The sequence below is a fragment of the Lentzea sokolovensis genome (genome assembly GCF_033949975.1).
GTDB lineage: Bacteria > Actinomycetota > Actinomycetes > Mycobacteriales > Pseudonocardiaceae > Lentzea > Lentzea sokolovensis.
The window spans coordinates 171229-283513 of record NZ_JAXAVU010000012.1 but is presented as its reverse complement, the minus strand read 5'-3'; the positions used below and the strand labels follow the sequence as shown (position 1 = coordinate 283513).

At 69.0% G+C, this 112285-nt stretch carries 118 protein-coding genes and 1 pseudogene (2 of these 119 running past the window's edge); 61 read left to right on the top strand and 58 right to left on the bottom strand.

Annotated elements, in window-relative coordinates; genetic code table 11:
• Window positions 1-104 carry the beginning of a hypothetical protein gene (locus SK854_RS29950; protein ID WP_319978457.1) on the bottom strand. 370 nt of this gene lie to the left of the window's left edge, so 104 of the gene's 474 nt are visible here — the first part of the coding sequence; it begins with the start codon at window positions 102-104; the stop codon falls past the left edge of the window.
• A 142-nt stretch (window positions 105-246) separates the two neighbouring features.
• On the opposite strand from SK854_RS29950, the gene SK854_RS29945 reads away from it, so the two are divergent.
• Window positions 247-1725 carry an amino acid adenylation domain-containing protein gene (locus SK854_RS29945; RefSeq protein ID WP_319978456.1) on the top strand — a complete coding sequence of 493 codons (1479 nt, stop codon included), beginning with the start codon at window positions 247-249 and terminating at the stop codon, window positions 1723-1725.
• Window positions 1726-1776: 51 nt separating this feature from the next.
• Here the strand turns inward: SK854_RS29945 and SK854_RS29940 are convergent, their stop codons facing one another.
• On the bottom strand, window positions 1777-2817 hold the full coding sequence (locus SK854_RS29940) for a ketoacyl-ACP synthase III family protein (protein ID WP_319978455.1): 1041 nt from the start codon (window positions 2815-2817) through the stop codon (window positions 1777-1779).
• Between the two features lie 9 nt (window positions 2818-2826).
• Window positions 2827-3051 carry an acyl carrier protein gene (locus SK854_RS29935; protein ID WP_093600101.1) on the bottom strand — a complete coding sequence of 75 codons (225 nt, stop codon included), beginning with the start codon at window positions 3049-3051 and terminating at the stop codon, window positions 2827-2829.
• Between the two features lie 257 nt (window positions 3052-3308).
• Between SK854_RS29935 and SK854_RS29930 the strand changes: the two genes are divergently transcribed.
• Window positions 3309-3677 carry a hypothetical protein gene (locus SK854_RS29930; RefSeq protein ID WP_319978454.1) on the top strand — a complete coding sequence of 123 codons (369 nt, stop codon included), beginning with the start codon at window positions 3309-3311 and terminating at the stop codon, window positions 3675-3677.
• A 65-nt stretch (window positions 3678-3742) separates the two neighbouring features.
• Here the strand turns inward: SK854_RS29930 and SK854_RS29925 are convergent, their stop codons facing one another.
• Window positions 3743-4579: an NAD(P)H-binding protein gene (locus tag SK854_RS29925; RefSeq protein WP_319978453.1), complete on the bottom strand. Its 837-nt coding sequence runs from the start codon at window positions 4577-4579 to the stop codon at window positions 3743-3745.
• Between the two features lie 141 nt (window positions 4580-4720).
• On the opposite strand from SK854_RS29925, the gene SK854_RS29920 reads away from it, so the two are divergent.
• Window positions 4721-5929, top strand: coding sequence for a cytochrome P450 (locus tag SK854_RS29920; RefSeq protein ID WP_319978452.1), 1209 nt, complete (start codon window positions 4721-4723; stop codon window positions 5927-5929).
• 46 nt (window positions 5930-5975) lie between these two features.
• On the opposite strand, the gene SK854_RS29915 is transcribed toward SK854_RS29920, so the two are convergent.
• Together SK854_RS29915 and SK854_RS29910 are read right to left on the bottom strand one after the other, a co-directional pair.
• Window positions 5976-7382 (bottom strand): MFS transporter, encoded by a 1407-nt coding sequence (locus SK854_RS29915; protein ID WP_319978451.1) that lies wholly within the window; start codon window positions 7380-7382, stop codon window positions 5976-5978.
• Window positions 7379-8503 (bottom strand): epoxide hydrolase family protein, encoded by a 1125-nt coding sequence (locus tag SK854_RS29910; protein WP_319978450.1) that lies wholly within the window; start codon window positions 8501-8503, stop codon window positions 7379-7381. The genes SK854_RS29915 and SK854_RS29910 overlap by 4 nt, the downstream gene beginning before the upstream one ends.
• Before the next feature lie 121 nt (window positions 8504-8624).
• Between SK854_RS29910 and SK854_RS29905 the strand changes: the two genes are divergently transcribed.
• Both SK854_RS29905 and SK854_RS29900 read left to right on the top strand, forming a co-directional pair.
• A complete protein-coding gene (locus tag SK854_RS29905; protein WP_319978449.1) occupies window positions 8625-9839 on the top strand; it encodes a cytochrome P450 in 1215 nt (404 codons plus the stop codon).
• Between the two features lie 14 nt (window positions 9840-9853).
• Window positions 9854-10867 (top strand): NADP-dependent oxidoreductase, encoded by a 1014-nt coding sequence (locus tag SK854_RS29900; protein ID WP_319978448.1) that lies wholly within the window; start codon window positions 9854-9856, stop codon window positions 10865-10867.
• A 47-nt stretch (window positions 10868-10914) separates the two neighbouring features.
• Here SK854_RS29900 and SK854_RS29895 read toward each other — a convergent pair whose 3' ends face one another.
• The gene (locus SK854_RS29895) at window positions 10915-11244 is read right to left on the bottom strand and encodes a hypothetical protein (RefSeq protein WP_319978447.1); all 330 of its coding nucleotides are present in this window, start codon (window positions 11242-11244) and stop codon (window positions 10915-10917) included.
• Window positions 11245-11343: 99 nt separating this feature from the next.
• Here SK854_RS29895 and SK854_RS29890 point away from each other — a divergent pair, with 99 nt between their 5' ends.
• Both SK854_RS29890 and SK854_RS29885 read left to right on the top strand, forming a co-directional pair.
• Window positions 11344-12102 carry an SDR family NAD(P)-dependent oxidoreductase gene (locus tag SK854_RS29890; protein ID WP_319978446.1) on the top strand — a complete coding sequence of 253 codons (759 nt, stop codon included), beginning with the start codon at window positions 11344-11346 and terminating at the stop codon, window positions 12100-12102.
• 30 nt (window positions 12103-12132) lie between these two features.
• A complete protein-coding gene (locus tag SK854_RS29885; RefSeq protein ID WP_319978445.1) occupies window positions 12133-13362 on the top strand; it encodes a cytochrome P450 in 1230 nt (409 codons plus the stop codon).
• Window positions 13363-13415: 53 nt separating this feature from the next.
• On the opposite strand, the gene SK854_RS29880 is transcribed toward SK854_RS29885, so the two are convergent.
• On the bottom strand, window positions 13416-14834 hold the full coding sequence (locus SK854_RS29880) for an alpha/beta fold hydrolase (protein WP_319978444.1): 1419 nt from the start codon (window positions 14832-14834) through the stop codon (window positions 13416-13418).
• A gap of 78 nt (window positions 14835-14912) precedes the next feature.
• Window positions 14913-15353 carry a DinB family protein gene (locus SK854_RS29875; RefSeq protein ID WP_319978443.1) on the bottom strand — a complete coding sequence of 147 codons (441 nt, stop codon included), beginning with the start codon at window positions 15351-15353 and terminating at the stop codon, window positions 14913-14915.
• A gap of 152 nt (window positions 15354-15505) precedes the next feature.
• On the opposite strand from SK854_RS29875, the gene SK854_RS29870 reads away from it, so the two are divergent.
• Genes SK854_RS29870 through SK854_RS29860 form a run of 3 tightly spaced genes read left to right on the top strand, consistent with a single transcriptional unit; the run spans window position 15506 to window position 17839 of the window.
• Window positions 15506-15829, top strand: a complete 324-nt coding sequence (locus SK854_RS29870) for a 2Fe-2S iron-sulfur cluster-binding protein (protein ID WP_093600065.1) — start codon at window positions 15506-15508, stop codon at window positions 15827-15829.
• 11 nt (window positions 15830-15840) lie between these two features.
• Window positions 15841-16620, top strand: a complete 780-nt coding sequence (locus SK854_RS29865) for an SDR family NAD(P)-dependent oxidoreductase (protein ID WP_319978442.1) — start codon at window positions 15841-15843, stop codon at window positions 16618-16620.
• 1 nt (window position 16621) lies between these two features.
• Window positions 16622-17839, top strand: a complete 1218-nt coding sequence (locus SK854_RS29860) for an NAD(P)/FAD-dependent oxidoreductase (protein WP_319978441.1) — start codon at window positions 16622-16624, stop codon at window positions 17837-17839.
• Between the two features lie 31 nt (window positions 17840-17870).
• Here the strand turns inward: SK854_RS29860 and SK854_RS29855 are convergent, their stop codons facing one another.
• Window positions 17871-18476: a response regulator transcription factor gene (locus SK854_RS29855; protein WP_319978440.1), complete on the bottom strand. Its 606-nt coding sequence runs from the start codon at window positions 18474-18476 to the stop codon at window positions 17871-17873.
• Between the two features lie 108 nt (window positions 18477-18584).
• Here SK854_RS29855 and SK854_RS29850 point away from each other — a divergent pair, with 108 nt between their 5' ends.
• Complete coding sequence (locus SK854_RS29850; protein WP_319978439.1) at window positions 18585-19172, top strand: flavodoxin family protein; 588 nt, start codon at window positions 18585-18587, stop codon at window positions 19170-19172.
• 5 nt (window positions 19173-19177) lie between these two features.
• Window positions 19178-20185: a ketoacyl-ACP synthase III family protein gene (locus tag SK854_RS29845; RefSeq protein WP_319978438.1), complete on the top strand. Its 1008-nt coding sequence runs from the start codon at window positions 19178-19180 to the stop codon at window positions 20183-20185.
• Here the strand turns inward: SK854_RS29845 and SK854_RS29840 are convergent.
• The 5 genes from SK854_RS29840 to SK854_RS29820 form a co-directional block, all read right to left on the bottom strand.
• Window positions 20169-22406 (bottom strand): sensor histidine kinase, encoded by a 2238-nt coding sequence (locus tag SK854_RS29840; protein WP_319978437.1) that lies wholly within the window; start codon window positions 22404-22406, stop codon window positions 20169-20171. The two genes, SK854_RS29845 and SK854_RS29840, sit on opposite strands and share 17 nt — an antisense overlap.
• Window positions 22407-22495: 89 nt before the next feature.
• Complete coding sequence (locus SK854_RS29835; protein ID WP_319978436.1) at window positions 22496-24757, bottom strand: sensor histidine kinase; 2262 nt, start codon at window positions 24755-24757, stop codon at window positions 22496-22498.
• Window positions 24758-24856: 99 nt separating this feature from the next.
• Complete coding sequence (locus tag SK854_RS29830) at window positions 24857-25528, bottom strand: hypothetical protein (protein WP_319978435.1); 672 nt, start codon at window positions 25526-25528, stop codon at window positions 24857-24859.
• Between the two features lie 8 nt (window positions 25529-25536).
• Window positions 25537-27798 (bottom strand): TOMM precursor leader peptide-binding protein, encoded by a 2262-nt coding sequence (locus tag SK854_RS29825; protein WP_319978434.1) that lies wholly within the window; start codon window positions 27796-27798, stop codon window positions 25537-25539.
• Window positions 27795-27989, bottom strand: a complete 195-nt coding sequence (locus SK854_RS29820) for a hypothetical protein (protein WP_319978433.1) — start codon at window positions 27987-27989, stop codon at window positions 27795-27797. Before SK854_RS29820 ends, SK854_RS29825 begins: the two co-directional genes overlap by 4 nt.
• 210 nt (window positions 27990-28199) lie before the next feature.
• Between SK854_RS29820 and SK854_RS29815 the strand changes: the two genes are divergently transcribed.
• The 7 genes from SK854_RS29815 (at window position 28200) to SK854_RS29785 (ending at window position 34757) form a co-directional block, all read left to right on the top strand.
• Window positions 28200-29009: an AfsR/SARP family transcriptional regulator gene (locus tag SK854_RS29815; protein WP_319978432.1), complete on the top strand. Its 810-nt coding sequence runs from the start codon at window positions 28200-28202 to the stop codon at window positions 29007-29009.
• A 159-nt stretch (window positions 29010-29168) separates the two neighbouring features.
• Window positions 29169-29420, top strand: coding sequence for an acyl carrier protein (locus SK854_RS29810; protein ID WP_093600032.1), 252 nt, complete (start codon window positions 29169-29171; stop codon window positions 29418-29420).
• Window positions 29421-29449: 29 nt separating this feature from the next.
• On the top strand, window positions 29450-30385 hold the full coding sequence (locus tag SK854_RS29805; RefSeq protein ID WP_093600029.1) for an aromatase/cyclase: 936 nt from the start codon (window positions 29450-29452) through the stop codon (window positions 30383-30385).
• A 197-nt stretch (window positions 30386-30582) separates the two neighbouring features.
• On the top strand, window positions 30583-31296 hold the full coding sequence (locus SK854_RS29800; protein ID WP_319978431.1) for a beta/alpha barrel domain-containing protein: 714 nt from the start codon (window positions 30583-30585) through the stop codon (window positions 31294-31296).
• Window positions 31293-32561, top strand: a complete 1269-nt coding sequence (locus tag SK854_RS29795; protein WP_319978430.1) for a beta-ketoacyl-[acyl-carrier-protein] synthase family protein — start codon at window positions 31293-31295, stop codon at window positions 32559-32561. Before SK854_RS29800 ends, SK854_RS29795 begins: the two co-directional genes overlap by 4 nt.
• Window positions 32558-33772 carry a ketosynthase chain-length factor gene (locus SK854_RS29790; RefSeq protein ID WP_319978429.1) on the top strand — a complete coding sequence of 405 codons (1215 nt, stop codon included), beginning with the start codon at window positions 32558-32560 and terminating at the stop codon, window positions 33770-33772. The genes SK854_RS29795 and SK854_RS29790 overlap by 4 nt, the downstream gene beginning before the upstream one ends.
• Window positions 33773-33839: 67 nt before the next feature.
• The gene (locus tag SK854_RS29785; protein ID WP_319978428.1) at window positions 33840-34757 is read left to right on the top strand and encodes an acyltransferase domain-containing protein; all 918 of its coding nucleotides are present in this window, start codon (window positions 33840-33842) and stop codon (window positions 34755-34757) included.
• Window positions 34758-34923: 166 nt separating this feature from the next.
• On the opposite strand, the gene SK854_RS29780 is transcribed toward SK854_RS29785, so the two are convergent.
• Window positions 34924-35700 (bottom strand): cyclase family protein, encoded by a 777-nt coding sequence (locus tag SK854_RS29780; protein ID WP_319978427.1) that lies wholly within the window; start codon window positions 35698-35700, stop codon window positions 34924-34926.
• A 94-nt stretch (window positions 35701-35794) separates the two neighbouring features.
• On the opposite strand from SK854_RS29780, the gene SK854_RS29775 reads away from it, so the two are divergent.
• From SK854_RS29775 to SK854_RS29765, 3 genes are read left to right on the top strand one after another with little or no spacing between them, the layout of a single operon-like run.
• Window positions 35795-36097 carry an antibiotic biosynthesis monooxygenase family protein gene (locus tag SK854_RS29775; protein WP_319978426.1) on the top strand — a complete coding sequence of 101 codons (303 nt, stop codon included), beginning with the start codon at window positions 35795-35797 and terminating at the stop codon, window positions 36095-36097.
• The gene (locus SK854_RS29770) at window positions 36094-37104 is read left to right on the top strand and encodes a CaiB/BaiF CoA transferase family protein (protein ID WP_319978686.1); all 1011 of its coding nucleotides are present in this window, start codon (window positions 36094-36096) and stop codon (window positions 37102-37104) included. Before SK854_RS29775 ends, SK854_RS29770 begins: the two co-directional genes overlap by 4 nt.
• A 10-nt stretch (window positions 37105-37114) precedes the next feature.
• Complete coding sequence (locus SK854_RS29765; RefSeq protein WP_319978425.1) at window positions 37115-38044, top strand: LLM class F420-dependent oxidoreductase; 930 nt, start codon at window positions 37115-37117, stop codon at window positions 38042-38044.
• Window positions 38045-38069: 25 nt separating this feature from the next.
• Here the strand turns inward: SK854_RS29765 and SK854_RS29760 are convergent, their stop codons facing one another.
• From SK854_RS29760 to lpdA, 6 genes are all read right to left on the bottom strand, one after another.
• Complete coding sequence (locus SK854_RS29760; protein WP_319978424.1) at window positions 38070-38564, bottom strand: hypothetical protein; 495 nt, start codon at window positions 38562-38564, stop codon at window positions 38070-38072.
• A gap of 43 nt (window positions 38565-38607) precedes the next feature.
• On the bottom strand, window positions 38608-39336 hold the full coding sequence (gene lipB / locus SK854_RS29755; protein WP_319978423.1) for a lipoyl(octanoyl) transferase LipB: 729 nt from the start codon (window positions 39334-39336) through the stop codon (window positions 38608-38610).
• Entirely contained in the window at window positions 39293-39883 is a 591-nt protein-coding gene (locus SK854_RS29750; RefSeq protein WP_319978422.1) for a phosphatase PAP2 family protein, read from the bottom strand. The genes lipB and SK854_RS29750 overlap by 44 nt, the downstream gene beginning before the upstream one ends.
• Window positions 39880-40770, bottom strand: coding sequence for a TIGR01777 family oxidoreductase (locus tag SK854_RS29745; protein ID WP_319978421.1), 891 nt, complete (start codon window positions 40768-40770; stop codon window positions 39880-39882). Before SK854_RS29745 ends, SK854_RS29750 begins: the two co-directional genes overlap by 4 nt.
• Before the next feature lie 158 nt (window positions 40771-40928).
• On the bottom strand, window positions 40929-42680 hold the full coding sequence (sucB, locus tag SK854_RS29740) for a 2-oxoglutarate dehydrogenase, E2 component, dihydrolipoamide succinyltransferase (protein WP_319978420.1): 1752 nt from the start codon (window positions 42678-42680) through the stop codon (window positions 40929-40931).
• A 51-nt stretch (window positions 42681-42731) separates the two neighbouring features.
• Window positions 42732-44120, bottom strand: a complete 1389-nt coding sequence (gene lpdA, locus SK854_RS29735; protein ID WP_319978419.1) for a dihydrolipoyl dehydrogenase — start codon at window positions 44118-44120, stop codon at window positions 42732-42734.
• A 179-nt stretch (window positions 44121-44299) separates the two neighbouring features.
• Here lpdA and SK854_RS29730 point away from each other — a divergent pair, with 179 nt between their 5' ends.
• Entirely contained in the window at window positions 44300-44626 is a 327-nt protein-coding gene (locus tag SK854_RS29730; RefSeq protein WP_319978418.1) for an oxidoreductase, read from the top strand.
• Here SK854_RS29730 and SK854_RS29725 read toward each other — a convergent pair.
• Both SK854_RS29725 and SK854_RS29720 read right to left on the bottom strand, forming a co-directional pair.
• On the bottom strand, window positions 44623-45087 hold the full coding sequence (locus SK854_RS29725; RefSeq protein ID WP_319978417.1) for an OsmC family protein: 465 nt from the start codon (window positions 45085-45087) through the stop codon (window positions 44623-44625). The genes SK854_RS29730 and SK854_RS29725 overlap by 4 nt on opposite strands.
• Before the next feature lie 66 nt (window positions 45088-45153).
• Entirely contained in the window at window positions 45154-45612 is a 459-nt protein-coding gene (locus tag SK854_RS29720; protein WP_319978416.1) for a MarR family winged helix-turn-helix transcriptional regulator, read from the bottom strand.
• Window positions 45613-45674: 62 nt separating this feature from the next.
• Between SK854_RS29720 and SK854_RS29715 the strand changes: the two genes are divergently transcribed.
• Window positions 45675-46043 (top strand): VOC family protein, encoded by a 369-nt coding sequence (locus tag SK854_RS29715; protein WP_319978415.1) that lies wholly within the window; start codon window positions 45675-45677, stop codon window positions 46041-46043.
• 249 nt (window positions 46044-46292) lie between these two features.
• On the opposite strand, the gene SK854_RS29710 is transcribed toward SK854_RS29715, so the two are convergent.
• Window positions 46293-47765: a leucyl aminopeptidase gene (locus tag SK854_RS29710; RefSeq protein ID WP_319978414.1), complete on the bottom strand. Its 1473-nt coding sequence runs from the start codon at window positions 47763-47765 to the stop codon at window positions 46293-46295.
• A 199-nt stretch (window positions 47766-47964) separates the two neighbouring features.
• On the opposite strand from SK854_RS29710, the gene SK854_RS29705 reads away from it, so the two are divergent.
• On the top strand, window positions 47965-49200 hold the full coding sequence (locus SK854_RS29705; RefSeq protein WP_319978413.1) for an APC family permease: 1236 nt from the start codon (window positions 47965-47967) through the stop codon (window positions 49198-49200).
• Here the strand turns inward: SK854_RS29705 and SK854_RS29700 are convergent.
• On the bottom strand, window positions 49130-49408 hold the full coding sequence (locus SK854_RS29700; RefSeq protein WP_319978412.1) for a hypothetical protein: 279 nt from the start codon (window positions 49406-49408) through the stop codon (window positions 49130-49132). The genes SK854_RS29705 and SK854_RS29700 overlap by 71 nt on opposite strands.
• Before the next feature lie 92 nt (window positions 49409-49500).
• On the opposite strand from SK854_RS29700, the gene SK854_RS29695 reads away from it, so the two are divergent.
• The gene (locus tag SK854_RS29695; RefSeq protein WP_319978411.1) at window positions 49501-50592 is read left to right on the top strand and encodes a branched-chain amino acid aminotransferase; all 1092 of its coding nucleotides are present in this window, start codon (window positions 49501-49503) and stop codon (window positions 50590-50592) included.
• A 9-nt stretch (window positions 50593-50601) separates the two neighbouring features.
• Here SK854_RS29695 and cobS read toward each other — a convergent pair whose 3' ends face one another.
• Genes cobS through cobU form a run of 3 tightly spaced genes read right to left on the bottom strand, consistent with a single transcriptional unit; the run spans window position 50602 to window position 52920 of the window.
• Entirely contained in the window at window positions 50602-51303 is a 702-nt protein-coding gene (gene cobS / locus SK854_RS29690; RefSeq protein WP_319978410.1) for an adenosylcobinamide-GDP ribazoletransferase, read from the bottom strand.
• A gap of 10 nt (window positions 51304-51313) precedes the next feature.
• Window positions 51314-52372, bottom strand: coding sequence for a nicotinate-nucleotide--dimethylbenzimidazole phosphoribosyltransferase (cobT, locus tag SK854_RS29685; RefSeq protein ID WP_319978409.1), 1059 nt, complete (start codon window positions 52370-52372; stop codon window positions 51314-51316).
• On the bottom strand, window positions 52369-52920 hold the full coding sequence (gene cobU, locus SK854_RS29680; protein ID WP_319978408.1) for a bifunctional adenosylcobinamide kinase/adenosylcobinamide-phosphate guanylyltransferase: 552 nt from the start codon (window positions 52918-52920) through the stop codon (window positions 52369-52371). Before cobU ends, cobT begins: the two co-directional genes overlap by 4 nt.
• Before the next feature lie 16 nt (window positions 52921-52936).
• Here cobU and SK854_RS29675 point away from each other — a divergent pair, with 16 nt between their 5' ends.
• Window positions 52937-53137, top strand: coding sequence for a hypothetical protein (locus SK854_RS29675; protein WP_319978407.1), 201 nt, complete (start codon window positions 52937-52939; stop codon window positions 53135-53137).
• Here the strand turns inward: SK854_RS29675 and SK854_RS29670 are convergent.
• The 3 genes from SK854_RS29670 to SK854_RS29660 are packed head-to-tail and all read right to left on the bottom strand — an operon-like array spanning window position 53134 to window position 55412.
• Window positions 53134-54120 (bottom strand): aldo/keto reductase family protein, encoded by a 987-nt coding sequence (locus SK854_RS29670; protein WP_319978406.1) that lies wholly within the window; start codon window positions 54118-54120, stop codon window positions 53134-53136. The genes SK854_RS29675 and SK854_RS29670 overlap by 4 nt on opposite strands.
• Before the next feature lie 32 nt (window positions 54121-54152).
• On the bottom strand, window positions 54153-54785 hold the full coding sequence (locus SK854_RS29665; protein ID WP_319978405.1) for a class I SAM-dependent methyltransferase: 633 nt from the start codon (window positions 54783-54785) through the stop codon (window positions 54153-54155).
• Window positions 54786-55412, bottom strand: a complete 627-nt coding sequence (locus tag SK854_RS29660; protein WP_319978404.1) for a DUF3043 domain-containing protein — start codon at window positions 55410-55412, stop codon at window positions 54786-54788.
• A 42-nt stretch (window positions 55413-55454) separates the two neighbouring features.
• Between SK854_RS29660 and SK854_RS29655 the strand changes: the two genes are divergently transcribed.
• Together SK854_RS29655 and SK854_RS29650 are read left to right on the top strand one after the other, a co-directional pair.
• On the top strand, window positions 55455-56489 hold the full coding sequence (locus SK854_RS29655) for a glycerate kinase family protein (protein WP_319978403.1): 1035 nt from the start codon (window positions 55455-55457) through the stop codon (window positions 56487-56489).
• Between the two features lie 184 nt (window positions 56490-56673).
• Window positions 56674-57042 carry a HesB/IscA family protein gene (locus SK854_RS29650; protein ID WP_030474606.1) on the top strand — a complete coding sequence of 123 codons (369 nt, stop codon included), beginning with the start codon at window positions 56674-56676 and terminating at the stop codon, window positions 57040-57042.
• Between the two features lie 123 nt (window positions 57043-57165).
• Here SK854_RS29650 and SK854_RS29645 read toward each other — a convergent pair whose 3' ends face one another.
• On the bottom strand, window positions 57166-57339 hold the full coding sequence (locus SK854_RS29645) for a hypothetical protein (RefSeq protein ID WP_170176554.1): 174 nt from the start codon (window positions 57337-57339) through the stop codon (window positions 57166-57168).
• A gap of 157 nt (window positions 57340-57496) precedes the next feature.
• Between SK854_RS29645 and SK854_RS29640 the strand changes: the two genes are divergently transcribed.
• Both SK854_RS29640 and SK854_RS29635 read left to right on the top strand, forming a co-directional pair.
• Window positions 57497-58429, top strand: coding sequence for a carbohydrate kinase family protein (locus SK854_RS29640; protein ID WP_319978685.1), 933 nt, complete (start codon window positions 57497-57499; stop codon window positions 58427-58429).
• Window positions 58430-58436: 7 nt separating this feature from the next.
• The gene (locus SK854_RS29635) at window positions 58437-59213 is read left to right on the top strand and encodes a class I SAM-dependent methyltransferase (RefSeq protein ID WP_319978402.1); all 777 of its coding nucleotides are present in this window, start codon (window positions 58437-58439) and stop codon (window positions 59211-59213) included.
• A gap of 36 nt (window positions 59214-59249) precedes the next feature.
• Here SK854_RS29635 and asnB read toward each other — a convergent pair whose 3' ends face one another.
• Window positions 59250-61178, bottom strand: coding sequence for an asparagine synthase (glutamine-hydrolyzing) (asnB, locus tag SK854_RS29630; protein ID WP_319978401.1), 1929 nt, complete (start codon window positions 61176-61178; stop codon window positions 59250-59252).
• A gap of 181 nt (window positions 61179-61359) precedes the next feature.
• Here asnB and ctaC point away from each other — a divergent pair, with 181 nt between their 5' ends.
• Complete coding sequence (ctaC, locus tag SK854_RS29625; RefSeq protein WP_319978400.1) at window positions 61360-62292, top strand: aa3-type cytochrome oxidase subunit II; 933 nt, start codon at window positions 61360-61362, stop codon at window positions 62290-62292.
• Window positions 62293-62305: 13 nt separating this feature from the next.
• A complete protein-coding gene (locus SK854_RS29620) occupies window positions 62306-62722 on the top strand; it encodes a cytochrome c oxidase subunit 4 (protein WP_319978399.1) in 417 nt (138 codons plus the stop codon).
• A 180-nt stretch (window positions 62723-62902) separates the two neighbouring features.
• Here the strand turns inward: SK854_RS29620 and SK854_RS29615 are convergent, their stop codons facing one another.
• From SK854_RS29615 to SK854_RS29600, 4 genes are all read right to left on the bottom strand, one after another.
• Entirely contained in the window at window positions 62903-63589 is a 687-nt protein-coding gene (locus tag SK854_RS29615; protein WP_319978398.1) for a lysophospholipid acyltransferase family protein, read from the bottom strand.
• Window positions 63590-63745: 156 nt separating this feature from the next.
• Window positions 63746-64798, bottom strand: coding sequence for an anthranilate phosphoribosyltransferase (trpD, locus tag SK854_RS29610; RefSeq protein ID WP_319978397.1), 1053 nt, complete (start codon window positions 64796-64798; stop codon window positions 63746-63748).
• 7 nt (window positions 64799-64805) lie between these two features.
• Window positions 64806-65216 carry a hypothetical protein gene (locus SK854_RS29605; protein ID WP_319978396.1) on the bottom strand — a complete coding sequence of 137 codons (411 nt, stop codon included), beginning with the start codon at window positions 65214-65216 and terminating at the stop codon, window positions 64806-64808.
• A gap of 65 nt (window positions 65217-65281) precedes the next feature.
• On the bottom strand, window positions 65282-65695 hold the full coding sequence (locus tag SK854_RS29600; RefSeq protein ID WP_319978395.1) for a hypothetical protein: 414 nt from the start codon (window positions 65693-65695) through the stop codon (window positions 65282-65284).
• Window positions 65696-65788: 93 nt separating this feature from the next.
• Between SK854_RS29600 and ctaE the strand changes: the two genes are divergently transcribed.
• The 4 genes from ctaE to qcrB are packed head-to-tail and all read left to right on the top strand — an operon-like array spanning window position 65789 to window position 70047.
• Complete coding sequence (gene ctaE, locus SK854_RS29595; RefSeq protein WP_319978394.1) at window positions 65789-66400, top strand: aa3-type cytochrome oxidase subunit III; 612 nt, start codon at window positions 65789-65791, stop codon at window positions 66398-66400.
• A gap of 52 nt (window positions 66401-66452) precedes the next feature.
• Complete coding sequence (gene qcrC / locus SK854_RS29590; RefSeq protein ID WP_319978393.1) at window positions 66453-67265, top strand: cytochrome bc1 complex diheme cytochrome c subunit; 813 nt, start codon at window positions 66453-66455, stop codon at window positions 67263-67265.
• Complete coding sequence (qcrA, locus tag SK854_RS29585) at window positions 67262-68386, top strand: cytochrome bc1 complex Rieske iron-sulfur subunit (protein ID WP_319978392.1); 1125 nt, start codon at window positions 67262-67264, stop codon at window positions 68384-68386. Before qcrC ends, qcrA begins: the two co-directional genes overlap by 4 nt.
• Window positions 68383-70047: a cytochrome bc1 complex cytochrome b subunit gene (gene qcrB, locus SK854_RS29580; protein WP_319978390.1), complete on the top strand. Its 1665-nt coding sequence runs from the start codon at window positions 68383-68385 to the stop codon at window positions 70045-70047. Before qcrA ends, qcrB begins: the two co-directional genes overlap by 4 nt.
• 74 nt (window positions 70048-70121) lie before the next feature.
• Here the strand turns inward: qcrB and SK854_RS29575 are convergent, their stop codons facing one another.
• Window positions 70122-70409 (bottom strand): Lrp/AsnC family transcriptional regulator, encoded by a 288-nt coding sequence (locus SK854_RS29575; RefSeq protein ID WP_030465012.1) that lies wholly within the window; start codon window positions 70407-70409, stop codon window positions 70122-70124.
• A gap of 259 nt (window positions 70410-70668) precedes the next feature.
• On the bottom strand, window positions 70669-72369 hold the full coding sequence (locus SK854_RS29570) for a DEDD exonuclease domain-containing protein (protein WP_319978389.1): 1701 nt from the start codon (window positions 72367-72369) through the stop codon (window positions 70669-70671).
• A gap of 183 nt (window positions 72370-72552) precedes the next feature.
• Between SK854_RS29570 and SK854_RS29565 the strand changes: the two genes are divergently transcribed.
• The 5 genes and pseudogenes from SK854_RS29565 to SK854_RS29545 all read left to right on the top strand — a co-directional run.
• Window positions 72553-73923: an NYN domain-containing protein gene (locus SK854_RS29565; RefSeq protein WP_319978684.1), complete on the top strand. Its 1371-nt coding sequence runs from the start codon at window positions 72553-72555 to the stop codon at window positions 73921-73923.
• 65 nt (window positions 73924-73988) lie between these two features.
• Entirely contained in the window at window positions 73989-74993 is a 1005-nt protein-coding gene (locus SK854_RS29560) for a C40 family peptidase (RefSeq protein ID WP_319978388.1), read from the top strand.
• A gap of 238 nt (window positions 74994-75231) precedes the next feature.
• The gene (locus tag SK854_RS29555) at window positions 75232-75777 is read left to right on the top strand and encodes a hypothetical protein (protein WP_319978387.1); all 546 of its coding nucleotides are present in this window, start codon (window positions 75232-75234) and stop codon (window positions 75775-75777) included.
• A gap of 10 nt (window positions 75778-75787) precedes the next feature.
• Window positions 75788-76891 carry a glycosyltransferase family 4 protein gene (locus tag SK854_RS29550; RefSeq protein WP_319978386.1) on the top strand — a complete coding sequence of 368 codons (1104 nt, stop codon included), beginning with the start codon at window positions 75788-75790 and terminating at the stop codon, window positions 76889-76891.
• A 77-nt stretch (window positions 76892-76968) separates the two neighbouring features.
• Window positions 76969-77271 (top strand): annotated as a pseudogene (locus SK854_RS29545) (helix-turn-helix domain-containing protein); the annotation flags it as partial.
• Window positions 77272-77886: 615 nt separating this feature from the next.
• Here the strand turns inward: SK854_RS29545 and SK854_RS29540 are convergent.
• Window positions 77887-80754, bottom strand: a complete 2868-nt coding sequence (locus tag SK854_RS29540) for an AfsR/SARP family transcriptional regulator (RefSeq protein ID WP_319978385.1) — start codon at window positions 80752-80754, stop codon at window positions 77887-77889.
• 249 nt (window positions 80755-81003) lie between these two features.
• A complete protein-coding gene (locus SK854_RS29535) occupies window positions 81004-82800 on the bottom strand; it encodes an AMP-dependent synthetase/ligase (protein ID WP_319978384.1) in 1797 nt (598 codons plus the stop codon).
• Window positions 82801-82898: 98 nt separating this feature from the next.
• On the opposite strand from SK854_RS29535, the gene SK854_RS29530 reads away from it, so the two are divergent.
• From SK854_RS29530 to SK854_RS29505, 6 genes are read left to right on the top strand one after another with little or no spacing between them, the layout of a single operon-like run.
• Complete coding sequence (locus tag SK854_RS29530) at window positions 82899-83279, top strand: polyketide cyclase / dehydrase and lipid transport (RefSeq protein ID WP_319978383.1); 381 nt, start codon at window positions 82899-82901, stop codon at window positions 83277-83279.
• A gap of 58 nt (window positions 83280-83337) precedes the next feature.
• On the top strand, window positions 83338-84126 hold the full coding sequence (locus SK854_RS29525; RefSeq protein ID WP_319978382.1) for a metallophosphoesterase family protein: 789 nt from the start codon (window positions 83338-83340) through the stop codon (window positions 84124-84126).
• Window positions 84127-84149: 23 nt separating this feature from the next.
• Complete coding sequence (locus SK854_RS29520; RefSeq protein WP_093599897.1) at window positions 84150-84590, top strand: SRPBCC family protein; 441 nt, start codon at window positions 84150-84152, stop codon at window positions 84588-84590.
• Entirely contained in the window at window positions 84587-85795 is a 1209-nt protein-coding gene (locus SK854_RS29515) for an ArsA family ATPase (RefSeq protein ID WP_319978381.1), read from the top strand. Before SK854_RS29520 ends, SK854_RS29515 begins: the two co-directional genes overlap by 4 nt.
• 14 nt (window positions 85796-85809) lie before the next feature.
• Window positions 85810-86163 carry a hypothetical protein gene (locus SK854_RS29510; protein WP_319978380.1) on the top strand — a complete coding sequence of 118 codons (354 nt, stop codon included), beginning with the start codon at window positions 85810-85812 and terminating at the stop codon, window positions 86161-86163.
• Window positions 86163-87161 (top strand): ROK family glucokinase, encoded by a 999-nt coding sequence (locus tag SK854_RS29505; protein ID WP_319978379.1) that lies wholly within the window; start codon window positions 86163-86165, stop codon window positions 87159-87161. Before SK854_RS29510 ends, SK854_RS29505 begins: the two co-directional genes overlap by 1 nt.
• Before the next feature lies 1 nt (window position 87162).
• On the opposite strand, the gene SK854_RS29500 is transcribed toward SK854_RS29505, so the two are convergent.
• Window positions 87163-87468, bottom strand: a complete 306-nt coding sequence (locus SK854_RS29500) for a DUF3140 domain-containing protein (protein ID WP_406601842.1) — start codon at window positions 87466-87468, stop codon at window positions 87163-87165.
• Between SK854_RS29500 and SK854_RS29495 the strand changes: the two genes are divergently transcribed.
• Window positions 87457-87681 carry a hypervirulence associated TUDOR domain-containing protein gene (locus SK854_RS29495; RefSeq protein WP_319978378.1) on the top strand — a complete coding sequence of 75 codons (225 nt, stop codon included), beginning with the start codon at window positions 87457-87459 and terminating at the stop codon, window positions 87679-87681. The genes SK854_RS29500 and SK854_RS29495 overlap by 12 nt on opposite strands.
• Before the next feature lie 11 nt (window positions 87682-87692).
• Here SK854_RS29495 and SK854_RS29490 read toward each other — a convergent pair whose 3' ends face one another.
• The 3 genes from SK854_RS29490 to SK854_RS29480 all read right to left on the bottom strand — a co-directional run bounded on the left by SK854_RS29490 (window position 87693) and on the right by SK854_RS29480 (window position 89337).
• A complete protein-coding gene (locus tag SK854_RS29490; protein ID WP_319978377.1) occupies window positions 87693-88490 on the bottom strand; it encodes an aminoglycoside N(3)-acetyltransferase in 798 nt (265 codons plus the stop codon).
• Between the two features lie 196 nt (window positions 88491-88686).
• The gene (locus SK854_RS29485) at window positions 88687-88815 is read right to left on the bottom strand and encodes a hypothetical protein (RefSeq protein ID WP_319978376.1); all 129 of its coding nucleotides are present in this window, start codon (window positions 88813-88815) and stop codon (window positions 88687-88689) included.
• 66 nt (window positions 88816-88881) lie between these two features.
• Window positions 88882-89337 (bottom strand): hypothetical protein, encoded by a 456-nt coding sequence (locus tag SK854_RS29480; RefSeq protein ID WP_319978375.1) that lies wholly within the window; start codon window positions 89335-89337, stop codon window positions 88882-88884.
• A gap of 233 nt (window positions 89338-89570) precedes the next feature.
• Here SK854_RS29480 and SK854_RS29475 point away from each other — a divergent pair, with 233 nt between their 5' ends.
• From SK854_RS29475 to SK854_RS29455, 5 genes are all read left to right on the top strand, one after another.
• Window positions 89571-90305, top strand: a complete 735-nt coding sequence (locus SK854_RS29475; RefSeq protein ID WP_319978374.1) for a lysophospholipid acyltransferase family protein — start codon at window positions 89571-89573, stop codon at window positions 90303-90305.
• Between the two features lie 21 nt (window positions 90306-90326).
• The gene (locus tag SK854_RS29470) at window positions 90327-90839 is read left to right on the top strand and encodes a polyadenylate-specific 3'-exoribonuclease AS (protein WP_319978373.1); all 513 of its coding nucleotides are present in this window, start codon (window positions 90327-90329) and stop codon (window positions 90837-90839) included.
• Window positions 90840-90914: 75 nt separating this feature from the next.
• Window positions 90915-91943 carry a 6-phosphofructokinase gene (locus SK854_RS29465; protein WP_319978683.1) on the top strand — a complete coding sequence of 343 codons (1029 nt, stop codon included), beginning with the start codon at window positions 90915-90917 and terminating at the stop codon, window positions 91941-91943.
• 235 nt (window positions 91944-92178) lie between these two features.
• A complete protein-coding gene (locus tag SK854_RS29460) occupies window positions 92179-92535 on the top strand; it encodes a putative quinol monooxygenase (RefSeq protein ID WP_319978372.1) in 357 nt (118 codons plus the stop codon).
• A gap of 2 nt (window positions 92536-92537) precedes the next feature.
• The gene (locus SK854_RS29455) at window positions 92538-94337 is read left to right on the top strand and encodes an FAD-dependent monooxygenase (RefSeq protein ID WP_319978371.1); all 1800 of its coding nucleotides are present in this window, start codon (window positions 92538-92540) and stop codon (window positions 94335-94337) included.
• A 33-nt stretch (window positions 94338-94370) separates the two neighbouring features.
• Here SK854_RS29455 and SK854_RS29450 read toward each other — a convergent pair whose 3' ends face one another.
• The 4 genes from SK854_RS29450 to SK854_RS29435 form a co-directional block, all read right to left on the bottom strand.
• On the bottom strand, window positions 94371-94730 hold the full coding sequence (locus tag SK854_RS29450; RefSeq protein ID WP_319978370.1) for a nuclear transport factor 2 family protein: 360 nt from the start codon (window positions 94728-94730) through the stop codon (window positions 94371-94373).
• A complete protein-coding gene (locus SK854_RS29445) occupies window positions 94727-95185 on the bottom strand; it encodes a cupin domain-containing protein (protein ID WP_319978369.1) in 459 nt (152 codons plus the stop codon). The genes SK854_RS29450 and SK854_RS29445 overlap by 4 nt, the downstream gene beginning before the upstream one ends.
• Entirely contained in the window at window positions 95145-96650 is a 1506-nt protein-coding gene (locus tag SK854_RS29440; protein WP_319978368.1) for a flavin-containing monooxygenase, read from the bottom strand. The genes SK854_RS29445 and SK854_RS29440 overlap by 41 nt, the downstream gene beginning before the upstream one ends.
• Window positions 96651-96727: 77 nt before the next feature.
• The gene (locus SK854_RS29435; RefSeq protein ID WP_319978367.1) at window positions 96728-97510 is read right to left on the bottom strand and encodes an IclR family transcriptional regulator; all 783 of its coding nucleotides are present in this window, start codon (window positions 97508-97510) and stop codon (window positions 96728-96730) included.
• 39 nt (window positions 97511-97549) lie between these two features.
• Here SK854_RS29435 and SK854_RS29430 point away from each other — a divergent pair, with 39 nt between their 5' ends.
• The 4 genes from SK854_RS29430 to SK854_RS29415 are packed head-to-tail and all read left to right on the top strand — an operon-like array spanning window position 97550 to window position 100681.
• Complete coding sequence (locus SK854_RS29430; RefSeq protein WP_319978366.1) at window positions 97550-98320, top strand: SDR family oxidoreductase; 771 nt, start codon at window positions 97550-97552, stop codon at window positions 98318-98320.
• 41 nt (window positions 98321-98361) lie between these two features.
• Complete coding sequence (locus SK854_RS29425) at window positions 98362-98865, top strand: cupin domain-containing protein (protein ID WP_319978365.1); 504 nt, start codon at window positions 98362-98364, stop codon at window positions 98863-98865.
• Complete coding sequence (locus SK854_RS29420) at window positions 98862-99746, top strand: alpha/beta fold hydrolase (protein ID WP_319978364.1); 885 nt, start codon at window positions 98862-98864, stop codon at window positions 99744-99746. The genes SK854_RS29425 and SK854_RS29420 overlap by 4 nt, the downstream gene beginning before the upstream one ends.
• Window positions 99746-100681 (top strand): DODA-type extradiol aromatic ring-opening family dioxygenase, encoded by a 936-nt coding sequence (locus SK854_RS29415; protein WP_319978363.1) that lies wholly within the window; start codon window positions 99746-99748, stop codon window positions 100679-100681. The genes SK854_RS29420 and SK854_RS29415 overlap by 1 nt, the downstream gene beginning before the upstream one ends.
• 3 nt (window positions 100682-100684) lie before the next feature.
• On the opposite strand, the gene dmpG is transcribed toward SK854_RS29415, so the two are convergent.
• From dmpG to SK854_RS29400, 3 genes are read right to left on the bottom strand one after another with little or no spacing between them, the layout of a single operon-like run.
• Complete coding sequence (dmpG, locus tag SK854_RS29410; RefSeq protein WP_319978362.1) at window positions 100685-101683, bottom strand: 4-hydroxy-2-oxovalerate aldolase; 999 nt, start codon at window positions 101681-101683, stop codon at window positions 100685-100687.
• The gene (locus SK854_RS29405; protein ID WP_319978361.1) at window positions 101680-102603 is read right to left on the bottom strand and encodes an acetaldehyde dehydrogenase (acetylating); all 924 of its coding nucleotides are present in this window, start codon (window positions 102601-102603) and stop codon (window positions 101680-101682) included. Before SK854_RS29405 ends, dmpG begins: the two co-directional genes overlap by 4 nt.
• Entirely contained in the window at window positions 102603-103382 is a 780-nt protein-coding gene (locus tag SK854_RS29400; protein ID WP_319978360.1) for a 2-keto-4-pentenoate hydratase, read from the bottom strand. The genes SK854_RS29405 and SK854_RS29400 overlap by 1 nt, the downstream gene beginning before the upstream one ends.
• 80 nt (window positions 103383-103462) lie before the next feature.
• On the opposite strand from SK854_RS29400, the gene SK854_RS29395 reads away from it, so the two are divergent.
• On the top strand, window positions 103463-104227 hold the full coding sequence (locus tag SK854_RS29395) for an IclR family transcriptional regulator (RefSeq protein ID WP_319978359.1): 765 nt from the start codon (window positions 103463-103465) through the stop codon (window positions 104225-104227).
• 110 nt (window positions 104228-104337) lie between these two features.
• Here SK854_RS29395 and SK854_RS29390 read toward each other — a convergent pair whose 3' ends face one another.
• On the bottom strand, window positions 104338-105345 hold the full coding sequence (locus SK854_RS29390) for a DUF2891 domain-containing protein (RefSeq protein WP_319978358.1): 1008 nt from the start codon (window positions 105343-105345) through the stop codon (window positions 104338-104340).
• A gap of 176 nt (window positions 105346-105521) precedes the next feature.
• Between SK854_RS29390 and SK854_RS29385 the strand changes: the two genes are divergently transcribed.
• Complete coding sequence (locus SK854_RS29385) at window positions 105522-106910, top strand: class II 3-deoxy-7-phosphoheptulonate synthase (protein ID WP_319978357.1); 1389 nt, start codon at window positions 105522-105524, stop codon at window positions 106908-106910.
• Window positions 106911-106995: 85 nt separating this feature from the next.
• Here the strand turns inward: SK854_RS29385 and pknB are convergent, their stop codons facing one another.
• Window positions 106996-109032: a Stk1 family PASTA domain-containing Ser/Thr kinase gene (pknB, locus tag SK854_RS29380; protein WP_319978356.1), complete on the bottom strand. Its 2037-nt coding sequence runs from the start codon at window positions 109030-109032 to the stop codon at window positions 106996-106998.
• Between the two features lie 77 nt (window positions 109033-109109).
• On the opposite strand from pknB, the gene SK854_RS29375 reads away from it, so the two are divergent.
• On the top strand, window positions 109110-109475 hold the full coding sequence (locus tag SK854_RS29375; RefSeq protein ID WP_030474641.1) for an Rv2175c family DNA-binding protein: 366 nt from the start codon (window positions 109110-109112) through the stop codon (window positions 109473-109475).
• An 80-nt stretch (window positions 109476-109555) separates the two neighbouring features.
• On the opposite strand, the gene SK854_RS29370 is transcribed toward SK854_RS29375, so the two are convergent.
• The 3 genes from SK854_RS29370 to SK854_RS29360 all read right to left on the bottom strand — a co-directional run.
• Window positions 109556-110443 carry a phytoene/squalene synthase family protein gene (locus SK854_RS29370; RefSeq protein ID WP_319978355.1) on the bottom strand — a complete coding sequence of 296 codons (888 nt, stop codon included), beginning with the start codon at window positions 110441-110443 and terminating at the stop codon, window positions 109556-109558.
• Window positions 110440-111888, bottom strand: coding sequence for a polyprenol phosphomannose-dependent alpha 1,6 mannosyltransferase MptB (gene mptB / locus SK854_RS29365; RefSeq protein ID WP_319978354.1), 1449 nt, complete (start codon window positions 111886-111888; stop codon window positions 110440-110442). The genes SK854_RS29370 and mptB overlap by 4 nt, the downstream gene beginning before the upstream one ends.
• A 170-nt stretch (window positions 111889-112058) precedes the next feature.
• Window positions 112059-112285, bottom strand: partial view of a polyprenyl synthetase family protein gene (locus SK854_RS29360; protein ID WP_406601844.1) — the final stretch only. 877 nt of this gene lie beyond the right edge of the window; 227 of the gene's 1104 nt are visible here — the last part of the coding sequence; its start codon lies beyond the right edge, outside the window; its stop codon occupies window positions 112059-112061.

The following is a 112285-nucleotide window of genomic DNA, read 5'->3' as shown; positions in this document are numbered from 1 at the left end:
GCGTTCTCGTAGCTGGGCTTCGCGTTGGCACCAGCGGCGGCGACGACGGGGACTGCCAGCACACAGGCGGCCACGGCGGCCAGAGCCTTCTTGCGGACGTTCATGGGGATGCGCCTCCGATGAGGTGGGGCAGCGGATGCGCTGAGTGTTGTTCGGGCAGCTCAAGCACCCCTGTAGCGCCAGTTGTGACCCGAGGGGACTTCGAGGCGGGTTGCGGAGGATGGGCGAAATGAGAGGAGCTGGGGCATGTCTGCAACGGTGACCGACGCGTTCCGCTGCCGGGCGGCCAGAACGCCTGACGCGGTGGCGCTGTCGGCGGAACAGGGTTCGCTGAGCTATGCCGAGCTGGACCGGTGGTCCGACGCGCTGGCCGGTGAGCTCGCCGAGGCCGGGGTGCTGCCCGGCGACCGGGTGGCGGTGTGCCTGGAACGGTCGCCGCAGCTCGTCGTGGCGCTGCTGGGCGTGCTCAAGGCCGGCGCGGCGTACGTGCCGATCGATCCGGAGGACCCCGAGTCGCGGGTCTCGATGATGCTCGCGGACGCCGACGTGTCCCTGGTCATCGGTCAGTTCTTCGCCGGCTTCACCACGCTGAAGGTGTCGCCGCCCAACGCACTGTCCACAGTGGAGCTTCCTGTCGTCGCTCCTGAGGACCTCGCCTATCTGATGTACACCTCGGGATCGACGGGCAAGCCGAAGTCGGTGATGATCGAGCACCGCAACATCACGAACCTCGTCACCGGGCCGAACTACGTCGACGTCACCCCCGGCGACCGGATCCTGCAGCTCGCGCCGGTCGCGTTCGACGCCGCCACGTTCGAGATCTGGGGAGCGCTGCTCAACGGCGCCCGCCTGGTGCTCGCCCCGCCCGGCGTGGTGCAGGCCGAGGAGCTCGGCGACCTGTTGCGGTCCAACGAGATCAGCGTCCTGTGGCTGACCGCGGCGTTGTTCCACCGGCAGATCGACGTCGACGTGGCCGCGTTCAAGGGCCTGCACACCGTCATGACCGGCGGCGACGTCGTGTCGGTGCCGCACGTGCGGCAGCTGCGTGAAGCCGTGCCGGAGGTCCAGATCGTCAACGGCTACGGGCCGACGGAGACGACGACGTTCGCGACCTGCCACCGCATCGGCGCGCACGAGGACCTGGGCGGCGCGGTACCGATCGGCACGCAACTGCAGAACGTCGAGATCGTCGTCGTTGACGCGGAGGGAAAGCCGGTCGAGCCGGGTACGCCCGGTGAGCTGTGGATCGGCGGCGCACAGGTGGCGCGCGGGTACTGGAAGCGGCCGGACCTCACGGACGAGAAGTTCGTGCGGGGTGGCTGGAACGGCCGGCGCTACTACCGGACCGGCGACCAGGGCCGCAAGCGGGCGGACGGCGTGGTCGAGTTCCTCGGCCGCATCGACGACCAGTTCAAGCTGCGCGGGTTCCGGATCGAACCGGGTGAGGTCGAGAACGCGCTGACCGAGCACCCGCAGGTCCGCACCGCCGCGGTCAGCCTCCGCACGCACCCCAGCGGTGACCGCAGGCTCGTCGCGTGGGTGGTGAAGTCCGGTGAGGACCTGGACAAGCGGGCGCTGAAGGCCCACATGCGCGCGAACATGCCCGAGCACATGGTGCCGGCCGGGTTCGTCGTGGTGGACGAGCTGCCGATCACGAGCAACGGCAAGACCGACCGCAAGGCGCTGCCGGAACCGGACTGGAACTCGAAGTCGCTCTACATCTGAGGCAGGCGAAAGGGCGGGCTCGCAAGGAGAGCCCGCCCTTTTTCACGTTCTCTAGACCCAGGAAGGAACTTCCAGGATCTCCAGCACGGCCGCGGTCCACACGTACCCCGCGCCGGACGACTGCAGGACGATCAGGTCACCGGGCTGCGGGTCGCGCTCGGCCAGCACGTGGTCGAGTCCCAGAGCGATGTCCGCGGTGCCGACCATGCTGTACTGCTTGGCCCAGTCGTACGTGGTGGAGGTGCGGTCGACGCCCAGCAGTCCGCAGATGCCGTGCGTGACGATGGTCTCCGCGAGCTGCTGGTGCAGGAAGAACCGGGCGTCGGCGAGCTCGATCTCCGCTTCGTACAACGCCATCTTGAGGGAGTGCCGCACTCCGCCGCCGATGCGCGCGATCATGTCGTCGAGGTCGACGTCGGCGTTCTGGAGGAAGTCCTCCACGCCGCTGTTGAGCTGCAGGGTCTGGCCGTCCGCGAACGGACCGGTCGTCCACTCCGCGTAGCCGCGCGACATCTGCTCCAGCGTCGAGTCGGCGTGCGAGTGGATGGAGCGGATTCGGGCGAAGCCGGAACGGTTCGACAGGACGAGCGCCCCCGCGCCGTCGCCGTTGACGTTCTGCTCCTCCGAGGCCCACCGGTCGAAGTAGGGCAGGTGGAAGGCGTCGCCCGCGGTCACGAGCGCCGCCGGCAGGTCCTTGTGCGAGGAGAGGTACGAGGCAGCCAGGTCCACCGCGGCCATGAAGCCGTTGCAGCCCTGCTTGACCTCGAACGCCGGTCCGGTGCCGCCGACCGTGTTGGCCTGCACGTAGCTCGCGGGCGTCCACAGGTCGAGTCCCTGGTGGGAAAGGGAAGCGTGCACCGTCAGGCCGAAGTCCAGCGGACTGAGCCCCGAGCGTTCCACGGCCTCGACACCGGCTTTCGCGGCCATCACGGGACCGGTCTCACCAGGGGCCGCGACGCGCAGCTCCCGGTAGCCGTTCATGGCCTTCTTCTCTTCTGTGTACCGGCCGGCCGCGATGGCGTCGTCCACCGTCTCGACCTGCTCGGGCAGATATGTGCCCACACCGGCGATGTACAGGTCATTCCATCGCATCTCGAACTCCTAGGCTGCCTGGTCCAGCTGCTTGGCGACGGCGCGCGCCGTCGGGTCCTCGTAGAAGCTGCGCAACGGGACGCGGACGCCGTACCGCTCGTGGACCTGCTTGACCAGCTTCGACGCCAGCAGCGAATGTCCTCCCAGGTCGAAGAAGTGATCCTCCGGTTCGATCCCCGGTACCCCGAGCACCTCCCCGAACAGCTCGCAGAGCTCTGTCTCCCGTTCGGCCACGGTGTCCTCCCTGTCAGCCCTTGAGTAACGAAAACTTTGCGTTACCCGGGTCGAGATGGGCTTGGGCCGCAGCGGAAAACCGCGCGTTCGAGCCGTTCTGAAGTTTGCGTCGAGGGGTTTCACCGACGGTTGCGCGCGTCCGTCGCACGCAACCGGGATTGGGAGCCACACAGATGCAGACGTTCACTCCGAAACGTTCGACCGTCTTCGCGCGCATAGGAGCGGTCACAGCCGTGGTCCTGCTTGCCTTAACAGGCATGGCGACCGCGGCGAACGCGACCTGCACACCGGTGGGCACCTGGACCGGGTACGTGACCCGCACGGACGGCGACCACCCGACCAAGCTGCAGTTCAAGGCCAACGGCAAGGTGTTCGTCACGAACGAGCAGAACACGACCACCCAGGGCACCTGGTGGTCGACCGGCGTCAACAAGTTCCACTACAAGTTCCGCGGCGAGAAGGTCTACGACGAGAACGGCGCCTACTTCGCCTACGTCGACTTCGACCAGGACGCCGTCCAAAGTGGACCGGACAACTTCACCAGTTCCGGCCCGTCCACGTTCTTCCTCGCGGACGGCACGAACCTGGGCACCTCGGACATCACGTTCACGATGGCTCGCGTGTAGAGCCCGCGCACGGCCGGAGCCGGGACGGGTCCGCCGCCCTCATCCCGGCTCCGGCCTGTGGGCGGTCACACCAGGAACGAGGCGTGCTCTTCGACCCACTGGCGGAACGTGCGGGCCGGTTTGCCGGTGATCCGTTCAGCCGTGGCGCTGGTGTCCGCGACGACGCCGACCGCGGCCTCCCACTGGTTGAGCAGTGAGGTCAGGACGGGCGGCGGCACGAAGTTGCTCATCTGCGCCTCACCCTCCTCGCGGGTCAGGCCGTTGATCACGAGCTTGCGGCCGAGCACGTCACCGACGATCTCCAGCTCCTGGCGGAACGTCAGCGACTCCGGGCCGGTGAGGTCGACGATCTCGTCCTGGAGCTTCTTCTCGGTGAGCGCGATGACCGCCACGTCAGCGATGTCGTCTTCGTGCACCGGGGCCACCTGAGCCTCGGGGAAGACCTGGTCGATGGTGTCGCCGGCCTGCAGCGAGTAGCTCCAGCCGAACGCGTTGCTCATGAAAGCGCCGGGCCGCAGGACGGTGTAGTTCAGGCCGGACGTGACCACGGCCTCTTCGACGAGCAAGTGGTGGTGTGCCAGCGGGTCCTGGTCGGCGCCCGGCAGGCCCACGGTGTTCGACGACAGCAGCACGACCTGCTCGACGCCGGCCTTCTCGGCCTCGTCGAGGAACTTCACGATGCCGTCGGGCTCGGCGTAGAGCAGCACCTTGGAGACACCGGCGAGGGCCGCGACGAACGTCTCCGGGTCGTTGAGGTCGAGCGCGACTGTTTCCACGCCCTCGGGGACGTCGAGTTCCGCGGGATTTCGGCCGGACGCGCGGAGGCTGTGACCCGCCGCGTAAAGCCGCTGGAGCACGCGACGGCCGACGTTGCCGCGCGCCCCGGTGACGAGGATGGTCATGTGGATCTCCCGAATTGGGTGGTTCGCCTGGATGGCTGATCACGCACAGCGTTCACCCGGTCACTCGAACGGCGCTGGACCGTGCTTCAGGTCAGGGCTCCTAACCTGCGAAAACAATTCCCCGACGTCGAGGAGCGCACGGTGGTTTCCTTTCCCGTTCCCGGATCCAGTCACCGCGGTCCGGCGCCGGAGTTCGCCGGGTTCCGCGCGTCGAGTCCTGTCGTGCGCCTGCCCGCGAACGGTGGTGGTCATTGCTGGATCGCGACCACGCAGGACTCGGTCCGCGTGGTGCTCGACGACGTGCGGTTTTCCCGTGCGGCGTCCTACGAACCGACGGCGCCGACCTTTCCCGGACTGTTCCAGGCGCCGCCCGGGATGATCATCTCGCTGGACCCGCCCGCGCACACCCGGCTGCGCGACCTGGTGTCGCAGGCGTTCTCGGCCGACCGGATCGAGTCCATGCGACCGAGAATCCAGCAGCTGGTGACAGAGTTGCTGGACCAGGCGGACTCCGAAGCTCTCGAGGGGCCGGTCGACCTGCTCGGCAAGTTCACGTTCCCCCTGGCCATCATCGCGATCAGCGACCTGTTGGGTGTGCCCGCCGGCGACCGCGACACGTTCGCACGACTGATCCGGGAGTTCGCCGCCGTCGACGCGCCGGAGCTGGCGGCCGCGGCGGGCGAGCAGCTCGGCGAGTTCATGGCGGGGCTGGTGTTCGGGAAGATGGCCGCGCCCGGCGACGACGTGCTGTCGGCGCTGACCGAGGCGCGCATCGGCGACGACAAGCTGGAGGTCGGCGAACTCATCGGCCTCGGATACACGTTGCTCGGCGCCGGTGGTGACTCCACGGCCTGTCACCTGGCCAGCTCGGTCCTGACGTTGCTGGGACACCACCGCGACGTGTGGGTGCGGCTGGGGGAGCGGCCGGAGGAGGTGCCGGCGGCGGTCGAGGAGCTGCTGCGCTGGATCACGTTGTCCACCAACGACACGACCGGTCTGCCGCGGATCGCCACCGAGGACGTGACGTTGTTCGGCGTGACGATTCCGCAGGGCGACGCGGTGTTCGTGTCGACCAACTCGGCGAACCGCGACGAGACGCTGTTCACCGACCCCGACACGCTCGACTTCACGCGGACCGACAACGCGCACCTCGCGTTCGGGTACGGGATCCACCGCTGCCTCGGCGCCCCGCTCGCGCGCATCGAGCTGACCACCGCGTTCGAGGAACTGACCCGGCGCTTCCCGGCCGCCCGGCTCGCCGTCGCCGAGGAAGAGCTGGAGTGGCAGAAGGCCGACATGAACCACCGGCTCGTCGGGCTGCCGGTCGACCTGCACGGCAAGGGTTTCTGAAACACAAAAGGCCCCCGGAACGACCGGGGGCCTTTTGCCGCGTGGACTACTTCTTGCGGGGCACGGCGATCGCGGCCAGCGCGCCGCAGAAGGTGAAGACAGCCGCACCGAACAACGCGAGCCCGAAGCCGGAGCCGAGCGAGTGCCGCAGCGGTTCACCTTGTGCCAGCAGGGAGTCCGCCCGCGCCGACGACATCGTGGCGAGGACGACCAGGCCGATCGCGCTGCCCATCTGCCGGATCGTGTTGAGCAGACCGGACGCGAGACCCGCCTGCTCGCGCGGCACCCCGGACGTCGCGGCGTTCGTGGTGGCGTTGAGAACAGCGCCCATTCCCAGGCCCAGCAACGTGGTCGGGATGAGGATCGAGCCCAGGAACGTCGACGACTCGTCCGCCGTGGACACCCAGAGCAGGCCGACGGTCGCCGTGAGCAGACCGGCGATCAGCACCGGCCGCGGACCGATCTTCGGCACGATCCGTGCCACGCCGAAGCCGCCCAGCGCGATGCCGATCGACAACGGCAGGTAGCCGAGGCCGGTCTGCAGCGCGCTGAAACCCATCACCTGCTGCAGCACCAGGGTCAGGAAGTAGAAGGTGCTGAACAGAGCGGCGATCGCGAAGAACGCCACGATGTTCGTCGCGGTCACCGCGCGGTTGCGGAAGATGCCGAGCGGCATCAGCGGGTGAGCGGACACCGTCTGCTGCCGCAGGAAGAACGCGAACAAGACCACCGCCAGCGAGAGCGATCCGGCGACCTGCCAGGAACCCCAGCCGAGCTCGTGCGACTGCGCGATGCCGTAGACCAGTGCCATCAGGCCGATCGTCACGGTGAACGCGCCGGGGACGTCGAGTGCCTTGCGGCCGCCGTTGCTCGGCGTCTCGGGCACGGCACTGCGGATCATGGCCACCAGCGCGATGCCGAGCGGGACGTTGATCAGCAGCACCCAGCGCCAGCCGAGCGACTCGGTGACGATGCCGCCGAGCAGCACGCCGACCGCACCACCCGTGCCGGACACCGCGCTCCACCACCCGAAGGCCTTCGCACGGGCGGTGGGATCGCGGAAGGTGGTGCCGAGGACCGTGAGCGACGCCGGTGCCATCACGGCCGCGCCCAGGCCCTGGAACCCGCGGGCCGCGATCAGGGCGCCGGGCGAGGTCGCCATGCCACCGACCGCGCTCGCGACCGTGAACAGGGCCGCGCCGAAGAGGAACACCCTGCGCTGCCCGAACAGGTCGGCGAGCCGGCCGCCCAGCAGCAGGAAGCCGCACACCGCGATCGTGTACGCGCTGTTGACCCACTGCAGGTCGTGCCGCTCGAACCTGAGGTCCTCGAAGATCGACGGCAGGGCGACGTTCATGACCGACGCGTCCAGCACGTTCATGAACTGCGCCAGGCAGCACACGGCCAGCACCAGGCCGAGTTTCGCTCCCGGCTTGCTGAGCGTGGCCGTCATGAGCGCACCAGGCGGAAGAACGTCCGCAACTCCTCGACGAGCACGACCGGGTTCTCCAGCGCGGGGAAGTGGCCGCCGGACGGCATTTCCCGCCAGTAGCGCAGATCGGTGAACCGGTGCTCGGCCCACGCCTTGGGCATCCGCGCGTCGGCCGGGAACACCGAGAACCCGGTCGGCACACCGACCTGAGTGAGCGGGGACTTGTTGTAGCTCTCCCAGTACAACCGGCCCGACGACGCGGCCGTGGCGGTGAACCAGCACACCGAGACCATGTCGAGGATCCGGTCGCGCGAGATGATCTTCTCCGCGTCGCCGTCGTGGTCGCTCCACGACCAGTACTTCTCCCCGGCCCAGCCCAGCTGGCCGATGGGGGAGTCGGTCAACCCGTACGCCAGCGACTGCGGCTTCGTGTTCATCACCGCCGCGTACGCGGACTCCTTGGCGGCGAACTCCTTGAGCGCGCCGAGACCCTTGTAGTCCTCTTGTGTCAGCTGGACCTCCGCCTCAGGCGCCGGCGCGAACGGCATCACGAGGTGGATCGCCTCGACGTGGTCCGGCGCGATGTGGCCGAGGATGCCCGTGATGAACGAGCCCCAGTCGTTGCCGTGCGCGTAGAACTTGTCGTAGCCGACGCGGCCCATCAACGTCACGAACGACGCGGCGATGCGTTCCAGCGTCCAGCCGGTTCCGGTCGGCTTGTCGCTGAAACCGTAGCCGGGCAACGAGGGCGCGACGACGTGGAAGGCGTCGGCCGGGTCCGGCGGGTTGGTCAGCGGCTCGATGACGTCGAGGAACTCCGCGACCGAACCGGGCCAGCCGTGCGTGAGCAGCAACGGGCGCGCGTTGGCGTGCGGGGAGCGCGCGTGCAGGAAGTGGATCCCGACGCCGTCGATCTCCGTCTTGAACTGGGGGATGGCGTTCAGCTTCGCTTCCGTGGCGCGCCAGTCGTAGACGTTCGCCCAGTACTCGGCCAGGTCCTTGGCATAGGCCAGGGGCATGCCCTGCGACCAGTCGTCCACGGTCTCCGCGTCCGGCCACCTGGTCGCTGCCAGCCGCCGTGTGAGGTCCGCCAGTTCGGAGTCGGGAACCTCGACCCGGAACGGCACGAGTGCAGTGTCCATGGCGCGAAGGTAGGTACGGGGGCTCAAATCCCGGTCGACATTCAGGTTTCGAGCCGCTTTCGAGGTGCGCGTAGCACTGTTCGGCGCGAGGCCAGGCCGTAGTAAACCCCGGAGGTGTCCCGTGCTGCCCCTTGAACTGGACGAGGAGTTCCCGTTCAGCGGTTCCTCCTACCGCGGCCCGGACCCCAAGTACGACAAGCTGCGCGCCGAGTGCCCGGTGGCCAAGGTGCCGACCAACTCCGGCACGCCGACCTGGGTGATCACCAAGTACGAGGACGTCCGCGCCGGGCTCGCCGACTCCAGGCTGAGCCGCGCGTTGACGTGCGTCGAGGGTGCTCCCCAGGTCGGCGGTGCCATGACCACCACCCCCGAGATGATCATCTCGCTGGACGGCTCCGAGCACTCGCGGCTGCGCAAGCTGGTCATGGGCGCGTTCACGGTCCGCAAGGTCGAGGCGATGCGCGCGGGCGTGCAGAAGGTGGCCGACGAGCTGCTCGACGCCATCGAGCTCAAGGGCGCGCCGGTCAACCTCGTCGAGGCGCTGTGCGTTCCGCTGCCGCTCACGATCATCGGCGACCTGCTCGGCGTGCCGACCGAGGACCTGAAGATCTTCGAGACGGACGCGCGGGCGTTCGCGACGTTCGACGAGAACGACCCCGAGGCGCCGATGCGGGCGTTCGGCAGGCTCGCCGGGTACGTCATGGGCCTGATCGCGCAGAAGCGCGAGAAGCCCGGCCAGGACATGCTGTCCGACCTGATCTCCGCGCGGGACAACGACGACAAGCTGAGCGAGCAGGAGCTGGTGACGTTCGCGTTCACCCTCATCGGCGCCGGCTTCGACACCGCCGCGAACCAGATCTCCAACTCCGTGCTGGCGTTGCTGCACGATCACCCGGACACGTGGCAGCGGCTCGTCGCCGACCCGTCGCTGATCCCCGCGGCCGTCGAGGAACTGCTGCGGCACGTCAACCTCTTCGCCACCGACACCACGGGTTTCCACCGCATCGCGGCGGAGGACCTGGAGCTCGGCGGGCAGAAGATCGCCAAGGGCGACGCGGTGTTCTTCGTGCTGTCGTCGGCGAACCGCGACGAGGACGTCTTCGACAATCCTCAGCAGCTCGACATCGACCGCGCCTCGAACCCGCACATCGCGTTCGGGCACGGCGTGCACTACTGCCTCGGCAAGCAGCTGGGGCGCATGGAGATGGCGATCGCCATCGAAGGTCTGACCCGCCGTTTCCCGGACCTCCGTCTCGCGGTGCCGTACGAGGACCTGGCGTGGCACCAGGGCGAAATCAACCACTCACTCGTCAGCCTCCCCGTCACCTGGGGATAGAGAGAAGGAGAGCCATGAGCATCCCCGAGAAGCAGTGGGAGGTCAGGCTCGCCAAGCACGTCGAGGACGACCTGACCCTCGAGCACTTCGACGTCGTCGAGGTGGCCGTCCCCGAGCCCGGTGACGGTGAGGTGTTGGTGCGCGTCGACTACGTGTCGGTGGCCGCCGCCTTCAAGGAGTTCATGAGGTCCGACTGCCAGATTCCCGGCGTGCCGCCGTGGAAGGTCGGCGACCCCGCGGGTGGCGGTGGTGTCGGCACCGTCGTGAAGTCGAACAGCCCCGACCTGGAGGTCGGCGACCTGGTGCAGTCGTTCGGCCCGTGGCAGGAGTACTGGGTCGGGCCCGCGCAGCAGTTCATCAAGCAGAACCCGCACTACGTGCCTTCGCCGGTGTACTTCCTGTCGCAGGGACCGACGGCCTACTACGGCATGGCGACCATCGCGCAGGCAGGCGAGGGCGACGTCGTGTTCGTCACCGGTGCCGCCGGTGGTGTCGGGTCGCTGGCCGGGCAGATCGCGAAGGCCCGTGGCGCCAAGGTGATCGGTTCGGCCGGCAGCCAGGAGAAGGTCGACTGGCTGGTGAACGAGCTCGGCTTCGACGCCGCGTTCAACTACAAGGACGGCCCGGTGAGCGACCGGCTGCGCGAGCTGGCGCCGGACGGCATCAGCGTGTTCTTCGACAACGTCGGCGGCGAGCAGTTCGAGGCCGCGCTCCAGGCGGCACGTCCGCACGCCCGGTTCGCGCTGTGCGGCGCGCTGGCCAACCAGAACGACGGAAAGGCCGAGCACCCGCGCATCGACCTGATGACGGCGATCACCAAGCACCTGGAGATCCGCCCGTTCGCCTGCTACCACCTGCCGGAGCAGATCCAGGACTGGGTCGTCCACTTCGGACAGTGGCTGCAGGAGGGCAAGTTCGTCTTCCCGCACACCATCGTCGACGAGGGCGGGGTCAAGACCGCGCCGCAGGCGTTGCTGTCGCTGTTGGCGGGCAAGTACACCGGCAACGTGACGGTCAAGATCTCCTGACGCGCGTTGGTGAGAAGGGGGCGCCTGCTGGCGCCCCCTTCGAGGTGCTAGCCCAGCCTTTGCGCCGTGATCTGGATCGCGGCTTCCCTTGCCGTGGTGCCGTTCGCGAGGCGCACCACCGCGTTGCCGTTGCTGACGAACTCGTCGCCGCGCAGCACGGCGTCCTGGGCGATCTCGATCGTCCCTGGTGCCTCGGTCAACTCCTCGTTGATCCGGTAGCTGAACGTGTCAGGCCCCGTCTGGGTCCACGTCCCGGCTCCCTTTCCGCCCACGACCAGCATCGCTGTGCCGTCGCGCGCGAACTCGAACTCGCTCTCCGTGTGGCCACCGGGTCTGCCGACTCGGGCGCGCCACCTGCCCACCGCAAGAGTTCCCATGCTCCCCAGGGTTTCCGCCCCAGCTAGACCTGGACTCAAGGGTCACCGAGCAGGGTTGACGTCGACTGCCCTACCGAGTGGAAAGAAGCTGGAGGCGTCATGTCGGACGCACCATTTGCCGGACAGCAGGTCGTCGTGACGGGTGGGGGAACCGGCATCGGCCGCGCGGCGGCGCTGGCGTTCGCCGACCTCGGCGCCGCGAACGTGATCATCACCGGCCGCCGGGAGAACCGGCTCACCGAGGTCGTCGCCCTGCACCCCGCGATCACCGCCGTCGTCGCGGACGTGACGACGGACGAAGGCGCGCAGAAGGTCGCCGACGCCGTGAAAATGGGCGGCGGCAAGGTGGACGTGCTCGTCCACAACGCCGGCATCTTCCGCTTCACGCCGGTCGCGGGGTTCGACCTCGCCACCGCGCGGGACGTGCTGGACACCAACCTGGTCGGCCCGCTGGTGCTGACCGCCAAGCTGTTGCCGCAGCTGACTTCGCCTGGCGGCAGCATCGTGTTCGTTTCCAGCAACGCCGGGCACATCGCGGTGCCGGGCGGTGGCGTGTACGGCGCCAGCAAGGCCGCCGTGGACAGCCTGGTGCGCAGCTGGGCCCTCGAACTGGCCCCGCAGGGCATCCGCGTCAACGCGGTCGCGCCCGCCGCGGTGCGCACGGAGGTCTACTCGGCCAACGGTTTGAGCCCCGAGGAGGTCGAGGGCTACTTCGGCTTCCAGGCCTCGCAGACGCCTCTGGGGCGCACCGGCGAGGTCGACGACGTCGTTCCGTGGATCACCCGCTTCGCCGAGCCCGCGAGCTCGTGGGTCACCGGTCAAGTCATCACGCTCGATGGCGGCGCTGATCTGGCGTGAGCCAACCTTTCGACTAGGAGGAAGACCCAGATGACCAGCACCGCCGAGCCGGGTGTGGACACGTTCCCGTACAAGCGCACGTGCCCGTTCACGCCGCCCGCGCAGTACACGCAGATGGCCGAGGAGGACGTCGTCGAGGTGACGCTGACCGGGTCCGGTCTGCGGATCTGGACGATCAGCGGCTACCACACGATCAAGCAGCTCCTGACGGACCCGCGGATCAGCGCGTCGCGCAAGCACGACAACTTCCCGTTCTACTTCATCGCGCCGCCGGAGTTCCGCACCGAGACGTCGTTCATCGGCTACGACAACCCGGAGCACACCAAGACCCGGCGCAAGGCGGCCGTGACGTTCACCAACCGCCAGGTGAAGCGGCTGCGCCCGCGCATCCAGGAGATCGTCGACGAGTACATCGACAAGATCCTCACGATGACGCCGCCGATCGACTTCCACCGCGAGTTCTCGCTCGCCGTGCCGATGACGGTCATCTGCGAGCTGCTCGGCATCCCGCAGGACGAGCACGACTTCTTCATCGAGCACGGCACCTGTCTGCTCGGCGGCCACTCGACGCCCGAACAGCGCCAGGCCGCGATCGTCGAGGTGAACGCCTACGTCGACAAGCTGATCACGTTGAAGGAGAAGGAGCCCGGCGAGGACCTGCTGTCCCGGGCGATGGCGGAGTACGCCGCGTCCGGCGAGGAGTACACGCGCCGCGACCTGTTCAACATGATCCGCCTGCTGATGAACGGCGGCCACGAGACCACCGCCTCGATGCTGTCGCTGGGCACCGCCGCGCTGCTGGAGAACCCCGACCAGCTCAAGCTGCTGCTGGACGACCCCGAGGGCATGATCGAGCCGGCCGTCGAGGAGCTCGTGCGCCTCGCGACCATCGGTGACACCGCCATCCCGCGCGTCGCGCTGGAGGACATCGAGATCGGCGGCAAGACCATCAAGGCCGGCGACGGCATCCTGTGCCTGGGCCTCAACGGCAACCGCGACCCGGAGATCTTCCCGGAGCCGGAGAAGCTGATCCTGGAGCGCGGCACCCGCAAGCACCTCGGGTTCGGGCACGGCCTGCACCACTGCATCGGTGCCGACCTGGCGCGCCTGGAGATGCAGCTGGTGTGGTCGACGCTGTTCCAGCGGATCCCCTCGCTGCGGCTGGCCAAGCCGTTCCTGGAGATCCCGCGCAAGGAAGGCGCCGTGATCTACGGCCTCTGGGAGCTGCCGGTCACGTGGGACATCCCCGCGGAGGACTGACCTCCACGAGAAAGGGCCCCGCACTTCGGTGCGGGGCCCTTTGCGTTGTGCCGTCAGTCCTTCGGGATGTCCGGTCGCCGCACGTGCCCGGGAATCCTGGTGTGCTTGCTCGCGGGCAGCACGCCGTCGACGAGGTAGTCGTCGACCAGCGAGTCGAGAACCTCGTTGCCCGCCAACCCGTACACCTCGTGGTCGCCGGAGTCCTCGATGAGGACGAGCGGGTGGTCCAGCAGCGCGGCCAGCTCGATGCCGCCCTCGACGCGGTCCATCGGGTCGCCGTCGGCCTGCACCACGAGACCCTTGGGGTAGCCCGGCTGCGCCAGTTTCGTCGGCGGCTCCAGGCTCTCGAACGTCCGGAACGCGCCGACCCACGGCTGGGCGCGCAGCACGCCGTACCCGTACGGGTGCTCGGCGCGGTGCTTGCGGACGTCGTTGTAGTAGACCTCCAGGTCCTGCGGCCAGTAGGTCTCCAGCGTGATGGCCTCCAGCACGCCGACCCGCAGGTCGCCCTCGGAGTCCTGCGGCCGCCAGGTGGCCTGCCCGACGATCAACGCCCGCGCCTTCTCGAAGTTGCTGTCCTGCAACGTGGTGCGCAGGTCGCCGATGAGGTAGCCCAGCGAGTCCCACTGCCCGCGGTCCGTGGACCTCGTGCCCACCGCGCCGTCGAACAGCGTGCGGAGCTGGATCTGGTCGCCCTCCTCCAGTTTCTCGACGACGGCCTCGATCTCCGCGATGACGGCTTCCCGCGTGTCGCCGAGGTGGAAGTGCCCGTCGCGCTCTGCAGTCCAGTCCGCCCACAGCGCGACGTTGCGGTAGACCGCCTCCGCCTGTGTGACGAACTGCTCGCGCCAGGTCCACTGTGGATTGATGCACGAGTCGAGGACCGTGCGGTCGAGGTTCTCCGGGAACATTGTGCCGTAGACGGCGCCGACGTACGTGCCGTACGCGTACCCGACGAACGAGATCTTCTCCTCGCCCAGCACGACCCGGATCAGGTCCATGTCACGGGCTGTGTTGCGGGTCGTGATGTGCGGGCGCAGCTCGCCGCCGCCCTTCTCGCATCCCAGCTCGCGCAGCCGCATGTCCTCGGCCAGTTGCTCGAAGAGCGAGTCCGGCGGCCGGGAGTCGAAGGGCGCCTTGGGAATCGTGACCTCGGCGTAGAGCTTCGTGGACTCGCCGTACCCGCGCGGGTCGAACCCGATGAGGTCGTAGGCGGTCCGGACCCGCTTGCCGAGGCGCTTGATCAGCCCGAGGCCGTCGCCGCCGTCGCCACCGGGTCCGCCGTTGACGGCCAGCAGAACGCCGCGGCGCTGGGCCGGGTTCGTCGCCCTGAGACGGGCGAGGGCGATGGTGAGCTTCGGACCGTCCGGGTCGGAATAGTCGCGTGGCACGACGACCGTCGCGCGTTCAAGGCCGTCCTCGAACGGCGGTGACCAGTTCACCTGCTGGTCGTAGAACTCCTTGAGGGGCACGGTGGAACCTCCGCGGGTGGGTGTACGCCGACACCGCAGCGTCGCAAGACCTGCTCGAACGGCCCTGGAACACGGGCCTCAGCGCCCGGTGGTTCCGTCGGTCAGTTCGCGGAGGACGTCCGCGTGACCGGCGTGCCGGCCGGTCTCCTCGATCATGTGGACGAGCTTCCAGCGCATGCTCGCGACCACGCTGCCGTCGAGCACCTCGTTCACCTTCTCGACCGTGTCCCGGTAGCGGGCCACGACGTCCGCGACGCTGTCCTGCGGCGAGGCCTGGAACGTGGCCTTCCAGTCCCGGACGCGTTCACCGAGGAACGTCGCCCGCTCCACGAACGTGAGGTGGGTGAGCAGCCCCAGCAGGTTCGTGCCGGACGGCACCGCCGCAGTGCGGACGTGGGGCTCCGGTGCGCCTTCCACCTTCGCGGACACGCAGGAGCGCAGGTAGTCGAGGAACCCGCGCAGGACCTCGGTCTCGCTTCCGCCGGTCCTGGGCGGCGGCTGGTCACGTCTCCTGGGCATGGCTCGATCCTCGGTCGTCGCGCGATGGAACGCACGCGAACTTGCCGTTCTGGCAAGCCCATGAACGCTCAAGGTGGTCTCCACCACGTGCAAAGCGATGACGTTCAAGGTGAACCACGTCCGGCGAGCCGCAGATCCGTGGGAGAACTGCCATGCCAAAGATCACTTACGTTTCGCACGACGGCATCGAGACCGTTGTCGACGTTGCCCAGAACGACTCCGTGATGCGCGGCGCGGTTCTCAACGGCATCAAGGGAATCGTCGCCCAGTGCGGTGGTGGGGCGTCGTGCGGCACGTGCCACGTGTACGTCGACCCGGAGAACACCAAGCCGCTGTCGCAGATGCACCAGGTGGAGGACGAGCTTCTCTACTTCACCGCCTGCGAGCGCAAGGAGAACAGCCGGCTGAGCTGCCAGATCCCCGTGACCGAGGAGCAGGACGGGCTCGTCGTGCACATGCCTGAGAAGCAACTCTGAGGGAGAGAAGCATGAGCAAGCGACGGGTCGCCCTGGTCACGGGCGCCACCAGCGGAATCGGTCTCGAGGTCGCCCGCAGTCTCGGCAGGGAGGGGCACGCGGTCTTCGTCGTGGCCCGCAACGCCGAGAACGTCCAGACCACGGTGAAGCAGCTGCGTGAAGAAGGCATCGAGGCCGACGGCGCCGCCTCCGACGTGACGTCCACAGAGGACATCCGCACCGCGGTGCAGAAGGCCGTCGAGGTCTTCGGTCCCATCGAGATCCTCGTGAACAACGCGGGTCGCGGTGGCGGCGGCATCACCGCCGAGTTGGACGAGGACCTCTGGCTCGACGTCATCAACACCAACCTCAACGGTGTCTTCCGGTTCACCAAGGAAGTGCTGTCGACCGGCAAGATGGTCGAGCAGTCCTGGGGCCGGATCATCAACATCGCCTCCACCGGAGGCAAGCAGGGCGTCGTGTTCGCCGCGCCGTACTCGGCGTCCAAGCACGGCGTCGTCGGGTTCAGCAAGGCCGTCGGCATCGAGCTCGCGAAGTCCGGCATCACCGTCAACGCGGTGTGCCCCGGCTACGTCGAGACGCCGATGGCCAGCCGGGTTCGCCAGGGTTACGCGAACCACTGGGGTGTCTCCGAGGAAGAGGTCCTCGAGAAGTTCAACGCCAAGATCCCGCTGGGTCGGTACAGCACGCCGGAAGAGGTCGCCGGTCTCGTGACGTACCTGACCACGGACACCGCGTCCTCGATCACCGCGCAGGCGCTCAACGTCTGCGGCGGGCTGGGCAACTACTGACATGCGCGGCGAGTCGGTAGTCGTCGTCGGGGCCGGGCAGGCGGGCTGCCAGGTCGCGGTGTCCCTGCGCGAGCAGGGACACCGCGGCCCCATCACGCTCATCGGTGACGAGCAGGCCGCGCCGTACCAGCGGCCCCCGCTCACGAAGGCCTACCTGGCGGGGGAGACCGACCTCGCCGGGCTGGTCCTGAGACAGGGCTCGTACTACGACGACCACGGCATCAAGCTCGTGACGAACGAGCGGGTGATCGGGGTCGACCGCCAGGCGCGGGTCGCGGTGCTGGGTTGTGCTCGCACGATCAGCTACGACCACCTGGTGTTCGCGACGGGCGCGCGGCCACGGCCGTTGCCCATCCCGGGCGCCGAGCACGTGCTGAACCTGCGCACGGTCGCCGACGCGGACGCGATCAGGCAGCGGCTCGAAGGCCAGATCGGGCTCGACGTCGTCGTCATCGGCGGAGGGTTCATCGGCCTCGAATTCGCCGCCGTGGTCAGGAAACTGCGCCACGAGGTGACCGTCGTCGAGGCGCAGGGCCAGGTGATGCAACGGGCGGTGTCCGCGGAGACGGCCCAGCACCTCGTCAACCGCCACCGCAGCGAAGGCGTCCAGATCCTCACCGGAACGGGCGTCGCCGCGGTCAGGGAAGGCCTGGTCGAGCTCACGGACGGCACGGTGCTCGTCGCGGACCTCGTGGTCGCGGGCATCGGCGTCATCCCGAACACCGAGATCGCCCAGCGCGCGGGGCTCGCGGTCGACAACGGCATCCTCGTCGACTCCCACCTGCGCACCGTCGACCCGCGCATCCACGCGCTCGGCGACTGCGCCCGGTTCGCCAGCACGCACGCCGGCGGCCTGATCCGCCTGGAGTCGGTGCAGAACGCCACCGACCAGGGCACCACGGTCGCGGCGGCCATCATGGGCAGCGCGGAGCCCTACACCGCCCTGCCGTGGTTCTGGAGCGACCAGTACGACGTGAAGCTGCAGACCGCGGGCCTCACCAACGGCCACGACCGCACGGTCACCGTCGGCGACCCGGCCGAGGGCAGGTTCTCGGTGTTCTGCTTCAAAGATGACAGGTTGATTGGAATCGAGGCCTACAACCGGCCGATCGACTTCCTGATGGGGCGCCGGATCCTGGAGGGCGGCAACGCGCTCACCCCGGAGATCGTCGCCAGGCCCGGCTTCGACCTGCGCGCCAGCCAGCAGAAAGCAGCCTGAGGAGATGCCGTCCGCGGAGAGGGAAGCCGGGCTACAACCAGCCGGCTTCCTCGGCGATGCGGATGGCGTCCACCCGGTTGCGGCCGTTGAGCTTGGTCATGATCGTCGTCATGTAGTTGCGGACCGTGCCGACCGAAAGGGACAGCGCGACAGCGATGTCAGGCGCGTCGGCGCCGTTCGCCGCCAGCCGGAGGACCTCCAGCTCGCGGTCGGTCAGCGGGCACTCGCCGCGGTCCCACGCGGCCAGGGCCAGCTGGCTGTCCACGACCCGTTCCCCGGCGGCGACGCGGCGGATCGCATCGGCGAGCTCCGTCGGCGGCGCGTCTTTGAGCAGAAAACCGTCCACGCGGGCCGCCAACGCCCTGCGCAACGTCCCCGGACGGCCCAGCGACGTCAGCATCAACGTCCTGACCTGCGGCATCGTCTCGCGGATCGTCGACGCGGCACTCAGCCCGTCGAGGATCGGCAGGTCGATGTCGATCACACAGACGTCGGGAGCGTGCTGGCGCGCGGCCGGCACGATCTTGTCGCCGGAGCTCACCTCGGCCACGACCTCGATGTCCGGTTCGAGGTTGAGCAGCGCGATGAGAGCACCGCGCACCATGTGCATGTCCTCCGCGAGCAGAACCCTGATCATCGCGCCCCTCCGCGCGACACCATATCTCCCAACGTTCATGTCGCGCTCCACGCCACATCAAGGCGGCCCGGCAAGGGTGAACCGAGCTGCCTCGCGAAGGGATGCGTCATGGAACGCAGCGTCAACGTGACAGTCGTGTACTACTCCTCGACGGGAACGATTCACCGGATCGCCTCGGAGATCTCCGAGACGGCCGAGAAGCACGGCGCCGAGGTGCGGCTGGTACGGGCTGCGGAGCTGGCGCCCGAGGCCGCGTGGCGGTCCAGGCCCGCCTGGGCGGCGCACCTGGAGGAGACCGCGGACGTTCCCGTCGCGTCGGTCGACGACGTGTTGTGGGCCGACGCCGTCGTCTTCGGCACGCCGACCCGCTTCGGCAACGTGTCCGCGCAGCTCAAGCAGTTCATCGACACGCTGGGACCCGCCTGGTTCAGCGGTCTGCTGGCCGACAAGGTGTACAGCGCGTTCACCTCGGGCGGCAGCCTGCACGGGGGCATGGAGACCACGCTCGTGTCGATCTACAACATGGTCTGCCACTTCGGCGGGATCATCGTGCCGCCGGGAGGGAACCTGAACCCCTACGGCACCTCTCACGTCCTGGGCGCGGACAACCTGCCGGTCGACGAGATCGCGTTGCAGGCGGCCCAGATCCAGGCCGAACGCGTCGTGCGCGTCGCACGTGCTCTGAAGGAGGTCTGACCGCGGTGCGAGTGAAGGATGTTTTCGTCAATGGCAGCGGCGTGCGCCTGCCCTCGACGCTGAACGTCGCGGACGCGATCGCGTCGGGGGACTGCGAGCCGAAACTCGTCTCGCGCACGGACGTCGAGTCCGTGTCCGTGTCCCCGCACGAGTCCGCGGCCGAGATGGCGGTCGAGGCGGCACGGGTCGCGTTGGCACGGGCGGGATCGCAGCCCGACGACGTCGACCTGATCCTGCACGCCACCACCTACCACCAGGGCCAGGACCTGTGGCCGGTCGGTTCCTACATCCAGCGCGAGACGGTCAGGAACTCCTGCCTGGCGCTGGAGATCCGGCAGATGTCCAACGGCGGCCTGGCCGCGATGGACCTCGCGGTGTCCTACCTGATCGCCCGTCCCGGCAGGGACGCCCTCCTGACGTCCTCAGATCGCTTCTGCCTGCCGGGAATCGACCGCTGGAAGACCGACCCCGGAACGCCCTACGGTGACGGTGCGTCGGCTCTCGTGCTGTCCACTCGTGGCGGTTACGCGAAGCTGCTTTCATTGGCCATCAACGCTGATTCCGACCTCGAACCGCTGCACCGCGGCGACGTGCCGTTCGGCCTCGCGCCGTTCTCGCACCGCATCCCGGTGGACTTCGAGGAGGCCAAGCACACGTTCAGCCGTGAGTTCGGGCTGTCCTACGGCATCAACAAGGCCAACGCGGGCCAGGCGCTCGCCGTCGAGCAGGCGCTGTCCGACGCCGACATGAAGATCGGTGACGCGGACTGGATCATCCTGCCGCACTTCGGCCGCCGCCGGCTGGACGTGAACTACCTGCGCCCGTACGACATCGACCCGGAGCGCACCACGTGGTCGTGGAGCCGCACGGTCGGGCACCTCGGCGCCGGCGACCAGTTCGCGAGCTTCGACCACCTCGTGCAGACGGGCAAGGCGACGTCGGGCCAGCGGATCGTGATGTTCGGCGTGGGCGCCGGCTACAGCTGGGGTTGCGCGGTCATCGAGATGCTCTGAGCGGCAACGGGATCTCGGCGCGGAGCCGGTAGGCGTGCTCGGACGTGAGGCCGGCGTGCAGGTCGCCGCCGAGTGCGCGGACGCGGGTGGTGAGGTTGCCGATCCCGCTGCCGTGGCCTGTTCTCCTTTCGGTGGCGGGGATTCCGTCGTTGATGATGTCCATGGTGACGAGATGCGGTGAGCTGGCGAGCACGATCTCGCAGTGTTCGGCTTTGCTGTGCCGCAAGAGGTTCGTGACGCCCTCGCGCAGCACGGTCGCGAGGGTCACCCTCACTTCTCCTGGCAGGTGGTCACAAGCGTCGATCCGCACGGTGACCTCGATGTCGGCGGCGGACAGCAGAGCCTGCGCAGACCGGGATTCCTCGTCGAACGACAGTTCGCGATAGCTCAGCGCCACTGATCGGACGTCGGCGAGAGCTTGCCGGGAGATCTCCAGCACCTCGGTGAGCTCCTGGCGGGCCCGCTCCGGATCGACGACGGCCAGCCGGTGCGTGAGCTCGCTCTTCAAGGTGATCGCGGAGAGGCTGTAGCCGAGCAGGTCGTGCAGGTCGCGCGCGAACCGCAGGCGCTCCTCCGTCACCGCCGCCGTCGCGAGCTCCTCCCGCGCCTCCTGCAGCTCCGTCACCATCGACCGCAGCCGGGTCAGCGCGTACAACGCGAGCCCGTGGTTCGTCGTCGCCATCAGGCCCCACACCACGTCGGTGGGGGCGGAGCCGAGCACGGCGTGGACGACGCCCTGGCCGGCGACGACCACGGCGAACACGGCCCAGCCCTGCCGCCGCGGCAGGACCAGCGCCGCGGCGCCCGCGAGGAAACCGGGGACCCCGCCCACGAACGGGTCGTGGAACACGAACTGGGGGACGAGCACGAGCACGGCGATCCCACCGAGCGCCGCGCGACCGGCCAGCGGACGGAGCCGGACGCGCGGCCGGCTCACGACGCCCAGCACCAGCGCGACGATGCCAGCGCTGCTCGCCGCGCAGACCGCGAGCTTGGTCAGGCCGGTCGCCAGGTCGTAGGACGCCAGCAGCGGCGCCATGACGCCGTATCCGATCACCACCGCCGTGAGCAGCGCCCCCGCGAACCGCGTCGCGATCGGCGGACCGGAGAACCGCGGCCTCCTCACCGGCTCGGCCGGCGCGGGGGAGGCGGGCACCTCGGCGCGCACCCGGTAGGTGCCGTCCGGACCGGCCTGGGCGAGCAGCGATCCGCCGGCGGCGGCGATGCGGGTGGCGAGGGTGGTGAGACCGTCGCTCTGGCCGGCGCCCGCCGGCACACCGTCGTGGACGACGTCGATCGACACCGTTCGGCCGGCACTGCCGATCGTGATCGAGCAGCGGGTCGCCTCTCCGTGCCGCAGGAGGTTCGCGACGGCTTCGCGCAGCACCGTCGCGAGCGCGGTCCTCGCCGGCGGCGACAGCTCGGGGTGGCCGGTCTCGACCGTCGTGACGACGCCCGCCGCCGTCAGCACGGACCGCGCCGAGTCGATCTCGTCGTTCAACGACAGCTCGCGGTAGCTCGACGCGACCGCGCGCACGCCCGTCAGGGCCTCGCGGGAGATGCCGATGATCCGCGCGACCTCACGCGTCGCCCGGCTGGTGTGCTCTCCGATCAACCCGCGGGCGGCATCGGCTTTCAGCGTGATCGTCGCGAGGCTGAAACCGACCAGGTCCTGCAGGTCACGGGCGAACCCCAGCCTCGCCTGCGCCACCGCCAGGCCGGCGAGTTCGGAGCGCGCCGTCTCCAGCCGCGCCACCAGCGAGGGCAGCCGGGACAGGCCGTAGACGACCAGGCCCGCGGTCAGCGAGGACGCCACGTAGTAGGCCAGCACGCCGGTGGGGACGCCGTACCCGGCCTTGGTCGCGGGGTTGGCCAGCGCCACGGCGGCGAACGCGAACCACCGGACGCGGCCGGGCAGCACCAGCAGGGCGCTGCCCGCGAGGAACCCGGGCATGCCGCCCCACGCGTTGGGGAACAACGGCACCGGCACGAACACCAGCAGCGCCATCAGGCCCAGCGCCAGGTACGCGCCACGGGATCTCAAGTTCGTGCCCGGCCGGGAGAACACCCGCAGTTGCAGGTGTCCGATGGCGAGCAGGCAGGCGAGCGAGCCCGCGATCCGCGCCGGGGTCGCACCGGCGTCCAGCACGTGGAGGAACGCGTTGCCGAGGTAGTTGGCGAAGACCACGCTGATGACGACGTACGCCAACCGCCGGGACACCGACGAATGTTCCTGTCCTGGCGTCACAGCGGCTCCCACGCACGGGTCGGGACGCGGCCATGATCGCACTCACTCGGTCGCCGAGTGACTCAGTTGAGCGGCAACGGGATCTCGGCGCGGAGCCGGTAGGTGTGCTCGGACGTGAGGCCGGCGTGCAGGTCGCCGCCGAGCGCGCGGACGCGGGTGGTGAGGTTGCCGATCCCGCTGCCGTCACGGGACTTCCGCTCGACCGCGGGGATCCCGTCGTTGATGATGTCCATGGTGACGAGGTGCCGCGAGCTGGCGAGCACGATCTCGCAGTGTTCGGCCTTGCTGTGCCGCAGAAGGTTCGTGACTCCCTCTCGCAACACGGTCGCGAGTGTCACCGTCACTTCCTTGGGCAGCTTGTCGCAGGCGTCAATCCGCACGGTGACTTCGATGTCGGCCGCGGACAGCAACGCCTGCGCCGACTGGGTCTCCTCGTCGAACGACAGTTCGCGGTAGCTCAGGGCCACTGATCGGACGTCGGCGAGGGCTTGCCGGGAGATCTCCAGCACCTCGGTGAGTTCCTGGCGGGCCCGGTCCGGATCGACGACGGCCAGCCGGTGGGTGAGCTCGCTCTTCAACGTGATCGCCGAGAGGCTGTACCCGAGCAGGTCGTGCAGGTCGCGCGCGAACCGCAGCCGTTCCTGGGCAACCGCCGCCGTCGCGAGCTCCTCCCGTGCCTCGTGCAGTTCGGTCACCATCGACCGCAGCCGGGTCAGCGCGTACAGCACGAGTCCGTGGTTCGTCACGGCGATGAGGCCGTAGACGACCCAGGAGCCGGTGAATCCGGTTGCGGTCCAGACGAAGTACTGCCCGGTGCCGATCGCGAGGAACGCCAGCCAGCCGAACGGGCGGGGCAGCAGCAGCGCCGCGGTCCCTGCGAGGAATCCGGGCACGGCGATGAGCGGGTTCTCGTAGAACCACACCGGCAGGTACACACAGCCGGCCATCACGGCGAGCACCGCGAGGGTGTTCGCCGTGTTCAGGCGGACGTGCGGGCGGCCGACCAGGCCCAGAACCAGGCCCAGCTCGATCACGGTCGCGAGCACCGCGACCGCCATCCCCGGCAGCCCGATGCGGGGGTAGTCGAACGCCACCTGCGACAGCGACATCAGCCCGTAGCCGACCACCAGCACCGTGAACAGCATCTTGGCGAAGCGCGTCGCCATCGGCTGGCCGGCGGGCCGTGGACCGGCCGCGGGTTCCTCGATCGACGGCTCGACCGGTACCTCGGCGTGCAGGCGGTAGGTGCCCTCCGCCGAGGTCTGGGCGAGCAGCGAGCCGCCGATGGCCGTGGTGCGCGTGGCGAGGTTGGTGAGGCCGCTGCCGCGCTCGGCGTCGACCTCGGTGGGAGCGCCGTCGTTGACGATGTCGATCGACGCGCGATGGCCGGTGCCCGAGATGGTGATGGTGCAGCTGGTGGCCTCGCTGTGCCGCAGGAGGTTCGTGACGCCCTCGCGCAGCACGGTCGCGAGCACGGTCCTCGACCGCGGTGAGAGTTCCTGGTGGTCCGTCTCGATGGTCACCGCGACGCCGGCCGCGGTCAGCACGGACCGGGCCGAGTCGATCTCGTCGTTCAGCGACAGTTCGCGGTAGCTCGAGGCCACCGCACGAACGTCGGCCAGGGCCTCGCGCGCGATCCCGAGGATCTCGGCCAGCTCCCGCAACGCGCGTTCGGTGTGCGCGCCGATCAGCTTGCGCGCCAGCTCGACCTTCAGCGTGATGGCCGACAGGCTGAACCCGAGCAGGTCGTGCAGGTCACGGGCGAACCGCAGCCGCTCCTGCGACACCGCCAGCGAGGCGAGCTCGGAGCGGACGGTCTCCAGCTGCTTGACCTGCGACGGCAGCCGGGACAGGCCGTACACGACCAGTCCCGCCACCAGCGACGAGATGACGTAGTAGACCTGGGTGGAGAGGTCCTGGACGCTCCACGCCTGGATCAGCCCGTTGCTCAGCGCCACCGCGCCGTACACGAGCCAGCGGATCCGGCCCGGCAACACGAGCAGCACGCTGCCGGCGAGGAAGCCGTGCATCCCGGTCCACTCGACCGGGAAGAACAGCAACGGGCCGTACACCAGCGCCGCCATCGCGCCCAGCGCCAGGTAGGCCCTGCCGGAACGCAGGTCCGCGCCGGGCCTGCTGAACACCCGCAGCTGCAGGTACGCGATCGCGAGCAGACAGGCGAGCGAACCCACGATCCTGGCGGGCGTCGCGCTGACCTTCACCACGTCGAGGAAGCAGTCGAGCAGGTAGTTGGCGAACACCACGCTGATGACGACGTACGCCAAACGACGGGACACCGACGAGCGTTCCTGTCGTTGCGTCACAGCAGCTCCCACGCGAGGTTCGGGACGCGGCCATGATACGGGCGCTTCCTGGGAAATCTCGCTTTTTGCGATCCTCGATCGGAGCAACATGACGGTGGCTCAACACCTCTGCGCAACGACTAGATCGGCTCCCGCGAGGTAGGCCACCACGTCGGCGACCAGGGTCTTCTCCACCTGCAGCGCCTCGGCGAGCTGGTCGATCGTGCTCTCGTTGTGCAGCAACGACTTCGCGATCTCCGTCGCGGGCGCGCTGTGCAGGATCACCTGGTAGGAGCGGCCGGGACACGTCAGTGCCTGGTCGCCGTTCAGTCGCTCGATCCCGGTGCCCGGCCGCATGGTGACGACGTCGTCGTTCCCGATGCGAGGCAACGCGAACACCGCGTCGCGAGCCACCGCCACCAGCGAGAGGATGGGGCCCGCGCCGTCGTTCAGCCCGAGCGACGGCACGAGGCACCCGCCCAGCTCGTCGAGCGTGTTCTTGAGCTTGCGCCAGATGAGGCACGGCCCGGAACCGGACTTCCACCGCACGAAGTTCTCGTGCAGTGCCGAGATGTTCTCCAACGCCACGGGGCCGAGACTCATCCGGTGCAGCGCCTCGCGCACGAGCGGGCTGGTGTCGGCGATCTCGATCGCACCCCATCTGCCGTGCACGGTCAGATGCTCGGCGCCCTCGTCCACGAAGGCGTCCTCCAGCAACGACCACAGCGGCCTGCCTGCCGGAACGTGCGACTGCGTGGGCACCACGGCGCCTCCGCTCTGGGCGATGGTCATCCCGTTCATCACATGAACAACGGGATCGGGTTGAGCTCTTCGTACCGGCGGGGTTCTGCCAGCCGACCCAGTTGTACAGGCACGTCGTAGAGGCGCCCTTGAGCGAACCTCGACCAGAAGTGGCGCAGTCCCGGTACCACCACCCGGACGACCGGAAGCCCGACGTCGGGCCGAGTCTGGTCGAGCACCAGCAACTCCATTCCCTTGGCTTCCAGAGTGCCCTGGATCGCGCGGATGTCGTCGGCGAGATCACGCCGATGTGTGTAACCGTGGTGGAACGGACCGCGCGGCGGCTCGTCCGGGTCCGGAGCCAGCCAGGTGTGCTCGGCGAGCCGTGCGGTCTCGAACCACCGCCGCATGTCGACGTCGAACAGGGACATGTCCATCGGCTCGCAGACCATCGGCATGCACTGGTTCAGCTCGGTGAGCGCCCGGCGGGCGGCGATCCTGGGGTCCAGGTGCGCCCCGCAGCCGAACATGATGTCCTCGCGCGGCCCGCCGGTGCGGCGGGACACCGCGACCATCGCGGGCACGCCCAGGTCGGAGGTGACGTCGAGCAGCCACACCTCGCGGCCGAGACTGGCGTGCACCGCGCGGAGCTCGTCGATCCACGGGTCGTGGAAGGCGTCCAGGTTCATGCCCGGCGCCGGAGTGCGGTTGTACCACCAGATGGCGACCGCGTCGCGTTCGACGAGTTCCAGAAGCCCTTGCAACACCGCGTCCTCCACGCTGCTGCCAGCGGCGCAGCCGTTGGAGTTGGAGGTGACACTCGGCGGACAGGGGGCGCCGAAGTAGAGCATGCCGGTGGGCAGGAACCGGTGCCGCCGTTCGGTCAGCGACCAGAGCGGGGTCCAGTCCATCACCTCGTCGTCGTCGAACGGCGTGGTGATCTGCTGGAAGGCCGAGTGGTCCGCGTTCCACCCGTCGCGGTTCTCGAACTGGCGCGGGTGGTAGAGCTGCACGGAGTCCGGGTGGATCGCGACGTCGCCGAGCGAGGTGTAACTGCCGCTCACGCGCGCCTCCTCGCCGAAGAACTTGCCGCTGCGTCGTTCCACGGCCTCGCACAACGCGCCGACCTCGGCGTCGAGCGCGGTCACGCCCTTGCCTCCGCTGTCCGCCCGCAACGCGGAGCGCAAGCCTTCGAGCCCTTCGCCCGTGGCCGCGATGTTCGCCCCGGACTGGAAGGAGTTGAAGAACGCGGGTCCGCGTTCGTTGCGGTGGATCTCCCGGACGATCCCGGTGACCGGGCCGATCAGGTGCCGGTAGGTGTCGAGCACCTCCTGCGGCGACGACGACCGGTGGCCGCCGCCGTCGCAGGAGGTCTTCACGCGACTGGCGAGTTCGACCGGCTCGAACGTCCTGCGCGCGACAACTTCGGGGTCTCCGCAGCCGGAGCACTGCGGACGGTGCCGTACCTCGTGCTGCGTGACCTTCATGGTCAGGCTGTCGTAGTTCCAGATCGACCGCTGTGTCTCGTGGCGGATCCCCGCGAGCCACTTGGCCGCCTCTACCGACGCGATCTCCAGTGCCGACGCCCGCAGCGACGGCAGCCCGATGGCGGGGCGCGGCGCAGGGCCACGTTGCCCGCACCGCGCCCGGACGTGCGCCTCCGCCTTGCGGTTGGCGGACAGGCGGGTCGCGAGGCAGCGCCAGCAGGGGCCGTCGCCGGGGGTGAAGAAGGGGCCCACGCTCACCTGCGCGCCGACCGGCTTGACCAGCAGCCAGGGCGTGCCGGCCGCGCGGTGCGCGGCGTCGACGTCGCGGAGTTCGGAAGCCAGGTAGTCCGCACACATCACGACCGTGAGGTCACCACTCCCCGAGGTGACTGTCAGTCCGTTGTGGCGCAAAGCCTCCACAAGCCCTTCGCGATCGACGTCGCCGACCGCGACGACGGAGACGAGCGACGTCGTTGTCGCCGCCACCGCGTCCGCGGGGTCGAGGCCCGCCGCGTCCCAGTACGCGAGCGAGGCCTCTGTCGTGGCCGAACCGTCCTCCGCGCACCGCCTGCCGATCAGGCCCGCCGCGGCGAGCCTCGTGAGCATTCGTTCCACCATGTCGGCGGACAGACCGGCGGGAAGGTCCCGCAGCACCGCGGTGATGTCCCTGGTGCCGTCGAGCAACGGTGCCAGCGCCTCCACGTGGGTGCCCTGGATCGCGGTGACCCCGGACTCCCCGATGAGGTAGACGGCCTCACCGTGCACGATCTGTGGTCGGAGGTGGCGTTTGAACCCAATTCTCTGTTCGCCGGGTTCGGCCAGTTCGGGTCTCATGCCGCGAGGACCTCGTCGTACGAGACGTAGCGGCTGCCGATGACGCAGTTGGTCCCGCTGCAGCTCCCGTAGGTGAAGACGTAGTAGTCCATCGAGGCCTCACGGTCGAACTGGTAGATCTTCATGTCGTCGGAGTCGTCTGTGGCGGTGGGGACGGAAGACAAGTGCTCCACGGTGACGGTGGGGTACATGTTCATCTCCGATGTTTGCGTGTGATTTGTTGTGGGTAATGATGCGGACCAGCGCTAATGGATCGGTAGTTACCGGCTAATGCGCCTTCGTATGAAGTTTTCATACCCGGCACGGGCAGAACTCACCTGACATCGATGGCCTGTGCACTAACGCCCCGCCGTTGGGCCGAGCAGACTAATCCCGTGCTCGGAACCGAAGGAGGGGTCGCGATGCAGATCAAGGTCCTGGGGCCCGTTGAGGCCAAGGTGAACGGTCGCTCGGTGACGCCAACCGCGGCCAAGCCACGGCAGATCCTGGCGCTGCTCGCGTTGCACTCCGGGCAGGTCGTGTCCGTTCCCACGCTGATCGAGGAACTGTGGGGCGACCGTCCGCCGCGCAGCGCCCGCACCACCCTGCAGACCTACATCCTGCAGCTGCGCAAGCTGATCGGCGACGCGCTGACGACCTCCGGTGAGGGCGCGGCGAAGGAAGTGCTGGTCACGCGCTACGGCGGCTACCTGCTCGACGTGCCGCCGGAGGCCGTCGACGTGCACGAGTTCGAACGTCTCTCCCGCGCCGGCCAGCAGGCCTACGACGTCGAGGACTACGTCTCGGCCTCCCGGCTGCTGCGCCAGGCGCTCGAGATGTGGCGCGGCGCCGCCGTCGTGGACGTGCGGCCGGGCATGCCGCTCGGCATCGAGATCGTGCGCCTCGAAGAGGCCAGGCTTGGCGTGCTCGAAGCGCGCATCGACGCCGAGCTGCGGATGGGCAAGCACAAGGCGCTGCTGTCCGAGCTCTCGGTGCTGACCGTGCAGAACCCGATGAACGAGAACCTGTGCGCGCAGTACATGATCTCGCTGTTCCGCGCGGGCCGGCAGTGGCAGGCGCTCGACGCGTTCAAGGGCCTGCGCAACACCCTGATCGAGGAGCTCGGCGTCGAACCGTCGTCGCGCCTGCAGACGCTGCAGCACGCGATCCTGACGTCCGACCCGCGCCTCGACAGCGCCGAAACCCGTCAGCTGCAACGACTCCTGGCTTAGATCAAAGCTCCAGCGGCCCGCGCCACACTGTGGCGCGGGCCGTTTTTGCTTGTCGTGCAACGGTTTCTTCGAGAATCTCTCCACTGGCTTACAGGCGTGCGGTGACAACCTCAGTCGTGGGCGCGCGGAAACCGCCCGCTGGAGGAAAGGAAGCTAGCCGTGAGCGCACTGACCATCGAGGGACTCAAAGAGATCCTCAACGAGGCCGCGGGCGACGACGACTCGTTCAAGCCGGGCCAGGACATTCTCGACATCCCGTTCCTCGAGCTGGGCTTCGACTCCCTCGCCCTGCTGGAGACGGTCGCGCTGATCAAGCGCAAGCACGGTGCCGCCATCGCCGACGACGAGCTGGCGTACATCGAGACGCCGCGTCAGTTGCTGGACAAGGTCAACGGACAGATCGCGGCCTGACGCCGGCGACTCGGGATACGGAGACGGACATGACGCACACCACCACGCACACGGTCATGATCGGGGCTCCCGCCAAGGTGGTGTACGACCTGGTCGCGGACGTGACGACCTGGCCGTACATCTTCGGACCCACGGTCCAGGCCGAGGTGTTCGAACGGGATGGCTCGACGGAGCGGTTGCGGTTGCACGCGTTCGCCAACGGTGACGTGCGCACGTGGACGTCCCGGCGCGAGCTCGACCCGGCGAACCTGCACATCAAGTTCGAGCAGGAGCGTTCGGCGGCACCGGTGAAGACGATGGGTGGGGAGTGGCGGATCGTCCCGATCGCCGATTCGGCGACGCGGGTCGATCTGCTCCACCACTTCACCGCGGCGCAGCCAGAGGCGGTCGACCTCATCCTGAACGCCGTCAACAACAACAGCGACGCCGAGCTCGCCGCCCTCAAGCGGGCGGCCGAGTACGGCGACGACTACGACAAGCTGGTGTTGTCGTTCTCGGACAGCATCACGATCCACGCGAGCCGCAAGGACGTCTACGAGTTCCTGTACCGGTCGGACCTGTGGCCGGAGCGTCTGCCGCACGTGGCGAAGCTGGACCTCAAGGAAGCCGTCACCGGTGTGCAGTCCATGGAGATGGACACGCGCAGCCCGGACGGGTCGATCCACACCACGCACTCGGTGCGGGTCTGCACCCCGTACGACGGCATCGTCTACAAGCAGACGCACACACCGCCGATCATGGCGGCGCACGTCGGCCGGTGGACGTTCAGGGACATCGGCGACGGCATCGAGGCCGGCATCGAGGCGACGTCGCACCACACCGTCGTCATCCGGCCCGAGGTCATCCCCGAGGTGCTGGGAGCCGACGGGACGATCGAGCGCGCTCGCGAGCTCATCCGTCACGCGCTGGGCACCAACAGCCTCACGACGCTCCGGCACGCCAAGGAATTCGCCGAGAACGGGTGAGGTGACGCGATGGGGTTGGGTGGCGCGGAGTTACTGACTGCCGCAGCACGCGCTGCAAGCCGCAACGGACTTTACGTGGTCTCCATGTACCTGGAGAAGGCCGCGGTCGAGCACGAGCGCAAGGGTTGTCCCTCTTCGGACGTGGCGCCCTGTGCCTACGAGATCGAGGCTTCCCGAGTACTGCTGTCGGGGTTCTGATGAAGCTCTACGACATCTCGCTGCGCCGCACCGGCCTGTCCATTTCGGACAGACTGGTCGCGGCGCGGCGCCTCGACGCGCTCGGAGTCACGTTCGTCGACGGAGGCAGGCCCGCCCGGTCGTTCTACCACCGGGCGGCCGTCGAACTCCGGTTGCGGGCCGCCACCCTCATCGCGTCAGGCGGTGCGGAGGATTTCGCCGCACTCATCGCCGCGGAAACCCCCGCGGTGGCGATAGTTGTCCAAGGGCACGGCTTTTCGGTGGTTCGAGAGGCCGTGCGTCAACTCGTGCGCGCAGAACGACGAGTGATCGTCGAGGCGCGGGACTTCTTCGACGGCTGGCTGATCGACCCCGAACACGCTTTGGAGGTCGTGCTGACCGCCGCGGAGGCTGGGGCGGAAACCGTGTTGCTGCACGACACAGCGGGCAAACTGTGGCCGGACCAGATCGGCGAGATCGTCGCGGCGGTCGCGGAAACCGGTGTGCCCCTTGGTTTCGGATGTGACGACGACGGCGGCTCGGCAGCGAAACAGCTGTTCGCGGCCGACGCGGGGGCCGGACTCGTACAGGGGTCCTACGCCGTCGTTCGAGGTGGCCTCGATCGGGGCGTTCCACCATTGGTTCATTCGGCAGAAAAAGGTATCGCTCCCGTGCCCTGTCCGAGATTGGAGCAGACCGTGTCCGCACAGAAGGCGATTGGAGGTGTCCGATGAGTCGTCGCGCCGTCATCACCGGGGTGGGCGTGGTCGCACCTGGTGGCATCGGAACGAAGGCGTATTGGCAACTGCTGTCCGAAGGGCGTACGGCGACTCGCAACATCACGCACTTCGACGCGTCTCCGTACCGCTCCCGCATGGCGGGGGAAGCAGATTTCGATCCAGTGCGCGAAGGCTTGACGCCGCAGGAGATCCGCCGTCTCGACCGGGCCGCGCAGTTCGCGGTCGTCGCGGGTCGTGAGGCGATGTCCGACTCCGGCATCGAGTTCGACCAGCTCGACCCCGGCCGCATCGGTGTCTCGCTCGGCACCGCCGTCGGCTGCACGACCTCGCTGGAGCGCGAGTTCATCGTCGGCTCCGACCGGGGCAAGTACTGGGAGGTCGACCAGTCCTACGCCGTCCCGCACCTCTACGACTACTTCACGCCGTCCTCGATGGCGACGGAGCTGGCGTGGACAGTGGGCGCCGAGGGTCCGGTCTCCGTGGTCTCCACGGGCTGCACCTCGGGTCTCGACTCGGTGGGTTACGCCGCCGACCTGATCCTGGAGGGCTCCGCGGACGTCGTCGTCACCGGCGGCACCGAGGCTCCGCTCTCCCCGATCACCGTGGTCTGCTTCGACGTGATCCGTGCGTCGAGCACCCGCAACGACGACCCCACAACGGCGTGCCGGCCGTTCGACAAGACCCGTGACGGCCTGGTGCTGGGCGAGGGTTGCGCGATCATCGTGCTCGAGGAGCTGGAGCACGCCCGCGCTCGCGGTGCGCACATCTACGGTGAGGTCGCCGGCTTCGCCTCGCGGTGCAACGCCTACCACATGACGGGCCTGCACCCCGAGGGCATCGAGATGTCCGACGCCATCAACATCGCGCTGAAGCAGGCGCGTGCGGATGCCACGGACGTCGGCTACATCAACGCGCACGGGTCGGGCACCAAGCAGAACGACCTGCACGAGACGGCCGCTTTCAAGCGTTCGTTGGGTGCGCACGCGTACAAGACGCCTGTATCTGGGTTCAAGTCCATGATCGGGCACTCGCTGGGCGCGATCGGTTCCCTGGAGATCGTCGGCTCGCTGCTGGCGTTCGAGCAGGACCTCATCCCGCCGACGGCGAACCTCCACGAGCAGGACCCCGAGTGCGACCTCGACTACACGCCACTGGTGGCGCGCGAGAAGAAGGTCGACACCCTCCTGACCGTGGGCAGTGGTTTCGGTGGATTCCAGAGCGCCATGGTGCTCAAAAAGGTGGAAGGGGCAGGCCGGTGACTCGGGCAGTGGTGACGGGAATCGGCATCGCGTCTCCGAACGGTTTGGGGCCGACCGCGTACTGGCGGGCGACCCTGCACGGGGAGGCGGCGATCAGGCCGATCACCCGGTTCGACAGCGCGAACTACTGGGCGAAGATCGCCGGTGAGGTGCCTGGCTTCGAGGCAGGGCGGCACCTGCAGGGTCGCCTGCTGCCGCAGACGGACCACATGACGCGGCTGACACTGGTCGGCACGGACTGGGCGTTGCGTGGTGCGGGTGTGCAGCCGAACGACATCCCCGACACCGACATCGCGGTCATCACCGCGGCGACGGCCGGCGGGTACGAGTTCGGTCAGCGCGAACTGCAGAAGCTGTGGCACCAGGGTCCGGAGTACGTCTCGGCGTACCAGTCGTTCGCGTGGTTCTACGCGGTCAACACGGGCCAGATCTCCATCCGGCACGGCACGCGCGGTCCCGGCGCGGTGGTGGTGTCCGAGCAGGCCGGTGGCATCGACTCCATCGGTCACGCCCGGCGCCAGCTGCGCAAGGGTGTCCAGCTCGCCCTCACCGGCGGCATGGACTCCTCGCTGTGCCCGTGGGCGTGGGTTGCCCACCAGGCCTCGGGTTGCCTGTCCCGCAACAACAACCCGAAGCGCGCCTACCTGCCGTTCGACCGCGACGCCTCCGGGTACGTCGCGGGCGAGGGCGGCGCGATCATGGTGGTCGAGACGCCGGAGTCGGCGGCCGGCCGTCCAGGGACACGCATCTACGGCGAGATCGTCGGGTACGCCTCGACGTTCGACTCGAAGATGCCGTCGCGGGAGCCGGGTCTGAAGCGGGCGGCCGAGCTGGCGCTGCGCGACGCCGGCATGGACGCCTCGGAGATCGACGTGGTGTTCGCCGACGCGGCGGGCATTCCCGAGCTCGACAAGGCCGAGGCCGAGGCGATCAAGGGCATCTTCGGGCCGTTCGGTGTGCCGGTGACGGCGCCGAAGACCATGACCGGGCGTCTGTTCGCCGGTGGTGGCTCGCTCGACGTGGCGTCGGCGATCCTCTCCATCTACTGGAGCGCGATCCCGCCGACCATCAACGTCGAGAACCTGGTGCCGGAGTACGAGATCGACCTCGTCATGAACGAGGCGCGGCACGGCAAGATCAAGGCCGCTCTGGTGCTCGGGCGCGGCAAGGGCGGCTTCAACTCCGCCATGGTGGTTCGCGAGTACAGGTAGAGGTCAGGTGCCTCAAGGCCGTGAAGGTGTCCCCTTCACGGCCTTGAGCCGTTTCTGGAGGCGTGTTGTGGACGTAGCACTGATGTTTCCGGGCCAGGGATCGCAGTACCCGCGGATGGCGGCGTCCCTGTACGGCACGGATGCCGTGTTCACCTCGGTGATCGACGAGGTGTTCGAGCTGTTCGGCGAGGTCGGCTCTCTTGCTTGCGAGGACTGGCTTTCCGGGGCGGACGTCGATCACGTGTCGCGGGCGCAGCCGTTGCTGTTCGCCGTCGACTACGCGCTGGGGCGCACCGTTCTGTCGTGGGGCGTCAAGCCCGTGGCGTTGATCGGGCACTCCGCGGGCGAGGTCGTCGCGGCGACGCTGGCCGGGGTGTTCACCCTGGAAGAAGCCGTGTCCCTGGTGCGGGACCGGGTGTTGTCCGCCGTGCCGATCCCTTCCGGCGGCATGCTGGCCGTCGCCGCTTCGGAAGCGGATCTGCTGCCGCACCTGGAAGGCGACGTGGCGATCGCGGCCGTGAACTCGGCCCGGCAGACGATGCTGGCCGGGTCCGACGAGCCGCTGGCCCGTGTGCGGGCGCGGCTGGAAGCCGACGAGTACATCGTCGTGACCGTGCCGGCGTCGACGCCGTTCCACAGCCCGGCGATGCAGCCCGCCGTGGACGAGGCCCTGGCTTCGTGGAGCGCTTCGCCCCGTGCGCCGCAGATGCCGTTGTACTCCGGGTACACGGGCAAGTTGATGACTCCTGAAGACGCGCTGTCCGCGCGGTTCTGGACACGTCAGCTGACCGACGCCGTCTACTTCGGACCGGCGCTCAACGAGCTCGTGGCGATGTACGACGTTCTGCTGGTGGAAGCCGGTCCCGGACAGACCCTGACGTCGTTCGCGCGCCGGACGAAGGCCGTGCGTTCCGGCGCCTCGCAGGTGCTGCCGTTGCTGGACGCGGCGGACACCGTGGACACGGCTCGCGCTCGTTTGGTGTGACCGCGATATAAAAGGGCCGCCCTCCAGGAGAGGGCGGCCCTTTGGCGGTCGCTAGTCGATTCCGCGGACGATGTGGTCTTCGTTCTCTGGTGGCCATTCACTGTTGTCCATACCTGCCAAGGTAGGTACGGTGATTCAGCTCTCACTTGAGAGCCGGTCGTCAGGTTCAGTCGTCGAGCAGCGCGACGGCCCTCGTCCAACCCGCGCCGGCGCCCTTGATCTTGACGGGGAACGCGACGACGGTGAACCCGAAGTCCGGCAACGCCTCCAGGTTCGCGAGACGCTCGATCTGGCAGTACTCGCGGTCGCGGCCGGCGAAGTGCGCGGGCCACAGCACGCTCTGGTCCTTGGTCGCCAGGTAGCGCTTGACGATGTCCGGGAACGGCGCGTCGAGGCTGAACGCGTCGGTGGCGATCACCTTGACTCCCAGGTCCAGCAGGAAGTTCGTGGCGGGGCCGTCGAGTCCGGTGTAGTCGGTGAAGTAGGTCTGGGTGCCCGCGTGCTCGGCGGCGCCGGTGTCGAGGATGACGATGTCCATCGGCTTCGGCGTGTAGCCGATGCGGGCGAACTCCTTCTCCAGCACCTCGACCCCGATGACGCCGGTGCCGTGGCCGCGGACGTCGAGCTTCACGCCGGGGTTGTGGAACCACTCCAGCGGCATCTCGTCGATGTGGCGCGGGATTCCGTTGCCGTACGTGGTTTTCGAGCCGTAGTGGCTTGGCGCGTCCACGTGCGTGCCGGTGTGGGAGGTCAGGCTGATCCGGTCCAGCGTGAGGAACTCGGAGTCCCGCAGCACGGAGACGTCGAACTCGATGCCGAGTCGCGCCTTGAGCTGCTCGGCCATGTGTTCGGCACCCTGGGCGGCCGTGAGCACCTCGTGCGTCACCGGGTCCGCTTCGTACGCGGATGCGTCAATGTGGGAAGACAGATCGATGATGCGCATGAGGTCGAGCTTGGCGGGCGTTCCTTGAGCACGTCTCAAGACGCGGTGGGCATGGTTCTGCCTAGCCTGACACCGTTTCTGGAGGAGCCACCTCATGATCACCTTCCTCAACCGCTTCACGCTCACCGGTGACCCGGAGGAGTTCGAGAAGGCCTTCGACGAGACGGCCGCCTTCCTGCGCGCACAGCCGGGCCTCATCCGCTACACGCTGTCGCGTCAGCTCGACGACCCGGCGTCCTACATCAACATCGCGTTGTGGGAGAGCGCCGACGCCCTGCGCGCGGCCCTGGCCCACCCGGACTTCGGCAACCACGCCAAGGCGATGCGCGGCCTGGCGGAGTCCTCGGGCGCGATCTTCAACCCACGCCTGTCCTTCGAAGCCCCCGCAGAAGCCTGATGGGTCCGCTCGACGGGCTGAAGGTCGTCGAGTTCGGCGGCATCGGTCCCGGCCCGCACGGCGCGATGCTGCTGGCGGACCTCGGCGCGGAGGTGGTGCGCGTCGAGCGTCCGTCCGGCGGCCTGTCCGTGGTGCCGGACGCCTCCCGCGACTTCCTGTTGCGCGGCAGGCGTTCGGTGTCGGCGGACCTGAAGTCCGCGGACGGCCGCGCGTCGGTGCTGTCGCTCATCTCGGTGGCCGACGTGGTGATCGAGGGCTTCCGCCCCGGCGTGCTGGAACGGCTCGGTCTCGGGCCTTCCGACTGCCTGGCGGTCAATCCCGGGCTGATCTACGCGCGGATGACCGGGTGGGGTCAGGACGGTCCACTGGCCCAGCGCGCCGGCCACGACATCAACTACCTGTCGGTCACCGGCGTGCTGCACGCCATCGGCAAGCCACCGTTGAACCTGGTCGGTGACTTCGGCGGCGGCTCGCTGTACCTGGTGCTGGGCGTGCTGGCGGCGTTGTGGGAACGGCAGCGCACCGGCCTCGGCCAGGTCGTCGACGCGGCGATCGTGGACGGGGTGGCGTCGCTGGCGCAGATGATCTGGTCGATGAAGTCGCAGTCGGTGTGGGAGGACTCGCCGGACTCGAACCTGCTCGACGGCGGGTGCCCGTTCTACTCGATCTACGAGTGCGCGGACGGCCGTTCTGTCGCGGTGGGGTCGCTGGAACCGCAGTTCTACGCGTTGCTGCTGGCCGGTCTGGGACTGCACGCCGCCGACCTGCCCGAGCAGATGGACCGCGACTCCTGGCCGTTGCTGCGCAAGACGTTCGCCGAGGCGTTCCTGACCAGGACCCGCGACGAGTGGTCGGAGGTGTTCGCGTCCTCCGACGCCTGCGTGACGCCGGTGCTGACCCTGGAGGAGGCGGCCGCGCATCCGCACCTGGTGGCACGCGGAGTGTTCACCGCGGACGGGGCGGCTGTGCCCGCACCACGGTTCTCCGCGGAGTTTTTCGGGGACTAGATTCGCGTTCGTGGAACTGCGAATCTTCACCGAACCCCAGCAGGGCGCGAGCTACGACGACCTGCTCCGGGTGGCCAGGACGGCCGAGGACGCCGGGTACGGCGCCTTCTTCCGCTCCGACCACTACCTCAGGATGGGCTCGGCCGACGGCCTGCCCGGCCCGACCGACCCGTGGATCACCTTCGCGGGCCTCGCCCGCGACACGTCGACGATCCGCCTGGGCACGCTGATGACCGCCGCGACGTTCCGCCACCCCGGACCGCTCGCCATCAGCGTCGCCCAGGTCGACCAGATGTCCGGTGGCCGCGTGGAGTTCGGCATCGGCGCCGGCTGGTACGAGGCCGAGCACACCGCGTACGGGCTTCCGTTCCCGTCTCTGGGGGAGCGGTTCGAGCGCTACGAGGAGCAGGTCGCGATCATCACCGGGCTGTGGGAGACCCCGCTCGGCGGCACCTTCTCGTTCGAGGGCAAGCACTACACGCTGACCGACTCGCCCGCGCTGCCGAAGCCCGCGCAGGAGCGCGTCCCGCTGCTGATCGGCGGCATGGGCGCCAAGCGCACGCCCGCCCTGGCCGCGTCCTACGCCACCGAGTTCAACCTGCCGTTCGTCGGCATCGACGCCGCGGTCGAGCAGTTCGCCCGCGTCGACACCGCCTGCGAGGAGACCGGCCGCGACCCGAAGGAGATCATCCGCTCGGTCGCCCTCGTCGCGTGCGTCGGCCGGACCGACGCCGACGTCGCCCGCCGTGCCGCCGCGATCGGCCGCGAGGTCGACGAGCTCAAGCAGAACGGCCTGGCCGGCACCCCGGCCGAGGTGGTCGACCGCATCGGCGCGTGGCGGGACGCGACCGGTGTACAGCGCGTGTACCTGCAGACGCTGGACCTCGCCGACCTCGACCACATCACCGACATCGCGTCGGACGTCGCGCCCCAACTCTGATATATCGGATTCCGGACATCGGATATCAGGCGAGCGCTTTGCGCACCGCTGACGGCAAGGGCAGGACGTGGTCCGCGAACCGCCGCCGATATCCGATATATCGCAGCTGCAACGCGGGTTCGTCGAGGTAGCGGCGCTCCAGCCCGTCCTGCCCGAACACCAGCTTGAGCCCACGTCCGAGCATCGACGGCGAGTCCAGACCGAAGCGGTCGCGCAACACATCGGCGGCCGCGTGGTCACCGAACTCCAGCGCCGCCCGTCGCACGGACTCGACCGGCACCATCAGGTACTGCTCGTCGGCGCGCACGCCGTCGCGATATCCGATGTTCAACGCGCTGAGCGCCTTCTGGTGCGCTCCGCCGTCGAGCCCGAGGTAGTACTGCTCCCAGTCGCTGACCTGGATCTCACCGCTCCACGTCCGCACGGGTGCGGCCGCCGCCACCGACCCGTTCGAACTGATTCCACCTGCCAGCGCCGTCAATCCGGCAGCCGTGAAAAACTGGCGTCGGGACAAGCTCACGACGCATCCTCCTCCGCGATCCCGCGACTTCCCCGCCGCAGGGCTACGGAATGCTAGCGAAGGTGATACCCGGAGCGACGGGGCCAGTGCGGGTCAAAGTGCGGTCCGTCAGGGGGAGCGTGCCGTCGAGCGCCGCGAGCACAGCGTCACGGGCGAGCGGCAGCACCTCGGCGACGGTGACGTCGCGGCCCAGTTCGTGCGAGAGAGAAGCGACGCCCGCGTCCTTGATGCCGCACGGGATGATGTCGCCGAACGCGCCGAGGTCGGCGTTGCAGTTGATCTCGAAGCCGTGCATGGTCACGCCGCGCTGCACGCGGATGCCGATGGCGGCGACCTTGCGCTCCGGGCCCCGGTCGTCGGCGGGCAGCCACACGCCGCTGCGGCCCTCGATCCGGCCGGTGTGCACGCCGAGCTGATCGCACACGTCGATCAGGCCCTGTTCGATGCGCCGCACGTATTCCACGACGTCCATCGGCTCGACCAGCTTGAGGATCGGGTAGCCGACCAGCTGGCCGGGGCCGTGCCAGGTGATCTTGCCGCCGCGGTCGACGTCGATGACCGGGGTGCTGCCGCCGCGGGGGCGTTCCTCGTCGAGGGTGCGCCTGCCGCAGGTGTAGACGGGCGGGTGCTCGAGCAGCAGAAGGGTGTCCGGGCCGGTACTGGCCGCGCGTGCCTCCGCGATCTCCTTCTGGAGGTCCCACGCCGTCATGTAGTCGATGAGCCCCAGCTCACGGATCACGACGGGGTCTGACGAGGTGCGGCACGAGTTCACGACCCGACGTTACCAACCCCAGAGCGAGTGCTGCCACGAGTCCAACGCCCGTCACACCCAGCACGGCGCCGATGACGTCGGTGACCCAGTGCATCTCCAGCACGACCCTGGCGAAGCCACCCACCAGCACCGCGAGCACGGCCCACAGCGCCACGTTCCAGGTGGTCCGGCGCAGGAGCACGACCAGTGTGAACGCCGTGGACGCGATCGCCACCGTGTGTCCGCTCGGATAGCTGGGCAGGTGATATTCGATGGGCCGGACGCGGTCGAACAGGAACCTCGTCAGCAGGGTCGCGCAGCACAGCGCGTGCAGAGCCAACGCCTTCCACAGCCGCGGATCGCGCCGCTTCCAGGCGAGCACGAACAACACAGCCGCGAACGCCCACCCGATCGTCGGCCCGAGCACCAGGCCCACCCCGAACGCCGTGTCCCGCAGCCACTCCGGCCGGGGCAACTCGTCGTGCACCCACACGTCGAGCCCCGTCATCTCGGGGAGCCCCAGGAGGATCCACGAGATCAGCAGAAGTGCCGCGACGACTCGGGTCACGCGACCGCCGCGTTCAGCGCCGCCGGCAGTGCCGGGTGCAGGAAGTGGAAGCCGCGGCTCTCCAGCACCTTCGGTGTCAGGCCGGGACCGCTGAGCAGCAGTTCCTCGGCCATCTCACCGCCGAGCAACGTCTTCAGCGCGAACGCCGGCACGGTCCACGGCGTCGGCCGGTGCAGCGCGGTGCCGACCGCCTTGGTGAACTCGGCGTTCGTGACCGGCGTCGGACCGGCGACGTTGACCGGCCCGCGGACGTCGTCGTGCTCGACGACGAACCGGTAGGCCGACACGACGTCGTCCAGCGACACCCACGGGAAGTACTGCTCCCCGGACCCGAGCTTGCCGCCCAGGAAGAACTGGAAGACCGGCCTCAACCGGCCGAACACGCCACCGGACGGAGAGATGACGACAGCGGTGCGCATTAGTACGACACGCACGCCGCCTTCCTGCGCCGCGGACGTCGCCGCTTCCCAGTCCTGGGTCAGCCGCGACATGTAGGTGTGGCCGCCCGGCGCGTCCTCGTCCGCGAGGCGCGATCCGGTGTCGCCGTAGAAGTGGGCGCCCGACGAGCTCACCAGCGTCGGTACGCCGTGCTCGACGACCGCCGCCGACAGCACCTCGGCCGGCACGATCCGGCTGTCGTGCAGGACCTGCTTGCGCGCGTCGTCCCACCGCTTGTCGCCGATGCCCGCGCCGCACAGGTTGATGACGGCGTCGACGCCGTCGAACGTCCCGTCGTCGATGCGCCCGGCGTACGGGTCCCACCCGCGTTCGTCGGGCGCGGCGGCTTTGCGGCGCACCAGGCGCAGCACCTCGTGACCGGCGGCGCGCATGGACGCCACCAGGCTCGTGCCGATCAATCCCGACGATCCCGCGATGACTACGCGCATACCTAGATCGTTCCCCACTGACGCATCACGTGCACAGCCGTACTTCGCATACCGGACCCAGGATGTGCCGAAGGCCACCCCGGCAAACCGGGATGGCCTTCAGGTCACACTATTCAGTCGATATCCGATATATCGGATATCAGTGCTGGTAACGCGGGTCAGAGACCGAGGTCGGCCTCGAACGCGCCTTCCTCGAGACGGTTCTTGACCGTCGTGAGGAAGCGGCCCGCGTCGGCACCGTCGACCAGGCGGTGGTCGTAGGTGAGCGCGAGGTACATCATCGAGCGGATCGCGATGGTGTCGTTGCCGTCCTCGTCGGTCAGGACGACCGGGCGCTTCTTGACCACGCCGACGCCCAGGATGCCGACCTGCGGCTGCTGGATGATCGGGGTGTCGAAGAGCGCGCCGTTGCTGCCGAGGTTGGTCAGCGAGAACGTGCCGCCGGCGAGCTCGTCGGGCGTGAGCTTGTTCGAGCGGGCACGCGCCGCCAGGTCACCGATCTTGTGGGCGATGCCCGACAGGTTCAGGTCACCGGCGTTGTGGATCACGGCGTTGAGCAGGCCGCGCTCCGTGTCGATCGCCAGACCGAGGTGCTCGGCACCGTGGTAGGTGACCTCCTTGCGCTCCTCGTCGATCGACGCGTTGAGCACCGGGTGGGCCTTGAGGGCCTCGATGGCGGCCTTGGCGAAGAACGGCAGGAACGTGAGCTTCGCGCCCTCACGAGCCTCGAACGCCTTCTTGGCCTGGTTGCGCAGCCGGGCGATCTTGGTCACGTCGACCTCGAACACCTGGGTGAGCTGGGCCGACATCTGCAGCGACTCACGCGTGCGCTGCGCGACGATCTGACGCAGTCGCGGGAGCTTCTGCACGGTGCCGCGCTTGCCCGAGTTGTCGGCCGCGGCCGGAGCCGAGGTGCGCGAGGCGGGAGCGGCAGCCGGAGCAGCGGCGGCGGGAGCAGGAGCCGGGGCCTTCTTGGCCTCGACGGCGGCGAGCACGTCCTGCTTGCGGATGCGGCCACCGACGCCGGTGCCCTTGAGCGAGCCCAGGTCGATGCCGTTCTCCGACGCGAGCTTGCGCACGAGCGGAGTGACGTACGGCGTGCCGTTCGCGTCGTCGGAAGAAGACGCGGCCGGAGCCTCCTGCTTCGGCGCGGCCTGCTGGGCAGGCGCCGGAGCGGCCGGTGCCTGCTGCGGGGCCGGAGCCTCCTGCTTCGGAGCGGGGGCGGGCGCCTCCTGCTTCGGCTCGGGCTTGCTCTCCTGAGCGGGAGCCGGCTGGGACGAGGCCTGGGCCGGGCTGCCCGAACCGATGACGGCGAGCTTGCCGCCGACCTCGACGGTCTCGTCCTCACCGGCGCTGATCTCGAGCAGCGTGCCCGCGACCGGCGACGGGATCTCGGTGTCGACCTTGTCGGTCGAGACCTCGAGCAGCGGCTCGTCGACCTCGACGCTGTCGCCGACCTGCTTCAGCCAGCGGGTGACGGTGCCCTCGGTGACGGACTCGCCGAGCGCGGGCATCGTGACGTCGGTGCCCTCGGCCGGACCACCGGACGGCGCGGCCGGAGCCTCGGCGGCGGGGGCGGGCTCGGGAGCGGCTTCCTCGGCGGGCGGCGCCGACGGCGTCGACTGCTGGGGAGCTTCCTGCGCGGGGGCGGGCTCGGCGGCGGGGGCGGCGTCGCCGTCACCGATGACCGCGAGCTCACCGCCGACCTCGACGGTGTCGTCCTCCTGCGCGACGATCTTCTGCAGGACACCGGCCGCCGGGGACGGGATCTCGGTGTCGACCTTGTCGGTGGAGACCTCGAGCAACGGCTCGTCCACCTCCACCCGGTCGCCTTCCTGCTTCAACCACCGGGTGACCGTGCCCTCGGTGACGCTCTCACCGAGTGCGGGCATCTGGACGGAGAAGGCCATTGTTCGCTGACTCCTCGTGCTCTCGTGTGGCTGACTTTGTGTGGGGAACGGTCAGCCGTGCACGTGCAGCGGCTTGCCGGCCAGGGCGAGGAACGCCTCGCCGAGGGCTTCAGTCTGGGTCGGGTGGGCGTGGATCAGCGGAGCCACGTCCTCCGGGTAAGCCTCCCAGCTGTAGATCAGCTGTGCTTCACCGATGAGCTCGCCGACGCGTTCGCCGACCATCGTCACGCCGACGACGGGGCCGTCGGGGGCCTTGACGAGCTTCACGCCACCGGCCGTCTTGAGGATCTGGCTCTTGCCGTTGCCCGCGAGGTCGTAGATGAAGACCTCGGCCGAGCCGTACTTCTCCTTGGCCGCGGCCTCGCTGAGGCCGACGGAGGCGACCTCGGGCTTGCAGTAGGTGACGCGCGGGATGCCCGCCTCGTCGATCACCTTCGGGTTCTGACCGGCGATCTCCTCGGCCACGAAGATGCCCTGCTGGAACCCGCGGTGCGCGAGCTGCAGGCCGGGGACGATGTCGCCGACGGCGTAGACGTTCGGCAGGTTCGTGCGCAGGCGCTCGTCGGTGATGACGAAGCCGCGGTCGATCGTGATCCCGGCCTCCTCGTAGCCGTGACCCGCGCTGTTCGGGCCGCGGCCGACCGCGACGAGCAGCAGGTCGGCGTCGAGGACGTCGCCGTTCTCCAGCGTGATCGACACACCCGAGTCGGACTGGGTGGCGCCGGTGAACTTCACGCCGGTCTTGAACTTGATGCCGCGCTTGCGGAACGCGCGCTCCAGCTGCTTGGACGCGTACTCGTCCTCGGCCGGCACCAGGCGGGGCAGAGCCTCGACGATGGTGACGTCGGCGCCGAACGAACGCCACACGCTCGCGAACTCCACGCCGATGACGCCGCCGCCCAGAACGACGACCTTCTCCGGGATGAAGTCCAGGTTGAGCGCCTGGTCGCTGGTGACGACCCGGCCGCCGATCTCCAGACCGGGCAGGCTCCGGGCGTACGAACCGGTCGCGAGGACCACGTTCTTGCCGACGTAGCGCCGGCCGTTCACCTCGACGGTGTTCGGGCCGACGAACGTGCCCGCGCCCTCGACGAAGGTGACCTTGTTGGCCTTCGCGAGACCCTGCAGACCCTTGTAGAGCCGCGAGACCACGCCGTCCTTGTACGAGTTGACACCGGCGATGTCGATGCCCTCGAGCGAGCTCTTCACACCGAACTGGTCGCCTTCGCGGGCGTTGTCCGCCACCTCGGCCGCGTGCAGCAGCGCCTTGGTCGGGATGCAACCGCGATGCAGGCAGGTGCCACCCAGCTTGTCCTTCTCGACCAGGACGACGGACAGGCCGAGCTCGGCCGCGCGGAACGCGCAGGCGTAGCCACCTGAACCACCGCCGAGGATGACGAGATCGGCGTTGGTGGCCGACTCCAGTTCCGGCGAAGTCACTTCGGATCTCCTCGGGATTACTTACTACGCGCGGGTGCGCGCGAGGTACGCGGCCATCTTGTCACTAGTTGCCGGAGCGCGGTGATCCGGCATAGGACACCACGCCCGGCTCTGATCATTCACCTACTCATAACACCCTTACCTGGCACCATGGTGGAGGGAAGCGCTGGAGGTGCTCGATGGGGCTGTTCGATCGTTTTCGCAGGAAGCCGCGCGCAGGTGTGCTGCGGACCGCTTCGAACCAGGACACGAGCCATCTCGAACAGTGGACGAAGAGCCGTCACGGCGTCGAGGCCTATGTGGAGCCGAAGACGACGGTGACCGAGACCACTGTGGTCCTGGTCGCTCACGACGGCGAGTGGACGCGCCGCCGAGTCGCCTCGCCGGACGCCGCGCGGTCGTTCGCACGCAAACTCGGCATGCCGATCTACGACGCGGGCATCGTGGGTTACCCGAAGCGCATGCGCGACTACACCGCGCGCAAAAAGGCTTCCGGCGAACTCTAAATCCTCACGATCGGCTCGTGCCGAACGGGAAAATTGACGCTCGCCGCGATGAAGCACATCGAATGCGCTTTCTCGTGCAACGCCTGTGCCGTCTCCTTGGTCGCGGGATCGGCGACGGTCACGACGGGGTTGAGCACCACCTGGGTGAACCGCCCGGACCCGTCCGAATGTTCGGCCATGACGCCGGTGGCGTGGTCGCGGTATTCGGTCACGACGACACCGTTGGTCGACGCGAGGTGCAGGTACCAGAGCATGTGGCACTGCGAGAGCGACGCGACGAGCAACTCCTCGGGGTTGTACCGGCCGCGGTCACCCCGGAACGCCGGATCGGACGACCCGAGGATCGTCTCCTTGCCCTCGACCCGAACCTCGTGCGCGCGCTCGTAGGACTTGTACCCGGAAGTGCCGCTCCCGGTGTTCCCGGTCCAGACGACGTCGGCCTCGTAGTGATGCGTCCCCATGTGGAAATACTCCTCTCGCCGGGGCCTGGAGCACAGCCCTGAGCGACCGCCATCTCCGTGAACCGGCTACGCGCCGTCGCCACCGTCGCGCAGGGAACGGATCATGCCCCGCAGCACCCGGAACGCGCCCGCCTGCTCGGCCTCGGTCAGGTCTGCCAGCATCCTGACCTCGACGGACCGCACCGCCGCGGACGCCTTCTCGAGGCTCTGCTGTCCGCGGGGCGTGAGCCGCGTGGGAAGGACCTTCCCGACGGGTGCCGCCGCGGGCCTGGTCACGTAGCCGTCCCGCTCCAGGGCCTGGAGCAGCACGTTCATCGACTGCCGCGTCACGAACGCGCCCCGTGCGAGCTCCGAGTTCGACAACCCCGGCCGCTGCGCCAGCAGTTCGAGGCAGGAGTAGTGCGTCACGCTCATCCCGAGCGGCCGCAGCACCTCCTCCATGGCCGCGCGGAGCACGCTCGACGCCTCTTTCAGCAGGTAGCCCAGTGACGTCTCCAGGTCGACGCCGGCACCGTCTTGACTCATGTCAGTATTCTGACATAGATTGGCCCGTGTCAGAATACTGACACGAAGACAAGGAGCATCCCATGGCCGCCACCGGCCCCGACTTCATCTCACTCCAGGCACGCGACCTCGACGCCTCGCGGGCTTTCTACGAGCGGTACCTCGGCCTCGTCCGCTCGCCGGCCGGACCGCCGCACGCCGTCGTCTTCGAGACGAAGCCGATCGCGTTCGCACTCCGCGACGTCGTCCCCGGCACCGATCTCGCCTCCGTCACCCAGCCCGGCATCGGCGCCGCGATCTGGTTCCACGCGACCGACGTCCAGGCCGTCCACGACGCTCTCGCCGCCGACGGGCACACCATCGTCTCCGCGCCGATCGACGGCCCCTTCGGCCGGACGTTCACCTTCGCCGACCCCGACGGCTACCAGATCACTCTCCACGACCGCGCCTGAAATGTTCGCGCGCCTAGTTCGCGCCTCTCGCTGAAATAGCAGCCGTCATCGCGAATGCTCGCGCGGCCCTTTTCGGCCACCCCGCAGCGACCCTTCCCCGGAGCGCCCTTGCAACGGCACGTTTGCGGGCGAAGTCAAAAGACTCGTTGCAAAGATGCTGGTCAGCGACGGTGGAGTAGCCGATATATCAGTTGCAACGCAACGGGCGGAGCCCCCGAAGGAGCTCCGCCCGTGCGCAGGAAGAATTGCTCAGCCGTTGGCCGCGATGTCCGCCAGAACAGCCGCGATGGTCCGCACCGGAACACCGGTGCCGCCCTTCGAGGTGTAGCCGTACGGGCCGCCCGTGTGGAATGCCGGACCCGCGATGTCGATGTGCGCCCACTGCACGCCCTCGGCCACGAACTCGCGCAGGAACAGCCCGGCGGCGAGCATGCCGCCCCAGCGGTGCCCGGTGACGTTCGCGAGGTCCGCCAGGCGCGAGTCGAGGTCCGCGCGCAGCTCCTCGGGCAGCGGCATCGCCCACGCCGACTCGCCGACGGCGGTGCCGATGGCGGCGACGCGGTCGCGGAACTCGTCGGAGCCCATGACGCCCGAGGTGCGCTTGCCGAGGGCGACGACCTGCGCACCGGTCAGCGTCGCGGTCTCGATCAGGTAGTCGGGGTTGTCCTCGCACGCGCGCACGATGGCGTCGGACAGGATCAGACGGCCCTCGGCGTCGGTGTTGAGGACCTCGACGGTCTTGCCGCCGTACATGGTCAGCACGTCGCCGGGGCGGTAGGCGTCACCGGACGGCATGTTCTCCGCCATCGGGATCGACGCGATGATCTCCAGCGGGTACTTGAGCTTCGCGGCGAGCACCATCGTGGCGACGATCGCGGCGGCGCCCGACATGTCCGAGGTCATCTCGTCCATGCCCGCGGCCGGCTTGATGGAGATGCCGCCGGTGTCGAACGTGATGCCCTTGCCGACGAGCGCGACCTTCTTGACGGCCTTCGTGCCCTTGTACGAGATGCGCACGAGGCGCGGCTGGCGCGTCGAACCGACGCCGACGCCCAGGATGCCGCCGAAGCCCTGCTTCTTCAGCGCCTTCTCGTCGAGGATCTCGACGTCGAGACCGGCCGCGGTGGCGAGCTTCTCCGCGCGGGCGGCGAACGAGGCGGGGTAGAGGTCGTTCGGCGGCGTGTTGATGAAGTCACGCGCGATGGCGACGGACTCGGCGATCGCGACGGCGGCCTTCAGCGCGGCCTTGTTCTCCTTGGAACCGGCGGCGTGCAGGTCGACCTTCACGACCGGGCCCTCGCCCTTGTCGGACTTGTACTCGGTGAACGAGTAGGCGCCGAGCAGCGTGCCCTCGGCCGCCGCACCGACGTGCAGGGCGGCGAGCGTGTTGATCGCGCGCTTCTTGCCGCCCAGCGCGCGGGCGGCGACACCGGACGCACGACGCACCTGCTCCTCGCCCGCGGACTTGCCGAGGCCGACGGCCAGCACGAGCGGGGCGGCGATCTTGCCGAACGTCGGCACCTTCACCAGCTCGTCGGCCTTGCCGGACGCGCGCAGGGTGCCGAGCACGTCGAGCAGCGCGCCGTCGAACGCGGCGGCGACAGCTTCGGCACCGGGTGCGAGCTCCAGACCGTCCGCACCCTGCAGGGTGCCCACGACGACTGCGTCCGCGGCGGTGGTGCTCAGGTCACCCTCGGTGAGGGCCAGCTTCGGGGCTGTCACGTGCTGCTCCAGGGTTGTTGCGGGCGGGGCTCGGAATCGTGACTCATGCTAAAGGTCGGACTGTCCCACTAATGCCCAGCCCCGCCACGATCGCCGCAATCCGTGACGTTGACAGTTGCGCACAGTGGCGATTCGCCCGTTTCACGCATCAGTCGACCGGGTGGTTACGGCCGGATGCCGCATCTGAGAACGTGTACCCGTGACCCACACGCCTCGCGAGATCGTCACGACGGTCGCGCTCGGTCTTCCCGCGGTGCTCGGTGCGGGGGTCTTCGCCGGATTCGCCCCAGCCGCAGGTCTTGCGGGTTGGTGGCTGCTTCCGGCGCTGGCCATCTCCGCCTTCGCCGTCCTCTGCTCGGCCTTCTCGACCGCCGACCAGTCCCGCGCCTACCCGGATGTCGGCGGCGGTTACGGATACGTGCGCGCACAGCTCGGCGTGTGGCCCGCAAGGATGACAGCGAGCGCACACCTGCTGGGCCGGTTCGCCATGGCGGCCGCGGTGGCGTCGATGTTCGGCGCGTACGTGGTGCCGGACCAGCCGTTGATCGGCGCGCTCGCCCTCGTCGTCGCGACGGCGCTGCTCGGCGCGGTCGGCTTCCGCTTCACCGTCGGTGTCAGCGTGCTGGTGTCCGTGGTCGTCCTCGGCGTGCTGGCGCTGGTCGTCGCGGCGAGCTTCTCGATCGCGCCCGTGCCGTCGGCGGGGGAGGCGGGCACCGTCAACGAACTCGTCGGCGTCGCCGGCCTGATGTTCATGGCCTTCGCCGGTTTCGAACGCGTCACCGCCCCGCATCGCGGTGAGAAACACCACTCGCCGTCCGTGCTGAAGATCGCGATTCCGGTCCTCATCGGACTGTCGTTCGTGGTCAGTCTCGCCGTGGGCGCCGGTGTGCTCCGTCAGCTCGGTAGCGCGCGCCTCGCGTTGTCGCCGGCTCCGTTGCGTGACGCACTTGTCGCGGCGGACTCGGCCGCGCTGGTGCCGCTCGTGCAGATCGCCGCGGCGGTGGCAGGCGTGGCCGCGCTGCACTTCGTCCTCGCGTCCGCCCACCGCACGCTGACCGGACTGGCCGAGGACGGCGACCTGCCCACCCGCCTCAAGCCCGGTGCGCTGACGCTCGTCGTGGTCGTCGCTTCCACGCTCGTCCTGGTGCTCGTGCCGTTCGGGACGGCGCTGGGCGTGGCGGCGTGCGCGACGTTGTTCTACTACGCCTTCACGAACGCGTCGGCTCGAGTCCTGCTGCAGAACGACCGCACGTGGCCCATGCGCACGGCTTGTCTCGGACTCGGGCTCTCGGTGCTGCTAGCCATGAGCATGCCCATACCCGCGATGCTGATCTCCATCGCGGGACTGGGCGTCGGCACCGGGCTCATTGGCCTGACAGCGTCACTGAGAGGAAGACGAGCAGCGTCACGCCGACACACACCGCAAGCCCGATGACGCGGCCGTTGTTGGACGGGCCGTTCTTGGTGATGCCGTAGTAGCCGGCCAGGAAGAACACGGCGAGGAACACCGCGCCGACCACACCGCCGACACCACCGATCACCCATCCGTCGAGCAACGTCATGCCGGTGCCCAGAACGAGCAGCGCGGCCTGCAGCACCGTGCGGACGTCCGCACCCTTCGAAGATCTTTCCGGCTCGGTCATGGCCGGGGACTCTATCGAGGTTCACTTAGTAGGACGTCCGAGTTTTGGGAAGAGGATTTTCCGTATCCCCACCTGCGGGTTACCGTGCTCACATGACGAGCGAGTTGCCTTTCACCCGGACTCCCCACCCGCACCCGGCGACCCCGGAGCGCGTAGCGGAGGTACTTGCCAAGCCGGGCTTCGGGCAGCACTTCACCGACCACATGGTGACGATCCGCTGGAACCGCGAGAAGGGCTGGCACGACGCTGAAGTCGGCCCGTACTCCACCCTCGCACTGGACCCCGCGGCAATGGTGCTGCACTACGGCCAGGCGATCTTCGAAGGGCTCAAGGCCTACCGGCAGCCCGACGGTTCGATCGCGTCCTTCCGCCCTGAGGCCAACGCCGGGCGCTTCCGCTCCTCGGCCCGCCGCATGGCGATGCCCGAACTTCCCGACGAGCTCTTCCTGGAGTCCGTGCGGCAGATCCTCGCGGTCGACGACCGCTGGGTGCCCTCGGCCGAGGAGGAGTCCCTCTACCTGCGGCCGTTCATGATCTCCACGGAGAAGGGCCTCGGCGTGCGACCCGCGTCCGAGTACCTCTACGTGCTGATCGCCTCCCCGGCCGGCTCCTACTTCGCGAGCGGCGTCCGGCCGGTGAGCGTGTGGCTCTCGACCGAGTACGTCCGCGCGGCCCCCGGTGGCACCGGCGCGGCCAAGTTCGCCGGCAACTACGCCGCGTCCCTCGTGGCGCAGGCGCAGGCCGCCGAGAAGGGCTGCGACCAGGTCGTCTGGCTCGACGCGGTGGAACGCCGCTGGGTCGAGGAGATGGGCGGCATGAACCTGTTCTTCGTCTTCGGGGACAAGGTGATCACGCCGGAGCTGACCGGCACGCTGCTGCCCGGCATCACCCGGAGCTCGCTGCTGGCACTGGCCTCCGAACTCGGCCTGACCGTCGAGGAGCGCCGCATCTCGACCGACGAGTGGGAGAAGGCCAACGCCTCCGGTGAGCTCACCGAGGTCTTCGCCTGTGGCACGGCCGCGGTCATCACGCCGGTCGGCCACGTCAAGCACGCCGGCGGCGAGTTCGACATCGCCGACGGCGGCACCGGCTCGGTGACGAAGCAACTGCGCGAGCGCCTGACCGGCCTGCAGCACGGCCACGTCGCCGACACCCACGGCTGGATGACGGTGCTGCACTCGTAGGGCTCTGGGTCAGGCGATCACCAGCACGGCCAGAAGCGCGATTTCGGCGGCAGCACCGAGCACATCACCGGTGATGCCGCCGAAACGCTTTCCGGTGTGCTTCACCAGCAACCACACGAGCGCGAACGCGACGACGACGGCGACGACCGCGCGCCACCCGAGCGGAATCGCCGCGGCAGCGAGCACCACCCACGTGCCGATGACCATCAACGGATGCTGTGTGCCCGCAACGAGCGCACCGAGCCCTTCAGACCGTGCGGCGGGCACACCGCGCATGCAGCAGATCCCGAACGCCGCCCGGCTCGTCGCGAACGCGAGCAGCACGACACCCCACTGAGCGTGGGGGAGTGCGGCGGCCTGGGCGCCCAGCACCACGATCAGCGACACGACGCCGAACGGCCCCGCACCGCCGTCCTTCATGACCTTGAGCGCACGCTCCGGCGGTCCGTAGCAACCGAGCCCGTCGGCGACGTCGGCCAGCCCGTCGAGGTGCATACCGCGTGTCGACAGCGCGACGACGCCGACGACCAAGAAACCAGCTACGAGCGCCGATATATTGGATATCGCCAGCAGCTTGAGCACGCCGACGACGAACGCGCCGATGACGACGCCGACGACGGGCGTCCATGCGATGGCCCGTCCTGCCGCTCGCTCGTCGACGTCGTCGACGCGCAACGGCAGGACCGTCAGCCAGGAGAACGCCAGTTTCAAGGGCGGAGCTTCATTCCTTGTTGGTGACGCCGGCGCTCTCGAACGTCGCCATCTCCGCGAGCACCTTCACCGCCGAGATCAGCAACGGCAGCGCCGCGACGGCACCGGACCCCTCGCCGAGCCGCATCTCGAACTGCAGCAGCGGCTTGAGGTTGAGGTGCCCGAGCGCGATCGCGTGCGCGGGTTCGGCCGACTCGTGCCCGGCCACCCACCACTCGCGCGCCCCCGGCGCCAACTCCTCGGCGACGACAGCCGCCGCACCGACGACGACGCCGTCGAGCACGACCGGCGTCTTGCGCACGGCCGCCTGCGCCAGGAACCCGGCCATCGCGGCGATGTCGGCGCCACCGGCTGTGGCGAGCAACGCGATCGGGTCGCTGATCACCAGGCGGGCCCGGCGCAGCGCGTCCCGGATCGCCGCCGTCTTGCGCATCCACGCCTGGTCGTCGATGCCGGTGCCGCGCCCGACGACCGCGACGGGCTCCGACCCGGTCAGCGACGCGATCAGGACAGCGGCGGGCGTCGTGTTGCCGATGCCCATGTCGCCCGCGACGAGCACGTCGGCGCCCGCGTCGACCTCCTCGTCGGCCAGCGCACGGCCGGCCGCGATCGCGAGTTCGCACTGCTCACGGGTGAGCGCGTCCTCGCGGTCGATCGACCCGGACGAGCGGCGCACCTTGTGCTGGCTGACCGCCGCCGGGGTGTCCGCGTCGACGGCCATGTCGACCACGCGCACCGTGGCGCCCGCGACCTGCGCGAGGACGTTGACGGCGGCGCCGCCGGTCAGGAAGTTCGCGACCATCTGGCCGGTCACCTCGCTCGGGAACGCCGACACGCCCTGAGCGGTGATGCCGTGGTCGCCCGCGAACACGACGACACGCGGACGCACGAACGGCTTGGGCGGCACGACGCCCTGGCAGGCCGCGATCCAGTTGCCCAGCTCCTCGAGCCGTCCGAGCGAGCCGACCGGCTTGGTCAGCACCGCGTGCCGGGCCTCGGCCTCGCGCAGAACGGTCTCGTCCGGCGGTTCGACCGGCGGGAACTCGGTGCTCACCTGGTCACTCCTCATCGCAGTTTCAACGGGATTCCGGCGACGAGCAGGGTGACCTCGTCGCACACCTCGGCGACGCGCGCGTTGAGCGCACCGAGGTGATCTCGGAAGAGCCTGCCAGAACGCGTCGACGGAATGACGCCGAGGCCGACCTCCGCCGTCACCAGCACCAGTCGCGCCCGGCAGGTCGCGACCGAGCGCACGATCGCGTCGATGTTGCTCGCGATCGCGTCACCGCTGTGTCCGTCTTCGGCGCCTTCCCACGCGTCGGCGTCGTCCAGCACGCCGACCAGCCACGTCGACAGGTCGTCCACCAGGATCGGCGGGTCCTCGTACTGGGTGGCGGTGAGCAGGGCAGGCAGATCGGCCGGAGCCGACGCCTCGACCGTGTGCCAGGTGGACGGACGCCGTGCGACGTGCAATGCGATGCGTGCGTCCCAGTCTGGGTCGTCCGGGTATCTGCGCGCGGTGGCGACGTAGGTCACGGTCGCCTCGGTGAGCAGACCTTCCGCGTGCGCTGACTTGCCTGACCGCGCTCCGCCGAGCACGAGCGTCCGAGATGACAAGAGTTAGCCTTCGTCCGTGGAATACCGCTGGCGCTACCAGGATGCACAGGGACGCGACGTCGCGGGCCCGGATGTGACGTTCGCCGAGCAGACCGAGGCCGAGGACTGGTTCAGCGCGCAGTGGCGTGACCTGGTCGACGCCGGGGTCGACCAGGTCACGCTGTTGCGTTCGGAATCCGAGGTGTACGGCCCGATGAGCCTGCACCCGGCCGGTTAGCCCTGGGCGGTGAGCCGCGGGTCGTCGGTGATGACGCCTTCGAGGACCTTGTCGATCTGCGTGAGCACGTCGTCGCCGAGCTCGACGTCGATGGCCTTGACGTTCTCGAAGACCTGCTCCGGACGCGACGCGCCGATGATCGCGGACGCGACGTTCGGGTTCTTCAGCACCCACGCGACGGCGAGCTGAGCCAGCGTGATGCCCGCTTCCTCGGCGATCGGCTTGAGCTGCTGAACGGCGTTGAGCACGTCGTCCCGCATCCAGCGCGCGATCATCTGCGACCCGCGCGCGTCGGCCAGGCGTGATCCTTCGGGAACCTCGGCGCCCGGCAGGTACTTGCCCGTCAGGATGCCCTGCGCGACGGGGGAGAAGACGATCTGGCTCAGGCCCTCGCGCTCGCACGCCGGGATGACCTGCGGCTCGATCACGCGCCACAACATCGAGTACTGCGGCTGGTGCGACACGAACGGGACGTTCAGCTCACGGGCCAGCGCGGCACCGCGGGTGATCTGGTCGGCGGTCCACTCGGAGACACCGACGTAGAGGACCTTGCCCTGGCGGACGAGGTCGGCGAACGCCAGCATCGTCTCCTCGAGCGGGACGCTGTAGTCGAACCGGTGCGCCTGGTACAGGTCGACGTAGTCGGTCTGCAGGCGCTTCAGCGACGCGTTGGCCGACTCCATGATGTGCTTGCGGCCGAGCCCGCGGTCGTTGGGGCCGCCGGGACCGGTCGGCCAGTAGACCTTGGTGAGGATCTCGAGCGACTCGCGCCGCTGACCCTGCAGCGCCCGGCCGAGCACCGACTCCGCGGCGGTGTTGGCGTAGACGTCGGCGGTGTCGAAGGTCGTGATCCCCGACTCCAGCGCGGCCTTCACACAGGCGTGGGCCTGCTCCTCCTCGACCTGGGAACCGTGCGTGAGCCAGTTGCCGTACGAGATCTCACTGATGGACAGGCCGCTGCGGCCGAGTCGACGGAACTTCATACATCCGAGCTTAGCCGAAATCGTTCGTGCTGCTAATGAACTTCGGGCGCGTGCCACACCATGGAATACCGCCAGAACAGGCGCCTCCGGACGCGTGCGCCGGGCAGGATCTCCCGTGCTGCCGCGCGGATCTCGTTCAACGTCGGAGCGGTCATCACGACGGGCATGTCGACGTCGTGCGGCTTGCCGGCGGTTCCGCTGACGGCTTTGGCGACACCAACGATCGCGTTCGCGGGGAGCGTCACCATCTCCACGGCCCAGTCCGCCGGTGTGGCCGTCAGGTAGAGCCCGACGACGATCAGCGTGCCGCCCGGCCTGGTCAGCTCGGCGAGCCGCATCAGGCCTTCGCGCAACGGGAGGTGGTGCAGGCTCGCCTCGGCCGTGACGACGTCGTACTGCCCGAGGTCGTGGGTGAGCACGTCGCCGTGGATCCACCGCACCCGGCTGCGCGTGGCGCTCGCGAGTTCGATCATGCGCGCGCTGGCGTCGATGGCCGTGACCTCGTCGGCCGGGATCGACCGCGCCAGGACACCGTGGCCGCACCCGACGTCCAGCGCCGATCGGGCCCGAGACGGCAACTGCCGGAGCAACCACCGGCGGTACCACGCGTTGTGGTCCCACCAGAGCTTCTCCGGCAGCTGAAGCTTGAGCGGTATCGCGCGCACTTACTTGATCGCGTCGCCCGGCTTCACACGCGGCTTGGGCACGCGCAGCTTGCGGATCTGGCTCGCGCGGATGAACGAGTACCAGCCGATCGAAATGCCCTTGATCGGCTCGGTCGGGAACTTCGCCCGCACCTTGCGCGTGACGAGGCGGCCGAGCACGAGACCCTCGATGATCATCGCGATCAGCATGAACGTCGTCGCCAGCGTCGCGTACCGCTGCACGGCCAGCGACGGCGTCAGCAACGCCACGAACACCAGGACCGCGAGCGGCATGAACAGGCCCATGAGGTTGCGCCGCGAGTCGACGAGGTCGCGGATGTACGCCTTCACCGGACCGCGGTCACGCGGGAGCAGGTACTTGTCGTCGCCCGCCATCATGCGCTGGCGACGCTCGGCGGCCGCGGCACGGCGGTCTTCCTTGCTCACCTTGTTGCCGCGCATGCGCTTGAACGCCTCGCGCTGCGTGCGGGGAGGCGGCGGCACCGGCCCGGAACGCCTGCCCTGGGCCTCACGCCGCTTGGGCGTGGGCCTGCCCTTGCCCGCGGAGCGGGTGGAGTCGGTGGCCTCGTCGGCCGACTCGGTGGCCGGGGCATCGGTATCAGCGGCGTTGCGACGCAGGAACCTCACAACGACAGGGTAGGACAGTGGTTCTTCTGTACCTTTCGCGAGGTGCGCGTACTCATCGCTCCGGACTGCTTCGGCGGCACCCTGACCGCCCGCGAGGCCGCTGACGCCATCGCCACCGGCTGGCACGACGCCAAGCCCGACGACGTCGTCACCCAACGTCCGCTGGCCGACGGAGGCCCCGGCTTCGTCGACGTCCTGCACGCCGCCACGAACGGCGATATTCGACATATCAGCGTCACGGGCCCGCTAGGCGAACCGGTCGAAGCGCGCTGGCTCAGCGTGCACACCGACGGTCGACGCGTCGCCTACATCGAGTCCGCCGAAGCCTGCGGGCTCCACCTCATCCCCGCCGAACTCCGCCCGCAGTCCTGCGAGACGGCGACGACGCGAGGCGTCGGCGAGCTCATCGCGGCAGCCGCGCGTGACAACGATGTCATCACAGTCGGCCTCGGCGGCTCCGGCACGACCGACGGCGGCGCCGGCATGCTCGCCGCTGTGGAGGCCGCGGGCGTCGACCTCACTGATATATCGCTGGTGGCCGCGTCCGACGTGGAGAACCCGCTCCTCGGCCCGTACGGCGCCGCGCACACGTTCGGCCCGCAGAAAGGCGCGTCCCCGGAATCCGTCGAACGCCTCGAAGCGAAGCTCGCCGCCATGGACGTCCTCAAGCCGGTGTCCGACATGCCGGGCGCCGGAGCAGCGGGCGGCCTGGGCGCCGCGCTCCTCTCGCTGGGCGCGACGGTGACGTCCGGCGCGGGCCTCGTCCGCGAACTCACCGGCCTCGACGCCGCCCTCGACGACGCCGACGTCGTCCTCACCGGCGAAGGCAGCTTCGACTGGCAGTCGCTGCGCGGCAAGCTCATCACCGCCGTCGCCTCAGGCGCCGCCGAACGAGGCATCCCGTGCATCGCCATCGCGGGCCAGGTCAGCGTCGGCCGCCGCGAGATGGGCGCCGCCGGCGTCCAGGCCGCGTACTCGGTGTCCGAGCACGTCGGCTCTGTGCAAAAGTCGATTGCGGACGCCCGCAAAAGTCTCGTTGCAACGGCTCAGCACGTGGCAAAGCAGTGGTCGCGGTAAGAGCCGAGGTGAGGCCGTGCTCGCGGCCAGCTGATATATCGGTTGGCTTGAGCGTGGTCTACGTGACAGTCGACACTTGAGGCGACGGGGCCCGCCGTTGTGGGACCATGGGAAGTGGAACAAGGCGGGGAACGCCCGTGTTGTTGATGGGTGAACCGCCCGCAAAGGACCTCTTAGGAGAGCCATGACGACCGCTCAGGATGCCGCTTCGACCACTGAGGCGCCCAGCCACGGCGTGACGCTGACCGATGCGGCCGCCGTCAAGGCCAAGGCGCTGCTCGATCAGGAGGGCCGCGATGACATGCACCTGCGCATCGCCGTCCAGCCCGGTGGTTGCGCCGGCCTTCGTTACCAGCTGTTCTTCGACGAGCGTGCGCTCGACGGTGACGCGATGGTCGACTTCAACGGCATGAAGGTCGCCGTCGACCGCATGAGCGCCCCGTACGTCGAAGGTGCTGTCATCGACTTCGTGGACACGATCGAGAAGCAGGGCTTCACGATCGACAACCCGAACGCCGGCGGGTCCTGCGCCTGCGGCGACTCGTTCCACTAAGGCGAACACGCGGAGAGGCCGCGTTCCCGCATCGACGGGAACGCGGCCTCTCCGCGTGTGGACCAGGAAATCTGCCAGGTATGACCCGGACAGACTGGGAAGCGAGAAGGTAGAGCCCAGAAGCTAGACGCCGTATTCGGCGAGGCCTTCGACCTGGTGGGCGCACCGCTCGTCGACCTGCCAGGGCGCGGCGTCGCGCGGGGCGGGAAGGGGGTGCTCGGGGTGGGTCAGAGCGAAGGGGAGCTGCGCGCAGTCCTCGATCAGTTCACTCATCGTGGTCGCCTCTGGGATCGTCACCTTCTGACCGTATGACGGCTGTCTGACCTGCGGTAGCCCTACCAAACAGTAGTCTTCACAGCGGTACTCGTCCGGGTGAGTTGTCACGTAGCGCAACAAGAAAAGAGGAGCCGACGTGCCCCTAGCCGTGTGCGGCAGCATCGCGACCGACCATCTGATGCACTTTCCGGGTCGATTCGCGGACCAGCTGGTCGCGGAGCGTCTCGACCGTGTGTCGCTGAGCTTCCTGGTCGACGACCTCGTAGTCCGGCGTGGTGGCATCGGCGCGAACATCGCGTTCGGCCTCGGTGTGCTCGGGGTGCGGCCGGTGCTCGTGGGCGCCGTCGGCAAGGACTTCGACGACTACCGCTCGTGGCTCGAGCGGCACGGCGTCGACACGTCCGGCGTGTACGTGTCCGAGGTCGCGCACACCGCGCGGTTCGTCTGCACGACGGACGACGACATGTGCCAGATCGCCTCCTTCTACGCCGGTGCGATGGCCGAGTCGCGCAACATCGAGCTCGCACCGATCGCGAACCGCGTCGCGAACCTCGACCTCGTCATCATCAGCCCGGACGACCCCTCGGCCATGCTCCGGCACGCCGAGGAGTGCCGTCAGCGCGGCTACCGGTTCGCCGTCGACCCGTCGCAGCAGCTCGCCCGCATGGACGGCGAGCAGGCGCGCGCGTTCATCGAGGGCGCCGAGTACCTCTTCAGCAACGACTACGAGTGGGAACTGCTGCTGCAGAAGACCGGCTGGACCGAGGCCGACGTCCTCGCCCGCGTCGGCAAGCGCGTCACCACGCTCGGCGCCAAGGGCGTCGAGATCGTCGACCGCGACGGCTTCGCGCTGCACGTCCCCGCCGTTCCCGAGGTCGCGAAGACCGACCCGACCGGCGTCGGCGACGGCTTCCGCGCGGGCTTCCTGGCCGGCATCACCGCGGGCCTGAGCATCGAACGCGCTGCTCAGCTCGGCTCGTTCATCGCCGTCGAGGTGCTCGAGACCGTGGGCACGCAGGAGTGGGTGATCGAGCGCGAGTCGGCGCTCGCTCGCATTCGTGGCGCGTTTGGTGCGGAAGCCGCTGAGGAGATCGCTCCCGTCCTGCCATGATCGGACAATGGGGACGTACCTGTTCGGCGACACCGGTGAGTCGCTCGATCCGAAGTTCGACGCGCTGAGCTCTCTGCTCGACGCGGGCACGTTCGCCCGCGTCGAGCAGCTGGGTGTGGCAGACGGCTGGCGCTGCCTCGAAGTCGGAGGTGGTGGCGGGTCGGTGGCGAACTGGCTCGCCGACGTCGTCGCTCCGTCCGGGCACGTGACGGTCACCGACATCGACGTCACCCGGCTCGAGGAACGGGACAACGTCACCGTTCTGGAGCACGACGTGGTATCCAATATATTGCCTGGCAACGCGTTCGACCTGGTCCACGCCCGCCTGGTGCTCTTCTACCTCCCCGCCCGCGAGGTCGTGTTGCGCAAGCTGCGCGACTCGCTGCGTCCCGGCGGATGGCTCGTGCTCGAAGAGTTCGACTGCCTCCCGCTCGAAGTCCTGTCCACCGGGCCGTCGTCCGGTCCCGAGGACGCGAAGCTGATCATGCGGGTGAAGAACGCCCTGCTGACGTTGCTCGATCACGCGGGCGCCGAACTGGCGTGGGGCGCGCGCATCGAGAGGGCGCTGCTCGACGCCGGGCTGAACGACGTCAGCGGCTCCCGTGAAGTGCGGGAGTGGGAGGGCGGTTCCGCGGGGTGCCGCCTGCTCGCCGCGACAGCGCGGCTGATGCGCCCGAAGCTTCCGCTCACCGACGACGAGTTCGCCCGCTACCTGGAACTGATGGCGTCCCCGGACACCGTCGTCAGTTCGTACGCGATCTGCAGCGCTCAGGGACGTCGGTAAAACGAGAAGGGCCCCTCCGGAGAGGGGCCCGAACCGTCAGAGCTTGACCGGGTAGTGCGGCTCCGGCACCACCGGCTGGATGCGGCCCTCGACGAAGATGCCGTGCCAGATCATGAACACCAGCAGCGCCCAGATGCGGCGGCTGTGGTCGAGCACACCGGAGCGGTGCTCCTCGATCAGCCGCAGCACCGCGGACTTGTCGATGTACTGGTCGGTCTGCGACGAGCGCACGATGTCGACGGCCCAGTCGTGCATCTCGTCCTTGAGCCAGTGCCGGATCGGCACCGGGAAGCCGAGCTTGCGCCGGTTCAGCACGTGCGCCGGCACGATGTCGCGGATCGCCTTGCGCAGCGCGAACTTCGTCGTGTCCTTGGTGATCTTCAACTCACTCGGGATCTGCGACGCGATCTTGAAGACCTCGGGGTCGAGGAACGGGACGCGCAGCTCCAGCGAGTTCGCCATGGTCATCTTGTCGGCCTTGACCAGGATGTCGCCGCGCAGCCACGTGAACAGGTCGACGTGCTGCATGCGCGTGACCGGGTCCCAGTTGCGCGACTCGCGGTACGGCTGGGCCGTCGCGTCCATGTGGGACACAGCGGGGTCGTACGTGCGCAACACCTGCCGCAGGTGGTCGTCGAGGAAGATGCGCGCGTTGCCGTAGTAGCGCTCCTCCAGCGTCAAAGCCCCACGACGCAGCAGGTCCTTGCCGCGCACACCGTGCGGGATCTTCGTGGAGACCTTGCCCATGGCCTTGCGCAGCGCGCCCGGCACCTTCTCGAACCCCGCCAGCGACAACGGCTCGCGGTAGATCGTGTACCCGCCGAAGAGTTCGTCCGCGCCCTCACCGGACAGGACGACCTTCACGTGCTGACGCGCCTCACGGGCGATGAACCACAACGGCACCAACGCCGGGTCGGCCACCGGGTCGTCGAGGTACCAGGTGATCAGCGGCAGGGAGTCCATCATCTCCTGCGCGCTGACCGTGCGGACCACGTGCTTCACGCCGATCAGCGCCGCGGACTCCGCGGCCACGTCGACCTCGGAGAACCCCTGGCGCTCGAACCCCGTGGTGAACGTGATCAGGTCCGGGTTGTGCTCCTTGGCCAGCGCCGCGACCACCGTCGAGTCGATGCCGCCGGACAGGAACGACCCGACCGTCACGTCCGCGCGCATGTGCTTGGCGACCGAGTCGCGCAGCGCGGCGGTGATCTCGTCGTAGAGCGCGTCGGCCTCGCCCTCGCTGCGGACCGTGCGGACCTTGAAGTTCGCCGGGAAGTACCGCTCGAACTTCGGCGACTCGCCAGGGACCAGCGTGAACGAGTGGCCGGACTCGACGCGGTAGATCTGGTCGTGCAGCGAGGCGGGCTCCGGCACGTACTGCAGCGTGAGGTAGTGCTGCAGCCCCTTGACGTTCATCTTCGGGGCGATGCCGATCGTGGAGGCGATCTCCAGCAGGACCTTCTTCTCGCTGGAGAACGCGACCCCGCTCTGACCCTGCGCCCAGTACAGCGGCTTGATGCCGAACGGGTCGCGGCCGCCGAACACGATGTCGCGCTCGGAGTCCCAGATCATGAACGCGAACATGCCGCGCAGCCTCGTGATCGCCGCGGGACCGAAGTAGTGGTAGGCGGCGACGATGGTCTCGGTGTCGCCGTCGGTGTGGAAGACCGCGCCGTGCTTCTCGGTGAGCTCGGCGCGCAGCTCCAGGTAGTTGTAGATCTCGCCGTTGAAGTTGATCGTGTACCGGCTCGGCGACTCCGCCGGACCCCAGGTCAACGGCTGGTGGGAGTGCTCGATGTCGATGATGGCGAGCCGGTTGAAGCCGAAGACGACCTCGTCGACCCGCCTGGTGCCGCTCTCGTCCGGTCCGCGGTGCCGCATGCAGCGCAGCGCCGCCTCCATGGCCGGGCGCGCGTTCTCGGCCTCGTTCTCGCTAGGGCATACAAGTCCTGCCAGGCCGCACAAGGCTCTCGCACCTCTCAAGAAACACGAAGGGGAAGACCACGGGGAAGTCCTCAGTATGCCGAAGGGGCTCTGTGTGACCGAAACTGCACCGCAGCGGCGGTGCCCCCAAGGGGTGAGCGCCGTTGCGCTGGGCTACGCTCCCGCTTGATCCGTTGGCATGGAACGAGGAGGCGGGCGAGCAGTGGGCCTGAAGGAGGGCACCAGGGCATCCCGGCTGGTGAAGACCGCTGGGCTGGTAGGCCTGGTCGGCATCGGGGCCACCGGTTGCTCCACGGACGAGGTGCTGCGCTTCGGATGGCCGCAGGCCGTCACGCCGCAGGCCGAGAAGATGCGCGAGCTCTGGACCTGGTCCGTGATCGCCGCGCTCGTCGTCGGCGTCATCGTGTGGGGCCTGATCCTGTGGTCGGTGGTGTTCCACCGCAAGAAGTCGGAGGAGCTGCCGCGTCAGACGGCGTACAACCTCCCGCTGGAGATCGTGCTCATCGTCGTGCCGACGGTGATCGTGGCGGTGTTGTTCTACTTCACCGCCGTCACGCAGAACTACGTCACGGACAAGTCGGGCAAGCCCGACGTCAACATCGACGTGATCGCGTTCCAGTGGAACTGGGAGTTCCAGTACCCGGACCACAAGACCGAAGAGGGCAACGTCGTCAGCACGGTCGGCACCTCGGGCGAGGTCCCGATCATGGTGCTGCCGGCCGGCAAGCGCATCCAGTTCACGCTGCGCTCGACGGACGTCATCCACTCGTTCTTCGTGCCGGAGTTCCACTTCAAGCGGGACGTCTTCCCGATGCCGGAGAAGAACAACCAGGACAACGTCTTCCAGATCGACCAGATCGATCGTCCTGGCGCGTTCGTCGGCCGTTGCGCCGAGCTCTGCGGCTCGTACCACGCGGTGATGAACTTCGAGGTCCGCGCCCTGGAGGAAGCCGACTTCGAGAAGTACATCGAGCTGCGCAAGCAGGTCAACGAGAAGACGGGCAAGCCGTACACCACGGCCGAGGCCCTCTCTCAGGTGAACTGTGACAAGTGGTGTTCACCGCTGGCCACGACGACCACCCCGTTCAACACCGACCGGACGGCGCGCGAAGCCTCCGGTGCGGGCCAGAAGTAGGGAACGCCTCGCGATGAAGATCGAAGCTCGCGTATTCGACCTGGTGATGGCCTTCTCGTTCCTGATGGCCGTCGTCTACGGCTACTGGACGCACCTGGCGACCGGCCACGTCGAGCCCACCGGCACGGTGGCACTCGCGCTGACCGGTGGCCTGGCCCTCATCACCGGCACCTACTTCCGGTTCGTCGCCCGCCGCATCGAGGTGCGGCCGGAGGACAACCCCGACGCCGAGGTGTCCGACGGCGCCGGCGAGCTGGGCTTCTTCAGCCCCGGCTCGTACTGGCCGGTCGGTCTCGCCGCCGCGGCGGCGACCACCGGCGTCGCGCTGGCGTTCTGGCACGTGTGGCTGCTGGTGATCGCCGTCGTCATGGTGCTGATCATGGTCGGCGGTCTGGTGTTCGAGTACCACACCGGACCCAATCACGACTGATATCCGATATCCGACACGTCGGACATCGCTTCGACTGAGGCCCCCTCCACAGTGGAGGGGGCCTCAGTCGTGTGTGGACTGATGTCCCGTATGTGATACATCGCATATCGCACGCGAAAGGGCCCTCCCCGGCAACAGCGGGGAGGGCCCTTTCGCAGGCCTGGAACGAGGCCGCGGCGGCTACGCGGCGGCCGCCACCTTCTCGGGCGCCTTCTGGTACGCGTCGACGTACTCCTGGCCGCTCAGGTCCAGGATGCGGTAGATGATCTCGTCGGTGACGCTGCGCAGCACCGGCAGCGACTCCTGCATGCCGTCGTAGCGGCTGAAGTCGAGCGGCTCGCCGAAGCGGACCGTCACCGGGACGATCTTCGGGAACCTGCTGCCGACCGGTTGCACCTTGTCCGTGCCGATGATGCCGACCGGGATGACCGGGGCCCCGGACTCCAGCGCCATGCGGGCGACACCGGTGCGGCCGCGGTGGAGCATGCCGTCGAGCGAGCGCGTGCCCTCCGGGTAGATGGCGAAGGCGTCACCCCGCGCCAGGATGTCGGCGGCCGTGTCGAGAGCGGCGCGGGCGTCACGGCCCTTGCCGCGGTGCACCGGCACGTGGCCGAGCGAGGAGAAGAACCTGCGCGACAGCGAGCCCTTCAGACCGGTGCCCGTGAAGTACTCCGCCTTCGCGAGGAACGACACCCGGCGCGGCACGACCATCGGGATCACGACGCTGTCGATGAAGCTGAGGTGGTTGGCCGCCAGGATGACGGGGCCGTCGGTGGGGATGTTCTCCAGACCGTCCACCACCGGGCGGTAGACCAGACGGGCTGTGCGCGCGACGACGTGCTTCATCACCGGGTAGAGGAGGGCCATGACTCCAGCATTCCAGGTGGCGATTGCGACGGCGTTACCACGTGGTGCGCATCTCTGGCCCATCACTCGCTCGGACTACGCCGATGCGGCGGCCGTGCGAGCAGGGTCACGCGTCGACGACGACGCGTGACCGAAACCGCTCAGTCAGCCTTTCGGTTACTTCTTCGGAGACGCCTTCAAAGCCTGTGAGAGCTCCACCCAGCGGCTCAGCAGCGTCGCCGCCCTGCCTGAGTCGATGGCGTCGGCCGCACGGCTCAGCGAGGCCGTCAGGTCGGCGTGCAGGTCGTCGGAGAAGCCGCCGTGCGCCGCGATGGCGCCCGCCGCGTTCACGAGCACCGCGTCCCGCACCGAACCCGTCTTGCCGCCCACGAGGTCGCGGACCACCTGGGCGTTGACCGACGAGTCGCCGCCCTTCAGGTCCTCCTCGCGTGCGGGCTTCACGCCGAGCACGGTCGGGTCGATGGTCTCCGTGCGCACCACACCGTCCTGCGCGAGCCACGCGGACGTCGTCGTGGTCGTGGTGATCTCGTCGAGGCCGTCGTCGCCCCGCACCACCAGAGCGGTGTTGCGGCGCCGCGCGAACACGCCGGCGATCAGCGGTGCCGCGGACGCCCGCGCGCAGCCGATCAGGCCGACCGTGGGCTGCGCCGGGTTCGTCAGGGGTCCGAGCAGGTTGAACGACGTGGGAATGCCGATCTCCCGCCGCACCGGGCCCGCGTGCCGGAAGCCGGGGTGGAACACCGGCGCGAAGCAGAAACCGATGCCGAGCTCGCGCACGGTCTCCTGCACGCCGGCGGCCGGCAGGTCGATCGCGACGCCCAGTGCCTCCAGGACGTCCGCCGTGCCGCACTGCGACGACGCCGCGCGGTTGCCGTGCTTGACCACGGGCACGCCCGCGGCAGCCGTGATGATCGCGGCCATCGTCGAAATGTTCACCGAACCGGAATGATCGCCGCCGGTGCCCACGATGTCGGTCGCCCGCACGTCCACCGTGAACCGGTTCGCGTGGTTGAGCATCATCGTCGCGAGGCCGTCGACCTCCTCCGGCGTCTCGCCCTTGGCGCGCAACGCGACGACGAACGCCGCGATCTGCGCCGAGGTCGCCTCGCCGGACATCACCTGGTCCATTCCCCAGGCGGTGTCGTCGGCGGTCAGGTCGACGCCGTCGAGCAAGCGGTTGAGCAGCGAGGGCCAGGTGCGCTGGCTCATGGCGGGATCAGCCCTTGACGACGGGCAAAGCCAAGCCCCGCAGCACCTCGGCCACGGTCTCGGCGGCGGCCAGCGGGTCGAGCGGGTGCACCAGCACCGCGTCCGCCTGCGACCAGGTCGCGAGCCACCTGTCGTCCTTGCGGCGCACCGCCACGACGATCGGCGGGCAGTTCGTGATCTCGTCCTTGAGCTGGCGGGACAGGCCCATGCCCCCGGTCGGCTGCGCCTCGCCGTCGAGGATCAGCAGGTCGACGGTGCCGTTGTCGACCTCGTAGAGGACGTCCGCGATGGCGCCGACCTCGACGTACTCGACACGCGCGAGGTCCGGCGCGGGACGACGGCCGACCGCAGTGATGATCGTCTCACGCACCTCGGGCCGGTGGCTGAACACCAGGATCTTCGTGGTCTGCGTGCTCATCTCTGGATCCTCCGCTGCGACTGCCGACTGCGGTCCTGAAGAAAGTGACCAAGGTCGCCGTGATGCTATCGGGCCGGTTCGTGTGGTTTCTGCAGGGCGTCCCACCCCAGGGCGTCGCCACCGAGTCGTTGCGCCAGAGAGGCCATCCTCGACCGCTCCTGGGCGCAGTGCAGCGCGTCCAGCTTCTGCACTCGACTGATATGCGATATATCACCGGCAACGAGCACCCAGCCGTCGGGTGTGAGCAGTTCGCGCGCGCGTTCGACCTGGTCAGCGGGGATGCGCACGTGGTGCCGGAGCACCGCGAGATCGTCGGCGCGCCACCGCGGAGAACGGGCCAGAACGGCCGAATCGGCCTCCGCGATGTCGAACGCCTCGACCACGACGACGAGCTCCGGGTCGTCGATCGACAGCGCCGGCACCTCGTCTCGTCGCAGGAGTTGGCGCAGCGTGTCCCGCAATCGGCCCAGCGAACCCATTCGTTGATCTCCTCGTGATCACCCGCTGTGTGACCCAGCCGACCCATGATCCGCGCAGGACCCGATGGGCGGACGGAAATTCCGCAGGCAATAATGCTGCGCGTGACCACGGCAGCGCCTTCAATCGGCCAGCGCGTGCACTCGCTGAACCGCCCGAACATGGTCAGCGTCGGCACGATCGTCTGGCTGTCCAGCGAGCTCATGTTCTTCGCTGGCCTCTTCGCCATGTTCTTCACGGTGAAGGCCCAGAACGACACTGGGCATTGGCCCCCAGCGCCCACCCACCTGAACGTTCCCTACGCGGCGGTCTTCACGATCATCCTGGTCGCGTCGTCCTTCACGTGTCAGTGGGGCGTGTTCGCCGCTGAGCGGGGCGACGTGTTCGGTCTGCGTCGTTGGTACATCGTGACGTTGATCATGGGAGCGATCTTCGTCGGAGGCCAGGCGGGTGAGTACATCACCCTCGTCGAGGAGGGCACGACGATTCCGTCGTCGGCCTACGGCACGGTCTTCTACCTCACGACCGGCTTCCACGGCTTGCACGTCATCGGCGGTCTGATCGCGTTCGTCTACCTGTTGATCCGGACGAAGCTCAGCAAGTTCACGCCGGCGCAGGCCACCTCCGCCATCGTCGTGTCGTACTACTGGCACTTCGTCGACGTCGTGTGGATCGGGCTCTTCGCCATCATCTACATCGTGCCCTGACCTGCTCCCCAGCCACGAGCTCCCGAACTGACAGCAAGGGTTGCCGCACACCATGACCACCACTACGAAACGCCCGCGCGGCGCCCGCACGAAGCTGCGCCGCCGGGTCGCCGGTCTGCTCGCGCTGGGCTTCGCCCTGCTCAGCGCAGGCATGCTGTTCGCCGCGTTCGCGCCCCAGGCGCAGACCGCCCAGGCGCAGCAGGAGGACGCTCTGGTCCGCCAGGGCGAGCAGATCTACCTGAACACCTGCGCGGGCTGCCACGGCAAGTCCCTCGAAGGTGTCAAGGACCGCGGGCCGAGCCTGATCGGCGTCGGTGACGCCGCGGTGTACTTCCAGACTTCCTCCGGCCGCATGCCCATGGCGCGGCAGGAGGCGCAGGCCATCCGCAAGCCCGCGAAGCTCTCCCCTGAGGAGATCAACGCGCTGATGGCCTACATCACCGCCAACGGTGGCGAGGGCCCGAAGAAGCCCTCCGAGTCCGGCGAGGCCCTGCGCGGCGACAACCCCGCCCGCGGTGGCGAGCTCTTCCGCCTCAACTGCGCCAGCTGCCACAACTTCACGGGTCGCGGCGGCGCGCTGTCGTCCGGCAAGTTCGCGCCGGAACTCGACGGCGTGACCGAGGAGCAGATCTACACGGCGATGCTGACCGGCCCGCAGAACATGCCGAAGTTCGGCGAGCGCCAGCTGACGCCGGAAGAGAAGAAAGACATCATCGCGTACGTCAAGTCGGTCACCGACGGAAACAACAACTCCGGCGGTAACCCCCTGGGCGGGTTCGGACCCGTCTCCGAGGGATTGATCGCGTTCATCGTGGGCATCGCCGCGCTCATCGGCGTGACCCTCTGGATCGGAGCCAAGGCATGAGCGGCGACAAGCCGACCGAGCTGCCCAGCGAGGCAGAGCTCGCGGAGATGAGCCGGGACGACCTCGTCAGGCTCGGAACGAAGATGGACGGCGTCGAGCTCGTCCACTACGAGGAGAGGTTCCCGGTTCCCGGGACGCGTGCCGAGCGTCGCGCTGAGCGCGTCGTCGCGCTCTGGTTCGTGATCTCCGCGCTGTCCGGGCTGGCCTTCCTCGGCGTCTTCCTGTTCTGGCCGTGGCAGTACGAGGCCCCGCACACCGACGGCCACCTGCTGCACATGCTCTACAACCCGCTGATCGGCCTGTTCCTGGGCCTGTCGGTGGTGGCGCTGGGCGTCGCCGCGCTGCTCTACACCAAGAAGTTCATCCCCGAAGAGCTCGCGGTGCAGCAGCGCCACGACGGCCCGTCGGCCGAGGTCGACCGCGCCACCCTGGTCGCGGAGCTCGCCGACGCGGGGGAGCGCAGCGGCATCGGGCGCCGCAACCTGATCAAGCGCACCGCGGGCCTCGGTGCCGGCGTGCTGGGTCTGGGCGTCGCGGCCGTCCCGCTGGGCGCGCTCATCAAGAACCCGCACGCGGACAGCGAGACCAAGAACTCGCTGTGGCACACCGGCTGGAAGGCCGAAAAGGGCGAGAAGGTCTACCTGCGCCGCCACACCGGCAACTTCCACGAGGTCTCCCTGGTGCGTCCCGAGGACGTCGAGCCGGGCGGCTTCGAGACGGTGTTCCCGTTCCGGGAGTCCGAGCGCGAGGACGAGCACGCCCTGGTCGCGGCCCTCAAGCGGGCCGACGCGCCGGTCATGCTCATCCGCATGCGCCCGAACCAGGCGGTCACCAAACGTGCAGGTCAAGAAGACTTCAACTACGGTGATCTGTACGCGTACTCGAAGATCTGCACGCACCTCGGTTGCCCGACGTCGCTGTTCGAGCAGCAGACCGGTCTGCTGCTCTGCCCGTGCCACCAGTCGCAGTTCGACGTCTTCGAATACGCCAAGCCGCGGTTCGGTCCGGCGACCCGTCCCCTTCCGCAGCTTCCGATCACTGTGGACGAAGACGGATACTTGGTAGCCCGCAGCGACTTCATCGAGGCTGTGGGTCCGGCGTTCTGGGAGCGGAAGTCATGAGTGCCATCACCACGCCGACGAAGCCGGCCAACGCCGCCGCGCGCGTCGCAGGGGCGGCGGCCAACGCTGCCGACGAGCGGTTCCACGCAGCTTCTGGCCTGCGCAAACAGCTGAACAAGGTCTTCCCGACGCACTGGTCCTTCCTGCTCGGTGAGATCGCCCTGTACAGCTTCATCGTGCTGCTGTTGTCGGGCACGTACCTCGCCCTGTTCTTCGACCCGTCGATGACCGAGGTCACCTACAACGGCTCGTTCGAGAACCTGCGCGGCATCGAGATGTCGCGGGCGTTCGCGTCCACGCTCGACATCTCGTTCGAGACGCGCGGTGGCCTGTTCGTCCGCCAGGTGCACCACTGGGCGGCGCTGCTGTTCATGGCGGCGATCGTCGTGCACATGTTCCGGATCTTCTTCACCGGCGCGTTCCGCAGGCCGCGTGAGATCAACTGGGTCATCGGCATCGTGCTGTTCATGCTCGGCGCGATCGAGGGCTTCCTCGGCTACTCGCTGCCGGACGACCTGCTCTCGGGCACCGGCCTCCGGGTCATGGCGGCCCTGCTGATCTCGTTCCCCGTGGTCGGCACCTGGATCAACTGGCTGATGTTCGGCGGGGAGTTCCCCGGCACGGACATCATCCCGATGCTCTACACCGCGCACATCCTGATCATCCCGGCGATCATCCTGGGTCTGATCGCGGCGCACCTCGCGCTGGTCTGGTACCAGAAGCACACGCAGTTCCCCGGCGTGGGCCGCAAGGAGACCAACGTCGTCGGTGTCCGCATCATGCCGGTGTTCGCCGCCAAGGGCGGTGGCTTCTTCGCCATCGTCGTCGGTGTCATCGCGATCATGGGTGGCGTCTTCCAGATCAACCCGATCTGGAACTTCGGCCCGTACAACCCGGCGCAGATCTCCGCCGGCTCGCAGCCCGACTGGTACATGGGCTGGACCGACGGCCTGGTCCGCATCTGGCCCGCGTGGGAGTTCTACCTGGGCAACTACACGATCCCCGGTGCGTTCCTGCCGTTCATCCTCGGTCTGCCGCTGCTGACCGGTATCGCGGCGGTCTACCCGTGGATCGAAAAGAAGATGACCAAGGACTACGCGCACCACAACCTGCTGCAGCGCCCGCGTGACGTTCCGGTCCGCACCGCGCTCGGCTGGATGGCGATCACGTACTTCATGGTCCTGCTGCTCATGGGCGGCAACGACATCTTCGCGTACAAGTTCGACATCTCGTTGAACCTGACGACGTGGATGGGCCGCATCGGCATGCTGATCCTGCCTCCGATCGCGTACTTCGTCGCGTACCGGATCTGCATCGGCCTGCAGCGCGGCGACCGCGAGGTGCTCGAGCACGGTGTCGAGACCGGCATCATCAAGCGCCTGCCGCACGGCGAGTTCATCGAGATCCACCAGCCGCTCGGCCCGGTGGACGACCACGGCCACCCGATCCCGCTCGCCTACCAGGGCGCGTCGGTGCCGAAGAAGATGAACAAGCTCGGCTCGGCCGGTCACCCGGTCGCCGGCAGCACGTGGTCGCCGGACCCGGTCGAGGAGACCGTGGCCCTGGAGAACGCGCGCGCGAAGAACCACGTGTCCGAGGGCACCAGTGCCCAGGACAAGGCCGGCGAGCTCGCGGGCAAGCCGTCCGACCCGAAGGCCTGACCTTCTCGGTTGTGAAGCACTGAAAAGCCCCCGTGACTCTTCACGGGGGCTTTTCGCTGTCTTGGTGGTTCGGGCTACTGGGCGTCGTCCAGGCCGATGGAGAACGCGGCCTCGTCGTCGCGCTTCGAGTAGCTGCGGAACGCGATGTGTGTGTCGGTGTTCAGCACACCGGCGACCTTGCTGATCTTGCCGGGCACCAGGGCTGCGAGGTCCTCGTGCTTGCTGACCCGCACCAGCGCGATCAGGTCCACGTCACCGGCACAGGAGTACACCTCGGTGACTCCGTCGATGTCGGCGATCTCCTGCGCGGCCTCGGGAATGCGTTCGGCGGCGGCCTGGATCAGCACGATGGCGGTGACCACGGCGTCCTCCTCGGGTCTGGGCTCCGGTGTCTCAAGCACCCGTAGTCTGCCCTACCGCCTGATCACCGGCGTGAGGACGTCGCCGGTCGTCGCACGCAAGCCGACCTCGCCTCGCGCTAGTCGCTTTGTCGACATCCCAACTGATATATCGGTTGCCGCCACCCTCGTTGACCTGCGCATATCAGCCCTTATGCAAAAAACGTTTGCGGACGTCCGCAAACGTTTTTTGCATAAGGCGGTGCAACAGGGGCTTTCGGGGTCAGTTCCAGTGGTCGTGGATGGGGCGGGCGTTCGCGGCTTGTTCGGCCCACGGCACCCATGCCGCGGCGGCGCCGGCGGGGGAGGACCAGGGCTCGTCGGCGTAGACGAGGCGGGTGCCCGGTTGGTCGAGCCAGCGCAGGACGACCCCGGCTTCTTCGGGCGGCGCACCGCGCAGCGGACCGGGTGTCGGGATGACCGTTTCGGCCGAGGCGACGAGTGCGTCGACGACCGGCATCGGCCGGGTGCCGCGGCGGGCGACCCCGGCGGAGGCCAGGCGGCCGTAGCGCACGACGGAGAACTCCCAGCCGCCTTCGCGGTCCGGGCGGGCGGCCACCAGTTGGGGCAGGGCGGCGAGGGCTGCCAGTCGCTGGGCGCGGTCCAGGGACCGGACCAGACCCGCCAGGCGGTCGCGGCGGCGAGCGGCCTCCTCGAAGCGCTCGGCTGACGCCAGGCCGTCGAGTTGGCTGACGAGAGTGCGTAACGGGTCCGCGCTGCGGCCGACGACCAGATCCTGCACGGCCACGACGGCGGGGGAGTACTCGTCGACGGACTGCCTGCCCGCGCACGGCGCCTTGCAGCGGTCGAGTTCGGCCAGCGCGCACGGGGAGGCTCGTTGGTTCGCCGCGGGGATCTTGATGGTGCACGAGCGCAGCGGGACGGCGTCGAGCAGCGCGTCCGCGACCGACTCGGCGGCCTTCCGGGTGCGGAACGGGCCCAGCGCGCCATCTCGGGGGACCTTGACCAGCGAGATCCGCGGGAACGGCTCGTCGGTCAGGGTCAGCCACCAGGCGTGGTGGGGGTTCTTCGAGCGTCGGTTGTACGCGGGACGGTGTGCGCGCAGGAGCCGTAGTTCGCGCACCTCGGCCTCCAGCGGGTGGGCGCACTCCACGGCGTCGACGCGCACCGCGAGCGCGACCATCTCGCGCAGCCTGCGGCGGCCTTCGCTGGCCGTGAAGTACTGGCGGACCCGGCGGCGCAGGTCGGACGCCGTGCCGACGTAGAGCACCTCCTCCTTCGGGCCGCGGAAGAGGTACACGCCCGGCGTGGACGGCAGGTGGGCGGCGAGGGAGCGTTTGCGGCGTTGTTCCGGCGTCACCTCCGGCAGGTACGCCAGCAGCTCCTCCAGGGAGTGCACGCCGACGTTGCCGACGCGCTCCAACAGCGCGTGCAGCACCTCGACGGTCGTGCGGGCGTCGGCCAGCGCCCGGTGCGTCGGCTTGGTCTCCGTGTGGAACAGGTCCGAGAGCGCGGACAGGCGGCACGACGGTGCCTCGTCGCGACTCAGGACCCGCCGTGCGAGCTTCACCGTGCACACGACCGACGGCTTCGGCCAGCGGTAGCCGTGCCGTTCGCAGGCGGCCTTCATGAACCCGACGTCGAAGCCCGAGTTGTGCGCCACCAGCACCGCCCCGGCCGCGAATTCGAGGAACGCGGGCAGCACCGTCTTCATGGTCGGCGCGCCCATCACCATCAGCTGCGTGATCCCGGTCAGCTGCGCGACCATCGGCGGGATGCCGCGTTCGGGGTCTACGAGGGTCGCGAACTCGCCGAGGATCTGGCCGCCGCGGACCTTCACCGCGCCGATCTCGGTGACGGCGTCCTCCTCGGCGCTGCCACCCGTCGTCTCCAGGTCGAAGACGACGAACGTCGTGTCGCGCAGGGGCGTCCCGAGCTCGTCGAAGGACAGTTGTCCGGTCACGTGGCCGACGTTAGCGACGGGGTCTGACAATTTTCGACGGTGATCCCTGGCGATGCCTTGACCTGCGGTTGCTCCGTTGGAGTGATCTTCGGGTGATCTTTTCCAGATCGTTGTTCCGAAGGGCGGACACGTCCATGCGCTGCTCAAGCGCGAGGGCTCTAGCCTGATGGGGTGCCCGACCCGATGCCCGCGCCCGAGTTCGACCTGCCTGCCGATGAGGCAGGTGAGTCCGCAGAGGAATCCTCAGAGGAATCCTCAGAGGAATCCACTGTGGACTGGTCGGCCCTGCCGGAGCCGTTGCGGGTGAGGCTCGCGGAACTCGGTGCCGACGCGTTGGGCGAGATGGCGAAGGTCGACGTGCCCCAGCACCTGCGCCCGGTGGCGAAGTTCGCCCCGACCAAACGCGCTCGTCTGGGCGGCACGCAGGTCGTCGCCGGCCTGCGCGACTCGGCGAACTTCCGCACCGCCGTGATCGAGTGGCTGCGCAAGAACAGGCCGTCGACGCTGGAGGTGACCTCGCCGGATCCGGTGACGGCGGCCGCGGCGGCGGTGCTGACCGGAGACGACGTGGCGCCGCACTACGTGGAACTGGTCTCGCGACGGGTGGGGGACGCGACGCTGCGAGCCGAACGGGACGCGGCCGTCGCGCGCGTGGAACGGATGGAAAGCGAGCTGGAACGGCTGCGGGCCGAGCGCACCCAGCTCGACGGAGCCACCGAGCGCGTTCGCGCGGACGCCGAAGTCGAGCTGGAACGCCTGCGCAAGCGGTTGCGCGAGCAGGGCGTGAAGCTGCGGGAGGCCAAGGACGCCGCTGCGGCGGCGGCCGCCGAGGTCGACAAGATCCAGGTACGCACCGCGGACGAGGTCAAGCGTCTGACCGCCGAGCGCGACCGGGAGCGGGAACGCGCCGAGACCGAGCGAGGCAAGGCGCAGCGGGCGATCGCCGACGCCGAGGTGGCGCGGCAGTCCGCGCGGGAGGCCCGGCAGGCCGACGAGGTGCGGCTCGCGTTGCTCGTGGACACCCTCGACGGAGCCGTCACGGGCCTGCGTCGTGAGCTGGCTCTGGGCGAAGGCACCGGGCCACGTCCCGCCGACCTCGTGCGAGGCGCCAGCGCGTCGCAGGGGGCCGTGGGACGGGTGGAGGACCCGGCGGCTCTGGACCGGCTGCTGGCGTTGCCCGCCGTGCATCTGGTGGTGGACGGCTACAACGTCACGAAGACCGGTTATCCGGAGCTGTCGCTGTCCGATCAACGCGATCGGCTCGTGCACCAGTTGGCGGTGCTCGCCGCGCGCACGGGCGCCGAGGTGACGTTGGTGTTCGACGGCGCTGGGGTGGTCGCGGTGCCCGCCGCGGCTCCTCGTGGCGTGCGCGTGCTCTTCAGCGATCCCGGTGTTCTGGCGGATGACGTCATTCGTGCGCTGGTCACCGCAGAGCCGGAGGGGCGGCCCGTGGTGGTGGTGACGTCGGATCGCGCGGTCGCGGATTCGGTGCGTCGTCGCGGTGCGCACCCGGTGCCGTCCGCTGTGTTGCTGGCCCGTCTCGGGCGCGTTTGATCACCCGGTAGCCTGACGCCGTCGATCTTGACGGGCTTGTTCTGGCGAGGGGGATCGGCGACCTCATGTCGCGCAACTTCACCCGTGGTTTTGTGGTTCTCCTGCTGTTGCTGCCGGCGACTCCGGCCGTGTCTTCAGCCGCGCAGCCGGCTGATCCCGCGCGCGCGTACGCGGATCTGACGGCGCAGGCGACGAAGCTCAACGAGGAAGTCCTGCGCGCGCAGGAAGATCTCGTCCAGCGCAAGGCCGAACTCGACCGCGCGACCGCGACAGTGGCGGCGGCGCAGCAGGTCGAACGGCAGGCCAAGCGCGACAAGGACGACTTCCAGGGGCAGGTCGACCTCATCGCCCAGGCGTCCTTCGAGGGTGCGCGTTTCAACCAGCTGTCGGCGCTGCTCGTGGCGGACTCGCAGCAGGACTTCCTGAACCGCCTCGAGATGATGCGGGTGCTGGCCGCCGACAACGCGGAGTCGCTCGCGCGGCTGTCCGGAGCCGTGGAAAAGGCTCGGCAGGCGCACCAGGTGGCGGAGAACGCGCGCGCCCGTGCCGCGGAGACCACCGCGGCGGCCGAGAAGCTGAAGAGCGACCTGGACGGGCGCAACCAGGCCTTGCAGGCGCAGATCACCGAGGTGCGGTCGGCGCTGACGCGGCTGCCCGCCCCCGTCGTGACCCAGCTGCGTGATCCGGGGGACCGCTCTCAGGTCAGCGTGCCTTCCGGAGCGGCGGGCCTCGCGCTGAACTTCGCGCTGGGGCAGCGCGGGGACGAGTACGAGTACGGCAGGACCGGGCCGGACCGGTGGGACTGCGCCGGGCTGACGATGAAGGCCTACGCGGCGGCCGGGCTCACGATCCCGCGCACGTCCGGTGGCCAGGCCGGGGTCGGACGCGCCGTGTCGCGTAGCGAGGTCCGTGCGGGCGATCTGATCGTCTACTACTCGAGCCGCTCGCACGTCGCCATGGCCGTCGACAACGCGCGGGCGGTGCACGCCTCGACGGAGGGGCAGCCGGTGAAGATCGCACCGATCGACGCCATCGGGCCCATCGCGGTGATTCGGCGCATCGAGGGCTAGCGTTGCGCCGGTGAAGCACCTCAGGACGTTGCTGGCGGTCACCGTCGCCATGACGTTCCTGCTGGGCGTCAGCGTTGCACTACGGCCCGTTGAGTTGCAGCCGACCGCAACACCCCATTGCAATGAGTCGGTGTTGACGGCTGTTTCAGGCGCCGTGACCAGCAGTTCTTGCGATGGCGCCCTGGCGTCGCGGGTATCGGGGGCGTTGGACTCCTCGGTGCGCGAGGTTGCCGATGTATTGGATATCAGCTGGGGTCGGCGGGTCGACGTCGTCGTTCCGGCCACGGACAGCGAGCTGGTGTCGCTCGTCGGACCGGCGTTCGCGGACATGGCCGGAATCGCCATCCGGGACAGCGACGGTTCCGGGCAGCGCGTCGTCATCAACCGGGTGCGGGCGTCGGCGTTGTCGGACCTGGAGTTGCGCGTGCTGCTGCGGCACGAGATCACCCATGTCGCGACGCGGGACCTGACCTCGGACTCGGCCCCGCTGTGGCTGGTGGAAGGGTTCGCGGACTGGGTGGCGTTCCACGACACGGGGTTGTCGCTTCGTCAGGCGGCGCCGTTGCTCAGGTCGGACGTCTCGGTGTTGCCGGTCGACTTCGGCGGCTCCGGGCGTGATCTGGCCTATCAGCAGGCGTACTCGATCATGGTTTACCTGGAGTCGCGGCTGGGGGAGCGAGGTGTCGTGGACTTCTTCCTGCGGCACGCGTCGTTGTCTTCTGTGGACCCGAGCGTCGTCGACGTGGCGGGTTGGCGTGAGTTCCTGAAAACGAGCATCGGATAGCGTTGAGTTCGTGCGCCGAACCTTGCTGGTGACCAACGACTTCCCGCCCCGCCCCGGTGGCATCCAGTCCTACCTGCACGCTTTGGCGACACGGCTGCCCGCGGACTCGCTCGTCGTGTACGCGCCGAAGTGGAAGGGCGCGGAGGAGTTCGACGCCGAGCAGCCGTTCCCGGTGGTGCGGCACCCGACGTCGTTGATGCTGCCGACACCGGACGTCCTCGCCCGTGCCCGCGACATCGCCCGTGCCGAGTCGTGTGAGGCGGCGTGGTTCGGGGCGGCGGCACCGCTGGCGTTGCTGGCGCCGTCGCTCGGGCTCAGTCGCGCGGTTGCCTGCACGCACGGGCACGAGGTCGGCTGGTCGATGCTGCCGGTGGCGCGGCAGGCGTTGCGGGCCATCGGGTCCGGAGTGGACGTCGTGACCTACGTCAGCCGCTACACCCGCTCGCGGTTCGCGGCGGCGTTCGGCCCGATGGCGGCGCTCGAACACCTTCCCTCCGGTGTGGACACCGAGCTGTACCGCCCGGATCCGGCCGCGCGCGCCGAGATCCGCCGCCGTTACGGGCTGGGCGACCGGCCGGTGATCGTGTGCGTGTCGCGCCTCGTGCCGCGCAAGGGGCAGGACGTCCTGATCCGCGCGTTGCCGTTGATCCAGCGGACGGTGCCGGACGCCGCACTGCTGATCGTCGGCGGCGGGCCGTACCGGGGGACGCTGGAGAAGCTGGCCGCCGGTTCGCGGGACATCGTCCTGACCGGCTCGGTGCCGTGGGAGGAACTGCCCGCGCACTACAACGCCGGCGACGTCTTCGCGATGCCGTGCCGCACGCGCGGCCGCGGTCTCGACGTCGAAGGCCTCGGCATCGTCTACCTGGAAGCCTCGGCGACCGGGCTGCCCGTGGTGGCTGGACGGTCCGGCGGCGCTCCGGAGACCGTGCGCGACGGCATCACCGGCAACGTCGTCGACGGCCGCGACGTCGAGAACGTCGCCGAGCGGGTCGCCTCGCTGCTCGCCGATCCCGAGACCGCGGCCAAGATGGGGCGCACGGGCCGGGAATGGGTCAGTGACCACTGGCGCTGGGACCAGCTCGCACACCGTCTCGAAAATCTCATCGGCTGACCGATATCCGATATATCGCACCTGGATCCGCTCGGCCGGCTTGACCTTCCAGCGGCTGGAAGGTGCAGGTTGATGGCATGGACGACGAGACGGACCGCTACACGATCGGAGAGCTGGCTCGCCGCACCGGGCTGCCGGCGCGCACGATCCGGTTCTGGTCCGACAGCGGAGTGGTGCCACCCCTGGAACGGAACTCGGGTGGCTACCGCATCTACGGCGCCGACGCGGTCGGCCGCCTGCACCTGGTCCGGACGCTGCGTGAACTCGGCCTCGGGCTGGACGAGGTGCGGAAGGTGGTCGACCGGCGGTCCACGCTGGCCGAGATCGCCGCGGTCCACGTCGACGCGCTCGACACCCGGATCCGGATGTTGCGGCTGAACCGCGCTGTCCTCCACAACGCCATCCGCCGTGAGAACAAGTCCGAAGGACTGTCCCTGATGTACGAACTCGCCCGGTTGCCGGCACACGAACGGCAACACCTCATCGACGGCTTCGTCGACAAGGTCTTCGCCGGCGTCACCGATGAGGACGCTCTCGTCATCGCCGGTTTCATGCGGGAGATGCCGCCACAGCTGCCGGACGACCCGACCTCCGCGCAGGTGGACGCCTGGATGGAGCTCGCGGAACTCGTTTCCGACGACGACTTCCAACGCACCGTGCAACTGCTGGTGCTCCGCGGCGAGTCCGGCAACCGCATCGAGTTCGGCCTCAACATCCGGCCACTGGTTCTCGAGCACGCGAGTCCGGCTGCCGAGAAGAAGATCGCACCGGAGTCCGGCGCCGGCCGCGCGATCCTCGACCGCATCGTGCCCGCCGATCTCGACGAGAGCGAGTCACGGGCACTGCTCGACTGGCTGGACGCGGTGGCCGAACCCCGCGTCGAACGCTACTGGGAGCTGCTGAGCCTGATCAACGACCGCACACCGGCCCCGCCCAGCGTGCCTGCCTTCACCTGGCTCGCCGCCGCCCTGCGCGCACACCGGGAGCCGCCGGGGTCAGGCGAGTTCGCGGGCCCGGTTCTCCAGAGCGCGCAATCCGAGTTCGGCGCCGCGCCGCGCGGCCTGTTCGGCGGCCGACCGGGAGTCGGCGGCGCGGTCGAGGTCCCGCAGCACCACGGCGAGGTCGATCAGCGCGCGGACCTCGCCTGAGGCGTAGCCGATCCGCCGGGCCGTCGTGAGGGCCTGTTCGAACAGCCCGGCGGCGGTGTCGAGATCGGACAGAGCGCGGCGGATCTCGCCGAGCGTGATCCGGGTCGTGGTCGCCACCTGCTGGTCTCCGCCGTCCGCGACCAGGGACAGGGCGCGCGAGGCCAGGGACAGGGCCGCTTCGGCGTTGCCGGACGCGAGTTCCAGGGCAGCGAGGTTCTCCAGGGTCTCGGCCTCGCCGGCCGGGACGTTGCCGATCTCCAGGGCGCGGTCGAGGTGGGCGCGGGCCTCGTCCAGGCGGCCCTGCAGGCGCAGGGCCATGCCGAGGTAGGTGTGGCTGTCGGCGTTCGGCGCCAGGGCCAGCGCCTGCGAGAAGTGCTCGACGGCGCCGTCGATCTCGCCGAGTTCCACGGCGAGCTGGCCGAGGTTGTACAGGCCGGTGCTGACGCTGTCCGCCGGGGCCGAGCGCAGCATCTCCAGACAGCGGAGCAGGGCGTCCTTCGCGGCGGCCAGGTCTCCGGAGCGGCGGTGCACGAGGCTGAGGTTGTTCAGCACGCTCGCCTCGGCGTCCTTGTCGCCCAGCGCCCGGTACAGCTCGATGGCGTGGTCGTGGTGCTCGACGGAGCGTGCGAACTCGCCCAGCCGCAGGTAGAGGGTGCCCAGGTTCGCGTGCATCGCGGCCTCGGCCGGGCGGTGCGCGGACTTCTGGGCGGCCTGCAGGCCGTGGTGTGCCGTCGCGAGCCATTCGCCCACGTGCTGGCCGATCCAGAGGTAGCCGCGCAGCGCGTCGGCCAGCTGCCAGGCCACCTCCGAGGGGCCGTGCTCGGCCGCGTGCCGGATGGCGGCGATCAGGTTCGGACGTTCCGCGTCGAGCCACGCCAGCGCCTCGGCGGAGGTCGAGATCCGCGGTGCCGGTCCCGAGGCCGACGACGGCAGCCTCACGATGCCGGGATAGAGCAGTTCGGCACAGCGTTCGACGCCGCGCAGGTAGTGGTCGAGCAGCGCCGTCCACGAGGCCTGCTGCTCGGACGGGCTGTCCGACTCCTCGCGCAACGCGGCGGCGTAGCGGACCAGCTCGTCGTGGAACCGGTAGCGGCCGGGCACCGCCCGCACGACCAGACGCGCGATCGCCAGCACCGTCAGCAGACCCTCGGCGTCCACGTCGGCCAGCGCGGACGCCGCCTCCGCCGTGAAGTCCGGTCCCGGCACCAGTGACAGCAGCCGGAACAACCGCTGTGGCGCGGGAGGCAGCGCGGCGTAGGCGAGCTCGATCGGCGAACCGGAGATCGTCACGTCGTCCCGCCCCGCCAGGTACGCCGCCGCCACCCGCAACGCCAGCGGCAGGTGCCCGCACCGCGACGCCAGCTCCGCGTGATCACCGGGCCCGAGCAGCTTCTCCAGCAACGACGCCGACTCGGCCACCGAGAACACGTCCACCGGTACGGTCCGCGCGCCGTTCATCGCGATCAGCCCGCGCAGGTCGTCCCGCGACGTCACGATCACCCGGCACGACGCCGTCCCCGGCAGCAGCGGCCGCACCTGGTCGGGTGCGGAGGCGTTGTCCAGCAGCAGCAACATCCGGCGGCCCGACAGCAGCGACCGCAGCATCGTGCTCTGCTCGTCGGCATCGGGCGGGATCTCGTCCGGCGGCACGCCCAGCGCCCGCAGGAACCGCGACAGCACGTCCATCCCGTCCGCGGGCGCGCCCAGCGCATACCCGCGGAGGTCGACGTAGAGCTGCCCGTCCGGGAACCGGTCCCGCAGCAGATGCGCCACGCGCACGGCCAGCGTCGTCTTGCCCACCCCCGGCTGCCCCGCCAGCGTCACGATCGGCACCGACCCGCCCGCGATCAGCCCGGTGATCCGCTCCACGTGCCAGGACCGCCCGGTGAAGTCCGCGATGTCGTCCGGCAGCCGCATGGGCGACGCCGGCGCGCGTTCCGGCTCCCGCGCCACCACCGGCGCCGCCAGCTCCCGGGCCCCCATCAGGATCGCCTGGTGCAACGCCCGCAGCTCGGCGGACGGATCGATGCCCAGCTGGTCGTCCAGAGTCCGGTCGAGCTGCCGGAACGCCTCCAGCGCCTCCGCCTGCCTGCTGCAGCGGTACAGCGCGAGCATCAGCTGCCCCCAGAACCGCTCCCGCAACGGGTGGTCCCGCGTCAGCGCGAACAGCTCCGGCACCAGGTCCGCGTGGTTGCCCAGCGCGAGCTCCACGTCGATCCGCTGCTCGTGCACCGTCATCAGCAGCTCGTTCAGCCGCGGCGCGTGCTCCGAGTACAACGTCTCCGAAGGCACGTCCGACAGCACCGGCCCGCGCCACAGCTCCAACGCCTCGGCAAACGCTTTCCGCGCCGTGACCAGGTCCTCCGACGACGCCGCCGCACGTCCGCGAGCCGCCGCGTCCGCGAACCGATGCGCGTCCACGGCCAGCGGGTCCACCAGCATCCGGTAGCCGTCGGAGGCCGTCTGGATCAACGACGGATCGCCCAGCGCCGCCCTCAGCCGCATCACGTACGTCTGCAACGTCCCACGCGTGCGCGCAGGCGGTGTGTCGCCCCACACGTGCTCGACGAGTTCCGTCACGGGGACCACGCGGTTCGGCCGCAGCAGCAACGCCGCCAGCAACGCTCTGTGCTTGCCCGCGCGCAACACGACAGCGGAGCCGGCCAGGCGCACCTCCATCGGGCCGAGCAGCCGGAACTGCGGACCCGAAGCCATCGCCTACCCCTCGTGCGAGCCAGATGATCCCCGTCTGACTCACAGCCTATTAGCGCGCTGTCGCCAAGTGACATCGGCGCGTCAGCGATACGTCAGCGCCGTACGGCAATCTTCTTCATGTCCCGGTCGGGGGGCCGGGGCAACAAACTTCTCGGGTTCCGCGGAAAGTTCGCGGATCACGATCGCTGGGGGTCGAAAGGCCCAGGAGCACTCTCTGGCTCCTGGGCCTTTCGCGCATTTGACCTGCGGTTACTTCGCGTAGATGGCGTCGATGTCGGACGCGTAGGTCGTCGCCACGACAGAGCGCTTCAGCTTCAGCGACGGCGTCATCTCGCCGCCCGCCTCGGTGAAGTCCACCGGCAGCACCCGGAACTTGCGGATCGCCTCGGCCTTGGACACCGACTTGTTCGCGTCGTCCACCACGGCCTGGATCTCGGCCAGCAGGTCCGCGTCCTCGATCAGATCGGGAACCTCGGCCGACTCCGGCTTGCCGTGCGACTCCTTCCACGACGGGAAGAACTCCGGGTCGATGGTGATCAACGCGCCGATGAACGGCTGCTTGTCGCCGACGACCATGCACTGCGAGATCAGCGGGTGCGCCCGGATCCGGTCCTCGAGCTGCGCGGGGGAGACGTTCTTGCCACCGGCGGTGACGATGATCTCCTTCTTACGGCCCGTGATCTTCAGGAACCCGTCGGTGTCGAGCTCGCCGATGTCACCGGTGTGGAACCAGCCGTCCTCCAAGGCCTCCTTGGTGGCGGCCTCGTTGTTCCAGTAGCCGGTGAACACGATGTCGCCCTTGATGAGGATCTCGCCGTCCTCGGCGATCTTCACCGACGTGCCGGGCACCGGCAGGCCGACCGTGCCGACCTTCTCCTGGCCGCGGAACGTCACGCACGCCGCCGCCGACGTCTCGGTCAGGCCGTAGCCCTCGTAGACCGGGATGCCCGCGCCGCGGAAGAAGTGCGACAGCCGGTCACCCAGCGGCGCGCCACCGGAGACCGCGGCGATCGCGCGACCACCGAGGGCGGCACGCAGCTTCGTGAACACCAGCTTGTCGAACACCGCGTGCTTGATCCGCAGACCGAGGCCGGGACCGCCGTTGTCCAGGGCGCTCGAGTACGCGACCGACGTCGCCTCGGCGGCGTCGAAGATCTTGCCCTTGCCGCCGGCGTGCGCCTTCTGCTTGGCGCCGTTGTAGACCTTCTCGAACACGCGCGGCACCGCGACGACGAACGTCGGCCGGAACTGGCCGAGGTCCCCGACGAGGTTCTTGACGTCCGCCGTGTGGCCGACGGTCACCCGCGAGTACACGCAGGCCACCGCCAGAGCGCGCGCCAGGATGTGCGCGAGCGGCAGGAACAGCAGCAGCGAGTTGCCGGCCGCGAGGATCTCCGGGAACCGCGACAGCGTCGACCGCACCTCGGACAGCAGGTTGCGGTGCGTCAGCGTGCAGCCCTTGGGACGGCCGGTGGTGCCGGACGTGTAGACCAGCGTCGCCGTGTGGTCCGCCTGCACCTGCCCGCGACGCTCGTGCACCTGCTCGTCGGTGATCTCGGCACCGAGCGCGGTCAGCTCGTCGACCGCGGCCGCCGCACCGTCGATCTGCCACACGTGGCGCAGCTCGGGCAGCGTGCCGACGACGTCGTCGACCATCGCACGGTGCGAAGGCGCCTCGACGAACACCGCCTTCGCGCCGGAGTCGGACAGGATCCACTCGATCTGGTCCGCCGACGACGTCTCGTAGATGGGCACCACGACGCCGCCCGCCGCCCAGATGGCGAAGTCGAGCAACGACCACTCGTAGCGGGTCTTGGAGACCAAACCGACCCGGTCGCCCAGTTCGAGACCGGCCGCGACCATGCCCTTGGCGACTGCCATCACCTGCGCGGCGAAGTCACGCGCGGTGATGTCGATCCAGGTGCCGTCGACCTGCCTGCGGAAGCTGACGGCGTTGCCGAAGCGCTCCGCGTTGGCCCACACCATGTCGGTGAGGTTCTCCTCCGGAGCCACAGCGGCGGTGGCGGGGACGCTGAACTCGCGCACGTCAACCTCCGTACGGTGAAATGTTACTGGTGGGGAAACTTAGCGTGTGATTCCGGCGATACAAAGGCTGGTACGCCCTTCCGTTACCTTTTGTCCTCATGGCCAGCGTGGACGTCGTCGACGAGACTTTCCTCGCGGTACCACCCAGCGTGGTCGCCGCCGCCTTTGCCTCGCCCTCGTCGTGGCGAGCTTTCTGGCCTGACCTCGAACTGGACGTCTACGCCGACAGGGGCGAAGAGGGGCTGCGCTGGACCGTGGGCGGCGCACTCGTCGGCACGATGGAGGTCTGGCTCGAACCTATGCTCGACGGCACCGTGTTGCACTACTTCCTCCGCGCTGATTCTCCCGCCGGCTCGCTCACACCGCGCAACGCCCGCCGCGAGGTGCAACGCCGTCAGCTCGACGCGAAATCCGTCGCACTGGGGCTCAAGCTGACTCTGGAGGACGGTCGCCCTGCCGGCTGCCCGCCGGCAGGGTGATCTTGCTTGACGCGCGTCTCGCAGAACACCCCCATGCGGCGTCAACTAAGTTGGAACCGTGCGGGTTCATGTGGTCTCGGATGTGCACGGCAACGCTGAGGCGCTGGCGCGTGCCGGCGACGGGGCGGACGCTCTCGTCGTGCTCGGCGACCTGATCGACTTCGTCGACTACTACGACCATTCCAAGGGGATCCTCGGCCGCGTCTTCGGTGCGGAGAAGGTCGGGATCTTCGCTGAACTGAGACGCGGCACCAGGCGGGCGGACACGGCGAGCTACATCCGATCGCTGTGGGACGGACTCGACGACGCGCGTTCCGTCGTGGAAGAAGCGGTGCTGGAGCAGTACCACGCGTTGTTCAGCGCCATGTCCGCGCCGACGTACGCGACACCGGGCAATGTGGACAGTCCGCACCTGTGGCCGCAGTTCGCCCGCGACGGCGTGCACGTGCTCGACGGCGAGGCCGCGGAGATCGGCGGGCTGAGGTTCGGCTTCGCGGGCGGCGGGCTGATGGTGCCCGGACTGGTCCGCAACCCCAACGCGCCTTGGTTCCCGTACCTGCGCACGGAGGCCGACATGGCGGACGCGCTGGAGCGGATCGGCCAGGTCGACGTGCTGTGCACGCACATACCGCCGCTCGTGCCGGAACTGACCTACGACGTCGTGGCGCGCCGTCCCGAATGGGGATCGCGGGCCGCGCTGGACAAGATCGTGCGCGAGCGTCCGCGCTGGTCGGTGTTCGGGCACGTGCACCAGCCGTTGGCCAGGCGCGTGCGCGTCGGCTACACCGAGTGCGTCAACGTCGGGCACTTCCAGCGCAGCGGCAAGCCTCACGTCCTCAACTGGTAAAGACGCGAGTAACCTCCTCACACATGGCCGACGAGTCCACTCAGTCCATCGTCATCGACGCTCCGCCTGAGAAGATCATGGCGATCATCGCGGACTTCCCGTCGTACCCGGACTGGGCGAACGGGATGAAGGAAGTCGAGGTCCTCGACTCCCGCGACGACGGCCGTGCCGAGCAGGTGCGGTTCGCGATCGACCAGGGTCCCGTGAAGGACGAGTACACCCTGAAGTACGACTGGGCCGCCGACGGTCTGTCGGTGAAGTGGCAGCTCGTCAAGGGCACCATGCAGAAGGCGCAGCAGGGCAGCTACGTGCTGGCGCCGTCCGGCACCGGCACCAAGGTCACCTACACGCTGTCGGTGCAGCTGGTGATCCCGATGATCGGGCTGTTCCGCCGCAAGGCCGAGAAGCTGATCCTCGACACCGCGCTCAAGGAACTCAAGAAGCGCGCGGAGAAGGCGGCTTGAGCCGGGTCCTGCTCTTCACCGGCAAGGGCGGGGTCGGCAAGACGACGCTGTCGGCCGCGACGGCCGCCTCGCTGGCCGCGCACGGCCGCAAGGCGCTCGTGGTCTCCACCGATCCCGCGCACTCGCTGGGGGACGCGCTCGACGTGCGTCTCGGTGCCGAACCGTCCGAAGTGGACGGGTCGGATGGCTTGTTCGCCTGCCAGATCGACCCTCGCGGTCTCGTCGACGAGGCCTGGGGTGATCTGCGCGGACACCTGCGGACCGTGCTCGCGGGCGCCGGTGTCGACGAGCTCGACGCCGAGGAACTGACCGTGCTGCCCGGTGTCGAGGAACTCCTCGCGCTGGCGGAGGTACGACGGCTCGCGTCGTCCGGGCCGTGGGAGGTCGTGGTCGTCGACTGCGGGCCGACCGCGGAGACGTTGCGGCTGCTGTCGCTGCCCGAGGCGTTCGCCGGCTATCTCGAACGGCTCTTCCCGACGCACCGGCGCGTGGTGCGCGGCCTGCTCGCGGGCGTCGCCGGCACCGGGACCGTCGAGAAGTGGGACGCGACGGCCGACGCGCTGAGCCGGCTCGCCGAGCGGCTGGACGCGTTGCGTTCGATGCTCACGGACTCGTCGTCGTGCTCGGTGCGGCTCGTGCTGACGCCGGAACGCGTCGTCGCCGCCGAGACCCGTCGCACGCTGACCGCGTTGGCGTTGCAGGGAATCCGGGTCGACAGCGTGATCGCGAACCGGCTGGTGCCCTCGCCGGGTGCCGCGCGCGGTGCCGCCGCCTCGTGGCTGCGCACGCGTCGCCACGAGCAGGACGCGGTGCTGGCCGAACTGACCGGGATCGGTGAGATCCGCACGGTCGACCACCGCGCGTCGGAGCCCGTGGGCGTTTCGGCGCTGCTGGAGGTCGCCGAGCAGCTGTACGGCGACTCGGACCCGTTGCCGGGCGCCACGGTCTCGGAGTCGTTGCTGGAGGTGTCGGGCAGCGGTCGCGGACTCGACGCCCGATATTCGTTGCGGATCGCTTTGCCGCTGGCCGACGACACGGAGCTGGACCTCGCGCGCGTGAGCGACGACCTGGCGCTGACCGTCGACGGCCGGCGTCGGCTCGTGGCGCTGCCGTCGTTGCTGAGGCGCTGCATCGTCACCGGTGCGGAGATGGACTCGGGTGGCGTGACGGTGGGGTTCCGCCCGGACCCTTCCCTCTGGCGCTGATCAGGAGCTTGTAGATGACTCAGGACAACACCGGCAAGCTCGCCGAGGAGCTGCGGCTGCTCATCGACACGGCCGCCGAGCGCATGCAGCCGTGGCTGCAGCGCGTCTCCGAGGCGGGCGACGGTTCGCACACGCCCGAGACGTGCGGCTGGTGTCCGTTGTGCAACGGCGTGGCACTGCTGCGCGGCGACCGTTCCGAACTGGCCGCGAAGGCCGCCGAACACGCGGCGGGCCTGGTCGCGGTGCTGCGTGCGGCCCTGCGCGAGCCCGGTACCCCGGCTCCTTCGGCGGGCGCCGAGGAGCCCGCGCATGACTCCGGCACGGGACAGCGCGTGCAGCACATCAAGGTCGTCAGGAAGACCGACTAGTGCTCACGGTCGGAGTGGACATCGGTGGCACCAGCGTGCGCGCTGGCGTCGTGGACCCGCGTGGCTCGGTGCTGGACACCTCGCGCGCGCCCACCCCGGCGGGCGAACGCGCTCTCGAAGACGCGATCGTCGCCGCCGTGGAGGAGGTGGCGGACCGCCACGCCGTGAACGCCGTCGGGCTGGCCGTGGCGGGGTTCATCGCCTCAGACCGCCGCACGGTCCGTTTCGCGCCTCACCTGGCGTGGCGGCAGGCCGACGTGGCCGACCGCATGAGCGATCGCCTCGGCATGCCGGTCGTCCTGGAACACGACGCGAACGCCGCCGCCCTCGCCGAACACCGCTTCGGCGCCGCCCGAGGCGCCAAGACCGCTGTTCTGGTCGCCATCGGCACGGGCATCGGAGCCGCGCTGCTGCTCAACGGCGAGGTCTTCCGCGGCGCGTACGGAGTCGCCCCCGAACTGGGCCACCTGCGCGTCGTCCCGGACGGCCGCCCCTGCCCGTGCGGCAAGAACGGCTGCTGGGAGCGCTACTGCAGCGGCACGGCCCTGAGCGCCACGGCGGTGGAACTGCTCGCCAAGCACCCCGGCGTCTCCACCGTCCTGGCCCGCGAGGCCGCCGGCGACTCCCGCGCGGTGACCGGCCGCCGGGTGGCGGGCGCGGCCCGCGACGGCGACCCGCTGGCCAAGCGCGCGATGGCCGACCTGGCCCGCTGGCTCGGCGAGGGCCTGGCACTCGTCGCCGACGTCTACGACCCCGAGGTGATCGTCATCGGGGGAGGCGTGTCGACGTCGGCGCCGCTGTTCCTCGACGACGCCCGTGAGCGCTACGCCGCCGTGGTGACGGGAGCGGGCCACCGCCCGCTGGCCCGGATCCGCACCGCCCAACTCGGCGACGACGCCGGCATCGTGGGCGCGGCGACCCTGGCCCGCGAGATGGCAGCGCAGATGGCCTCCCAGACGACCGCACCGGCGGCGAAGAACCACTCGCGTCGTTCCTGAGCTACTTCCCGAGGGGGTCGTGGCCCCAGTTCATCAGGGAGTAGTGCCTGCGGCTGTCCTCGACGTCGCCTTCCAGCCGCTGGGCGAGGTGCCGGTGCACGTAGCCGACGACCTTGCGCATGTGGTCGAAGTCGGCGTCGGTCAGGTCGTCGCGCTTCGTCTTCGGCAACGACACGATGCGGCGGCCTGACGCGTGCCCGGTCGACTCGCCGGAGCGGGTCTGCTCCTGCTCGTCGTCGTTCACGCCGCCTCCTTCTGGCCGGGTTGACGCGTCCGAACGGGGTACCCGTCCGGCATGACGAAGCATCCCTACGAACCGGGTGACGAGGTCGAGTGGTCGAGCCACGGCTCGACGACGCACGGCGAGGTGAAGGAAGAGATCACCGAGGAGACGGAGGCGGCGGGCCGCAAGGTGAAGGCCTCGGAGGACGAGCCTCAGTACCGCGTGGAGAGCGCGAAGAGCGGCAGAGACGCGGTGCACAAGCCGTCCGCACTGCGCCGGCGTTCGAAGTCCGGCTAGCCCTCCGCCGGTCACACGCTCATGAGCCGGCCGAGCCGCTTCCTGGCGAAGTCGATGAAGGGAACGGCGTCCACGAGCTCACAGCGGGCAGCTCCGATGGCCTGACGACGGGCTTGTCCCTGGGCAGCCCAGTCAGCGCCCACCCGCGGGAAATGGGTGTTGTCGTCATTGCCGACGTCAGGCGCTTCCACCCAGACCCGTTCGCCTTCGACGAGGTAGGGGAACCTGCGCAGCTTCGTCCGATGAACGGGCAACAGCGATTCCGCGTGGTGCAGGAACGAGTTGCGGTTGTGCCCGACACCGAGCAGCACGATCTGCGCCCGCAGTTCGTAAAGCCTGCTGAACGGCGAGTCCGCTCCCAGCGCGTAGGCGAACGGCTGGCGTTCGGTGATGTACTCCGCGGCCGCGCCGAGCGCCGCGACCGAAGCCTGCGGATGCCGGCTGCGTCGTCGGCCCGGCTCTGTCAGCACTGCGTTGGGAACAGCGCCCATGCCCGCGGGGAATGCGTCGTGGAACAGCGGTACGCGCGCCCTCGCCGCCTCGACCTCAGGGACACCAGCGGTGCGGCAGTCCGGACGCGGATCGGTGATCACGTCACCGGTGAACGCGGGGACGACGACCGTGCCCGCTTCGCCCACGCATTTCCTCAGAGCGTGCAGAACCGTCCCCGCACCTCCGGCCACCTCGCCGAACGCTGAGAGGGACGAGTGCACGACGATCGTCGCGCCCTTGGCCACGCCCAGCTCCTGGAAACCTCGGTACAGAAGATCGAAATCAACCGGATCGGCGTCTCGTCTGTTCAGCTCCACGAGGTCAACTGCACCAGAGGCCTGCAGGGCTTTGCAACAGCTCGTTTGCGGACGAAGTCAAAAGACCTGTTGCAAAGGTGCAGGTCAGCGAGACTGATATATCGATTTGGGGAATGTCGCGGCGGGCGTGTCGGGGTTGTTCACCCGCCGCGAGCATCCAGCTCGAACGTCCGGCGGAAGAGGGCCGGACCCAGATCTAGCGGCCGAGCAGGCGCAGGATGCGCGGGCGGCGCTTGGCGCGCTCCGCGTCCTTCTTGCTCAGGGTCGCCATGGCGCGGGCCATCATCAGGTGCTGCATCTGGTCCATGGGCGACACGGTAAGCACGACCGAATCGTTATCTGAAGGTTTGAGTGGCTGTTATCACGTCGTTACCAAGCAAGACGTGACGTGTCACACCTGGGCGCCGTCATCCCAGCCGGAGTCGGGCGGCGGGGTGTTGCGCATGCGCAGGATCAGCCAGCCGACACCCGCGCACAGCGCCACCAGGGACAGCGGGGTGCCGATGCGCGACTGCAGTCCGAAGATGCCGGGCGCGACCAGCAGCAGGATGCCCAGTACGAACAGGCCGAGCGCCGCGAGCGTGGAGGCGCGCAGCACCGGGAACGGCGGCGGCTCCGGCGGGACGTAGTGGTCCTCGTCGGCCGGATCACGGGCTTCGGGCTCGTCAACGGGCTCCGGTGACGGTTCGTCGGCCACGGCGGTGCGTGGTTCCGGTTCTTGCGGGCTCGCCTCGTCGAGGTCGAGCCAGTTCTTGCCGACCCCGTCCCGTTCGAGACCCGCGACGATCTCGGCAAAGAGCTCGTCGACGTTCTCCGGGCCGTCGGTCGAGTCGCGCCGGGCGTTCATCCAGAGCCTCTCCCACGTGCCGCCACCCTCTGACCCCACATCGTTGCACGGGCGGGATGTGTTGCGGGTTACGGCAGACGGCCCAGTCACGTCCCCGGTTCCGCTTCCCGGCCCGCGTTCTGGCACGGCCGTGACGCACTAACTCGGGACTCGTTGTGTGAGGTGCGGTCGGCTCCGTAGGCTGATTGTCGGGATCAAGGTTTCGCGGGGTCTTAAGGGAGGCGCTTCCCAAGGTGCTGTACTGGTTGATGAAGCACGTCCTCCTGGGACCGATTCTGCGGCTGTTCTTCCAGCCGAAGATCATCGAGGGCGCCGAGAACATCCCGAAGGACGGCGGCGCCATCCTGGCGAGCAACCACCTCGCCGTCTCCGACTCGTTCTTCCTGCCGTTGATGCTGTCGCGGCGCATGACCTTCCCGGCGAAGATCGAGTACTTCACCGGCAAGGGGATCAAGGGCAGGCTGCAGAAGTGGTTCTTCACCGGCGTCGGCCAGGTGCCGATCGACCGGTCCAGCGCGTCCGCCGCGCAGGGAGCGCTCGACACCGGCGTGCGGATCGTGCGCGAGGGCAAGCTGCTCGGCATCTACCCCGAGGGCACGCGTTCGCCGGACGCCCGCCTCTACAAGGGCAAGGTCGGCGTCGCGTGGATCGCGCTGGAGTCCGGTGCGCCGGTCATTCCCGTCGCGATGTTCGGCACGGACAAGGCGAACCCCATCGGCTCGAAGATGTGGAAGCCGTACCCGATCCGGATCAAGATCGGCAAGCCGCTCGACTTCTCCCGCTACGAGGGGCTGTCCGGCGACAGGTTCGTGCTGCGCTCGATCACCGACGAGATCATGTACGCGTTGATGGAGCTCTCCGGTCAGGAGTACGTCGACGTCTACGCGGCGAAGGCCAAGGAGCAGACCGCGGACGTGCCGGAACAGGGCAAGAAGGGCGACCGGGTGCCCGAGAAGAAGGCGAGCTGAGCGCACCCCTAGGGTGTCGCGGTGCGGTTTTTCTACGACTGTGAGTTCATCGAGGACGGGCTGACGATCGACCTAGTGTCGATCGGTGTGGTCGACGAGGAAGGCCGCGAGTTCTACGCCGTGTCCACCGAGTTCGATCCCGATCGCGCGGGACCGTGGGTGCGGCAGAACGTGCTCAACCAGCTGCCCTCGCCCGCGGACAAGGCGTGGCGCGGCCGCGAGCGCATCCGCGAGGACCTGCTCGACTTCCTCAACGCCCGCAACGCGGCGCGCGACGAGGTCGAGCTGTGGGCGTGGTTCGCCGCCTACGACCACGTGGCGCTGGCGCAGCTGTGGGGTGCGATGCCGGCGTTGCCGCGCGCGCTGCCCCGCTTCACGCGTGACCTGCGGCAACGCTGGGACGACGTCGGCCGCCCCAGGCTGCCCGCTCCTCCGGCGGACGCGCACGACGCCCTCGCCGACGCGCGGCACAACCTCGCGCGGTGGAAGGTGATCGAGGAGCAGCGGCGGAAAATCGGGTTTCCCGTCCGGTAAGTGAGACCCGCGTTGCTGCACCGATACAGCTCGTGACAGTCTGCGTGACACAGAACACGAGAGATGGGGAAGCAGATGCGCATCGGTGTGCTCACTGGCGGTGGTGACTGCCCCGGTCTGAACGCCGTGATCCGGGCCGTGGTCCGCAAGGGCATCAAGGCACACGGCTGGGAGATCGTCGGGTTCCGCAACGGGTGGCAGGGCCCGATCGAGAACCTCACCAAGGAGATCGGCCTCGCGGACGTCGAGGAGATCCTCACCCGCGGTGGCACAATCCTGGGCTCGTCGCGCACGAACCCCTACAAGGTAGAGGGCGGTGTCGACCGCATCCGCGAGACCATCGCGGCGAACAACATCGACGCCATCATCGCGATCGGCGGCGAGGACACCCTCGGTGTCGCGAAGCGCCTGACCGATGACGGCATCGGCGTCGTCGGTGTGCCGAAGACGATCGACAACGACCTCGGCGCCACGGACTACACGTTCGGCTTCGACACGGCCGTGCACATCGCGACCGAGGCCATCGACCGCCTGCGCACCACGGCCGAGTCGCACCACCGTGCGCTCGTCGTCGAGGTCATGGGCCGTCACGCCGGTTGGATCGCGCTGCACTCCGGTCTCGCCGGTGGCGCGAACGTCATCCTCGTGCCCGAGCGCCCGTTCAACGTCGACAAGGTCGTCGGATGGGTCGAGCGCCGCTTCGAGAGCGAGTTCGCGCCGATCATCGTCGTCGCCGAGGGCGCGATCCCCGAGGGCGGCGCCGAGATGCTGCACTCCGGTGAGCGCGACGCCTTCGGTCACGTCCGCCTCGGTGGCGTCGGTCAGTGGCTCGCGGAGGAGATCGCGGACCGCACCGGCAAGGAGTCCCGCGCGGCCATCCTCGGCCACATCCAGCGCGGTGGCACGCCGACCGCCTACGACCGCGTCCTCGCGACCCGCTTCGGCCTGCACGCCGTCGACGCCGTCGCCGCCGGTGACTTCGGCACCATGGTCGCGCTGCGCGGCACCGACATCGTGCGCGTGAAGCTGTCCGAGGCGACGGCCGAGCTCAAGACGGTCCCGACCGAGCGTTACGAAGAGGCTGAGGTCTTCTTCGGCGCCTGATGTCCGGGTCTGATCTCTGGGCCTGATCTTCGGGCCTGATCTTCGGGCCTGACCTGGCCTGATCCGGCGACATCCAATATCCGATATATCGGTTATGCAAGAGACGTTTGCGGACGACCGCAAACGTCTTTTGCACAAGGGTCGCGGTCCCGCTCGCTGGGACTCGCGCTGTGATCGCTCTTCCGCTGACTGCGATGGTGAATTCACCAACCGTTGAGCAGTCGAGGGAGACCTGATGAGCGACGCGCGAATCGTCCTGCCCGAGCCGGACGCCGACGAGACAGGGCCCTACACCCACCTGGGATTCGCCACGGCCAGGCCGGGCCAGGAGGACGAGGTCGAGGCGCTGATCCTCGGTCTCGTCGAGCCGTTGCGCGCGGAGCCGGGCTCGATCGAGTTCCACGTCCACCGCGACCGGGCCGACCGGTCGCAGTTCGTGATCTACGAGATGTTCCGGTCGAAGCAGGACCTGGAGAAGCACCTCGCCGAGCCCTACGTCCAGGAGTTCCGGCGCGCGATCCAGCCGCTCGTGGAAGGACCCCTGGTCCAGCGGTTCCTGCGCATGTCCAGCGCTCTGCCGGCGGTGAGGTAGCCGTGGGACTGCTGATCATCGCCATCGTCACGCTGCTCTTCATGCTCACCCGCCGTCTGTGGGGCAGGTTCACCGGCACTCCGCTGCCGCAGATCACCGCACGTCCTGGCAGTGGCTTTCTGACCCGTCTGGGCAAGTCGCGGACTCGTCCCGTCAACCCGCCGCCGAAACCGAGGACCGCCTCATCGGCACGACCGGCCCGCCACGACTGCGACGTGCTCGTCGTCGGCGCCGGTCCGAGCGGTCTGATGACGGCGGCGCTGCTGGTTCGCCAGGGCGTCAGGGTGTGCGTGGTCGACGCCAACGCCGGTCCCGCCACGGAGTCGAGGGCGTTCGCCGTCCAGGCCCGCACCATCGAGCTGTTCCGCGGCATCGGACTCGCCGAAGAGTTGCTCGAACGCGGCGTCGTCACGACCGGCATCCGCTTCCACATCAGGGGCAGGCAGGCCGGAGGCCTCGACTTCGACCGCGCGAAGGCGGCGACCACGCCGTACCAGTTCATCCTGATGGCGCCGCAGTCCGAAGTGGAGGAAGTGCTGCTCCAGGACCTCGCGAGGCATGGCGTCACAGTCCGGCGCGGCATGAGGCTCACCGAACTGAACCAGACCGAAGACGCCGTCACCGCGGTCATCGGAGAGCGGACCATCACCGCCCAGTACGTCGTCGGCGCGGACGGTGCCCACAGCACGGTCCGCCGGCAACTCGGGCTCAGCTTCGACGGCGACAAGTACGGCCAGCGCTATCTGCTGGCCGACTGCAAGGTCGAGTGGCCGCTCGACCACGCGCACTTCCGGGTGTTCATGAACCGCGACCGCATCGGCCTCTTCCTGCCCCTGAAAGGCGCCGAGACCTCACGCGTGATGGTCACCGACTTCGGCGACTCCGGAGCGGACTTCGACCTGGGGATCCTGCAAGCCGAGCTGCGCAGGGCGATGAACCTGCCCGTCACCCTCAGCGCCCCGATCTGGACCAGCCGCTACCAGGTCCACCTGCGCGGCGTCGACGACTACCGCCGCGGCAGGGGGTTCCTCGTCGGCGATGCCGCCCACATCCACTCCCCGGCGGGCGGCCAGGGCATGAACACCGGTCTGCACGACGCCGCCAACCTCGCCTGGAAGCTCGCGGCGGCGATCAACGACGACGTGGACCTGCTCGACACCTACTCCGCCGAACGTCATCCGGCCGGCGTGCGGCTGCTGAAGTTCACCGACCGCCTCTACCGGGTCGCGGCGGGCCTGCGCGGCTGGCAGGCGTGGCTGCGCGACACGGCGGGGCCGTTCCTCATCGGACGGATGTCGGCGGCGCCGATCCCGCACCGCAAGTCGTTCCACCGCCTCTCGCAACTGAGCCTCGGCTATCGGCCCAGCGAGATCAACGTCAACGAGCTGCTCTACTCGCTCAAGGGCCCACTGGCGGGCCAGCGCGTTCCCGACGCCAGGATCAACGACCGCGAGCAGGTGTTCGACCTTCTGCAGGGCTATCAGCTGCACGTGATCGCGTTGTCCCGCAAGCATCTCACCGCGACCGAGATCACCGAGCACACGACAGCCCTGAACCAGCTCGGCGTCACGAGTCACCTCGTCGCCCGCGTCGAAGCCAGGCCGGACGGCCGGGTGCACCGCGCCGACTCGGCGCAGGTGTTCGAGCACTACGGCCTCACCGAACCGGACTCGCAGGCCCTCTACGTCATCCGCCCGGACGGCCACGTCGCCTGGCGCTGCGACGAACTCGACTTCGAGGCATGCCAAAGGTTCCTCGCCACGGTGCGCAGCCCGGCCACACGGCAAATCCAAGCCGCATAGCGAGAAGGGGCCCGGCGAACCGGGCCCCTCTTCTCACACCATCGCCGGCGATATGTCCATGTGCACGCGATAGTCGACGATCTCGTCCCCGGACATCCAGATCACCGTCACGCAAGGCAACGCGAGCTGTTTGCCGTCCGGTGCCTCGGTCTCGATGGTGAACCGGCAGAACAGCTGGTCTCCGACCTCCGCGACCTGGTCGACCACGTGCCGCACCCACGGCAACGCACCGGCGGCACCAGCGGTCGCCGCCACGACGGCCGCACGCCCGATCAACGGCTCGTTGTTGCCGAACGTGTAGGTGGCATCGGCAGCGAACCACGCACCGAACGCTTCGGCGTCACCGGAATCGACCGCGGCACACATCTGCCGCACCATGTCGGCCCGGCTCATGGCTTCTTCTGCAGCGAAAGCCCGTGCTGCACCATGATCTCCGCGACCAGCTTCATGTCCCGCGGCCCCGGCGGCAGCTCCGACAACGCCTGGTAGTAGTTCTCCAGCCCCGGCGGCGACACGACGGCCACGACGCGCGTCTCCTCGTCGAACGGGTTGTGGAACATGTGCGGCACCCCGCGCGGCATCAGCAGCGAATCCCCCGGCCCCAGCACGTGTTCCTCGCCGTCCAGCTCGACGACGACGCGTCCCTGCACGCACGTGAACAGCTCGTCCTCGCGGCTGTGGATGTGCGTGGGCGGCCCGCCCAGGTTCGGCGGCACGACGTACTCGAACAGCGAGTAGGCGCCCTTGGTGTCCGCGCCGGTCAGCCGCGTGTAGATGCCCAGGCCGATCGCGCCGACGTTCGTGCCCTCACCGCTGCGGTAGACGTGATGCTTCACGGGGGTTTCCATGATCTCCAACCTCGTTTCGACTGATCCGGGCGAGCAACTGGGGCGTGACCTTGCGGTACGCCGACGGCGCGACCGGGTTGAGCCAGTGCGACGCGCGGGTCATCCGGCCGATCTGCAGGCCGAGGTCCGCGAGCACCTCGTCGGCGTTCTTCAGCGAGAACGGGATGATCTTCGTGCCGCGGCAGTGGTGCGTGTTCGTCGCCTCGTCCATGAACGCGAGCTGCGCGGCCACGTCCGCCCGGCGCGCGGCGGCGTCCGGCAGCGAGAGCGCTCCCGCGAGATCGGCCGCGATCCACAACGCCGCCATCTCCGCGTTGAGCGGGCTGAAGAACGACGAGTTGTAGCCGTTGAAGTAGAGCCCGGGCACGCCGATCGGCTGGATCTGCCGGTACAGCGCGAAGTTGCCGCGCTCGTCGAACAGCCGCTCCTGCACGGAGTCCGGCAGGAACGGCACGCCCTGCGTGAACCCGGTGGCGCAGACGATCAGGTCGGCGGGCAGCACCGTGCCGTCCGAGAGCTCCGCGCCACCGGCCTTGAGCAGCGCGATCGTCCTGTCGCGGTGCACGCGGATCTCGCCCGACTCGACGCCCTCGAAGAACCCCTCGGTCGCGAGTCCGATCGCGCCCTTGACGATGTCCTCCATCTGCCCGGACGGCACCAGGTCGTGCCGCGCCAGCCCGAACTGCCTGACCGAAACCGATCCGAGCGAGTTGAGCATCGAGCGCCGCATCCCATTCGCGGGGCCGTGCAGGAACTTCTCGAACCCGCGCAGCCACCGGTAGCGGAACAGCGCCTCGCCCATGCGGGTCAGCAGCAGCATCTTGAAGTTGACGACGCCGCCGATCTTGCGCGGGACCTTCCACAGCAGCTGCCGCGCGATGATGTCCGTGCTGGCGGCGACACCGCTGATCGGCACCGTCACGTCGCACGCCGACTTGCCGTACCCGACGACGAGCGCGTGCTTGTCCCGCGCCTCCTCGACGTCGAGGAACTCGGTGCCCGCGAGCACTCGCCCGCCTGCCGCCTCGAACTCCTCACGGCCGGGAAACTCCGGTACGGACGGCTCGCAGAACACGCCGTTGGCCACGATCACGCTGTCGTAGCGATACGTCGTGCCGGTGTGCGTGGTCAGGTCCCACGCGTTGCCAACGGGCACGACGGACGTCACCGTCGTCTCCAGGCGCAGACAGGCGTCGACGCCGAAGTGCCAGGTGTAGGCCTCCAGGTAGGCCTGCACCTGCTCGCCGGTCGGCCATTCCGGCAGTTCTTTCGGCATCGGGAAGTCGGAGAACGAGTACTGGGCCTTCGGGCTCTGCGTGGTGAGGCCGGGGTAGCGCCTGGTGCGGCTCCACACACCGCCGACGTCCGGTGTCCGGTCGAACACCTCGACCTCGTGCCCTGCCTGCAGCAGCACCTTGGCGGTGGTGAGGCCGGCGACTCCGGCGCCGATGATCGCTACTCGCATCCTGGTCCTCCTGAGTGAGGATGTGACGGACCACACTGTGGAGCGCTGCCCTGGTCACGGCCAACCAGAAGTCCCGGCTAGTGGGACTCCCAGCGACGGGTCGAGTAGGCGCGGGTCGCCGCCGCGGCCGCCATCCGCACGGCCGGGCCGATCCGGTCCGGGCGCACCGCCGCGCTCGGGCCGGTCACCGACAACGCCGCGGCGACGTCGCCACCCGCGCTGAAGATCGGGGCCGCGATGCAGCTGATGCCGACGTTGCCCTCCTCGCGGTCGTAGGCCCAGCCCTGATCCGGGATCGCGGCCAGCTCACGGCGCAACGCCGTCGGGCTCGTGATCGTGCGAGGGGTGCGGCGATTCAGTCCGGCGGCGATCACCGCGTCCACAGTGGACGTGGTGGAGAAGGCGAGGATCGCGCGGCCCAGACCCGAGCAGTGCGCCGGGATCATGCCGCCGACCTGGTCGAGCATCGGCATCGGCCGGTGCCCCGTGATCTTCTCGACGACCAGGACCTGAGTGCCGTCGAGGACACCGAGCTGGACCGTGACGCGGGCGGCGGCGTAGAGGTCCTGCAGGAACGGCAGCACGGCCTCGCGCAGCTCGTGCCGCACGGGCACGAGACTGGAGAGTTTGAACAGGCCGGTGCTGATCCGGTAGCGGTCGCCTGGTTTGTCGAGCCAGCCCAGCTCGATCATGCGGCCTGCCGTGCGGTGCACCGTCGAGCGCGGAAGCCCGGACCTGCGCACGAGTTCGGCCAGGCCCAGCTCGCGGTGGGAGAAGTCGAAGGCGTCCAGGATCGCCGCCGCGCGTTCGAGTGAACCGCTCGGCTCGGTTGACTGCGAGTCCCGGTCACTGGGACTCATCCTTGGTCGACCATTCGCACACGGCGACTGTAGGAGCTCATGGAGGCAAACACCACGCGGGTCGCGCTCGTCGGGGGCGGCGCCGGCGGAATCGGTGCGGCGACGGCCGCGGCGCTCGTCGAGAGCGGGCACCGCGTCGTTCTGGCCGGACGCACCGAATCCACGCTGAAGGAGACGGCCGCGCCCCTCGGGGCCGACTATCTCGTCTGCGACCTCGCCGATCCCGGTGAGGCCACCGCGGTCGTCGGCAACGTCGCCGGCCGGTTCGGCTCGCTCGACGTGCTGGTCGTGAACGCGGGCGGGCCGTCACCGGGTGGGATCTTCGACGTGCCGGACGCGCAGTGGCACCGCGACCTCGACCTGTTGCTGCTCGGGCCGCTGGCGTTGCTGCGCGAGGCGTTGCCGCTGATGGCACGGCGCGGGTTCGGACGGGCCGTGGTCATCACGTCGACGGCGGTGCGGCAGCCGCAGCCCGGACTGGCGTCGTCCACGGTGCTGCGCGCGGCCGTGACGTCGGCGATGAAGCTCGCGTCACGGCAGTTCGCGGCGGACGGCGTCACGGTCAACTGCGTCGCTCCCGGTGCGACGCTGACTCCGCGCAGGCTGGAGGTGTTGCGGCGCAGGGCCGAGGCGACGGGTGTGGATCTCGACACCGCCGCCGCGCAGGACCTCGCGGACATTCCGGCCCTGCGCGCGGCCGATCCGAGTGAGATCGCCGCAGCCGTGACGTTCCTGGCTTCGCCGCATGCCTCGTACGTCAACGGCACCGTGCTGACCGTCGACGGCGGCCGCACCGAAACCGCAGTCTGAAAGGGACGATCGCGTTGGCCACCTCAGGACCTGACTTCGCCATGACCGACTTCCTCGGGGCGCTCACGCAAGCCGTGCGGCCGGACGGCGGGCGTCCGCTGGTCGTGCACGACGACGAGCTGGAGACGATTCCCGCCGGCGCGGTGCCCAACCCGACCACGCTGAGGATCGCGGGCAAGCTGCCCACGTCGACGTTCGAGTTGTTCCGCCAGGTGATTCCGGCGGGCGAGAGCTCGGACATGCAGCGGCACTACCACGAGACCGTGCACTTCGTGATCTCCGGCGACGGGCACAGCGAGATCCAGCTCGCGGAACCGGAGAAGTTCGAGACGGTGTCGTGGACTTCCGGCTCGTTCGTCTACACGCCGCCGTGGACCTGGCACCGCCACTACAACGACTCCACCGAGCAGCCTGTCGAGTTCCTCACCGTCGAGAACTCCCGGCTGCTCGCGCTGTTCGGGCTCGCCCGCAGGCAGAGCGCCGGCCTCGCGACGTTCGACGAGGCGCGCGCCCGTTTCGACACGACATCTGGGGAGGACCAGTGATTCCCGAGCACGTCAGCATCTGGGGCGAACTGTCGCATGTGGACCACACCGTGCGGCACGTCGACGTCCCGGTGCGTGGCCACACCGTGCGGACCAGGATCCTGCAGGCAGGCTCCGGCCCGGAACTCGTGCTGCTGCACGGCACCGGCGGCCACCTGGAGGCCTACTCGCGCGACATCGCGGGGCTGGCGGAGGACTTCCACGTCACCGCCTACGACATGGTCGGCCACGGCTGGTCCGACCTGCCGGACCTGCTGTACACGATCGACGTGCTGTCCGAGCACCTCGTGGGACTGCTGGACGCGCTGGGCGTCGAGAAGGCGCACCTGTCCGGTGAGTCCCTGGGCGGCTGGGTGGTCGCGTGGGTCGCCGCGCACTTCCCGGACCGCGTCGACCGGCTCGTGCTGAACACGCCGGGCAACATCGCGAACAAGCCCGAGGTCATGCAACGCATGCGGGACAGCACGATGGTCGCCGTGCTCGACCCCAGCGAGGAGACCGTGCGCAGGCGCGTGGAGTTCCTGTTCCACCACAAGGAGATGGTCACCGACGAGCTGGTGAACCTGCGCCGTCAGGTGTACTCGCGGCCGGGCTTCGTGCAGGCGATCACCAACACGCTGGTACTGCAGGACCCCGTGGTGCGCAAGGACTTCGCGTGGGATCCGGCGTGGGTGGGGAAGGTCGCGGCGCCGACGTTGCTGCTGTGGACCAGCCACGACCCGACGGGTGGGCTGGACGAGGCGGACATGTTGCTGGGGTGGCTGCCGGACGCGAGGTTGCACGTCATCGACGACGCCGGTCACTGGCCGCAGTGGGAGAAGGTCGCCGAGTTCCTCGACACGCATCGCACCTGGTTGCTGCACGGAAAGGACCCGTCCTGATGGCCGAGATCATCGGTTTCGCGGGGATGTCGCACAGCCCGTTCGCGACGCTGCTGCCGCCGGACGGTTCCGGCGGGCCGGGGTCGGTGTTCCTGCGCGACGCGGACCGCGTGCGGCTCGCGGTGGAGAAGCTGGAGCCGGACGCGATCGTCGTGGTCGGGCCGGACCACTTCCACGCCAACTTCTACGACGTGATGCCGCCGTTCGTGCTCGGCGTCGAGGAAGCGGTGGGGTTCGGCGACTTCGGCAGCGGCTCGGGGCCGTTGCCGGTGGCCCAGACGCTGGCCTGGTCGGCGCACAGCGGTCTGGTGGACGCGGGCTTCGACGTGTCGTTGTCGTACTCGCTGACCGTCGACCACGGCATCGTGCAGAGCTACGAGATGATCACCGGCGGCACGACGCTCCCGCTGGTGCCGCTGGTGGTCAACACGGCCGCGCCACCGCTGCCGTCGCTGGATCGGTGCGTTGAGCTGGGACGTGCTTTGGGGGCCGCCCTGCGGTCGTCGGTGTTTCCCGGGCGAGTGCTGGTAGTCGCTTCTGGCGGGTTGTCGCACTGGTTGCCGTCCAACGACCCGCGCGATCCGTCCGTGGTGGGGGAGCGGCGCGAGTCGTTGATCCGGGGGCGGGCCTACGCGAAGGAGTTCGCCGCGGCCCGTGAGCCGCGGGTGAAGGCCATGGGCGGCAACCCCGACGCTCGCGTGAACGCGGTGTGGGACGAGTGGTTCCTCGACCGGCTGTCGGCGGGGTCGGCCGGTGAGATCGCCTCGCTCGGGCACGAGGCGCTGGAGGACCACGCCGGCAGTGGCGGGCACGAGATCCGCTGCTGGCTCATCGGGCAGGTCGCCGTCGGCCTGCCGCTCGTGTGGACGAGTTACGAGCCCGTGCCGGAGTGGATCACCGGCATGGGCATCGGAACTACTTTTCCCGTCGTTTGACGGCTACCGCGTGAGATCCAGGGCGATGTCGGTGAGCATGTCCTCCTGACCGCCCACCAGGCGCCGGCGTCCGGCTTCCAGCAGGAGGGTCCGGACGTCGGCGCCGGTGCGTTGGGCGGCGGTGTCGGCATGGCGCAGGAACGAGCCGTACACGCCCGCGTAGCCGAGGGTGAGGCTCTCGCGATCGACGCGCACCGGGCGGTCCATGAGCGGCCGGACCAGGTCGTCGGCGGCGTCCTGGAGCGCGAACAGGTCGGCGTTGTGCTGCCATTGCTGGAGGTTCGCGACGGCGACGAACGGTTCGATGGGGCAGTTCCCCGCTCCGGCACCAAGTCCGGCCAGGGAGGCGTCGACCCGCGTGGCGCCTTCCTCGACGGCGGTGATCGAGTTCGCCACCGCCAGTGAGAGGTTCTCGTGTGCGTGAATGCCGATTTCGGTGTCAGCGTCGAGTACGTCCTTGTAGGCGCGGATCCGGTCGCGGACGTCGTGGGGGAGCAGACGGCCGCCGGAATCCGTTACGTAGACGCAGTTCGCGCCGTAGGACTCCATCAGCTTCGCCTGGCGCGCGAGTTCTGGCGGCTCGGCGAGGTGGCTCATCATCAGGAACCCGGACACGTCCATGCCGAGATCGCGCGCTCCGGCGATGTGCTGGGCGGAGATGTCGGCCTCGGTGCAGTGCGTGGCGATGCGAACCGACTGCACGCCAAGGCCGTGGGCGCGTTTGAGGTCGTGGAGCGTGCCGATGCCGGGGAGCAGCAACGTCGTGAGTTTGGCCTGGGTCAACGCTTCCGCGGCCGCCTCGATCCACTCCCAGTCGGTGTGGCTGCCGGGGCCGTAGACCAGCGATCCGCCGCTGAGGCCGTCGCCGTGCGAGACCTCGACGGCGTCGACGCCGGCCTGGTCCAGCGCCCTGGCGATCTCGGTGACCTTCTGGGGATCTATGCGGTGCCGCAGGGCGTGCATGCCGTCCCGGAGCGTCACGTCCTGGAGGTAGATCTTCATGCGCGCACCACCGCTTTCGCCATGGTCTCCGCGACTCGCAGTGCCGCGCTGGTCATGATGTCCAAGTTGCCCGCGTAGGCAGGCAGGTAGTCGGCCGCGCCCTCGACCTCCAGCAGCACGGTGACCTGGTGCGTCACCGGTTCCTCGGTGAGCGTGTGCGGCTGGTCGACCGGGTCGATCTGCACGGGCTGCTTGAGGCGGTAGCCGGGAACGTACGCGGCCACCTGGGTGATCATGTGCTCGACGGAGGCGCGGATCTGTTGCTGCGTCTGTGGATCCGGGGCGTTGACGAGTGCGAGAACGGTGTCCCGCATGGTGATCGGCGGGTCCGCCGGGTTGAGCACGATGACGGCCTTGCCTCTTCGCGCGCCGCCCACGTCCGCGATGGCCTGCGCGGTCGTCTCGGTGAACTCGTCGATGTTCGCTCTCGTACCCGGTCCCGCGCTTCGCGACGAGATCGAGGCGACGATCTCCGCGTACGGCACCGGGGTGATCGTGTTGATCGCGGCGACGATCGGGATCGTGGCCTGACCGCCGCAGGTGACCATGTTGACGTTCGGCGCGCTCAGGTGTTCGTCGAGGTTGACCGTCGGCACCACCATCGGCCCGATCGCGGCCGGGGTGAGGTCGATGACCCGCTTGCCGTGCGCGGCCAGGATTTCGGCGTGTTTCGCGTGGGCGCCCGCGGAGGTGGCGTCGAACACGATCTCGACGTCCTCGAACCCCGGCATCCGAAGGAGGCCTTGAACACCGTCCGAAGTGGTCGGAACGCCGAGCTCGGCGGCCTTGGCGAGACCGTCCGACGCGGGGTCGATGCCGACGAGCGCAGCCACCTCCAGCGTGGTGGACCGCTTGAGCACCTTGATGACGAGGTCGGTGCCGATGTTGCCCGACCCGATGATCGCGACCTTCGTGCGCATCACGCCTCCTGCTTCGCGAAGGTGGCCCGCACGGTGCCGAGCCCGGTGATAGTCGCCTCGACCTGGTCACCGGCTTGGACCCCGACCATCGGACCGAGCGCGCCGCTGAGCACGACGTCGCCCGCCTTCAACGGAGCGCCGAGGCCGGCGGCGGTCGTGGCGAGCCAGGCCAGCGCGGTCAGCGGGTCGCCCAGGCACGCGGCACCGGTCCCCGCCGAGCGTTCCTCGCCGTTGACGCTGAGCACCATCGACACGTTCCTCGGCACGACCTCGCCCAGATCCGCCTGCCCGGTGCCGAGGACGAACAGCCCCGACGAGGCGTTGTCCGCGACCGTGTCGGCGAAGGTGATGTCCCAGCCGCTGATCCGGCTGTCCACGATCTCCAGCGAGGCTTTGACGTGCCCGACGGCGTTCGCGACGGTCTGCTCGTCGAACGGCCCTTCGGTGAGGTCCGCCTTCAGCACGAACGCCAGCTCCGCCTCCACCTTCGGCTGCAGCAGCCCGGACACCGGCAGTTCGTCGCCGTCCTCGTACGCCATGTCGTCGAGCAGGACCCCGAAGTCCGGCTGGTTCACGCCGAGCTGCTGCTGGACCGCCGGAGAGGTCAGGCCGATCTTGCGGCCGACGACCGTGGCTCCGTCCGCGATCCGTGCGGCGATGTTGTGCTGCTGCACCGCGTACGCCTCGGCCTCGCCGATGAGGTCCCGCACGGGCGCACACGGGACCTTCTCTCGCGCCGCCGTGGCCAGGCGCTCCGCTGCAATGAGGACTTCGTTCATGCCGCTCATCGTGACGGTGCCGACTGCTTCGAGGGGACGTCAGAGTTCCGCTGACCGGAACTCAATGGCACGATCAGGTGATGACCGAGGTGCCGAACACCCTGCTGGGCAAGGTGATGTCGGTGCTGAACGCCTTCGGTGCCGACGACGACGAGCTCGGCTTCGCGGAACTGGGCCGGCGCACGGGCCTTTCGAAGGCGACGCTGCACCGCCTGCTGGGCGACCTGGCCGACGTCCGCCTGCTCGACCGGGGCGCGCGCGGCTACCGCTTGGGCGGCCACCTGTTCCAGCTGGGCATTCGCGCGTCGGTCGAACGCCGCCTGGTCGAGGTGTCCACGCCCTACCTGGAAGACCTCTACGAACGCACCCACGAAACCGTCCACCTCGGACTCCTCGAAGGCCACGAGGTCGTCTACGCCGCCAAGATCGGCGGCCACCGCCAGGCGTCCTCGCCGTCGCGGCTGGGCGGCCGCATGCCCCTGCACGCGACGGCGATCGGCAAGGCCCTGCTCGCCCACGCGTCGCCGGCGTTGCGCACCGAGGTCCTCGGCTCCCCGCTGGCCCGCCGGACACCCCGCACCGTCGTCACTCCCGGCATGCTCCGCCGCCAGCTGACCACGATCCGGCAGACCGGCGTGGCCTACGAGTTCGAGGAGTCCAGGGTCGGCCTGGCGTGTGTGGCGTCGCCGGTGCTCGGCCACGACGGCGCCGTGGTGGCCGCCGTCAGCGTCGCCGGACCGACCACGCGGTTCGATCCCCGCACGCACGCGGCCTCGGTGCACGCGGCGGCGACGGGCATCGCGCTGACGCTGATCCGGCGCGCGACCCTGGCGTCTGGATCCTGATGGGCAGCACCTGAAATCCAATATATCGGTGCCCGTTTTGCCCGACCTTATGCAAAAGACGTTTGCGGACGTCCGCAAACGTCTTTTGCAATGGGGTGGGTAAGCGCAGGTCAGAAGGCCTTTGCGTCGAGGTAGGCGCCGAACGTGCCGAGCCAGTGGTCGGCCATGTAGCCGTGGCCGCCGAACACGTACGTCCACCCGGCCTCGCGGTGTGCGGCCGAGGCCGTCCGGGCCAGCGAGGTGTACCGGTGGTCGGCGGGCAGCGCCTCCGCGATCGCCTCCCAGTTCCAGGCGCGCGACAACGCGAGCCCGGCCAGGTGCGAGCCGTAGGGGTCGCTGGGGTCGTCGACCGGGTAGGGCTCGCGCAGCACCCGCCACCGTTCCGACTCGAGTTCCGGCAGGTAGGCGTCGAGCCAGCCGGCGAACTCGTCGGTGTCCAGGGCGCGGCGCATCAGGTCGGCCGTCGTCAGCGCGGGGGACAGGAAGTCGGCGGCGTCCGGTTCGAAGCCGCCGTACGCGGTCTCGTCCCGGTGCCACCGCAGCGCCGCGTCGACGCAGGCGGAGGCCAGTTCGGAGTCGCCGTTCACCTGGGCGGAGTCGTACACGAGCCCGGTCGCGAACGCGGTGTTGCTGTGCGTGCCGGTGCGGATCGGCAGGCGTGCCGCCGAGATCCATTCCAGCCATCGGTCGCGCAGCACGTCCGCGATCGGCGCCACCGACCACGGCAGGCCGGAGGTGCGCAGTTCGGCGTCGAGCAGCAGCAGCCACGCCCAGCCGTACGGGCGCTCCCAGTGCCGTCCGGCCGGGGAGGCGAAGAACGAGGCCTCGACGGCGCAGTTCTCGGGCGTGATCAGCTTGTCCAGCGCGTTGCGGGCCGTGTCCGCTCCCGCGAGAGAGGGCCGCAGTCGCAGCAGGCGCACGGCGAGCCACGTCTGGTGCACGCACGAGTGCCAGTCGAACGACCCGGCGAACACCGGATGCAGCACCCGCTGGGGCACCAGTCGGTCGTCTCCGTCGATCACGTGCGTCCAGTGCACCGGGTGGTCGCGCTGGATGTTGTCGATCGCGATGCCCAGCAGCCGGGTAGCGGTGCTGTCATCCAATCGGGTGGCGTCCATGGCCCACATCATGCAGTGCGACATCTCAATGGGGCAGGGGCAGATAGTTGACAAGTAACAGACCTCACCCGGCGGGCGGGGGATCGGCACACCGGCCGGGTGACGTGGAAAACACGTGCTGAACAGCTGACAGGCCCGGCAGGGTCTCTCAGTGTGGGACAACTAGGATGAGCAGCGTGAACTGGACCGTGGACGTGCCCATCGACACGCTTCCCGAGCTTCCGCCGCTGCCTCCCGAGATGCGCAAGCGCCTGGACGACGCACTGTCGCGCCCGGCCGCCCAGCAGCCCGACTGGCCCGACGCCGAACAGGTGCGTCGCGTGCGGACCGTGCTCGAGAGCGTGCCGCCGATCACCGTGCCCGCCGAGATCGACCGGCTGCACACGCAACTGGCGCAGGTCGCGAACGGTGAGGCATTTCTCCTGCAGGGCGGTGACTGCGCGGAGACGTTCGCTGACAACACCGAGCCGCACATCCGCGCGAACATCCGGACCCTGCTGCAGATGGCCGTGGTGCTGACCTACGGCGCGAGTCTTCCGGTGGTGAAGGTCGGCCGCATCGCCGGCCAGTACGCCAAGCCGCGTTCGTCGGGCATCGACGCTCTCGGCCTGCCGTCCTACCGCGGCGACATCATCAACTCCCTGGTCGCGACGCCCGAAGCCCGTGTCGCCGACCCCGGTCGCATGATCCGCGCCTACGCGAACGCCGGCGCGGCCATGAACCTGCTGCGTGCGCTGACCGGCGCGGGTCTGGCCGACCTGCACCGCGTGCACGACTGGAACCGCGACTTCGTGCGCACCTCGCCCGCGGGCGAGCGCTACGAGGCCCTGGCCGGCGAGATCGACCGCGGCCTCAAGTTCATGTCGGCGTGCGGCGTGAACGACCAGTCGCTGCACGGCACCGAGATCTTCGCCTCGCACGAGGCGCTGCTCCTCGACTACGAGCGCGCGCTGCTGCGCCTCGACACGACGCGCGACGAGCCGCGGCTCTACGACCTGTCGTCGCACTTCGTGTGGATCGGTGAGCGCACCCGTCAGCTCGACGGCGCGCACATCGCGTTCGCCGAGATGCTGTCGAACCCGATCGGTCTCAAGATCGGCCCGACGACGACGCCGGAGATGGCCGTCGAGTACGTCGAGCGCCTCGACCCGCGCAACGAGCCGGGCCGTCTGACGCTCATCTCGCGCATGGGCAACCAGAAGGTGCGCGACGTGCTGCCCGCCATCATCGAGAAGGTCGAGGCCAGCGGCCACAAGGTCATCTGGCAGTGCGACCCGATGCACGGCAACACGCACGAGTCGTCGACCGGCTACAAGACCCGGCACTTCGACCGCATCGTCGACGAGGTCCAGGGCTTCTTCGAGGTGCACCGCCGCCTCGGCACGCACCCCGGCGGCATCCACATCGAGCTCACGGGTGAGGACGTCACCGAGTGCCTCGGCGGCGCCCAGGAGATCTCCGACGACGACCTCGCCGGCCGCTACGAGACGGCGTGCGACCCGCGCCTGAACACGCAGCAGTCGCTCGAGCTCGCGTTCCTCGTCGCCGAGATGCTCCGGTCGTAACACCTTCGGGGCGAGTTTCCTGAAGACGAGCTGAAGAACGAAGGGCCCCGCGTCGAGAACGCGGGGCCCTTCGCCTTTGCCGTGATCAGAGGCCGACGATCGTGATCTCGGTTCCTCGCTTCACCCGCGTGCGCGGCGGGATCGACTGGTTCACCACGGTCGCGTTGTTGCTCTTGTTGAACTCGACCTTCACCCTCAGACCGGCTCGTTCGAGCTGCTCCTTGGCCTCCCGCACCTTCTGGCGGGTGACGTCCGGAACCTCGATCTCCTGGTTGTTCTGGTAGAAGAGCGTGACCCGCTTGTTCTGCGTCGGGTCCAGCACCGTGCCCGCGGGCGGATCTGTCCGCACCACCCGCGACCCGTTGTTCTCCGGCGCGTCCTCGCCACCCGCGTCGACCGCCTCCAGACCGGCGCGCTGCAGTTCAGCGGTCGCCTCGTCCTTCGTCTTGCCCGCCACGTTCGGCACGGGCAGGCGCGGCGGCGGGCCCTTGCTCAGGATGAGGGTCACCGGCGCGTCGAGGTCGAGTGCCGTGCCGGGACGCGGATCGACGCCCACGACCTTGCCGATCGGCACGGTGTCGTGGAACGCGTCCTTCGTGGGGTCCTTGGCCGTCTTCAGGCCCGCGGCCTGGATCTCCTTGGTCGCGGCGGCCTCGTCGACGCCGGTGGTGATGAACGGCACCACGGGCCTGCCGCGCGACACGACGAGCTTCACCTGCTGGTTCTTGCGCAGCTCCGCGCCAGGACCAGGGTCGGAGCTGATGACCGTGCCGTTGGGGACGTCGTTGGACGGCACCTTCTCGACCAGCCCGGTGAGGTCGGCGTTCGAGAGCAGCACCATCGCGTTCTGCTCGGACTGCCCGGCCACCGACGGCATCTCCGTGTAGCGGTTCGCGCTGACGTACCAGGTGAACAGTCCGACGAGGACCACCACGACGGCGGCCACGGAACCCCAGATCGTGAAGAGCTTCTTGCGCCTCTTGCGCTCCTCCTCGACCGGGTCGACCTTCGGCTTCCTCTTCTGCGGAGGCCGACGGCGCGGCGGTTCCGGCCGCTGCATCGTGCGCGTCGCCGAGTTGCCGACGGGGATGCCAGGAGGCGGCGTCGGAGGAGGCCCGGTGCTGACCGTCGTCATCGCCGCCGAGTTGAGGGACGGCTTCGGCACCACCGGCCTGGTCAGCTCGGCTGCCGAGGGAGGAGTGGCGCCGACCGCGACCGGAACCGGCCGCATGATGACCGTCCTGTCGTTCTCGGGCGCCGAACCGGGCACGGGCACCGGCTGCGGAGTGAGGCCGAGGTCCGTGCCCACGCGCTCCAGTTCGGCCAGGAACGCGTCGGCGTTCGCGGGCCGCAGCACCGGGTCACGCCGCGTCGCCTTGCGCACCAGCGTGTCGAGCGCCAGCGGGATCTCCGGAACCGACGGGACGTCCGAGTTCACGTGCTGATAGGCCACCGAGATGGCCGTCTCGCCGCGATAGGGCGCCTGACCCGCCAGCATCTCGTAGAGCACGATTCCGGCCGCGTAGACGTCACTACGCGCGTCCGCGGCGCCCGATTCCACCTGTTCGGGTGAAAGGTAGGCGACGGTGCCCAGGATCTCGCTGTCGCTCGTGACGCCGTTCTCGGCGATCGCACGGGCCAGCCCGAAGTCCGCCACCTTCACCTGGCCACCGGGCCCGATCAGCACGTTCTCCGGCTTCACGTCCCGGTGCACGAGGCCGGCGCGGTGGGCAGCGCCCAACGCCGACAGCACCGGACCGAGCACGCTCAGCGCCACGGCGGGAGCGAGCTTGCCGCGCTGATTGAGCAGGTCACGGAGGTTGCCGCCGTCGATCAGCTCCATCACCAGGTACACCTGGTCACCGTCGACGCCCTGGTCGTGCACGGACACCACTGCCGGGTGATGCAACTGGGCCGCCGCGCGTGCCTCGCGCTCGAAGCGCAAGACAAACGCCGGGTCCGCCGTCAGGTGCGGATCCATCACCTTGATGGCCACATCGCGATCGAGGCGAGTGTCGCGACCTCGATAGACGGTGGACATGCCACCGCGCGCGAGCACGGAGTCCACCCGGTAGCGCTGCTCCAGCAGTCCACCCATCACGTTCGAAACCGACCTCTCCACAGTGCGAGATGGTAAAGCTCAGGATGACCCGGTTGGCGGAAGGGCGTTCCCAGTTCGGTTATGGCATCGTGACCCCCGTGAGTGCGATTCCTGCCGCTGCGGATGTATTGGCTGCCGACCTGGAGGTTCTTCCTCTCCCCGAGGTGGCCGACCGAATGGGACTTCCGGTCACCCGGGTCCACCAAATGTTGCGCGACGGGCAACTGCTCGCCGAGCGGCGGGCCGGCGTTCTCGTCGTCCCCGAGGCGTTTCTCGCTGCCGGAGGGGTGGTGAAGGGTCTGCCCGGCACCATCACGGTGCTGCGCGACCAGAACTACTCCACGGACGAGATTCTGCGCTGGCTCTTCACGGAGGACGAAAGCCTCCCTGGCACTCCGATCGAAGCATTGCGCGGAGACCGTGGGCGTGAGGTAAAGCGCCGCGCGCAAGCCATGGGCTTCTAGGTCACCGATCACAGGAGTTTCAGACGTCTCCGCAGGTGAGAGACGTCTGGAACCCCTGCGCGAGGCTAAAAGAGCGGGGCTCACCCCGGAAACCCGTGAGTCGTCACACGGGCGAGGAGAGCCCGGCCGGCGCCGGGCGCCGCCACGGCGAGCCGCCGTGAGTTCGGCACGGCCACACGCCGCCACAGCACCTCGCAGCCGACGAGCCCGAGGATGTCGCGGTACAGCGTGTACGCGGTCCGCACACAGGGCCGCGACGTCGCGGACAGCATCCCGATGCCGGGTTCCGCAGACTGATATATCGCATACGAGTGCGCGACGAGGTCGTCGAGAGCCCGTTGCACCCGGTCGTTTGCGCGGCGATGACGACGACACCATTGCAAAAGGTCGCGGTCGACGCCGTGCGCGCCGAGGACGTCCTGCGGCAGGTACACCCGGCCGCGGTCGAGGTCCTCGCCGACGTCGCGCAGGAAGTTCGTGAGCTGGAACGCCGCCCCGAGCCGGGCCGCGTACGGTTCGGCCTCCTCGCGGGGCACCACGGTGCCGAGCACCGGCAGCATCTGCAGCCCGATGACCTCCGCCGAGCCGTGCACGTAGACGCCGAGCGCGTCGAGGTCCGCGTACTCCGTCACGTCGAGGTCCATCCGCATCGACGCGAGAAAGTCGGTGAACAGCGACCTGTCGATGTCGTAGCGATGCATCGTGTCGGCCAGCGCGTGCAGGACCGGGTTCGACGGAGCCTTCTCCAGGAGCCGCTCCAGCCGGTCGAGTTCACCCGCGCGGTCGGTCACGCCGGCCGCGTCGACGATCTCGTCGGCCCACCGGGCGAACGCGTACAGGGCGTGCACCGCGGGCCGTTGTTCAGGCCGCAGCAGCGTCGTGGCCAGGAAGAACGTCTTGCCGTACCGCGCGTTCACGCGGCGGCAGGCGGCGTAGGCGGAGCCCAGGTCCACAGTCCCGGGGCTCATTCGTAACGAGAGGACAGGCCGAACGGGTCCGGCTTCACCAGCGAGCGCGCCGCGAGTCCCGACACCACCAGCGCGAAGAGCAGGTAGGCCCACGAGTACAGCGCCGTGTCGCCGTTCGGGAACGTCACCAGCAGCAGGAACAGCGACGCGGTCGTCACCGTGACCAGTGCGCCCGTGCTCCACGCGAACCCGGCGGCCAGCGCCAGCGCCCAGGTGAAGTACCAGGGCAGCGTCGCGGGGGACAGCAGCGCCACGGCCAGCAGCGTCAGCGCGCCGCGCCGGACGGCGTTGCGCACCTCGCCGTCGCGCGACGCCCACCACTGCGTGTACGCGATCCAGATCAGCACCACGGAGCCCAGCGCTCGGGCCACGCCGATGAAGATGCCGCCGTCGACGTAGACGAACCAGTTCACGACCATGCGCACGAAGTCGCCGACCGCGCTCGGCACCGACAACCAGTTGATGATCATCGACGAGCTGCGCAGCGCCGGGATCCAGCCGAGGCTCACCCCGGCGATCAGCGTGCACACCAGGAACGTCCCGAGGAACGCGGCCAGGCTCGGCAGCAGCGCCTTGCGGAACTGGGCGCGCTTGTCGCCCTCCAGACGCGCCGCCCAGATCCAGACGAGGAACGGGACGATCACGACCGCCGTCGCCTTCACCGAGAACGCGAGGGACAGCAGCACGAAGCCGAGAACGTGCCTGCGGTCGAGCACCAGCAGCACACCGGCCGCCATCAGCCCGATCATCAGCAGGTCGTTGTGGGCGCCGCCGATCAGGTGGATCAGCACCAGCGGGTTCGCCGCGACCAGCCACAGCGCGATCGCCGACTTGCCGCCCAGGTGCCTGCTCAGACCCGGCAGCGACCAGCACAGCAGCACCAGCCCGCCCGCGAGGGACAGGCGCATGGCGACGACGCCGAGGATGACGCTCGCGTCCGTGATCCACACGATCGCCTTGGCGACCAGGATGAACAACGGGCCGTACGGCGCCGGCGTGTGCTGCCACACCCAGCTGACGTTCTCGCTGAGCGTGCTCTGCAGGACGGCGGGCCCGACCGTGTACGGGTCGTAGCCGCTCAGCGCGAGCTGGCCCTGCGCCAGGTAGCTGTAGATGTCCTTGCTGAACAGCGGCGGCGCGAACAGCAGCGGCAACGTCCAGACCGTCACCGCGACCAGTACCGCGAAGTCGCCGATCTCACCCCACCGCACGAGGCGGCCGAGCCGGATCCACGCCCAGATGACGAGGCCGAGCCCGAGGTACAGGACCATGCTCGCGAGGTCGCGGCCGTGGCCGTAGCGCAGCCAGCTCAGCCCGACCTGGGCGAGCAGCGGGTCGCGCTCGAGGATCGCGCCGGCACCCATGCCCCCCAGCGCGATCAGAGCCACGCCCAGCAGGCCGAGCATGGTCGTGCGGATGGGGATGGCGTAGGTGTTCGTGCGCACGACTGGATCAAGCTCCTGTGGAGGTGCCTCGGAGCTCGTGCGGGGGAGGGACGGAGTTGCTGCCATCGCCCGAACATCGTTGCACAAGGCGCTGAAGCGTCGGCAAGCAACGGGCCACACTGGTCACGTGGACTTAATGCGAGCCGTCCGTCCGGGAAAGGTGATCAACTTCAGAACGTGCGCCTGGTGGAGCTGATCGCGAGGCCGGCGAGCCTGGCGGCGGCCGGTTCGGCCACGGGAGCGGCGTCGAGGGCGGCCAGCGCGCTCTTCGTCAGCTCCTCGATGCGTTCCTCGACGGCGTCGACGGCGCCGACCTTCACGAGCGTGCGCCGGACCTCTTCTACGGTGTCGAGGTCGAGGTCGGGCTTGCCCAGTGCGATATCCAATATATCGGCGC

Bases quoted from the DNA above. Each gene is read 5' to 3' on its own strand.
- SK854_RS29395 (WP_319978359.1), top strand. From the start codon at position 103,463: ATGACCGAGGTGCCGAACACCCTGCTGGGCAAGGTGATGTCGGTGCTG.
- SK854_RS29465 (WP_319978683.1), top strand. From the start codon at position 90,915: ATGCGCATCGGTGTGCTCACTGGCGGTGGTGACTGCCCCGGTCTGAAC.
- SK854_RS29945 (WP_319978456.1), top strand. From the start codon at position 247: ATGTCTGCAACGGTGACCGACGCGTTCCGCTGCCGGGCGGCCAGAACG.
- SK854_RS29600 (WP_319978395.1), bottom strand. From the start codon at position 65,695: ATGGGTTCGCTGGGCCGATTGCGGGACACGCTGCGCCAACTCCTGCGA.
- SK854_RS29370 (WP_319978355.1), bottom strand. From the start codon at position 110,443: ATGAGCCCCGGGACTGTGGACCTGGGCTCCGCCTACGCCGCCTGCCGC.
- SK854_RS29480 (WP_319978375.1), bottom strand. From the start codon at position 89,337: ATGAACGCCCGGCGCGACTCGACCGACGGCCCGGAGAACGTCGACGAG.
- SK854_RS29440 (WP_319978368.1), bottom strand. From the start codon at position 96,650: ATGCGAGTAGCGATCATCGGCGCCGGAGTCGCCGGCCTCACCACCGCC.
- SK854_RS29520 (WP_093599897.1), top strand. From the start codon at position 84,150: ATGGCCGACGAGTCCACTCAGTCCATCGTCATCGACGCTCCGCCTGAG.
- SK854_RS29870 (WP_093600065.1), top strand. From the start codon at position 15,506: ATGCCAAAGATCACTTACGTTTCGCACGACGGCATCGAGACCGTTGTC.
- SK854_RS29815 (WP_319978432.1), top strand. From the start codon at position 28,200: ATGCAGATCAAGGTCCTGGGGCCCGTTGAGGCCAAGGTGAACGGTCGC.
- qcrB (WP_319978390.1), top strand. From the start codon at position 68,383: ATGAGTGCCATCACCACGCCGACGAAGCCGGCCAACGCCGCCGCGCGC.
- sucB (WP_319978420.1), bottom strand. From the start codon at position 42,680: ATGGCCTTCTCCGTCCAGATGCCCGCACTCGGTGAGAGCGTCACCGAG.
- SK854_RS29900 (WP_319978448.1), top strand. From the start codon at position 9,854: ATGAGCATCCCCGAGAAGCAGTGGGAGGTCAGGCTCGCCAAGCACGTC.
- SK854_RS29885 (WP_319978445.1), top strand. From the start codon at position 12,133: ATGACCAGCACCGCCGAGCCGGGTGTGGACACGTTCCCGTACAAGCGC.
- SK854_RS29415 (WP_319978363.1), top strand. From the start codon at position 99,746: ATGGCCGAGATCATCGGTTTCGCGGGGATGTCGCACAGCCCGTTCGCG.
- qcrA (WP_319978392.1), top strand. From the start codon at position 67,262: ATGAGCGGCGACAAGCCGACCGAGCTGCCCAGCGAGGCAGAGCTCGCG.
- SK854_RS29775 (WP_319978426.1), top strand. From the start codon at position 35,795: ATGATCACCTTCCTCAACCGCTTCACGCTCACCGGTGACCCGGAGGAG.
- SK854_RS29510 (WP_319978380.1), top strand. From the start codon at position 85,810: ATGACTCAGGACAACACCGGCAAGCTCGCCGAGGAGCTGCGGCTGCTC.
- SK854_RS29565 (WP_319978684.1), top strand. From the start codon at position 72,553: ATGCCCGCGCCCGAGTTCGACCTGCCTGCCGATGAGGCAGGTGAGTCC.
- cobT (WP_319978409.1), bottom strand. From the start codon at position 52,372: ATGAGGAGTGACCAGGTGAGCACCGAGTTCCCGCCGGTCGAACCGCCG.
- qcrC (WP_319978393.1), top strand. From the start codon at position 66,453: ATGACCACCACTACGAAACGCCCGCGCGGCGCCCGCACGAAGCTGCGC.
- SK854_RS29940 (WP_319978455.1), bottom strand. From the start codon at position 2,817: ATGCGATGGAATGACCTGTACATCGCCGGTGTGGGCACATATCTGCCC.
- SK854_RS29745 (WP_319978421.1), bottom strand. From the start codon at position 40,770: ATGCGCGTAGTCATCGCGGGATCGTCGGGATTGATCGGCACGAGCCTG.
- SK854_RS29795 (WP_319978430.1), top strand. From the start codon at position 31,293: ATGAGTCGTCGCGCCGTCATCACCGGGGTGGGCGTGGTCGCACCTGGT.
- SK854_RS29425 (WP_319978365.1), top strand. From the start codon at position 98,362: ATGACCGACTTCCTCGGGGCGCTCACGCAAGCCGTGCGGCCGGACGGC.
- SK854_RS29890 (WP_319978446.1), top strand. From the start codon at position 11,344: ATGTCGGACGCACCATTTGCCGGACAGCAGGTCGTCGTGACGGGTGGG.
- SK854_RS29620 (WP_319978399.1), top strand. From the start codon at position 62,306: ATGAAGATCGAAGCTCGCGTATTCGACCTGGTGATGGCCTTCTCGTTC.
- SK854_RS29825 (WP_319978434.1), bottom strand. From the start codon at position 27,798: ATGAGACCCGAACTGGCCGAACCCGGCGAACAGAGAATTGGGTTCAAA.
- dmpG (WP_319978362.1), bottom strand. From the start codon at position 101,683: ATGAAGATCTACCTCCAGGACGTGACGCTCCGGGACGGCATGCACGCC.
- SK854_RS29715 (WP_319978415.1), top strand. From the start codon at position 45,675: ATGGCCGCCACCGGCCCCGACTTCATCTCACTCCAGGCACGCGACCTC.
- SK854_RS29855 (WP_319978440.1), bottom strand. From the start codon at position 18,476: ATGATCAGGGTTCTGCTCGCGGAGGACATGCACATGGTGCGCGGTGCT.
- SK854_RS29805 (WP_093600029.1), top strand. From the start codon at position 29,450: ATGACGCACACCACCACGCACACGGTCATGATCGGGGCTCCCGCCAAG.
- SK854_RS29720 (WP_319978416.1), bottom strand. From the start codon at position 45,612: ATGAGTCAAGACGGTGCCGGCGTCGACCTGGAGACGTCACTGGGCTAC.
- SK854_RS29430 (WP_319978366.1), top strand. From the start codon at position 97,550: ATGGAGGCAAACACCACGCGGGTCGCGCTCGTCGGGGGCGGCGCCGGC.
- SK854_RS29850 (WP_319978439.1), top strand. From the start codon at position 18,585: ATGGAACGCAGCGTCAACGTGACAGTCGTGTACTACTCCTCGACGGGA.
- SK854_RS29925 (WP_319978453.1), bottom strand. From the start codon at position 4,579: ATGACCATCCTCGTCACCGGGGCGCGCGGCAACGTCGGCCGTCGCGTG.
- SK854_RS29635 (WP_319978402.1), top strand. From the start codon at position 58,437: ATGGGGACGTACCTGTTCGGCGACACCGGTGAGTCGCTCGATCCGAAG.
- SK854_RS29730 (WP_319978418.1), top strand. From the start codon at position 44,300: ATGGGGCTGTTCGATCGTTTTCGCAGGAAGCCGCGCGCAGGTGTGCTG.
- SK854_RS29820 (WP_319978433.1), bottom strand. From the start codon at position 27,989: ATGTACCCCACCGTCACCGTGGAGCACTTGTCTTCCGTCCCCACCGCC.
- ctaE (WP_319978394.1), top strand. From the start codon at position 65,789: ATGCTGCGCGTGACCACGGCAGCGCCTTCAATCGGCCAGCGCGTGCAC.
- trpD (WP_319978397.1), bottom strand. From the start codon at position 64,798: ATGAGCCAGCGCACCTGGCCCTCGCTGCTCAACCGCTTGCTCGACGGC.
- SK854_RS29865 (WP_319978442.1), top strand. From the start codon at position 15,841: ATGAGCAAGCGACGGGTCGCCCTGGTCACGGGCGCCACCAGCGGAATC.
- SK854_RS29640 (WP_319978685.1), top strand. From the start codon at position 57,497: ATGCACTTTCCGGGTCGATTCGCGGACCAGCTGGTCGCGGAGCGTCTC.
- SK854_RS29695 (WP_319978411.1), top strand. From the start codon at position 49,501: ATGACGAGCGAGTTGCCTTTCACCCGGACTCCCCACCCGCACCCGGCG.
- SK854_RS29830 (WP_319978435.1), bottom strand. From the start codon at position 25,528: ATGACCATCGCCCAGAGCGGAGGCGCCGTGGTGCCCACGCAGTCGCAC.
- SK854_RS29615 (WP_319978398.1), bottom strand. From the start codon at position 63,589: ATGGCCCTCCTCTACCCGGTGATGAAGCACGTCGTCGCGCGCACAGCC.
- SK854_RS29875 (WP_319978443.1), bottom strand. From the start codon at position 15,353: ATGCCCAGGAGACGTGACCAGCCGCCGCCCAGGACCGGCGGAAGCGAG.
- SK854_RS29670 (WP_319978406.1), bottom strand. From the start codon at position 54,120: ATGAAGTTCCGTCGACTCGGCCGCAGCGGCCTGTCCATCAGTGAGATC.
- SK854_RS29910 (WP_319978450.1), bottom strand. From the start codon at position 8,503: ATGGACACTGCACTCGTGCCGTTCCGGGTCGAGGTTCCCGACTCCGAA.
- SK854_RS29915 (WP_319978451.1), bottom strand. From the start codon at position 7,382: ATGACGGCCACGCTCAGCAAGCCGGGAGCGAAACTCGGCCTGGTGCTG.
- SK854_RS29700 (WP_319978412.1), bottom strand. From the start codon at position 49,408: ATGACCGAGCCGGAAAGATCTTCGAAGGGTGCGGACGTCCGCACGGTG.
- SK854_RS29500 (WP_406601842.1), bottom strand. From the start codon at position 87,468: ATGCTTCGTCATGCCGGACGGGTACCCCGTTCGGACGCGTCAACCCGG.
- SK854_RS29450 (WP_319978370.1), bottom strand. From the start codon at position 94,730: ATGAGCCGGGCCGACATGGTGCGGCAGATGTGTGCCGCGGTCGATTCC.
- SK854_RS29390 (WP_319978358.1), bottom strand. From the start codon at position 105,345: ATGGACGCCACCCGATTGGATGACAGCACCGCTACCCGGCTGCTGGGC.
- SK854_RS29495 (WP_319978378.1), top strand. From the start codon at position 87,457: ATGACGAAGCATCCCTACGAACCGGGTGACGAGGTCGAGTGGTCGAGC.
- SK854_RS29445 (WP_319978369.1), bottom strand. From the start codon at position 95,185: ATGGAAACCCCCGTGAAGCATCACGTCTACCGCAGCGGTGAGGGCACG.
- SK854_RS29650 (WP_030474606.1), top strand. From the start codon at position 56,674: ATGACGACCGCTCAGGATGCCGCTTCGACCACTGAGGCGCCCAGCCAC.
- SK854_RS29435 (WP_319978367.1), bottom strand. From the start codon at position 97,510: ATGAGTCCCAGTGACCGGGACTCGCAGTCAACCGAGCCGAGCGGTTCA.
- SK854_RS29780 (WP_319978427.1), bottom strand. From the start codon at position 35,700: ATGCGCATCATCGATCTGTCTTCCCACATTGACGCATCCGCGTACGAA.
- SK854_RS29800 (WP_319978431.1), top strand. From the start codon at position 30,583: ATGAAGCTCTACGACATCTCGCTGCGCCGCACCGGCCTGTCCATTTCG.
- SK854_RS29400 (WP_319978360.1), bottom strand. From the start codon at position 103,382: ATGAACGAAGTCCTCATTGCAGCGGAGCGCCTGGCCACGGCGGCGCGA.
- SK854_RS29725 (WP_319978417.1), bottom strand. From the start codon at position 45,087: ATGGGGACGCATCACTACGAGGCCGACGTCGTCTGGACCGGGAACACC.
- SK854_RS29560 (WP_319978388.1), top strand. From the start codon at position 73,989: ATGTCGCGCAACTTCACCCGTGGTTTTGTGGTTCTCCTGCTGTTGCTG.
- SK854_RS29405 (WP_319978361.1), bottom strand. From the start codon at position 102,603: ATGCGCACGAAGGTCGCGATCATCGGGTCGGGCAACATCGGCACCGAC.
- SK854_RS29530 (WP_319978383.1), top strand. From the start codon at position 82,899: ATGGCCAGCGTGGACGTCGTCGACGAGACTTTCCTCGCGGTACCACCC.
- SK854_RS29895 (WP_319978447.1), bottom strand. From the start codon at position 11,244: ATGGGAACTCTTGCGGTGGGCAGGTGGCGCGCCCGAGTCGGCAGACCC.
- SK854_RS29930 (WP_319978454.1), top strand. From the start codon at position 3,309: ATGGCGACCGCGGCGAACGCGACCTGCACACCGGTGGGCACCTGGACC.
- SK854_RS29860 (WP_319978441.1), top strand. From the start codon at position 16,622: ATGCGCGGCGAGTCGGTAGTCGTCGTCGGGGCCGGGCAGGCGGGCTGC.
- SK854_RS29605 (WP_319978396.1), bottom strand. From the start codon at position 65,216: ATGAGCACGCAGACCACGAAGATCCTGGTGTTCAGCCACCGGCCCGAG.
- SK854_RS29460 (WP_319978372.1), top strand. From the start codon at position 92,179: ATGAGCGACGCGCGAATCGTCCTGCCCGAGCCGGACGCCGACGAGACA.
- SK854_RS29540 (WP_319978385.1), bottom strand. From the start codon at position 80,754: ATGGCTTCGGGTCCGCAGTTCCGGCTGCTCGGCCCGATGGAGGTGCGC.